Raw genomic sequence first — 115343 nt, 5'->3', positions numbered from 1 at the left:
GGATGGTCGATGGCGCGAGATCGGCGATCACGCCCAGCCAGATGATGGTCGAATGCTGCGAGCGCCTGATCCAGGCTGGACTGCCGCTATGGCGCGTCGGTGTCTTCCTTCGCACGCTGCACCCGGATTTCTACGGCATTAGTTTTATCTGGAAGCCGGGCGCCGAGGTCCGGATCGGCACGGTCGATTTCAGCTTTCTGGATTCCCCGGAGTTTCAAAACAGCCCGATGATGATCGTGTTCCAGCAGGGGCTGGAGGTCAGGGCGCATGCGAACGATCCCGCCAGCACGCGCTTCCCGATCATCGAGGACCTGCGGGCCGAAGGCGTCACCGACTATATCGCGCTGCCGCTGATGTTCATGGATGGCGCGATCAACGCATCGAGCTGGACGACCAAGCAGCCCGGCGGGTTCACCGACAAGCAGCTTGGCGCCTTGCGTGCGCTGACGCCGGCGCTGGCGCGATACTGCGAGATCGTCCAGTCACGCCGTATCGCCACGATGCTGCTCGATACCTACGTCGGCAACCGCGCCGGCGAGCGGATCATGGGCGGCCAGATCCGCCGCGGCCACACCGAGACCATGCACGCGGCGATCTGGCTGTCGGATTTGCGCGGCTTTACCGCGCTGTCGGACCGGCTGCCGGCCGAGACCGTGGTCGATATTCTCAATCATTATTTCGACTGCCAGGTGGCCGCGATCCGGGAGCATGGCGGTGAAGTGCTGAAGTACATGGGCGACGGCCTGCTCGCGGTTTTTCCGATCGATGAATATGTCGGCGACGACCAGAAGGTTTGCTCGCGCGTGCTTGAAGCGGCCCGCGAGTCCCGCGCCAGCGTCGACGCGTTGCACTATCCGATCGGCGACAACATCGAGCGCTTTCGCTTCGGCGTGGCGCTGCATGTCGGAGACATCCTGTACGGCAATATCGGCGGCGGCAATCGGCTCGATTTCACCTGCATCGGTCCGGCGATCAATCTCGCGGCGCGGCTCGAAAAGATTGCCAGCCGTCTGCATCGCACGGTGGTGGCATCGGAGGGATTTGCCGGCATCTGCAGCGGTGGATGGAGCGATCTCGGCGAATTTCCGATCGCAGGTTTTTCAAAAGCCCAACGCGTGTTCGGCCTGGGCGACGAAGCGCCGGCGAACTGAGGCCGGCGGATCATAGCGTTTTCGAGCGAAGTGGGCACCGGTTCGCGTGAAGAAAACGCGTCAAAATAAAAAAGCAGAGCCCCGTTCCGATTTCATCGGAACGGGAAAGGCTCTCAGCCCGGAATTACGGGCACGCCCTGTAGCCGAATCTGTGGATCATCTCGCGGCCGGAGATCGCGTGGAATTCGAGCGTGTCCATGAAATGGTGCGACGTGACGTAGTCGCGCAGGCTGGCATTGTAGGCGCTCAGCATGTGCTCGGTCCGCGACGGCGAGGGGTTTCGGTCCCGGTCGTGGGCGGCATGAAACAGCAAGGTGGCGCCGCGGCCGATGCAGACATTGCGGATGGCGAGAAACAGCGTGCAGGACGACTGGCAATGGCCCTCGATCCGGAACAGCTCGCCCGATTGATTGTATTGGCTGACTACCGGATCGAAGCGGGCGTACTGGCCGCCCATCTCATAGCCGGCGTTGGTGCCGGCCATCGCTGCAGTCGAAAGCAACAGCAACGCGCCGGCCCAGATGTTTCCGGCGACGTTTCTCATGGCGCTATTCCTCCGGCTCGGTGGTGAACAGCAACGGGTAGCCCTTGGCGCGACCGGCATCGGTGGCGCGCGTCGCCTTGGTTTCGGCGACGTCCTTGGTGAAGACCGCGACCACGCATACCCCGCGCTGATGCGCGGTGATCATGACCTTGTGGGCCTGGTCCTCGGTCATGCGGAACTCCCCCTTCAGCACGGTGACGACGAATTCGCGCGGCGTGAAATCGTCGTTGACCAGAATGACCTTGTGCAGGCGCGGACGCTCGGTCTTGGTTTTGGTCCTGGTTTTCGGTTTGATGACGGTGTCGGCCATTCCGGAAGTAAGCTCCAGGCGTTTTCAATGGTTCCGCCGCGCTACAATACAATCTTGCGGCCCGCGGTGGAACCGGCTGTTTGGCGATGGCTTCATTGCAGCGGCGGCACCGTCCGCAGATAGGCGATGATGTCCGCCAGATCGGACGGTTTCAGTTCGGCATAATAACGGTAGGCCATCGGCTGTTTGAGCATCGCCCCATCGCGTGCAATTCCTTGGGTGATGGCGCGGCCGATTTCCTGATCGGTCCAGGCGCCGATGCCGGCGACGGAATCCGAGGTGATATTCGCAGCCACGCTGGGCGGTCCGGCCGGATCGCCCTGGCGTGGCGGGAACGCCCGGCCGCCGCGACCGAGGCCATTCTTGAAGTCCGACACGCCGCGCGACCATGCCGAATGGCACTCCATACAATGGCCGATGGTGACGAGATAGGCGCCGCGGCGGGCCGGATCGCCGAACTGTGCCTTGTTGAAACCGGCCTCGGCGTCGGGATAGGGATCGCGGTGCGGCGGCGCCTTGTAGAGGGGATCGGTGACTTCGTTGCGGATCGGCTTGACGGTGCGCAGGTAGGCGATGATAGCGTCGAGATCGTCCGGCAGCAGCGCCTTGTAGAAATTGGCAGGCATCACCGCCGCCAGCGGAACGCCGGCGAGGCGTCCATGGTCCGGCCGCATTCCCGTCAGCAGCGCCTGCTTGATCTCGGCATCGCTCCAGCCGCCAATTCCGGTTTCGACGTCGGGCGTGATGTTCGATGCGGTCGCGACAAAGGCCAGCGTCGTCAAGGTCAGGCCGCCGCCCGACAACGCCCGGTCGGCGATCGGCTTGCCGTCGGCATCGCGCGGGGTGTGGCAATTGCCGCACGCCATGATGCTGTGGACGAGATAGCCGCCGCGTTCGACCGGCGATTGCGCCAGCGCAGGTTCGAGTGCCGCAAACAGCAACACGACGCACACGGTGCCGACACGAAACATGACATCCCCTCCCGCCCAGGATGCGCTGTATCGCACGCGCGGTCGCGACTGGGCAACCATGGGCCTCGCAACGAGGCCGCGCCGGCTTGACTGGCAAGTTCTAACTGGCAGGATCTAACTGTATTGTGAAGCGCAAGCGATGTTCCTGCTTTTCGCGGGGCCCTTTGCGTGTCACGATCCCGTCGTGCGATGGAGGGCAGCTGATGCGCTGGTGTGTCTCGATCGGGGCGGTGCTTGTCGCGGGGGTGATGGCCGGAGGCGACGTTGCGAGTATCGCGGCGCCGAGCGGGCGTCATCAGTTGGCGGAGACCGGCGACAGCAAGCCGGTGGTCGATGTCGAACTGATCCTCGCCACCGATATCTCCTATTCGATGGATATGGACGAACTGGCGATCCAGCGCGAGGGATACGCGCAAGCCATCGTCTCGAAGGAATTTCTGCAGGCGCTGAAGGCGCTGCCGAACGGCAAGATCGCCGTGACCTATTTCGAATGGGCGGCGTCGAGCGACCAGAAGATCATCATTCCCTGGCGCTTGATCGACGGTCCGGAGACCGCGGATGCGGTGGCCAACGAGATCATGAAGACGCCGGTGCGCCGGGCGTCGCGCACCTCGATCTCGGGCGCGATCTATTTTGCGATGCCGTTGTTCGATGAAGATCCCTATCATGGGCTGCGGCGCGTCATCGATATTTCCGGCGACGGCCCCAACAACAACGGGCTGCCCGTCCTCGGCGCCCGCGACGAGGCGCTGGCCAGGGGGATCACCATCAACGGCCTGCCGATCATGGTGAAGGAGCCGTCCTACTCGACGATGGATATCGACAACCTCGATTACTATTACGAGGACTGCGTCATTGGCGGCCCCGGCTCGTTCGTGGTCTCGATCAAGGATCGCGAAAAATTCAAGGAGGCGATCCGCACCAAGCTGCTGCTCGAAGTCGCCGGACGAACGCCCGAGCGCCGGGTGATCCCCGCCGCCGAGAAAGAACCGCGCGTCTCCTGCACGATCGGCGAGAAGATCTGGCAGGATCGCTGGGGGCGGTGAAGACGCAAGTGCCGGATGGCAGACGCCATACCAGCCAGCCGCCGCGTAGATCGTTGTCGACGTAATCTCCCAGCACGCTGCCGTTTGATAGTCACGCATTGCTTGGTGTGTGGCTTCAGGGCAACGGCAAGCCCAAATCGTGTGTCCAAAAAATGGCGGTCGTCATACAGCCTTGGTTCTGCCTGCATCCGCTGCCGGACTGGTGGTGTCCGGGGCCGGGCTGAGATTGGGGTGCTTGATGCGTGCCGTCAGCCATGCCGGAATGTCCGGCGTTTCCGTTGATGCGCTGCTTGCCGCAGCGATTGCGAGTCGGGCGAAGATGGTCCGAACGATCGGCCTCACACTGGCAGCCGCCTCGCTGGCGGCGTGCGCACAATCTTCCACAGTCAGCCGGAATGCGGCCTTTGTGCCGTCCGCCAAGCAGGCTGCGATCAAACCTCACCGTGAGATGCGGGTCGCGGCGCGCGAGCCTTCCTCGGTGGTGCGGCACGAGCGTTCATCGGAAAGCGGCGCCGCGACGAAGTCAGCCGGCGTTGCCAGCTTCTATTCGGAAGACAGCGAAACCGCGAGCGGCGAGAAATTCGATCCGAACGAACTGACCGCCGCGCATCCGAGCCTGCCGTTCGGCACCAAGCTGCGCGTCACCAATACGGCGACTGGAAAGTCCGTGACGGTGCGGGTCAATGACCGCGGACCCTACGTGCCCGGGCGTGTGGTCGACGTGTCCTATTCCGCGGCGCAGGCGCTCGGCATGGTGAACTCAGGCATCGCCAATGTGACGCTCGACGTGATGCGGTAAACATCGTTCGATGACGTCGTCGGTGCGAAAGTCACCGGCGTCATCCTGAGGTGCGAACTCTCCCGGCAGCGCACTTGCGCTGTCCGGTGCGAGCCTCGAAGGATGGCCGCACGCACTGCGCTGAACAACATCCTTCGAGGCTCGCCGAAGACGGCGAGCACCTCAGGATGACGTGGGCGATTGCTTCACAGCCTACTTCGCCGGGACGACGCATAACTTCAGCGCGCAAACCGCGCCACCAGTTCAACATGCGGGGTGTGACGGAACTGGTCGACTGGCGTGACGCCTTCGATCTTGTAGCCGCTGTCGATCAGGATGCGGGCGTCGCGCGCGAATGTCGCGACGTTGCAGGACACCGCGATCACCACGGGAATCTTGCTGGCCGCGAGTTGCTTGACTTGCGCCAGCGCGCCCTGCCGCGGCGGATCGAACACGATCGTGTCGTAGTCGCGCAATTCCTGCGCCATCAGCGGACGCCGGAATAGATCGCGGGCCTCGGCCTTGACCGGTTTCAGCCCGGAGACCGATGTCACCGCCTTCGACAGCGCAGCCACCGCGCCGGCATCGCTGTCGAACGCGGAAACCCGGGCTTTGGCCGCCAGTCGCAGCGCAAACGGCCCGACCCCGCAAAACAGATCGGCGATGTGCTTGGCGCGCTTGCAATGACCGCTTACCAGCGCCGCCAGCGCTTCTTCGCCGGCCAGGGTGGCCTGTAGGAACGAGCCCGGCGGCAGGATGACGCGCGCGGCGCCGATCTCTATGGTCGGCGGGTTGCGCATCAGCACCAGTTCGCCATGGCGGGTCAGCCGCGCCAGCCCGTGCCGTTGGGCGATCTCGGACAGGCTTGCGATCAGCGCGGTCGACAGCGGTCCCGAGCCACGCACATCGACATCGAGGCCATTGCTGGCCGCTGTCACCTGGATATCGAGCGGCTTGGCGGTGGGCTTGAGGGCCTCAGCCAAGGTCCGCGCGGCGTCGAGCGCGCCGCGCAAGCCAGGATCGAGGATCGGGCATTCCGATATCGCGACGATGGCGTGGCTGTTGGCGGCGGCGAATCCGGTGCGCAATTCGCCATCGCCGCCGCGGCGGGCATGGACGGTGATGCGGCGGCGACCGGCGCCGTGGGCGTCGACCAGCGCTGCGACGTCGCATTCGATGCCGGTATGCGCGAGCGTATCGACCACGATCTGGCGTTTCCACGCCCGATAGGCCTCCGGCTGCCAGTGCTGGATGGCGCAGCCGCCGCAAGCGCCGAAATATTTGCAGAACGGATCGATCCGCTCCGGGCTGGCGTGCTCGATGCGCATCAGCGACCGGCGATCGGGATGATCGGCGACGGATTCGACCTCGACGGTTTCTCCCGCCAGCGTATACGGCACGAACAGGCTCTCGCCGCCGGCAAATCCGACGCCGTCGCCGCGATGACCGACATGGTCGATGACGAGACGTTCAACCACGGCGCGCGCCGATAAAGAATTCGATATTGCCGTCACCGCCCGTGATCGACGACGGAAACACCTCGATCCCGGTGCAGCCGAGCGACGACGCGAAGGCGGTGATCTCGTCGCAGATTTCCTGATGCACCGCCGCGTTGCGGATGATGCCGCGCTTGGAATGTTTTCGCGCCGCCTCGAATTGCGGTTTTATCAATGCCAGCAGATGCATCGGTGCGGCGGCCAGCGACAGCGCCACCGGCAGCACGGCCTTCAAGGAGATAAAACTGACATCGATCACGACGATATCCGGCCGTTGCGGCAGGCGTTTGCCTTCGAAGCCTCGGATATCGGTCTCTTCCATCGAAACGATCCGGGGATGACCGTGCAACGAGGGATGCAACTGGCCGTGGCCGACATCGATCGAAAATACCAGGCTGGCGCCATTGGCGAGCAGCACTTCGGTAAAGCCGCCGGTGGAGGCGCCGACATCGAGGCAGACGTGGTCCTCGATCTCGATCGGATATCGCTCCAGCGCGCCTGACAGCTTGACGCCGCCGCGCGAGACAAAGGGATACGCCGGTTGCGCCTGCAGCACGGCATCCTCGGGAACGCCCTCGGAGGCTTTCAAAACCGGTTTGTCATTGGCGATGACGAGGCGCGCCTCGATCGCGGCCTGGGCTCGCGCCCGGCTCTCGAACAGGCCGCGCTCGACCAGCAGCACGTCCGCGCGCTTGCGGGGAGGGGGCATGATTCAACGATCCCTGTTGTCAGCTTGATCGGCCTGCCGCGATCCGGACGCAGGCCTCGAACGCGGTCAGATCGTGCCAGATATCCGCGGGCCGTTGTTGCGGCATCACCAGCGGATAGCCATGCAGATCGAGCGCGTGCATCATCATCAGATTGTCGTTCAAGCCGAAATCTTCAACCGTCAATCCGTCGGCATCGACCAATCGCCCGTCGCCCGGGCTGACGGAGGTAAAGCGGCGGACGCGATCGGCATAATATCCGGGGTCGTTGGAATAGCCGAGGCAGCGCTTGCCGCGCCCGGCCATGTACCCGAGTTCGTAGACCGTGCCGGGGTCGGCGCCGGGGCCGCGAAACGGCGTCAGGTTGGCAATGATGGCGTCTGCCTCGTCCATCATCGCCTGGTTGCCCCTAAATATCCGCAGCGAGACATCGCTGGCCGAGCGGTCGATGGTGTTGTCGAGTGGATAGATTCCGCTCAGGCCGTAACGCGCGCAGATTTCGGCCTTGCGCTTGCCGATCTCAACCGCGTCCGGCAGGAACACGTCGGGGCCTGCCAGATAGATCTTCATGCATCACCGCAGTCGATCGTTGTGACGCGTTTGAAACGGTGGGTAGGGGCCGGCGAAACCTCAGGCCAGCTTCACCGTTTCGGTCTTGAAATCCTTGCCGAGCGCTTCGAACACCTTGGCGACGATGCTCTTGGCGTCGAGACCGGCGCGGGCGTACATCGCGTTCGGCGAGTCATGGTCGAGGAACTCGTCGGGCAGCACCATCGCACGCATCCGCAGGCCGCCGTCGAGCATGCCGTGTTCGGCCAGCGTCTGCATCACGTGGGAGCCGAAGCCGCCGATCGAGCCTTCCTCGACCGTGAGCAGCACTTCGTGCTCGCGCGCCAGCTTCAAGATCATGTCGAGGTCGAGCGGCTTCATGAAGCGCGCATCGGCAATAGTGGTGGAAAGGCCAAGTGCGGCCAGTTCGTCGGCGGCCTTCTCGCATTCGGCCAGACGGGTGCCGAACGACAAGAGCGCGACCTTGGTGCCCTCGCGGACGATGCGGCCCTTGCCGATTTCGAGCGCGACGCCGACTTCCGGCATCTCGACGCCACGGCCCTCGCCGCGCGGGTAGCGAACCGCGCTCGGGCGGTCGTTGATCGCGACCTGGGTTGCCACCATGTGCACCAGTTCGGCCTCGTCGGAGGCCGCCATGATGACGAAATTGGGCAGGCAGCCGAGATAGGCGCTGTCGAACGAGCCGGCATGGGTCGCGCCGTCGGCGCCGACCAGGCCGGCACGATCGATCGCGAAACGAACCGGCAGGCTCTGGATCGCCACGTCATGGACGATCTGATCGTAACCGCGCTGCAGGAAGGTCGAGTAGATCGCGCAGAACGGCTTGTAGCCTTCGGTGGCGAGACCGGCGGCGAAAGTCACCGCGTGCTGCTCGGCGATGCCGACATCGAAGGTGCGGCTCGGAAACGCCTTGGCGAACAGGTCGATGCCGGTTCCCGACGGCATCGCCGCGGTGATGCCGACGACCTTGTCGTCCTTCTCGGCTTCCTTGACCAGGCTCTGGCCGAACACGTTCTGGTAGGAGGGGGCATTCGGCTTGGACTTGGCCTGCGCGCCGGTGGCGACGTCGAACTTGACCACGGCGTGATATTTGTCGGCGGAAGCTTCCGCCGGGCCGTAGCCCTTGCCTTTCTGGGTGACGACGTGAATCAGCACCGGACCGGTCTGCATGTCGCGGACGTTGGCGAGAACCGGCAACAGATGGTCGAGATTGTGGCCGTCGATCGGGCCGACATAATAGAAGCCGAGTTCCTCGAACAGCGTGCCGCCGTCCATCATGAAGCCGCGGGAATATTCCTCGACGCGGTTGGCGCGGTTGGCGATGATCTTGGGCAGATGATTGCCGAGCTGCTTGGCGGCTTCGCGCAGCGTGCGATAGGTCTTGCCTGAATAGAGCCTGGACAGATAGGCCGACATCGCGCCGACCGGCGGCGCGATCGACATGTCGTTGTCGTTGAGGATGACGATCAGCCGCGAGTTCATCGCGCCGGCATTGTTCATGGCCTCATAGGCCATGCCGGCCGACATCGCGCCGTCGCCGATCACGGCGATCACGTTGTTGGTGCCGCCGGAGAGGTCGCGCGCCACGGCCATGCCGAGCGCCGCCGAGATCGAGGTCGAGGAGTGCGCGGCGCCGAACGGATCGTAATCGCTTTCGGTTCGCTTGGTGAAACCGGATAGCCCGCCGCCGGTACGCAAGGTGCGGATGCGGTCGCGGCGGCCGGTCAGGATCTTGTGCGGATAGGCCTGGTGGCCGACGTCCCAGATCAGGCGGTCGCGCGGGGTATCGAATACATAATGCAGTGCCGTCGTCAGCTCGACCACGCCAAGGCCCGCGCCAAAATGGCCGCCGGTGACCGAAACGGCATCGATGGTTTCCTGGCGCAGTTCGTCGGCGACTTGCCGGACCTGTTCCACCTTGAGCCGGCGCAGGTCTTCCGGGGTGTGGATCGTGTCGAGAAGCGGCGTTTTACTAAAATCAGTCACAGCGATATTCCAATTTTGCATGTCGGACGAACGGCCCGACGGAAGATGGGTGCGCATGATTGGCGCAGCGAAAACCCAGACGCGGGACGGCGGCTAAGCAGGCCGAAGCCCAAATTGAAAGCTTAGACGAGGTCCAGATCGTTCAATGTGATCTACATCACTTTTGCGGCTTCACTCTATCCCGGCCATTTTCATTAGCTATTTGAAGTGCTTACGTTCATTTTCGACGACCGCAAGTGGACCTCCGATAGCCCATAACCTCGCTATCTCTACACTAAAGCTGCGCCCAAAGCCAACTCACAGCTGTCATAGACGCGACAAAGGCAGCGCGGTCATAGGTAAGACCTTGACCCTGGCCGCGCCACAAGGGGTCGATTTCGCCCAAATCGGCGGCATCCGGGCGGGCCGCGGCGGCGGTTGGCTGGAGATTTTTTCGAGCCCATTCGCGGGCGGCGGCATTGCGGGTCGCAATCATGCCCGCCGGGTCAGGTTAAGCCATGCGTTCGCGCAACGGCAGCGATCCGCGGACCAGCAAGCGAAGGCGGACCGGCACGAGAAGATCGTCGGGGGGCCGTTAATGTTTGCCAGCGCCGCAACCGGCCCGCCGTGTTTTGTGTCGTTTTATTTCTGCGCGCGGAGGTGACGCGCCATCATTGAACGTCGAGCGGCTCGGTGCCGACCGCCTGGCCGTTCGAATCGGTCGTGATCTTGTCGACCCGCGCCTCGGCCTGTCGCAGCAGTTCCTCGCACCGCCGTTTCAAGGCCTCGCCGCGCTCGTAAATGGCGACAGATTCCTCCAGCGGCACCTTGCCGGCTTCCAGCCGCGTGACGATCGATTCGAGTTCTTCGATCGCGCGTTCGAAGCTCAGCTTCTTGACGTCCAGTTTGGCGTCGACGTGTTTGGGATCGACGTGTTTGGGATCGACTTGGGTATTTTCGGCCATATTGGTTTCCCGGATGCGCCACTCAGCCGGCGCAGACTCAAAGATATCTATGCGGACGTATTGTGGCGGTAATTCACGCGCCCATCAATGCGGTGACGTGTGCTGCCACCGACTCTTTCAGGCCTTGCAGATCATATCCGCCCTCGAGCACCGAAACCACCCGTCCGCCGGCGCTGGCATCTGCGACATCCATCAGCTGGCGGGTGACCCAGCCGAAGTCCTCGCCCTTCAGATTGAGCGAGGCCAAGGGATCGCGATGGTGCGCGTCGAAACCGGCCGAGATGATGATCAGTTCGGGGCTGAACTTCTTCAGTTGCGGCAGGATCAGATTTTCAAACGCGGCGCGGAACCTGGCGCTGCCGTCCTCGGGCGCCAGCGGCGCATTGACGATGGTGTCGTGCTCGCCGCGCTCGCCGCTGGCGCCGGTGCCTGGAAACAGCGGCATCTGGTGCGTCGAGCAGTACATCACGGTCGGATCCGCCCAGAAAATATCCTGGGTGCCGTTGCCGTGATGGACGTCGAAATCAACCACCGCGGCGCGGGCGATGCCGTATTTGCGCTGGGCGTGACGCGCGGCGATGGCGGCGTGATCGAAAAAACAAAAGCCCATCGGCTTGCTGATCTCGGCGTGATGGCCGGGAGGCCGCGTCGCGACAAACGCGTTGTGATGGGTGCCTGCCATCACCGCGTCGGTGGCGGCGACGGCACCGCCGACGCCGCGCATCACGGCTTCCCAGGTGCCCGGAGACATCGAGGTGTCGCCGTCGAGATAGATCAGGCCGCTCGACGGCGCGATATGCCGAAGCTCTTCCACATAATGCTCGTTGTGACACAGCGCGACCAGATCGAGATTGCCTTCCGGCGCCTCGCCGCGTGTCAGCCCGTCGAAGCGGCTTTCGCCGAGAACCTCTTCGACCGCGCGAATCCGGTCGGGCCGTTCGGGATGTCCCGGCGGCGTCAGATGATCGAGGCTTGCCGGATGGCTGAGAAGGAGCGTCATGCAATACCTCGGCGTGTTGAAGCCCGTTGGCGGGCACGGCTCGTCAAAAGGGGGAGCGGCCTAATCTAGGCGGTCAACGGCCGGTCCGAAAGGGCCGCATCTTCAGACCGGACCGTTCAGACGGGATTTGGGAAATACGACCGCGAGCGCGGCCTTGCAATTCAATTGATCCGCGTGATGCGCTTAGCCGGCGGGGGTCCGATCGGGCCGTTGGCCCGGAAATAGCCATACAGGGCGTCGATGTCGTAGGCGCCGACCAGCGGTGCTGTTCCGTCCTTCAGTACCGTAAATCCGTCGCCGCCGACCGACAGATAATTGTTCACGGTCACCCGATAGCTCCCCGCCGTATCGATGCGTGTGCCGTTGAGCGACAGGCTGTCCGCCAGCACGTGGTCGCCAGTGGGCCTGGCATCGTCCCAGCTATAGCTGAAGCCATTCGAGACCTGGAGAATGCGCGGCAGTTTCGGGTCGCGCCATTGCTGTTCCAGTACATTCTTGATCTGGGCGCCGGTCAGCGTCAGCGTCACCAGCTGGTTGCGGAACGGCTGGCTGGCGAACAGATCGGCGTAAGACACCGCGCCTTCGTCCTTCTTGGTCACGTTGATGCGGATGCCGCCGGGATTGGTCATCGCGATCACGGCGCTGCCCTTTGCGCTGGTTTGCGTCGCGGCGAGCTGAGCGTCGGCAATGATGTCGCCAAGCGCGCTCTCGCCGGCATGGTCGGGAATGTGCGACAGCGTTTCGCTCACCGATCCCGCCGGGCGGTTGCCGAGCGGCGCGGCAAGCTTGTCGTAGGCTTCCAGCAATGCGGTTTGTTCCGGATCCCTGGCGGTGGCGCCGGTGCGGACGATGACATTGTCGGCCTTGGCACTGACGATGTCGCGGCTCGTGCGATCGAGTTTCAGATCGATCGTGGTGACGAGGGTGCCGTATTTGTCGCCGCTGGTGACCAGACGTCCGTCGACCTCGCAGACATAGGCCTGATGGGTGTGGCCGCTGATCACCACGTCGACCGCGGAATCGAACTTCTTGACGATGTCGACGATGGCGCCGGAGATGCCCGGACATTCATTATAATCGCCGGTCGGATAGCCGCCTTCGTGGATCAAGACGACGATCGCCTCGACGCCGCGCGCCTTCAGTTCCGGAACCAGCGCGTTGACGGTGTCGGCCTCGTCCTTGAATTCGAGGCCCGCAATACCGGGAGGCGAGACGATGGTCGCCGTCCCCTTCAAGGTCAGGCCGATGAAGGCGACTGGAATGCCCTCGAATTCCCGGATCTCGTAGGCGGGGAGCACGGTCTTGCCGGTATCCTTCTCGACGGTCGAGGCCGCCAGATAGTGGAACCTGGCGCCGGCAAACGGATGCGGTCCCTGACACTTGTCGACCGGGTGACAGCCGCCGTTCTGCATCCGCAGCAATTCGTCCTTGCCCTCGTCGAATTCATGATTGCCGACGGAAGCGATCTCAAGCCCCATCATCGATAGCGATTCGACGGTGGGCTCGTCGTGAAACATCGCCGACAGGAACGGGCTGGCGCCGATCAGGTCTCCGGCGGCGACGAAGATGGTATTTTTTGGGTTCGTGGCCTGCGCGCGGAGCTGCTTGACCAGGGTCGCCATGGTCTCGGAGCCACCGGCGGCCACCATCGTCTTTTTGGTCTTGTCGTCGGGATCGGCGATCCGGATGCCGGCGGGCGACGGCCGAAGGTAGCCGTGGAAATCGTTGATGGCGAGAATTCGGACATCGACCGGCGTGGCGGCAACGGGTGTGGTGACCTGCGTTGCGCTTTGCGCGATCGCGCGTGAGGCTAAGCCAGGCGCCGTTGTCAGCATCACGGCGACAAGCATCTGACGGAGCGGATAACTCATGATGCCATCATAGAGAATCCGTGCAACGATTTCACGAACTCCGTTCAGGCCTTCTTGCGCGAGAAGAACGCCCTGAACGCGGCCACCGCCTCCGCCGAGCGCATCCGCTCGCCGAACAGATGGCTTTCCTGATCGATCCGGCGGGTCAGATCTTCGGGCGGCGTCCTCAACAGCTTGCGCGAAATCGCAACCGCTTCGGCCGGCAGTCTGCAAATCTCGCGGGCGACCTTGCGGGCTTCGGCCTCGGTGTGGCCGGGGGCGACCACCACGTTGACGAAACCTGCGATAAGGGCGTCATCGGCGCTCATGGTCCGCCCCATCACCAGGGTCGCAAAGGCGCGCTGATGTCCCATGGTGCGCGGCATCAGCAGGCTGGAGGCGCCTTCCGGAACCAGGCCCAGATTGATGAACGGGGTGGCGAATGTTGCGGTAGTGCTGGCCAGAACGTAGTCGCAGTGAAACAGCATGGTGGTACCGATGCCGATCGCGACGCCATCGACCGCCGCGATGATCGGCTTGACGTTGTGGGCCAGCGAATAGAGGAACTTCACGGCGTTCGAGGCGCGCGGCGCGTCGGTATTCGAAGTGCCTTCGTGCAGGAATTCCTCGAGATCGTTGCCCGCGGTGAACACGCCCGAACCGCCGGTGATGATGATGCAGCGGATCTCCGGGTTGTTCTGGGCGGTGTCGATCGCATCGCTCATCGCGCGATACATGTCTTGCGTGATCGCGTTCTTCTTTTCGGGCCGCCGCAGTCTGATCACCCGCATCGTGGCTTCGTCGGTGACTATCAGGTGATCGGTCATTGCGGTTGTCCTTGAGCCGTTGTTCTTGAAGCGTTGTTCTTGGAGCCCTGCGGCGCACTCGGGCGCGTCTTTGCCAGCCAGCCTACATCATCTCCCGGAGGGACCCAAACCGGTGATACCGGTTTTCAACGGGACACAATGACGCGTGGGAGCCCGCCGATGCAACTGACGGGAATCCACCATCTCACGGCGATTTCAGCCAAACCGCGGCAGAATCTGGCCTTCTACACCGGCTTGCTCAGCATGCGTCTGGTGAAGAAGACCGTCAATCAGGATGACGTCAGCGCTTACCCATTTGTTCTACGCCGACGGCAAAATCAATCCCGGCACCGACTTTGGTCGGCAATTGCCAACCCAAGTCGTTGCCGGGATTGATGGTGTTTAAGCTTGGGTTCGACCGGCTATTCAGCCAATTTTCGTTCCGCTCATGCTATCTTTGTAAAGAGCATCAAAACGCCGTCGGCGATGTTGATGGCCACAACCTGTGCCGATGTAAGGCCTTTGGCCTTTAGGGCAGAGATCGCAGCGGGCGCTCCGTCGATCGATTTGCGGAGGGACTGCTTATCTTCCTCGCTGGTCTTGGCGACGATATCGTCAATCTGGGATTTCACGGCTGGCGGCAGTTCCTTGACGTCAATCACTTGTATGCTGTGAATCGATACGCTGGACTCGGCGGGGGCTTGGGACTCGGCCGGAGCCTGGTCTTTCTGCGAGGACGCTCCCTGTGCCTGTACCAGGGCCGGCGTTCCCAGTGCAAGAACTGCAACGAGGGCTGCTGTTGTCATGGTGCGCATGGTCATTCCTTTTCTAACGACGACGCATGCAGTGAACTGTTGAAATTTGAGGAAGTCCTGCTTGTTGTGAGGCCGTTTGGTGAAGCCAATGCGGCGATAATGCGGGGCCGCTCGCATTGGATGTCGTCTTGTTTGCTTCGAACTTCAATTCGTCTTGAAGTCGTCCGTCACGATCGGCCCGAACAGGACCCAACGCTGGCCGTCGAATTTCATCATCTGGAATTGCTTGTTGATGCGCCAATCGTCCGGTTCGGTGGAGACCGTCATTCCCGGCAACGCGAGGTCAGCGACGAAACCATTGATGTTGGTCGCCTGCGTCATGATGTTGGCGCGCGTGAGATTGTCGCCGCATTGCTTGAGTATCTGCACCAGCAGCGTCGCGGTTGAGTAGCCGTAAGTCGCGATGCCGCTGTTGGCGTCCTCGGCCGGCGCATATTTCGCCATGAAAGCCTTGTAGCGCTTCATGCCTTCGTCGTTGTCCCATTGCGGGTCGAGCGGGTCCTTGCCGTAATTGACCGAAATGATGTCCTTGGCGTTGTCGAGGCCGGCCGGAATCAGCGTTTGGCTGACCGGCGTCGCGTTGATGTCGAGAATCTGGACCGGCTTCCAGCCGAGTTCGGCGGCTTTCTTGATCGCCTGGGCCCCGAATTTCGGCGTCGTAATATTATAGAAGAGATCGGCGCCGGACGCCTTCAGCGTCACCATCTGCGAGTCGACGGTTGGATCGGACAATTCGTAGGACTTCTCGGCGACGATCATGGAGGCCTTGTCGCCAAGCGCGTCTTTCAACCCCTTGACGTAATCTTTTCCGAGGTCGTCGTTCTGATAGAGGATGGCGATCTTCGCATTCGGATAATTGGCGAGAATGAATCTTGCGTAGATGTGGCCCTCCGACTGGTAGTTCGGGTTGAAGGCGATCGTCCACGGGAAATTCTTCGGGTCGGTGAAACGCGTCGCGCCAGTCGACGCCAGAAGCTGCGGTACTTTTTTGTCGTTGAGATATTTCTGGACCGAAGCATTCGGCGGCGTGCCGATGATCTGGAAGGTGGTGAGGACTTCGTCGCTTTCGACGAGCTTGCGCACCTGCTCGACCGTCTTCGGGGGGCTGTAGGCGTCGTCATACTGAATGAGGTTGACCTTGCGACCGTTAATTCCGCCCTGCTCGTTGATCATGTTGATATAGGCGGCCTGCACCTTGCCGATGCCGCCATAGGCGGAAGCCGGTCCGCTGAGCGGAATGGTCTGGCCGACCTTGATCTCGGTATCGGTTGCACCGGTGTCGTATTTCTTCTGTGCGAGCGCGGGCGTTGCGAATGTCACACCGAGCGCCAACACGACAGCCGCCGTCGATCTGAATAAAGCCATGCTCTCCTCCCAGGGACGTTAGGCGCGATGCTTTGCCGCGCCCTTGTTTGGCAGCCTATACCAAAAGAAAGCGCGGTGAATAGCGTTCTGCCGCGGGAGGATCGTGGGTACGCCCTAGCTGTGTGTCGGCCAGTGTCGCTCGCGGAACCAGTTGCGATAATCCGACGACATCTTGGCTCGCTGGGCCTGCGGCGCGCGACGCTTGCAGGTGGCGGCTTCCTGGCTACCTTCCGGCGCAGCCCAGCGCAGTTCGGCGCAGTCGTTCGGGTTGTAAGCCATCTCGAAATCCGCGGCGCGGTCGAGCACATCCTTGAGGGTGAGGGTCCACTGCGAGCCGTCGCTGCGCGTATAGGAGATTTTGCGGGAGGCAAGTTCCGAAGTGAGCACGCCCTGCAATTCGCGTTTCACGTCCTCGCTGCTCTTGCCGGGCGGGATCGCGTAACGGTCGGCACGCCGCACCAGGCGGTCGGGGAAATTCCGCACCACATCGCTCGCGATCAACAAGCGGAAATCGCGCGCCGGCGTCGAGTAATCCTCCCAGGCGCCGGTGGTTTCGAAGATCGACGCGCCGTCCGGCATCGCGGTGATGCCGGCCTGCTTCTCCAGATATTTTCGTCCGTTCTCGATCGAGGTGACGCGCGTCCTCACCTGCTCGTTGAGGCTGGCGATCGCGTCGGTCATCGCCTTCACCGGATCGAGCGGCTCCGGCGACATCACGTCGTCCATGCGATCGTAAAAATCCTCGACGCTGATCTGCGACTGTTCGAGCGAGAAATCCCCGTATTGCGGATTTTTGGCGATCTCGGCATTGCTGAGCCGCCGCAGCGGGCTGTCTTTTCCGCCGACGATCGGCCGGAACCGCTTGAAGCCGGGACCGCCGAGCGCGGGATCGTGCACGAACAGGAAGTTGCCGCGCCAGAAGCGCTTGCGCGTGATCGAGCCGTCGGGCTCGGCGTCGACCGCGAGAAACACACCGGGTGTTCCATTGGACTCCGGCACCAGATGCACCAGCATCAAGACATGGCCGTAGGGGTCGGCATAGACGGTGCCCGGGCGCAGCGTCTTTTGCGATAGCGAGATGGTGTAGAAATCGGTGTTGTCGTCATTGCCCGAGACGCGCACCGCCCCGGTATGGACGACGTCGCCGACGTCGCGCAGATATTCCGCGAAATTGGTCGGGCGCTTCGGCTTGGGCGGCGCTACCGGGCCCGCGGGTGGCGTTGGCGGCGTATCGGCCTGATCCGAGCGGCCGAACAATCCCAGCAGTTTCGGCGGCGGGGCAGGGGGAGCGGCAGCCGGCGTGGCCGAGGCGGCTTCCGGTTCCGGCGGCGGAGGCGGACGCGTGACCTCGGGATGATCGATGTCGAACCATTGGTAGCACTTCGGCGGCCTGCCGCCGAAGCCGCGCGAGCAATTCGAATAGCCGAACGGCAGCCCCATCTTGTAGGCGAAATAGGCACGCAGGAAGTAGACGAAGTCGGCACAGTCGGGACGCAGGCCCGATTTTCCGTTGTCTTCGCCGCGCCCGAGATAATTGAACAGGAAATTGCGCGACTGATCTTGCAGCACTTCGCTCCATACCTTCCACGACAGGTCCTGGTCGGGTGGTGCGTCGAACAGCTTTTCGATCCAGGCCGAGAACAAGGCTTCGGTGGTGCTGTTCCAGCTGCCGCGGACCTGCCAGATTCGTCCCGGCGGTGTTGCCGGCGGCTGAGTTTTTTGCGCGGCGACGACGATTTCGCGGGTGATGGGGCCGCAGCCGGCCGACGCCAGCGTCGCATGCCAGGTGCCGGCGGCGGGGGCTGCGACCTCGGCGAACCAGGAGTAAGGCCCGGCACCTTGGCGGTGGGGCGACGTGGCCGCGGCGCTGCCATCGGGCGCGACCAGCGAGAGTGTGCCGTCGAGCGGCTTTTCCGCAACGACCATGACGCGCAATGGCGCGCCCTTCCACGGCGCGAACGGCGAGGGCAGCACGGTGAGGTCGGCTTCGTCGCCGCAGCTCGCGGCCGCCGGTGATTCCGTTGCCGAGAATGGCACCGCGGCCAATCCGCCCACGATCGGCAGCGATGCCGTCGCAGCGACAGCAAACCAGCGTGCGAAGAGCATTTGGAACTACCTTCCAGGAGTATTTGCCAGGAGTATTTGACCGCTATTCAGCCCGCCAATTCGGCTAGTTTGCAAGAGATATCGAATTAGCCGGGATCAGTCAGCCCATTTGATGGCGATTTGGCAACCGCAGATCGCTCACTTGCGCGGCTGTCATGACAGGTTGCACGACCAGTGCAAAGACCTCAACGCGCCGCGCCGCGATGTCACCGGCGTTACATGCAGAATTCTCAAATCTGCTGAACCTTTTTGCTTTAGATGAGACCTATCATCCGAACAGACGCGCTCTGGGGAGATCGCAAATGGCTGCAATTGCAAGGGTGCTGTCGCGAAGATTGCCGGCCAGCCAGGCGGACATCGAGACGCTGAAAACGATCGGGATGTTTTGCGGGGCCGGGCTGTTGGTTTCGCTGATGCTGGCGTCGTATGGCCTGGACCTCAGCCCGGGCTTTTTCTGAGCGAGGCAGCCGATGGTTCGTTTCTTGCCGAGCAAACTGGCGCCCAGGGAACGCCGCGCACTGGAGCGCCTTGCCGTCGAGGCCGACATGGGCAACGTGTCGCCGCAAGTTAAGCGACGATTGGAATTATTGGGCCTTGCCTGCAAGTTCGAGGGCGAGCTGCTTATCACCTATGATGGGTTGTTGGTGATGGGCAGGGAAAAGACCGTCGGTCCGGCGAGGAGCCCGGGGGGCTGAAGCCGCCGGGGACGCTCCCGGCGGCGGGTCGTTCAGGCCGACCAGGCGTAAGCCTGGAACGGCGCCTCGAGCGGGGTTTTGGTAACGCTGCCCGCATAGTTCGTGATTGTGGACGCAGCCACGGCGGCGATCACCTCAAGGGCTTGGTCGTCGGCAAAACCCGCCGCCATGAATTGCTCGACGTCGCGATCGTCGAGACGGCCGCGCTTTTCGATCAACGTTCGCGCCAGCAACGAGAGCGCGGCGTGCTTTTTGTCTGTCGGCAAGCGGCGCTCGCGAATGGCCTCGACATCGGCGGAATCAAGCCCTTCCTTGAGCGCCAAAGCGGTATGGAACGCGACCGCCCAGCTGCATCCGTTGGTCACCGCGTTGGTGAGCAGCAATGTCTGGATCTGCGCTTCGGTAAAACTGCCGCCGTGGACATTCCCGAACAGGCCGACAAGGCTGTTGATCAGGACGGGCGACGTCGAGATGACACCGGCAATGTTCGGAATCATGCCGAAGGCCGCTTGCAGCTGCTGCAGCGCCGGCTTTGAACGTTCGGGCGCGGACTCGATCGTATTGACGGGAAACTTCGGCATTTTATGCGGCCTTTCTTACCATGCGATAAGGCGCCGTTGCCGATGACAGGCCCTCGGGCACCTCGTTGATGGTTGTTTTAGGTGGCCGCCGGTCGAACCGCTCGCCAATGCTCCCTCGTTTTCCGCCAATGATGGCGGGGTATGACGATTTCCGGTGCGCTACGAAGCGCTACCCCAGCAACACCGCATCGGCGCCATTCACCGCGTCGGCGCCGTCCGTCACCGTTTTTTCCAGCGCAGCGGCCTGCACCGAGATGTTCTCGGCGAAAAACCGCGCCAGCGTCACGTAACGCTGCGGATCGCCGCGACCGTCATCTTGGGCATCGCGGGCCGCGAGCGCCTCGCCCGCCAGCATGCAGCCGCCGAGCGTCGATCCGAACAGCCGCAGATACGGCGTGGCGCCCGCCAGGGCTTCGTTCGGCTTCGAGGCGACGCGCTCCAACAGCCATTTGCTGGCGCGGTCGAGCGAGCCCAGCGCGTCGCGCAGTTTTGGGCCCGTGGTGCCGAATGCCGGGTCGTTCGAGGCCTCGACCTTGCTGACGATGCCGCCGAGTTCGTCGAGCAGCGCCGAAACCGAAGCGCCGCCATGGGCGGCAAGCTTGCGGGTCACCAGATCGATCGACTGGATGCCGTTGGTGCCCTCATAGATCGAGGTGATGCGCGCATCGCGGGAATGCTGCGCGGCGCCGGTCTCCTCGATAAAACCCATGCCGCCGTGAATCTGCACGCCGAGATAGGCCACCTCATTGCCGATGTCGGTGGCGAACGCTTTTGCGAGCGGCGTCAGCAGCGCGCCGCGAGCGGCGGCGTCGGCCCGCACTTTTGGGTCCTTGGCACGCGTGGATATATCGATCGCCACGGCGGTCGCATAGCAGATCGTCCGCGCCGCCGCGGTGAGGGCGCGCATCTGCATCAGCATCCGCTTGACATCGGGATGCATGATGATGGTGTCCATCCCATCCCCGGTTTTGCCGATGGCGCGGCCCTGCTTGCGCTCTTGCGCAAACGCCAGCGCCTGCTGATAGGCGCGGTCGGCAAGGCCGACGCCTTCGAGGCCGACGCCGAGCCGGGCCTGGTTCATCATCGTGAACATGCATTGCATGCCGCGATTTTCCTCGCCGATCAGGTAGCCGATCGCGCCGCCTTGATCGCCCATGGTCATGGTGCAGGTCGGCGAAGCGTGCATGCCGAGCTTGTGCTCGACGCCGCTCGGATAGACATCGTTGCGGGCGCCGAGCGAACCGTCGGCGTTGACGAGGAATTTCGGAACTAGAAACAGCGAAATGCCTTTGGTGCCCGCGGGCGAATCCGGCAAGCGCGCCAGCACGAAATGCACGATATTATCGGTCATGTCGTGGTCGCCATAGGTGATGAAGATTTTGGTGCCCTTGATGCGGTAGCTGCCATCGCCCGCCCGTTCGGCACGGGTGCGCAGCGCGCCGACGTCGGAGCCCGCCTGCGGCTCGGTGAGTTGCATGGTGCCGGTCCATTGGCCCGACACCAGTTTTTCCAGATAGGTGTTTTTCAGTTCAGCGCTGCCATGGGCGTCGAGCGCCTCGATCGCGGAGAGCGTCAGCAGCGGGCAGAGGCCGAACGCGGCGTTCGCGGCACTCCAGATTTCGGTGCAGGCGGCGTTGATCGCGAGCGGCAGACCCTGGCCGCCGAACGCCTCCGGGCCCGACACCGCGTTCCAGCCGCCGGCGATCCAGCGCTGATAGGCGTCGGGCCAGCCCGGCGCGGTGGTGACCTTGCCGTCGGCGAGCTTGATGCCGTGCTCGTCGCCGACCCGGTTGAGCGGAGCCAGCAGATCGGTGGCGAGTTTGCCGGCTTCCTCCAGCACGGCGGCGGTGATGTCGCCGTCGAAATCGCCGTAATGGCCGGCTTTCAGCGCGGCCTGAAGGCCGGCGCCATGGTTGAGGGCGAGCAGCATGTCGTTGATCGGCGCACGATAGGTCATGACCTGGTCTCGCTTGCTAGGAGAGGAGCGGCGGATCGCCGTATTCTCACGAAATCGCCGTTCTCTCAACTCTCCGGGCGGTCGGAGGCGGTAAAGCCGGGCTTTTGCCGCCCGGAACCGGGCGGCGGGTCCCGCGCCGAAACGCATTGTAAAGCAGGCCCACGGCACAAGATGCCGGAGCGCCGAAAATCAGGCGCCAGGCGGTTGAAATGGCTCACCTCCCCCTATAGACCGGCGTGGCCAGAGGGAATCCGCGCGGGCCATTCCACGCTCTTTCCGGACCGGCCTGTTGGGGCGTAGCCAAGCGGTAAGGCAGCGGATTTTGATTCCGCCATTCGGAGGTTCGATCCCTCCCGCCCCAGCCAACGCCAACGTCCTGAATTCTCTACCGAAATGGCTGCGTTCTCGTTGATCAGGCTGCACGTCGGAAGCTTGTGCCGGCTCGTCGCCCGAGCAGAACGATACTTATGACAGCTTGAAATTGACGGCCTCTACGCCCGTCACCATTTCCAGTGCGAATTCGGCTGAGGTGAATTGCGACGGCGTGAGCCGCGCGTTGAAGGTATCGGCGAGCGTCTTGATATCGAGCACGCGCAGGGTGGAGTCACCGCGATAGGACGGTTGCAACGGCGGCGTGGGCGGGATCGTGATGATCTCACTTCCTGCCAGTCCGCCGCTATCGTCGACCAGACGGCGCAGAGTCTTCGACAGCGCGCCGTCGTCGTCGAATCCGAAATGAACGCCTTCCGACGGCTCTCGAAGCTTCACCGTGTCGACCGGCCGGTCGAACAGACAGATCAGCAACGCGCCGTTGGCCTCTATGCGCAGGATAGTGGCCTCGCCTGTCGGGCCCGACGCGGCGACCTCCAGCTTGGGCCATTTCGTGACAGCGGTCGAGCGCAGCAGAAAGCCGCTAGCGGGCCGGGCGGGCAAGGGCGCGGGGTCGGTGGCGCCAAGCGCGCCGCGACGGCGGGCACGTGCGCTGGCGGCGGCGCGGCCGATCTCTTGTTGGAGCATCGGCCGGAACGCCGCGTCATGGCTTTGGTCGGTCTCGGTGACGCGACCAAGGCTGAGTGCGCCATCGATCAGCGACGCCATCCACGACGAATCGATCTGGAAAAACCGGATCGATTCGATCGGCAGCATTCGCTCGTCCGGCACGAGGTAAAACAGCGGCACCGGCTTGAGCAAAATCAAATCGCCCAGCCATGATATGACTTGCGACAAATTTGGATCGGTCGAATCCGGCGCGTCGCCGGGCGCCGCGCCGAGATGCGGAGACAGTCCATGGATTTGAGCAATTCGGGCGGGATCGGTCATGGCGTCGCGCAATGCGGCCTTGCGTTGCGCGCGTGACGATATCGGTGACGCTGCCGCCGTCGGCTCGACCGCTTTTGAACGGGACCCGCCGGCGGTTCCTGACAGTTTGCCAAGCGCTGCCGGGATAAAAGCGGCGAGCGCGTGTTCGGCATCGAGCCGCCGCGTCGCGCCGAGCATCGCGGTGGAGGGCGCCGCCTTGCCGGTATCGAGCTCATAGATCAGTTGATCGATAGTCGCGCGCTGCGCGGCGCGTTTCCAGTTGTAAAGCGCCAGCGCGTAGCTTGCGGCATTGAGTGCGAGCAGACGGCCGAGCGTCCAGGCGGCCGCGCAGGACATGTCCAGGATGCCGGTGCTCGGATCGTACAGCGTCACCGCGTCGGCATTCTGGATCGGGACATTGGCAATGGTACGCGTGGTGGCGTACGGCACCAGCGGTCCGCGATAGAGCGACACGGTGTCGCCGCCGACGCGCAGCGCATGCGGCATCGGCACATACCCCATCGACAGCAATTGCCCCGCAGCGCCCGCCGCCGTCGGCGGCAGGCCCAAGGTTGGCGGCGTTCGGTCGGTGGCGACAATAATGTCGGAGAAGGTCGTCGTCTCCGCCGCGGCGGTGAACTGCCATGTCGTCAACACCGGCAGGACAACCGGGTCCGTGGTTCCGGCGCCGCCGGGCAGCAGGTCGCCCTGATCGGCGAGACCAACCAGATAGGCATAGGTCAATGTTTGCGGTTTCGGCAGCCGGTTACCCACGACAACCGCGTAGTCGATCTCGGTCTCGGTCGAGTCGACCTTCTGGGTCGTCTCCACCCGACGCACATGCGACAGATAACCCAGTTCCTCGATCGTCGGTGCAATCGAGCGAAAAAACGCCAGCGGCATGCTTAGCGTCATTGTGCCGTCGGTCGCGGTGACGAGCGACGGCCCGCCGCTTTTCAATTCGTCGTCGCTCAGCGACAGCAGCGCGACCCAGGGCACCTTGTCGTCGGCGCCGCTCAGCACCTGCTTCTGCCAGGGGATCGTCGGTTTGTTGAGCAGCACATGCGGCAAGCAGCCGGAATAGTCGCCGCTGTCCTTGTCCGGCGGGAACACCGACACGATGCTTCCGGCCGGCAGCGAGGTCGCGTCGCTGCCGACCTGAAGCACCTTATGCGCCGGCGCGAAGGTCGGCGCGCCGGCGCCGGCGAGATCCGACATCGCCACCGACGCGGTGACGGTATATTGGCCGTCCTTCAGGCCTGGCTGGACAAACTGCTCGAAGACGATCTGCACATCGGTGTCGGACATCGCGGGGCGCCTCAGGACAGTTGTTCGGCACCAAGCCGGCACAGGATCGGATCGGCCATGAAGCAGGGCTGCGCCGGAACGATGAAATCGACATCGATGCCCGCGATGTCAGCCGGGTCGAGATAGCCCGCGGTCGCCATCGCGCCAAGCAGCGCAGCGCGCTGGGCCGATGCGGTCTTGATCGTCTTGAATGGATTGTCGGTCGCCCAATTGAATCCGCCGCTGGGCGGCACGGCAGGCGTCTGCCATGCGAGCGTGAAGTCGTGCTCGTCATTGGACAGAAGCACATCCTGTTCGATCGCCCGTGTTTCATCTGGTCTCTTCGGAACGATGTCGAGCCGTATCGCCGTCAGTCCCGGGGTGAGTTCGGTCGTGCTTGTGGCCTGCCACAGCGCACTCGGAACGCTGTCGATGATCGGGCTGGCCTGCCACGCGTCAACCGCTTCCTGCGACGTGATGGTGATCGCCAAGGTCGGGTCGATGGTCGGTGCCTTGGCGATCGGTTTGGCCTGCAATGAGATCGCCGGAATGTCCTGAATGATTGTGCCGTTGAGCGTCGCGTGGGCGGCGGGCAGCGCCGTGACGATCTTGATCGCCGTCTGCGCCGGATCGGCGATCCAGTCATAAGTCGCACCCGTCGCCGCATCGCTGAGTCCGCTCAGCGCGACAAACTGCAACGGATCGGTCGGCGCGGCGGCGCCGAGGCGGCCCGGCTGACGCGTCTGCTGTACCGATGACGTCGTCGGCACGACAAGATCGCCGATAAAGGTGCTGTCGCTCCAACTCTGCACTTGAGGTCCACGCGGCGCACCTGCGCCAAAATCCACGCCGAACGAAACGAACCATAGGCTGATATCGGCATGGCCAGTAAGATCGGGCCCCCAGATCGCAAGATTGGCGGTGATATCCACCGACAGGGTGACGCTGCAAAACAGCATGTCCATTTCGAACGACACGCCGAAATCGACATGCAGCGCGACGTCATAATGAAACGGCCGCCATTGCGCCGAGAGATCGGCCGTGGCGTTGCACCAGGCGTTCAAGGGTCCCGCCTGCAGTACGACGCTCAGTCCGCCGCCGGCCTGCAACATCGAGGGCGTGAGCGCGAAATAGCTCCACCCCGTAATCATCACCTCGTCGGATACTTTCCAGATGTAGCCGAGGCGCGGAACGGCCGGATAATGCGCCGGCCGCGGATAGCCCGGCGCGTAGCCGCCCAGACTCAGGACGAAATCGCCGGCATGCGGGCCGGCGAACCACGAATGCGACGCGAAGCCGCCGGTGAGGTGGCAATCATGCGAGAGTACATAGGAGCCTGGCGCGAGCAGCCCGTCGATGGCGACGAGGCCGGCATCCTGCTGCACCGAGGCGACGATCTCGATGTCCGCGCGCACGATCGGCGTGTCCTTCGGGATACTGATGCTGGAGCTACCGAGCAGGACGAACTCGAAACCCGCGCCAAACGAGACCGCCGCGAGCACGGTCGAGTCGACGATGCCGAATGATTTGGCCGTGAAACCGGCAGTGACGAAGTTGCTGCCGTCCGACGGCCCGAGATATTGCTCGACGCTGTTGAGGACGCTCCAGACTGCTGCCGCGTCGCCGTTCCTGACCGGCGAGGGCTCGCCGCGCGCCAGGTTGTTGGCGATCTGGACAAGCGGGAAGTCGTTGACGTGATCGACGGTCGGGACCTCGAACGCACGATTGTAACCGATCCCCGCCGCAAGCCCGGTGATGAACAGCCAGGGCGGTCCGCCCAGCTGCTCGCTGGAAACGCCAAAAATGAACATCTTCGGTGGGCTGCCGTCGCTGAACGCGCCGAGCACCTCAAGCGCGAATGCCTCTCCGACGCGCAGCAGCGCGGTGCCGATATAATCGGCCGATGCGCCGGACGTATCTCGCTTGAAGCCGCCGGTCAGGCTCACTTCGCCACTGGTGAAGGACAACACAAATCCGTCCAGTCCGACGGACAGGGAATGGTCCTTGAGTGCGATCCCGGCGCGCAGCCCGATCAACTCGAAAGTAAGGCCGCCGCTGACCAGGGCAATGTCGAGCAGGATGGCAATCGCGCCGTCTTCAAAGCGAAAGCCGACGCGTTCGACATAGACCGGTCCAAAATTCCGTTGTAGCGGCACGTCGGTGGTCTCGGTCGACGGTTCAAGCGGTGTCGATCGCGACCGCGTTGTAGCGGTGTCTGGCGGATCGGCGGACGAGTAAAGCGGGATGTTGAACGACCGCGATTTCATGGAGGCCTGAACGCCCGATGGCATCGCATCGGCATCGAGCGGAAAGCCGAGTACGCCGACGAAGCGGATGCCGGAGGGAAACGGCGCGGTCTCCGCCTGTTCCTCGGTGACATGCATCATGTCCGGCAGCTCGATCACGGCGGCCAGATCGGCGACTTCCTTGACCGTCATCGCTTGTCCGGTGAGCAGCAGGATTAGCGGTGTAAGTTCGATCGCCAGATGATCGCCGACCAGCGGGAGCGTCGGCAGCGTGACATCCTGCCAATTGCCGCGCAGAACGGTTCGGGTTTCATCCTGCGCGTCGGACGACCAGCAGACGCGGAAATCCGGCACGTCAATGCTGGGCATGCTCAGCACGAGCCGGCGGCTATCCTTGGGGTTCAGCTGGTTTGCGAGATCGACATAAACCGACGCGATCGCAAAGGACCTCAGCGGCCGGTCGAGCGGGTCGGGCAGGTCGAACGGCAGACCTAGTGCGCCGAGCACATCGTTCAACGTGCCGGCCGGTGCGTCCTGGCCATCGTCAGACCAGGACATCGTGACCGTCGGCTGGGCTTCGGTCTCTGTTTCGGTCTCGATTTCGACCTGCATCGTGACCTGGCCCAGCGACACCGTGCCAATGATCGTGCGGCTGCGGCGCGGCGGATTGGCCGATTGTCCCGCATCGAACGAACTCGCGAGCGTCGCGCTCACCAGGCCGAAATCGAGGCCGCTCGGCAGCAGCGCGCGCAGGCCCGTCCATGCCGGCGCGGAGGCCCTGATATGGGCGATGACGGCGTCGAGCGGGATGCGGTGCTCGGGGGTGCCGATGGTCGTGGCTGACGAGAGCGCCCGCATGTCCACGATCAAGGCCACCAGCAGACCCGCACCGAGATTCATGTTGCCGGCAAGCTGAAGGTCGATGTCAGGCGCGGCGGCTTCGTCGGTGATCGTCAGCGTGACGACGGCCCCGGCCATTTCGACAAAGAGATCGTCGAAGCCGGGTACGGCCCAAGGCACCGTCGGCGTCCCCGTGAGCGTCCAGATGCCGGTGTCGGCGTCGAGGGCGATCTTGGCGCCCGTCAGCGTGAGTGTTTCCAAGGGTAGCCGCGCAACGACGGTCTTCAGGTCGCTGCCATCGTCGAGCTGTCCGGCGGGGAGCGTGTATTCACTACTGCTGGTGAGAAAGGTCGCAAGAAATTTGGTGAGCGTGGCAAAATTGATCGACGAATTGTCGTCCATCGGATATCCCGCGCGCCTATGAGCAGGCGCTGCCAGAGAGTGGTGAGAACAAAGAGGGTGGCGCGAACCAAAAGAGAGCGGCAGGATTATGGGACCGCCCTAATCGGCGGTCACGAGGTGCGGATTTTAAATCAATCAGTGTCTTCAACTTATCGTTGAAACAAGTCCAATTTATTGTCAAGCTGTGGCTGGGTAGTTAGCTCGCGTTTCGAAGATAACAGCAATGGCGAGCGATTTTACATTTCCTGTACATATAATCAATAATTGAGCCAAGTCATTAATTGAACCAAGTCATTTCAGGAGCGAGCCATGAAGCCGCCATTGCCTGTTGCGCCGAACTGTCCGCGTCACTTTGGCGTTGAGGCCCAAGGGCGGGGATCGGCGTGGCAAAAGGGAGGTTTCTGATGCGGGTCCGCGGCGTTGCAACGATTACCGGAGTATGGACGTGACCCTCAAGATACTCACCGGCGCCGACGCGAATTCGCTGCTTCTCGATCAAACGCCGATCGGGTTTGCCATCGCCAATGCGGCCGATCCACAAGGTCATGCGATCATCTATATCTCGGACGATCCGCGTTGGGGGACGATAACGCTGACGTTGCAGAACAACACATCCGCCGGGATCACGCTGGATGCGGCGTCGACCGTCCTGAAGCTCTATGTGACGCCCGGGGTCAATAAGATCGAGCTCGCGTCGCCTGACTGGGCGATGAGTTTTTTGAGTGACAAGGGTGGTCAGCTCTGCCTCCAACTGAAATTTGCAGCGCAGAGTGCCGTCGTCGTCGCCGTAGGCCAGACAGTTGCAATCCAGTTCAAGAACGTCCAGGCGTCAGGCATTTCGGGGCCGGGGCGATTCCTTGCCGAATATAGTGGCTTGAAGCCCGCGAAGGATGGCAGCCAGCGCATTCCGGTCCAACGGCAACTGCCGCCGGATCAGGCCAAGAACTGGCCGCTTACGCTGGGCTTCCGGTCGCGCGACGAGTACGGCGGCTCCAGCGATCAGGGGAAATCGATCTATGTGACGCCGTGGTCGGTGACGTCGCCGGCGGATGCGATTTCCAACAATTTCGTGCTTAAGATCGCGACTTCCGAGATATTGACCTTCGGAACACCAAAGCCGTCAATCTTCGTCTCGTTTTTGTCGGGCGACGGCGAGGCGGCGCTTTGCTCGGATGACGATATCACGTCCATGATCGCGGATATCGATCAGTCGCCAGGGACATGGGGCGTCCCAAAACAGGGAACAGCGGATCTGCCCGTCTTCGTTGCCTCGCCCGGCGAGGACAACGGGTCATTCGATCCGGCAGCGGGTCCGCTCGCGATCAGGTTTTCCAATCTGATATCCATGCTGCCGTCGGATAAATCATCGCTCATATTTGTTCAGTGTACGGGCCTGAGCAATCAAGGTTACAATGACACGCTTTTCGTCCAGTTCATCGACAAGCTCCCGCCGACGCCGTGCGTCACGAGCTTCGTGGCCTACAACGATGGCACGCTTGTACCGCAAGGCGGAACGGTGGGCTACGGACAGGTCATGCTGAAGTGGAACGTATTCGCGGCGCAGTTGTGTCTCGTCGAGGAAACCGGACATGTCGGCAAGGCCGTCGATACGCTTGTCGTTCCCGCCGACAAACCGTTGACGCAATATCATCTCCAGCCGCAGGTCGGCACGCAACAATTCGTTAATTCTCTTTTCAGCTTCAACGTGTCGCCGCCGAATGTCGGCGTCCTGACGGCCGCTCCGAACGCGGTCGCGCCGGGCGGCGCATCGACCTTGTCATGGTCGTGCAGCAACGGGGCTTCTGTTCAAGTCAAGCGCGGCGACGGTACCGTCATTCTCGATCAAGGACCGTTGGTCAGTTCATGTACCGTCAATCCGCAATCGGACACGACTTACACATTGGTGTGTAGTGGGGCGGGTGAGAGCTCGACTACGACGACGGTGAGCGTTCCGCCGGTCGGCGCCAGCATCAGTAGCGAGGGCACCATCTGGTATACAAAGCCTGCTCCGGTGAACCCGATCAATCCCAATCCATTCGGGCCGTTCGGGCCGCTTGGCCCGGGAAGTCTGGGCGAGGCGCCGGAGTTGGGGGTGCAAGCCGGCGTCGATGTCATCACAAATTGGTACGTGACGGTGCACTGGAGCACGTACTGCGCCAGCAGTTGCAGGGTCGTGTGCGTCGACACGAACCAGATCGTCTCGACCTCGCTTCAGGGACCATGGAGCAATTCCGGGACCGGGACCGGCATCAGCGGCGGTGCACCCCGGCGGTTTCAGATTTTCGCGACCGGACGCGGCACTGCGCAACCACCAGCCGCGGACGTATCTTACTCAAGACCCGGATTCGGGCCCGGGCCTGAAATCTGAACAACGCTGATTTGGAATTTGCGGCGTCGTTTTTTTGCGGATGGTGGACAAGGAAATAACAATGTCGCTTCTCGTCGTCCCAATTGATGTCGCCGCGCTCGCGGTCAGCCCGCAGCCGTTGCCCGCGAACACGGGCTTCATGCCTGCGATGACGATGTTCGATCAGTTGCCTTACGACCCGGACGGAGCGCAATTGCCGTTCGTGTCCGAACACGCGCTGGCGCAGCCCTTCGACGGGGGAAGTCTCGTCCCCAATCCGGGCGTGCATTTGCACTGGGCGATGCCGGATGCGCTGACGCGCGGCACGCGGCCAGTTGGCCCGGACGGCAAGCCGGTGCCTGGATCGGCGCCGAAATTTCCAGCGCTGCCCGATCGCTGGCTGGTCACGCGCACCGCGCTCGTCGATGGCAAACCTGGCGGTGTGCGGTCATGGGTGGTCGATAGCCGCTTCGTATCGGCGGGCGTGGATGCGGCCACGTTCAACGTCGGCAGCAATGCGGTGCCGTGGCAGGATCCCACGGACACGACGGGCAACACGCAGCCCTATCGATTTCTCGGCCGTGCCGTGCCGCTCGACGCGTGGGCGTCCGCGCCTCATGATCCCGATGCTTATGTCGCGAAGCTCGACGTCACCAGCCTGGCGATGGTCGAACTCGCGGCCTATTATCCGAGCACGGTGAACGTATTCGGGCTGCACGATCCGCTGGACGATCTCGGTAGCCCGCAGCAGGTCGAACTGTCCTACGCCGTCACCGGCTGGCATACGCGCACCACCGACGATCCCTTCGCCGGCAAGAACGCAGCGGCTGCCGCCGCAAGCCTCGGCGCGATGAAGTGGAAAGCCGACGCGCCGGCGCCGTTCGATGCCACGACCTATTGCGGATGCGTGATCGGCTTGACATGGCGCAGCGATCTTCTGCCGCCGGCACCCGGACCTCTGACGGCGACGATCGGCAATAATACGATCGAGACGCTCTCCGCATTGCTGGTCCATGCCGGATCGTCGGGGCTGGCGGCATCCCCGGATTCCGACCAGATCGAATTTCAGCTCAATACGTTGCTCTCGGGCCAATTGTCGCTGCTGTCCGATCCCGCGGGGCCGCGCCAGGTGACGCGGCAGCTTCATCAGCAGCGGTTTTCGCCGGTGCCGCTCGGCAGCGTGTGGTTCGTGCGGCGCAAGAGCGACGGCACGGATATCTCGGGGCAACTGGCCAACGCCGACGGCGCGAAATTGGATGCGTTGAACGGTCTGCAAGGCGCCGTCGATCGGCTGCGCGCGGTCGTCAATGACAAGCAGTGGCAGCTTTATGCCGACTGGTACAAATACCTCGTGCTGGCCTATCCGCCCCGCGATCCAGACCCGTCGGGCGCCGCGATGGATTATTTGCAGCAGTATCGGTTGCCGGATCTGCAAAACGTCATCGCCACCTACGACACCCAGCTTGGCGACATCCAGAAGGCGGCGACTGCGCTGGTCACGTCGCTCAATGCGGGTCCGCTCGCTGGAACGTTCGATCTCGCCAGCAAGCCGGGACAATTATTTTATCGTCCGGCCGATCCGACGCTGCTTCTCTCGGGGGCCGATGTGACACCGGCGCTGCGCTATGGCGGCGATCATCTCGCCTCCGAGGATGGGCTGCTGGCGTGCCGCGTCGCCTCGTCGCTCGTGATCGGGATCACCGCGCCGGCCGGCGCGGTCGCGGGAGCGGCGGCGGCGAGTGTTGCGGCAACCGATCTGTCTTTCATCGCCGTGACGGCTACGCCCCAACTAAATGCCACGATGGCCGGTCTTGCACAGGCTTTCGCGCGCGAAACAGTGCTGCTGTGGCCGAATGGCGTCGCGGGCCTGCTCAATGCGAAGGCGGGTGGCGCGGTTGACGCCTGGCAGGGCTGGGCACAGCAGCAGGTCGAGGCGTTCCTGGCAGGTACTGCTCCATCGAGCGCGGTCTATCAGGGCACGCCGCCATCGCCGGTCGGCGTGGAATTGTCGACGGGCAATCCGTGGCTGCCGATCATCATGCACTGGCAGATGACCTATTGGCCGAACCAGATCGTTCCGGCGACCGCGCCGACGCAGGTGTTCGCGGCGGACCTCGTCCTGTCCCGATTGGTCGGCGCGAATGATTCACTCGACAGTGCCGATACCGACCTGGTGCTGACCGGTACGCCGGGCGCCGAGTCTTGCAATTATCAGGGCATCACCTTCATCACGCCGCACGCCGGCTATTCCGTGCTCGAGCAGCTCACCGATTACGCCCAGGCCAATCCGCACTCCCCGCTCGCGCCTCTCGCGTCCGAGGTGACGTCGATGTCGCTGCTGTCGCAGTCGCTGGCCGGTTTTCATGATCGTTTTCTGCTGAAGCGAAAGACGTTGCAGATCGAAGTCCGTGATCCCTTCGCGCAAGGCGACGACGAGTACGCGTTGATAGCTGGCATTCGCCAGGCGCTCGCCGCGGTCGGCGGTCGCGCCAGCACGATGGCGCCGATGGCGGAGGATGCATTTTGCCCGGTGCGCGGCGGCATGACCGGATTGACGTTGTTGCGTCTGGTCGACGCGTTCGGCCAATTTCGCCAATACAGTTTCGGCGGCGATGACAACGTTATGGTGCCGGCGCGCTCGCTCGCGCCGTCGCAAATGTTCGTCGGGCTGGCGACCGCGCCTGCTTTCATGCCACCACGCCTGTCGCAGCCGGCGTCGCTGAATACGGCGTGGCTCGCGGCGGATGATTCCGGCGTCATTGGGACGCGCATGACGACTACGCCGATCTGCGGATGGGCGTTGCCGAACTATCTCGATGAGAGCCTGATGATCTACGATGCGGACGGGACCGCGCTTGGCGCTATCACGCGCGATGCGGATCGGCCATGGCAGGGATCGCCCAGCGATGCCGTGATTTTCTCGCAAACCGTGGATGAAGTGTTCGCCCATCGCAATCCGCATCTGCGCGGTTTCGTGACGGCGCTGGTCGGACGCGGGGCGGATTATCTCGTCGCCTTTCTCGATGCCATCGACGGTGCATCGACCACGATCCAGCCGCTTGGGCACGCGCAGAGCGCACAACTGCCGGTTCTGGTCGGGCAGCCGCTGGCGCTCGTGCGCACGCAGATCTCGCTCGAATTGGCCGGCACGGTTGCGATCAACAATACCTGGGATGCCTTCACCAGGGACATGGCCGACCCGACCGGCGCACGGACGACCAATGGCGTGGACAAGGTGGCATTTCCGGTGCTGCTCGGCAGCGTGGATGATCCCGACGACGGCCTGATCGGGTTCTATCTCGACGACAGCGATCCGTTCGGCACGTTTCATGCGGTCGGGCCGGGAAGCGGAGGCACCGTGCCGGCACGCACGATCGACACGGTGGCGATGAGCATCGCCGATGCGCCGACGGCGTTGACCTGTCTGATCGATCCTCGGTGCCCGATGCATGCGACGACGGGCTATCTGCCGACGCAGTCGATGCAGATTCCAACCGAGATGTTTCGCGATGCCGTCGCCAGAATGGCGGTGACGTTCCTCACCGCACCGATTTTGGTCGCGCGTACCAGCGACCCGAAGCCCGGGAGCATCGCATTGCCGCTGCCTCTGCCCGGTCGTCAGGCAGGGAACTGGTCATTCGTCGACATGACGCTAGATGCATCCGGCGCGCAAAGTCCTGAGGCCACGCCCGTCGTCGCGTTGGATACCAAGCAACTGTTCAGCAAGGCGTCCTACCAATTGAAGGACGGCTGGCTGTCATTGCAGGGCTTCGAGGAGTGACAAACACCGGCGGCGTCGGGTCGGAACCCGCCGGTTTCGGTCGCAGACCCGCCACCGGTTCGCTGGCTGGCTATGCCAGCGCGAGTTCCTGGTATCGTTTCGCCGCCACCTCGTCGCATTTTTCGCGGTAGGCCGGAGCGCTGCCGCTATAGCGCGCGACAATGCGTGTCTGCTTTCCTTCCACGTTGCTATTGATTCCGGTCATCCAGGAGTTGACCTCGTTGGACAGCAGGCCCACCCCAAGCGCCTTGACGTGATCGGTCCAGGACGCCACGCCCGCAGGGGTGGCTTCCAGGCGCGTGAGATTGGACTCCCGCGCAAAGCGGAGCAGGCCGGTAATCCAGTCGACACTGTATTCGATGCTGCGCGGAATATTACCGAGCGCCGTATGCGGTCCCATCAGCATCATCATGCTGGGAAAGCCGTCGACCATCATGCCGAGATAAGTCTGTGGCCCGCTCTTCCATTTGTCCTTTAATCGCACGTCACCCGTACCGCGGAAATCGATCTTGTCGAAGCTGCCGGTAATCGCATCGAATCCGGTCGCGTAAATGATGATGTCGAATTGGTATTCCGCCGCGCTGGTCTTGATGCCATCAGGCGTGATCCGTTCGATCGGCGTTTCCGCGATATCCACCAGCTCGACATTGTCCTGATTGTAAACCTCGTAATAGAACGTCTCGAGCGGCAACCGGCGGGTCCCGAAGCCGTGATTCCTGGGGATCAACTTTTCCGCAACCTCGGGGTCTTTCACCCGTTGGCGAATCTTCCGGGCCACGAAATCGCTGATCGTCGCGTTGGCTTTCCGATCGATCAGTATGTCGCGGAAATTGCCCTGCCAGATCCCGAAGCCGCGCGCCGCATACAATTTCTCGTAAAATGCCTCGCGCTCCTGATCCGAAACCTCGAAAGCCCCGCGCGGATCCGGCGTATGCAGAAAGCAGGCGAAGGTCTCTTGGCAGCGCTTGAACATCTCGGGATAGCCGGCCTTGATCGTCTTCTGCGTTTCAGCGTCGATCTTGCCGTTATGCAGCGGCGCGCACCAGTTCGGTGTACGCTGGAATACGGTGAGGTGGCCGACTTCCCTTGCGATGGTCTGGATGGTCTGTACACCGGTTGCGCCGGTGCCGATCACGGCGACGCGCTTGCCTTTGAAGTCGACAGGCTCACGCGGCCATCTGGCGGTGTGAAAGGACTGGCCGGCAAAACTGTCCCGCCCCTCGATCCGCGGCAAAGTGGGGGTTGAGAGCGGGCCGATGGCCGTGATCAGGAAGCGCGCGCGAAAGCGGCTGCCGTCCTGTAGCGCAACGCTCCAGCTTCGCGAATTCTCGTCGTAAGTCGCAGCCGCGACGCGGCTGCCGAACTGGATGTCGCGGCGCAGGTCGAACTTGTCGGCGACGTGATTGAGATAGCGCAACGTTTCGGGTTGACCGGCGAAATGCTCGGACCAGTCCCATTCCTCCAGCAATTCCTTCGAAAAGGAATAACCGTAAGAGTAGCTTTCGGAATCGAAGCGGGCGCCCGGATAGCGATTCCAGTACCATGTGCCGCCGACGCCGGTGCCGGCCTCGAAGATGCGGACCCGCATCCCGAGTTCACGCAAACGATAAAGCTGGTACAGGCCCGACATGCCCGCCCCGATGATGATTGCGTCGTAATCGAGAGCCGGCGCCGCAATGTCGCGGGCCAGGGTTTCTTGTGAGGCGGTCATGTTCTGTTGCTCCGGAAGACGAAAGTTGGGTGGTTACGTAGGAGACGCGGTTTTGTTCACGGTGCGCTCATTGGGTTACCCCGCGAACGCAACCACGCGTTTTGCCGCCGCCAGCGATTGTCGTGCCCATTGTTCGGCACCGAGCTTCGGCAGCAGCTCGTCATTTGGAATTTCGAGGCTGATTGGAAGATCACCGGGTAATTGCTGCAAGATACCGGCGAGATCTATCCCGCCTTCGCCGGGCAGCAGTCGCGCGCAGCGCGCGGTGTGGATCAGGCCTTCGACAGTGGCCGGGATATCGGCCGGCGCGTCGCATAGTTGCGCGTAGCTGAGGCGGTCGCGCGGGATGGCGGCAATATCGGCAAGTGTCGTTGTGGAACGCGCGGCGTGCAGCGTATCGACCAGGATGCGGCCGTTAGGCCTGTCGGCGCCGGTTACGATCCGGAGTGCGGTTTTGGCATCGGGGACCGCGGTCCAGGGCATGAATTCCAGGTCGGCGGTAAGCCCGAATGTCGCGGCAGCATCACAAAACGTCGCGTAGGATTGTGTGAGGCGCCCGGCGTCTGGATCGTCGCCTGCGACCAGAACGGCACGCGCGCCGAGTTTTCCGGCAGTCTCGAGAAAAGCATGAAATCGTTCGATGCGGAAATCCGTGTTCAGCCGCGCGATCTCCACGTCGAATATCGACACACCGGTGTCCGCGATCCGGGCAATAGTCTCGCGCAGCATCGCTGCGTCGTCGACAAGCGGAGAAAAGTCGCCTCCGGGCGAGGCGGGCACAAGGCGCACGCCGATCGACTGATAGCCGAGTTTGTGTGCCAACCCGAGCGCATCGGGCGGCGCCATCGGCGCGGTGGTCAGATAAGCCAGAGAATAGAGGCGTTGTGTCATGACAGACTTTCTTTCTGCTGCACTTGAGCTGCCTGACGAGCGTCGGTGTCGTTCAGGGCGTGTCGGACGGCGCGATATGCGAATGTGATCGCCGGGCCGATCGTGATGCCCGGACCCGGATAGACCCCACCCATGATCGAATTCGCCTCGTTTCCGCAGGCGTAGAGACCTGCAATCGGCTCCCCGTCGGCCTTCGTCACCTGCGCCCATTCGTTGATGACGAGGCCCGTCGCGGCTCCGATGTCGCCCGGATAGAGACGAACGGCGTAGAACGGGGCGGTCGAGATCGGACCGAGCGTCGGATTGGGACCGACGGAGGCGTCGCCGTTCACGCGGTGATAGGGCGTGGTGCCGCGGCCGAATTCCGGATCGATGCCGGATTTGGCGTAGGCGTTCATGTTGGCGACGGTCCGCGTCAGCGCGGCGGCATTGACGTTGATCTTGCCCGCGAGTTCGGCAACCGTTGCCGCTTCAACCAGGTAGCCGTCAGCGAGATGAGGTGCGAGTTGGCGCGTTCCCATTCGCACCATTCCAAGACCGTAGTTTCGCAAACCAGTTGTGTCCGTGATGATAAAACAGGGGATACAACGCCGCGTGCGGTCGTGTTCGAACATCGCCCGCGCGAACAGATGATAGGAACAGGCCTCGTTGACGAAGCGCTGTCCGGACTGATCGACGCAGACTGTGCCGGGTTTGCTGCGATCCATCGTGAAATGCGGAAAAACCGCTGTGCTGCCGTCGGGCCTGCGACGAATCGAGACGGGCGCCCAGTAGGTGCTGTCGAGATTGCCTTCGCCGAGCCGCGCACCAAGCTTGATCGCGAGATCCTGAATCGCTCCGGTATGTCCGGGCGCCGAGGGGCTGTGAATCGGGCCTTGCCGCGGCGGCACGTTCGGGCCCGTAGAGTGACGGTTGTAGCCGCCGGCCGCGAGCACGACGCCGTTTGAGGCCAGCACCCGTCGCGTGACGCCGTTCGCCGCGAGCACGACGCCGGTGACGGTGCCGTTCTGCATCACAAAGTCCTTCACGGTCGTCTTTGTCAGGATGTCTGCGCCGTGTTTCCTCAACGAAAGCAGCAGTCGTCCAATCAAGGCATTGCCCATGACCAGCCGGGAGCCACGCGGTCCGGACAGACGATCGGCCCCGTACCTCGCCAAAATCTTCGCCGCGTGGGCAAAGGATTTCCACGACGTCCTGACGTTGAGGAGATGGTTGATGTCGTCGCGACCGACCATCATTCCGCCGAAGATTGTGAACTCTGGAATAGGCGGACGAATCCGTTGCAGATCCCCACCGAGAAGCCGTCCGTCGAACGGCACAGGTTCCAGTGCCCGGCCGCGCATCGTCGCTCCTTCATGCTGCTGCTCATAGTCCGGGTGTGTCGCGTAAGCGCGAAGCTTGACGTCGCTGCCGGCTTCAAGCGTTGCGATAGCCTCGGGGCCACTGTCCAGAAACGCCTCCCTCAACGCGGCGGGCGAGCGGTTGCCGACGGCTGCGTTCAGGAAATGGCTGGCGTTCTCTCGGCTGTCGTTCCGATCGACGGAGGCGGCATGATGGGAATTCGGAATCCAGATCGTCGCGGCGGACAATGCACTGGTCCCGCCGACATATTCCGTGCTCTCCACCAGCAATACTTTGCGGTTGCGGATGGCCGCGAACAAGGCGGCCGACATGCCGCCGGCACCGGCGCCGATGACGACGAGATCGTATCGCGCGCCTTCTGCAATCGAATCGATGGTTCGAAACATGGGGTGACCTCAGGCGCGCGCTTCGGGAGCGAGCAGGAAGTCGACCATCGAACTCTGGAGCGCGTTGTACATGTCGGTTCCTGTCGAGGTCGGACAACCAAGACGCCGTGCGGCTTCGATCAGCGGGGACGCCGCTGGCGCGGTGATCACGCAGCCGACGAAGGTTGTCGGCGCCAGCTTCGTGACATCCACCGGCAGCGGGTCACCCGCCTTCATGCCGGCCGGTGTGGCGTTCGCAACCAGATCGTAGCCTTCCGGATCGGAGGAACCGATCATGATGTCCGAGCGACCGAGTGTCTTCAGCCGCGCGACCAGGCGATCGCGCCGCGAGGCGTCCGCGTCATGAACGGCAAGTTGGCTCACGCCGGCTTCCACCAGCGCCATCGCGATGGCCGAGCCGGCCCCGCCCGCGCCGACGAGCAGCGCCCGCTTCCCATGCGGGTCGCAGTTTTTGCCGCGAACGGCGCCGACGAAGCCGAGACCATCGACCATGTCACCGTGCCAGCCGCCATCCTGGCGTCGGCGCATGATGTTGACGGCGCCCAGAAAGCCGGCGCGCGCGCTGACGCTGCCGCAGTGCGCGAAACACGCGAATTTATGCGGCACCGTGACGATGATGCCGTCCAGATTCTTGAGGCTGTCCGCAACCGTCAGGAGCGCGCCGAGATCCCGGGGATCGACCTGTACCGGCACCAGTATTCCGTCGTGGCCGATGTCGGCGAATGCCTTCGTCATGCCTTCAGGGGCTTTTACCTGCGCAATCGGATCGCCAACGATCATGTTCAGCCGGGTTGCGCCGGTCAAATTCAGGTTCATTGTCTTGTCCCACATCAAGTCTTGTCCCACATCAAATGGCCGCACGCTTCAGCGTGGCTTCGAGTTCGTCACCCTGCACGACGCCGAGCAATCTGGCTTGCAGGTCGTGATCGCGTTCAAGCCGGCCGGCGTCGCCTTCGAAAGCGATCTGGCCGTTGACCAGTACATAGGCGCGATCCACGATCGGCAGCACGGTTTCCGCGTGGTGCTCCACGATGATCATGGCGACTTTGCCGCGCAGTTTAGCCAGCGCGTCCATGACCTCCTTGATCACCGCGGGAGCGAGACCCTCGAACGGTTCGTCGAGCAAGATCAGTTTGCTCGGCACGACCAGGGCCCGGGCGATGGCGACCATCTGGCGCTCGCCGCCTGACAGGTTTTCCGCCTTTGCCTTCTGCCGCGTGAGCAGGCGGGGAAACAGCTCAAAGACCTGCTCCAGGCTGGCACCTCCGGGACGAGACGCCAGCTGTAGGTTTTCGGTGACGGTCAAATTGGGAAACAGGCGGCGTCCTTCCGGCACCAACGAGATACCCAGCCGGTTGATTTCGTAGGGCTTCAGCCCGCCGAGCGCCTTGCCCGCGAAGCTGATCTGACCGGCGACGGCCGGAAGCGTGCCGGTCAGGCATCGCAGCGTCGTGGTTTTCCCGACTCCGTTGCGGCCGAGCAGAGCGACGGCTTCGCCCTCGTGGATGCGCAGGTCGAGGTTGCTCAGCACGGTGCTGCCACCGTATCCGCAGGCGACGCCGTTGGCCTCCAGCAACAGGCGGCCCGGCGCGCGAACGTTGCGCTCGCTCTCGATCGGTGATGTCCGCTTGTCGTCGGCGGCGCCGAGGTAGGCGGCGATGACGTCCGGATGTTTGGCGACATCGGCCGGTCGGCCATCGGCGATCAGGCGCCCCTGATGGAGCACGGAAATGCGATCGGAGATCGCGAGAACGCGGTCGATATCGTGCTCGATAAGAACGACGGCATGTCGCTTCGAGAGCTTCTTGATCAGGTCGGCGACGAGGACGCGGTCGGATTCGGCCAGACCCGCCAGCGGCTCGTCGAGCAGAAGCAGCTTGGAGTTGATCGCGAGCGTGATGCCGATCTCCAGCAGCCGTTTGGCGCCGTGCGGCAGATTGAGACATGAGTCCGCGGCCTGGTCGGCTAGTCCGACCGCGTCGAGCACCGACCAGGCCCGATCGTTGATCCCGGCAAGCTCATGGGCATCGGAGAACAGGCCTTTTGCTCCACGCCGTTCGGCCTGGACCGCGATGCGGACGTTTTCGAATACCGTGAGATTTGGGAAGACCGACAGGATCTGGAACGAGCGTCCAATGCCGAGCCGCGCGCGCACATGCACCGGCGCTCGCGTGATGTCGTTACCCTCGAAAAGAATCCCCCCGCTACTCGGCCTCAGCGATCCCGACAGCATATTGAAGAACGTCGTCTTGCCGGCGCCGTTAGGGCCGATGATGCTGTGCAGGACGAAAGGGTGGACATCAAGATCGATGTCGCGCGCGGTGACTAGGTTGCCGAACTGCTTGCAGAGCTTGCGCGTCTGCAGCAGCGGCTTGTCCGGATCGGCATTGATGGCCGCACTTTCGAACGGCGTGATGAGGGCCGGCCGGGCAGGGATCGTGTTGCGCACCAGCGTCCAGTGGGAGCGCCCGAACAGCCGTTGCACCAGGCCCTGAATGCCCTCCGGCGACAGCAGCGCAAACAGCATCAGGATCGGTGCGAAGATCAGCCACCAATTCTCGGTAATCGCGGAGAGCCGGTCTTCCAGCAGGATGAAGGCGATTGCACCCCAGAGCGGCCCCAGCGCATGATGGATCCCGCCGAGTACGGTCATCAGCAGCGAGTCGCCGGCATGCTGCCAATTGAGATTGTTGGCGTAGACGCCCTGCAGCATCAGCGTCAGCAACGCGCCGCTGTAGCCGACGAAGACGCCCGTCAGGATGAAGGCACCGAGACGCACCCGATACACGTTATAGCCGAGGCTGCGGGCTCGATGTTCGTTGTCGCGGACGGCTTGCAGGACACGGCCGAAGGGCGAGTGCGCAATCCGCCATAGCAGCCACAGGCAGGCGACCACCGTCACGACGACAAAGGCGTGGAAGCTCAGATCGTTCGCAAAACTGCGCCGCGCAATGCCTTGCAGTCCGTTCTCGCCACCGGTCACGGTCGTCCATTTGAAAGCCACTTCAAAAGCAATCTGGGAGAAGGCGAGCGTGAGCAGAGAAAAATACAGCCCCGTCCGACGCAGGATCACCGCGCCGATCACCAGTGCCATCGCGGCGGATAAAATCACCGCAAAGGCAAGCGAGGCGATGTCGTTGCCATAGCCGGCCGTCACGAAGAAGGCGGAGGCATAGCTCGCGCAGCCGAAGAAGACCGAGGCGCCGAACGGGACGAGGCCGGTGTAGCCGACCAACAGATTTACGCCCGCGCCGTACAGCGTATAGATCGCGATCTGCGTGATCAGCGAGACCGGCGCGCTGAGGGCCAGCCAGATCAGCGTCAACGCCGTCAAGGTGAGCGCCGCCCAGAAAGCCGGATTTCGAACGAGGGCCGCCATGCTCATTCAAACCTCTCCCATTTCTCACCGAAGAGGCCGCGCGGCCGAACCAGAAGAATGGCTGCCATCAGAATGTACATCGCAGCACCCGACCATTCCGGTTGGAACTGGATCGTCATGGCCGTGGTGATCCCGACCAGGAGCCCTGCGACGATGGCGCCGGCATAAGAGCCGAGGCCGCCGATCGTGACGATCACGAAGGCAGGCATGATCGCACCGGCCGCCATCGAGGGCGTCACTGTCCATAGCGGTGCGGCGAGCATGCCTCCGAGTCCGGCGAGCAGGCACCCGATGCCGAATACGCCGCTGAAGACGATCGGTAAATTGATGCCCATCAGGCCGACCATCTCGGGATCGCGCGAGCCGGCCCGGATGATACGGCCGTAAGGCGTAAAGGCGAGAAACGCCCAGAAGGCGACCAGCACGAACACCGTCACCGCCAGCACGAACATGCGGTACTTCGTGATCAGGATCGGGCCATATTCGGCGAAGCCCGCCAGGAATTTCGGCGCGGCGAACGGCACCGGCGCGCCGCCGAACACCAGCCGCAGGATCGCCTCGACCAGCAAAGCGAGGGCGAATGTCAGGATCAATCCGAGCAACGGCTCCTTGCCGTAGAGCCATCGGATCAGGACCATCTCCACGACAACGCCGATCAATCCGGTCAGGATCGGCGCCAGCAGGGCGGCGCCCCAACCGAACTGCCGGTTGAGCGCGAAGGCAAGATAGGCTCCGATCGCGAAGAAAGCGCCATGTGCGAAATTCACGATCCCGAGCATGCCGAAGATGATCGACAGGCCTATGGCAATCAGGACGTAAAGAAAGCCCAGCACCAGCCCGTTGACAGCCTGCGACAGGATCATGTCGAGCATGGCATCATTCCTCCGGAGACATGGGTGGAACAGACATGAGCGGAACGGAAACGGATCGGGTGCGATCCGCTTCCGGGTGACGGCAACACTTCAGAGCGCGTCCATCTTGCAGGTGCTGTCCGCCTGCGAGCCGAAGGCCTTGGCGATATCATCCGGCGTTTTGGGCAACTCCGCCTTGACGTCGAAATAATCCCACTTGTCCGTGATGTTGGGATGGATGCCGGCCACGAGAAGGCGGCCGGTCATCTGGTGGTCGAAGGGACGATAGCCGACATCGATATCACCGCGCTTGTACTTCCAGGTTTCCAGCGCCTGGACGATGGCGGCGGGTTCGGTCGTCTTGGCCATCTCGATCGAATCGAGCAGGCTTTTCATGCCAAGCCAGCCCATCCAAGTCTTGTCGGCGGCCGGGCGGCTGTATTTCTTCTCGTAGGCTGCGGCCATCGTCTGTTCTTCGGGCGTATTGTTCGGGTCCTTGTACCACCAGGTGATGGTGAAGAGGCCATCGGCGGCCTCAGGTCCAACTCCCCACAAATCGGTATTGCCCACGGAAATTTCCGCGAACGGAATCTTGCCCTTCATGCCGAGTTCGTTCCACTGCTTCAGGAACGTGGTCAGGTCGCTGGCCGCAACGCCGCCGATCACGACATCGGGCTTCGCGGCCCGGATCTTCAGGATGAAGGAACTGTAGTCGGGCGTTCCGACCGGGACCTCGTCGGCGCCGACGACGGTGCCGCCATTGGCGAGAATGTAATCGTTGAACGCTTTCTTGATGTCCTGGCCGAACGCGTAGGACGCCGTCAGCAGATACCATTTCTTGCCGATCGAGGCGCAGTAGGGCGCCAGGATGCGGGCGTGAACATCGACAGGCGGCTGCACCCGGAAAGTATACTTGTTGCACGATTTTCCGGTGAGATCGCCGGTTGCCGCGTTGGCGGCGATGTAGGGGATCTTGGCCTTCTTGGCGACCGAGGAGATCGCCAACGCGAACGATGACAGCGCCCCTCCGACGATGCCGACCACCTTTTGCTCTCCAATGAGACGCTCCGCGCTCTGCTGTGCCCCTTGCGGATTGGGCTCGTCGAGCCAGACGATTTCGGCGGGCCGGCCAAGCAGCGTCTTGTTGCGCTGTTCCAGCGCCAGCATGCTGCCTTGCGCCAGATATTCGGCCTGATCGACGATGGATCCCGTCTTCGCCCAGATCATGCCGATCTTGATGGGTTCGGCGGCGGCGGCGTTGCCGATATAGGGCATTCCTAGTCGGGACGCGCCAAAGCTGGTGGCCGCAAGGCCCGCTGACCCGAGAAGCAAGCTCCGCCGGCCGATCTTGCGACCGGACGCAATTGTTGTTTCCGTCACTGCATCCTCCCCCTTGAATGCCGGTCGTTTGGATCGGCGCCGGCGGCCGCGGAGACTTGCTCGCAGCATCCATGATCCGTCTATTGCGATTGGAATTCAATTCCAATATTCGCTTGCCAAAAGTGGAATCCAATTCCAAACTGACTTGACGGGGCGCCGGGCGATGGCGCAGCACGACGATACGGGAGCAAGGCGAGGACCGAGCCATGGAAGCCGCGGCGAACCGAACACGGCCCGATGCCGGACCCAGCGGCCTGCTGGAGCGGACGCTGGGCGTGCTGGAGCTGCTGTCCGACAATGCGCAGGGCATGCTGTTGTTCGAGATCGCCGAAGCGCTACAAATTCCGCGCAGCGCGACCCATCGCGTGCTGACCAGCCTCGTCGAGCACGGCTACGTCCGTCAGGAGCGGCAGCAGGGCGCCTATCAACTGACCGCCAAAATTGCCTCTCTCGCTTTCACCTTTCTGACCGGCAGCGGCATCACCGATTTCGCACAACCGATCCTGGACAGGGTCGCACGTGAGTGCGGCGAACTGGTGCGGCTCGCGATGATCGACGGCAAGGAGCTTATTTGGGTCGCCAAGGCGCAGGGCTCCCCGCATGGATTGCGCTACGACCCCGATATGGGGCAGGTCGGCCGTCTGTCGTGTTCGGCCAGTGGCCACGCGTGGTTGGCGTGTTTGTCCGACGAAGCGGCAACGGCTCTGGTCGAGAAGCAAGGGTTCGGCCTGAGGAGCGACTACGGTCCGCGGGCGCCGGAGACCTGGCCGGCGTTGCTGAAATATTTGCGCAATACCCGCAAGCGCGGTTTCAGTATCGCTATTCAGACCTACTCGCCCTGGATGAACGCGACTGCAGCGCCGATACGGCACCCCAAAACAAAGGAAGTGACCGGGACGATCGTTATTGCTGGTCCGGACATTCGCTTCACCGAGCAACGGATGCTGCAAATTTCACCTGCACTGCTCGCCGCCGCGCAGGAGCTGTCGCTGGCGACCGTTGCGTCGCCGGGCCTCTACGGCCGCGGCCTGCGGTCTCAAATGAGCATTTTCGATGACCCGAAAGATGATGTGTCCAGGAAGAAAACAGCCTGACGGACCCTCGAAGCCTATCCTGCGAAGTCCATCCTGCGAATTCCGTTCTGAAAGGCCCGGTTGATGTCGACGGCTATCCTTGGCGCTCATACATTCGGGTTTGTCTGGAACTGCCTCGCAGACGAAGCGTTCGAGCGGCTCGCCGAAGCCGGCTTTCGTCATGTTCAATTGATGGCGACGCCGCCGCATTACGATCCGTGGGCGGAGAATCCGGAGCTGACCAGGCGGCTGAGATCGATCCTGGATCGGAGCGGCATGTCGCTGCTCGCGCTCGATCTCGCCAGCAGCGACATCAATCTGGCAAGTCCATCGGCCGATGTGGTCGATTTTGCGGTCGATGCCTATGCACGCGGGATCGACCGCGCGGCCGAGCTCGGAGCTAAATGGATCTGTGTCGGTTCCGGTCGACGTCACGCGCTGCTGACAAAAGCCAATGATCGCCTGATGCAGACGTTTCGCCCCGCCTTCGCCCGGATTCACGCCAAGGCGCAACAGCGCGGTATCGGCATCATCCTCGAAAACCATCCGCAGGGATTGTTGGCGGACGCAAAGACGATCGCGAGCTTCCTGGACACTGAAGGATACGCATCGATCCCGGTCATCTACGATGTGGCGAACGCATTTGCCATCGGTGAAGATCCGGTCGCCGGTCTGGCTACGCTATGGTCGCGGCTGGGGATCATTCATTTGTCGGATAGCCCACGCGGCCAGTGGCGCCATGACCCGATCGGGACCGGGGCCATAGATTTTGCCGCAATTGCGGCCCTCATCAACGACACGGGATTCGAGGGCGCCGTCGTGCTCGAAATTCTGTCGGATGACCCGTTGCGTGGGCTGACGGACGGCGTGGCAACGTTGCGAACGAACGGGTTCGCATTCCAGGAAACGATCAAACAAGCCGGTTGAAATCGACCGCGACGGCTTTGGTCGCGGATCAAGAAAAAATGGGGGAAACATATGAAGTGGCTGGATCTCACCGATAAAGTAGCTGTCGTCACCGGCGCAGGATCGGGCATCGGGCAGGGCATCGCGATGGGACTGGCCGATGCCGGTGCGACGGTGGTGGTGCTGGATCGCGATGAAGGCTCGTCGCATACGGTGGACGACATCTCGTCGCGCGGGGGCCGAGCCCGGTTCGTCCGATGCGACGTGACGGACGACCGCAGCGTCGCCGCGGCCGCGGCTGAATCGCTTGGGGCGCTCGGCCCGGCCTCGATTCTTGTCAACAACGCCGGGGCGTTGCGGGCGGGAAGCCTCGACACGCTATCGATCAGCGACTGGCAAGCGAACCTCGCGCTGAACCTGACGGGATATTTTAGCTGCGCCCAGGCTTTCGGCGCGCAAATGCTGGAAAAAGGCGCCGGTGCCATCGTCCACATCGCTTCGGTCTCCGCGCACTTTCCGCAGAATCACAGCGGAGCCTATAGCGCCGGCAAGGCGGCCGTCGCCATGCTGTCCCAGCAACTGGCGACCGAATGGGGCCCGCGTGGCGTTCGCAGCAATGTTGTCTGTCCAGGGTTGATCCGGACCCCGATGACCAAGGCCATCTATGACACTCCGGGCGTCATCGAGGCGCGCCGCGCGGTGGTGCCGCGCGGACGGATCGGCGAACCGGAAGACATCGCGAATGCCGTGGTGTTTCTGACCAGCGACCGCGCCGATTACATCACCGGCGCGGAGATCGTGGTCGATGGCGGCTTTACGCGGGGCATCATGAATTTGATCCCGCGGCCGGGCTACGACGCCAAATAGCGCCAAATAGCACCTTGGCTCGAGGAGACCGGATATGGTGGACCACAAACCAGTCGTTGCGATTACCGGTGCGGGCGACGGTATTGGCTGGGCGACCGCGCAAATGTTTGCAAGGAACGGCTACCGCGTCGCTTTACTCGACGTCGATGCCGATCGTGCATCGCAGCGGACCAGGGAATTGGGCGAGGGGCATGCAGATATCCGCTGCGACGTATCGAAGGAAACAGAGGTGCGCGCCGCCTTCGATACGATTGCGGAACAATTCGGCGGTCTCGATGCACTGATCAATAACGCGGGCATAGGCAGCCCGCATCTTCCAACTTCGGAGCAGACGGTAGAAAGCTTTGGAAGGATTCTCGATGTTCATCTGACCGGAACATTCTTGTGTTCGCGCGAGGCCCATGCCGTGATGGCCATCCGTCAGTCGGGGTCCATCGTCAACGTCAGTTCGATTGCCGGAATAACGGGGCTTCCGCGCCGCAACGCGTATGGGGCCGCGAAAGCGGGGATCGCATCGATGACGAAGTCGATGGCATGTGAGTGGGCGTCAGTCGGAATTCGCGTCAACGCCGTCGCGCCCGGATATGTCGCGACGGCGCTGGTCAAGAAGCTCGAGTCGGAAGGCTTTGTCGATACGCCGCGCCTCCATCGTCGGATTCCGATGGGACGGTTAGCCAGACCCGAAGAGATCGCCGCCGCAATCTACTTTCTGAGTTCGAGCGGAGCCAGCTATATCACCGGCACGGTCCTATCCGTCGATGGCGGATGGACTGCGTTCGGCGATGCCGGTGACGCGCACGTTCCGGCCGCTTGAGGCGCGTTCAAATCCCCCGGCGAGAACAGCAGCCGACCACCAGTTTCCATTGCGAGGTGATAAGGATCGTGCCCGAATATCAGCCTTCGATCGGTCAACGCTTTCTCACCGGATTGATCGGAGCCCCGATCGCGCATTCGGCTTCGCCTGCGATGCACGAGCAAGCAGCCGATGCTTTGGGTGTGCGCTGCCATTATCAGCTCATCGAGGTCGCGGCCGCCGGCCGCGAGGAATTGCGCGCGCTGTTCAAAGGCGTCAGACGCCTTGGCTTCGCGGGCGTGAACGTCACTTTCCCGTACAAGGAGATGGTGGTCGATCTGCTTGACGAATTGTCTCCGGACGCAGCCGCCATAGGGGCGGTCAATACCGTTCTGGTCCGCAATGGCAGGCTGGTCGGCCACAACACCGACAGCACTGGTTTTGCGAAGGCCGCGACCGATCTGGTCGAACAGTCCGGGCGAGGCACCGTCGCGGTGATCGGCGCGGGCGGCGTCGGCAAAGCCATTGCGTTTGCGCTGGCGGGCCTTGGCGTTGCCGAGATCAGAATATTCGACGCCGACCGGGCAAAAGCCGAACATCTTGCGAAAGGTCTGCGCCCAAACAGTGGAGCCGTCGTGGCCAGCAGCGTCGCGGACGCGCTGCAGGGGGCCGTCGGTCTGGTCAACGCAACGCCGGTTGGAATGCTCCCCGGTCGAGGCACGCCAGTCCCCGGCGCGCTTCTGCACGATGGGCTGTGGGTTGCCGACGCCGTCTATTCGCCACTCTGGACACCCCTCCTAACCGATGCAAAGGCCAGGAATGCGCGCACCATGACCGGACGCGAGCTCGCAATTCATCAGGCCGCCGGCGCGTTCGAATTATTCACGGGGCTAACACCGTCGATCGACGTGATGGGAAATGCATTCGACCGAGCGATGGCAAAAACAACTGGCGCGTCTTGCACATCGTAGCACGCCGCCACGAAGGACCTGTCGCTAGCGCGTTTCGAACCAACGGGTCGCGCGAATGCGCGCCCGATGGCAGGCTCCGTGGGCACCCCTTCACCCCGCAAACTTAGAAAGCGGGTGACGTCCGCGTTTCCCAAAGGGCACAATTTCTTCAAAGGCCCATCTTATTTGAGCACGACCTTGGCTGTGGCCGACGGGTCGGGACGCGACGTGCCGACGGCAGCCGCGGCGGATGCGCGTCCTGGCATGCGCTCCAGCCTTCGATCCTGGCCGACCACGATGGCGCAGATCGCCGTTATCAAAGGGCCGACCGCCAAAAACAACAATCCGATATTGGCACTGCCGGTGGTGTCCTTGATGATTCCGTAGATCGACGGTCCGAACCAGCCGCCGAGATTGCCGACCGAGTTGATCATCGCGAGGCCGCCCGCCGCGGCGACGCCGGTCAGCATCGCGCTCGGGATCGACCAGAAGATCGGGATCAGAGACTGCTGACCCATCATGGCGATGCACAGCGCAACCATGGTGATGACCGGATGGCCCACGCCGATGACCGCACATGCCGCCAGACCCGCCGCGGCCACCAGAGCGGGAACGGCCAGATGCCATTTCCGTTCACCGGTGATGTCGGAATGGTAGCCCCAGGCGATCATCGCGACGAAGGCGCAGATGTAAGGCAACGCTGCCGTTAATCCGATCCATTCGGGGCTTACCCCGAGACCCTTGACTATCAAGGGCAGGAAGAAAACCAGACCGTAAGAGGAAATGTTCTGGCCGAAATAGGCAAGCGTCAGCAGCCAGACCTTGTAGTCACTGAACGCTTGAAGAAGAGAATATTTGCGAACGGCCTCCCGCTGCGTCTGCTCGGAGTCCAGGCGATTCTGCAACCAGGTGCGTTGTTCGGGGGGCAACCAGTTGGCTTCATGCGGGCGGTCGGTCAGCAGCACGTACACGACGAAACACATAATGATCGGCGGTATGCCTTCGACGATATATAGCCACTGCCAGCCGTGGAGTCCGGCAAAGCCGTGCATCTGCAGAAGCAAGCCGCCGACGGGTGGACCGACGAACAGCGAGATCACGCTGGCCGACTGGAACAGGCCCATCATCCGGGAACGGTAGTAGGATGGGAACCACCACGTCAGGTAAAGCAGCACGCCGGGATAAAAACCGGCCTCGGCCAACCCAAGAAGGATACGGTTGCCGTAGAAGCTCCAGTCGTTCCAGACGAAGGCGGTCAGCGCGGCGATGATGCCCCATGTGATGAGGATGCGCGCGATCCATCGGCGCGCCCCGACTTTATTGAGCGCGAGATTGCTGGGAATTTCGGCCAGAAAGTAGCCCAGAAAAAACAAACCGGCTCCGAAGCCGAACACCGCGCTGGAGAAGTGCAGGTCATCGACCATGGTCGTCGCCGCCATGCCGACGTTCGAGCGATCCAGATAGGCGCAGAAGTAACCCAGCATCAGCACGGGCATCAGCCGCCATGCCACCTTTTTCATGGTCTGGCGCTCGATCGGCTCTATTCCATCGAACGCTTGAACGTCTGCCATCCCTGATTCCTTATCCCGTAATGCCGCTTCGATCTGTGGCGAAGTCGCGATAACCCGCGCGCCTCAACCGGTCGGTTGGTCCGACCGACGGCTAAACCATTCGAGTCCCGTCTATAGGGATTTGAGAGAGTTCGTTCAATCACACGTTCGCGACTTCTCCAGACTTCGCGCGATGCTACGTAAAGCTGCGCGGCAGGCATCCTTGGTGGCCTCGGTTGTGTCGGCTTGGATGCGCCAGGGATGCCCGTTCCTCAAAAGCCATGTTATTTGAGCAGAACCCTGGCCGTGATCGACAGGCCGGTTGCGCATATTCCGCGGGGCGCCGGGAACGATCACATTCAGAGATGGTTCCACTCACTATGAATCGAGAGGGAACCATGAATGGCCGATGATAGCGAAATCGCATGGCATCGGGAGCAGATTGCGAAGAACCGCTCCCTTCTGAAAGAGCTGGAAGCGGGTAACACGGCCGGGGGCGATGTATTTCCCGAGACCCAATCGGAGATCGATCACCTCAAGGCGCAAATCGCTCAATCCGAACTGATCGTCGCCGCGAGCGAGAAGCTGTAGGAGACGCGGAGCGATCGCTCTCAACCCTGTTTGAGCAGGGCCTTGACCCGATCCTCCGGCCACCGTTCACCCGGCGGGCGGACGCGGACGACGGATCCGTCGTCGCAGTTGATCAGGCCATGCGAGGCCACATGATCGTTGATTTCAAAAAGCTGTAGCTCGGTGGTCGGTAGCCAGGCCAAGGTCAAGTCAATGTCGCCGGGAAAAATCTGCCAGACCGATTCATCGCTCAGTTTGACAATATGGCTTTCGGAATGGGCCAGAATCTTCATTATTTGGGCTCTGCGATATCGGATCCTGGTCAAGCCCCTTGGCGGGTGAATTGTTCCGCGCCCCGCATTGCCGAATGAGATCGTTGCCGTCCTTCAGCCCACGCCTCGGCGCTTCCCGTTCACAATCCCGAACCTGATCCGATCAAGCTTGCCTCCGGGGTCCGCGCCTGATCGGGGAAAACAGGCTTGCTGGCGCAGGATGGAGTAAGTCCGCAGACCAGATTTTGGCTTCCGTCAGCAACTCGCTCAGAGGTGCGATCCGCCTTGGACATCGCCGTTGGTTACCTCCGGGAGCGCCCATCAGTCCAAACCGACCGCTGGCGGGTCCAAGCTGCCGTTCTGATTTTCTGATCAATTTAAGAGGTCGGCAGCAATCGCCTTTGCCCGGCAAAGGACTAGCGTATGCGTATTCTCACACGTGCCTTGCTTGTCTTCGTCGCGCTTTGCCTGACGGGCGGTGCCGTGCGGGCTCAGTCGCTCGATATTCCCCTGAACTTCGCCCTCGAGAACACGACCGACAGGAACGGCGCCGTTCTGATCATCAATGTCGGAATTGGAGGTGCCGCACCGCAGCCCTATCTCTTCGATACCGGCTCTTCGTTTTTTGTCGCGAATGCCATGCAAGGGGCTTTTGGCAGCGTGCCTACCAGCATGAGTGGCATGCCGACCGGCCTCAAGACGGGCTACGCGGATGGCGTGGAATACACCTACAATCTTGTCGGCGTCCCATCGCTCACGTTCTATCCGTCATCCACCTCGACAAATGGCGGCGTTACGCTGAATGCGGTCTCGCCGTCGGGCAGCGCGTCGCAATTCCTGATGGGAGCGGTCACCAATAGCACCGGATCGTTTCCGGAAGGCGCGCTTCCAGGGGTCTTCAATGGTGACAACGGGATTTTCGGCGCCAGCAATTTCCTGTCCAGCCTCGTGGGCCCGGGCTATACCGCCACCAAGGGCCCAGGCAGCCCTCTGGGTCAGGCCATCATCCCAGGAACGACCTCAGGCTATGTGGTTGCCGCCAACGGTCAGCCGCTGAGTGCGATCAACGGCGGCAACGTCGGCCCTTACCAGCAATACGTATCGTCGCCGAACGGGCCGCAGGTCGGTCAAAGCGTCACGTCGTGCAGCCCTTGCGTGATGCTCGGCCTGACGCCAGCGCTGATCGCGCAATTCATGCCGGCCAATTTGATCACCACGCATCACGATCCCGCCGACGGGACGTTTGCGAATTCCGGTGCGCCCGCCACCATCGAAAACGCTTACTTCCTGAACATCACGTCGTCCGCGCCGGGGCAGCCGACGGTCACGGTGTCATCGCGGAGCCTGCTGGATACCGGAACATCCTTTTACTTTTTGTCGACCGGTATCCCTACTGCGAACTATGCCAATGGCGGCCAGCTGACGATTTCAGGTCCGGCGAATGGCGCGACGACCACGACGGTCACGCTCATCAACAACAGCGACCCGGCCGCATGTTGCAATCCTTACTACGCGCTTTCGTCCAGCGATATTAGTGACGGTTCGGAATCCACCATCGGCCTGCCGTTTTTTCTCAACAATTCGGTCCTGTTCAATCTGGCGGGCCAGGCCGTCGGTTACACCTCCAACTTCGTGACCGACGTCAATATCGCGACCACGTCCGCTTCACCGCTCGTGATCGATTCCAATTCGGTCCCGCTCGGCCTTGCCGGTATTATCTCCGGTAACGGTGCGCTCCAGGTCGTTAATGGCGGGTCGGCCACCTTGAGCGGCACCAACACGTATACGGGTCCGACCACGGTCAGTAACGGCGGCTTCCTCGCGCTGGTCGGTCCGGGCAGCATCTCGACATCGAGTGGCGTCAGCGTGTCGAGCGGCGGCATCTTCGACATTTCCGGGGTCGGTAGCGGATCGCCGACCGCCGCCACCATCACGTCACTGTCGAGCACCGACAGTGCGGGGTTCGTCCTGCTTGGCGCCAATCAGCTCGTCCTCACCAACGCCAGCGGTACATTCGCAGGCACGATCGGAGACGGCGGTTTGTACGGTGGCACCGGCGGCTCGCTCGTGCTCGCGGGCGGCACCGAGACCTTGACCGGGGCCAACGTCTATACCGGCGGCACGATCGTGCTGGCAGGCACCTTGCAGATGTTGGGCGCCGGCACGCTGGGCGCCACGACTGGCACGACAACGCTATTGGGCGGCGTGCTCGATCTTGGCCACACCACGCAAACGCAGGCTGCGCTTTATCTTGCGGGCGGCACGCTGCAGAACGGCAGTCTGGACGCGCCGATTACGTCCACGGGTGGCGTCATCAATGACATCGGCGGCACCGCGAGCCTTACCACCACGTCCGGCTTCACGTTTATCCTGGGCGCGAACACCTATACCGGTGGAACGAGCGTCTATGGCGGCGTGCTGGATGTGATCGGCTCGCTCACCGATCCCACCGTCAACGCCGGCGGCTTGTTGATGGGCAGTGGAACGGTCGGATCGACGCAGGTCAACGCCGGCGGCATTTTTGCTCCCGGAAATGGCACGGCGGGTTCCTCGATCAACGTATCGGGCAACCTCGCGTTCCAGTCCGGTGCGCTTTACCTGGTATTGCTGAACCAGACATCGTCCTATGCGGGCGTCACCGGCAGCGCGACGCTTGGCGGCGCCATCATCGACGCGGTCTACGGCAGCTATGTTTCGAAGCGATATACCGTCCTGACCGCCGGCAGCGTCAGCGGCACATTCGGTTCGCTGGTCAACACCAATCTGCCGGCGAACTTCACGAGCAGCCTGAGCTACGACGCCAATGATGCGTACCTCAATCTGGCATTGGGCTTCGGGTCTGGCGCTGGCCTGAACCCCAACCAGCAGAAAGTCGCCAATGCGCTGACCAATTTCTTCAACGCCAATGGCGGCATTCCGGCAGTGTACGGCACGCTGACGCCGACAGGCCTGACGCAGGCCTCGGGCGAAACTGCGACCGGCTCGCAGCAGACCACGTTCAATGCCATGAACCAGTTCATGGGCGTGATGACCGATCCGTTTGTCGCAGGCCGTGGCGATGGAGCGAGCGCGGGCGGCGGCGCCACGGGTTATGCCGATGAGGCGAACGCCTATGCCGCCAAGCGCAATCCGAACGATGCGCTGGCGGCGATCTATACCAAGGCACGCCCCGTCGCCCCGTTCGAGCCGCGCTGGAGCACCTGGGTAGCCGGCTTTGGCGGATCGCAGAACACCGACGGCAATGCGGTGGTTGGTTCGAACAACACCACCTCCACCGTCGCCGGCACCGCGGTTGGCGCCGACTATCGCTTCTCGCCGTATACGATCGCAGGTTTTGCGCTGGTTGGCGGCGGCACCAGCTTCAGCGTCAACGGATCGGGCAGCGGCCATTCCGACCTGTTCCAGGTCGGTGCGTTCGTTCGGCACGATGTCGGGCCGGCCTATATCTTGGCGTCATTGGCGTATGGCTGGCAGGACATCACCACCAATCGCACCGTAACCATTGCCGGCGCCGACCAGTTGCGCGCCGAGTTCAACGCCAACGCGTTCTCCGGGCGGCTCGAAGGCGGCTATCGCTTCGTGACGCCGTACTTCGGCGGCGTCGGCATCACGCCCTATGCTGCTGGCCAGTTCACCACCTTCGACCTGCCGAGCTACGCCGAAAGCGCCTTGTCGGGCTCAAGCGCGTTCGCGCTGAGCTATAATTCGCAGAGCGTCACTGACGCCCGCAGCGAACTCGGCATCCGCACCGACAAATCGTTCGCGGTGCAGGGCGGTATCTTCACCCTGCGCAGCCGCTTCGCCTGGGCGCACGACTACGATCCCAGCCGTTCGGTCGCGTCCACCTTCCAGGCGCTGCCCGGAGCGTCGTTCGTCGTCAACGGCGCGGCGCAGTCGGCCGACTCCGCGCTCACCACGGCTTCCGCCGAGATGAAGTGGACCAACAACTGGTCGATCGCCGCGACCTTCGAAGGCGAGTTCTCCGATGTGACGCGCAGCTACGCCGGCAAGGGCGTGGTGCGCTATATCTGGTGATTTGAAGGTTTATCGCGGGCCAACCGCTCAGCGATTTACAAATCGCATCGCGGTGAAAGGTCCAGCGACCTCAAAAGACTTCCCATGGCGTCGCGTCGGCAATGCCAGACCTCAGTCTTGGCGGCGGTCTTGGCGTTCGAGGCGGTGGTGCCACCGCTCTTCCTCGGCTCGCTTCTTTTGACATGCCGACGAGATGACTCAGTCGGGACGATCTTGGCGTTGGCATCTTGCCAGCGCCGGTTCTCGACCTTCTGGATCGTCTCCGGCACCTCAGCTGGAATTTCCACAGGCGTCTCTGCGAGCGTCGCCGCCGGCGCCGGCGGCGAGCTGACTTCAGTCTCCACACGAATGCTGGGCAGTGGCAGTCTGTCGGACTTTGTCAATTCGTTGGGCACGGCCGCGAGCTCGATGTTGCTGTCATCGGCGGTGGGGGCCGGATTGGCGAACGGCCCGGCGGTCTTGACCGCCATCGCAGCGCCCAGACCAACCACGCAAAACAAGGCGAACCAGATCGTCCTCGTCATTCCCAATGCAAAGGCTCCTGTCGTGTGGAGAAGATTAGGAGCTAATCTTCAAGACCGAATTCGGGCGGATTGGTGTGACCCGACCGCGTGCCTTGCCATGTTTCCCATAGTTTTGACCTAAACACGGGACAGGCTAACCACAGGGTTAATTTGGGACAGCCGGTCATGCGCGGTATCGTTTTCGGGTTATTGCTGGTGCCGCTGATCGCTTGCAGCGACGTTTGGGCGGAGGATGCGCAAATCCCGAACGCCACTACCGGCGGTTCGCAGCAGGCGAACCAGAACCAAAAGCTCCCCTCGGAGCAGGTGTCGCCGTCGAGCCAAATCGACCGCTCCAAAAATCGCAAGCAGACATCAATGACCCGGTCTCGCGCGCTTTCCACCCCGGCGGCGCTGCCGCTTTCAAGCGCCGAGACCTATGCGTCCGAGCATCCCGGCAACCTCGCAGTTTCATCCGCGCCCAAACCGGCGCCGCCTGCCGGTAACTCTCCCAGTAACTCTTGGACCGGCTTTTACGTCGGGGCTGGGGTCGGCGCTGCTCAGCCTTAGAAATTGAGCCAGCCCAAATTGAGCCAGCCTAAGGGATACACTCACCAAAACCCTAGCCGCGGTGCTCGGGCTATGGATGCGCGTAAGAAGACTCGCACCACACGCCGAGATATCGCCCGGCGATCGCTGATCATTCCGCAACCTCAAGCTGACATCATTCCGTCGATGCATCGCGTGCGAGTTGTTCGCCGACGATGAAGCTTGCCGGGAAGGCGCCGATGACGGTGAGCCATTATTCCGAGCCGCGGAACATTTGCCGCGGGCTTGGCGATAGTTCGGGCTTGCTAGACGCGTCGCGCCCGGGCACGATGATACCAATAGCGCTAAAAGCGCGAGATAAAATAAATCGGGAGGGGCGTTGCCATGGCACTTGATGCTTCGGCAGGCGGCGAGAGTAAATCCGTCGGCAGCATGCTCGTGCAACTGCTCAGGAAGCCGTCGCAGGAACAGATCGTTTTGCTGCTGGTGCTGGCGCTGCTGGTGATCTTCAGCATCAGCCTGCCGGGCTTCTCGACGCTCACCAACCTGCTCAATCTGGTTCGCAGCATTTCCATTCTCGGCATTCTGGGCCTCGGCATGGGGCTGATCGTCATCAGCCGGGGCATCGACCTCAGCATGGTCTCGATCATGGCCGCCGCCTGGTCGATCCCGCTCAACCAGATGGAAGCCGGCCTGCCGATCGGCTGGGCAATCCTGCTGTCGGTTTTCATCGCGGTGCTGATCGGCGCCATCAACGGCATCGTCATCGCCTTCGTCGAGGCGCCGCCGCTGTTCGTGACGCTGGCCGCCAGCTTCGTCATCTATGGCGTGGCGTTCTGGATCGCGCCCGCCTGGGTGGTCTATGCGCCGAAGAACGCCCCGGTGCTGCTGTATCCCGGGCAGGGCCTGCTGTTCGGCATCCCGATGCCCATCATCGTCTTTTTGGTTGCCGCCACCGTCATGCACCTTTTTCTTTCAAGGACGTCGGTGGGACGCTTCGTCTACGGCCAGGGCGATAATCCCGAAGCCGCCCGGCTGGCGGGTATTCCGCTTCGGCCGCTGATCGTGCTCGAATACGCGATCGTCGCCCTGCTGGCATGGCTCGCGGGTCTGGTCTGGATCGGCACCACCGGCAGCATGCAGATGTCGATCACGCAGGGCACCATGGTGTTCGACGTGATCCTCGTGGTGGTGCTGGGCGGCATCAGCCTGATCGGCGGCCGCGGCAGCGTGCTCAGCGTCGTGGTCGGCTGCATGCTGATCGGCACCTTGCTCAACGCCTTCACCATCATGGACGTCAACAGCGAGGTTCAGAACATCATCCGCGGGATGGTGCTGCTGGCGGCCATTCTGCTCGACAACTGGCTGCACCCGCGTGACGAGGAGACTGCGCGCCAGGGCGACTGAAACAATATCCGGCTTTGGGCCGGCAACAACAAAAACATCATCAAACATTTCAACAGGGAGGATAAAATATCATGCTGACAAGACAAATCCTGGCGAAAACCGCCGCGGTTCTTTCTGCCGCGGCAATGCTTTGCCTGTGCGGACCGGTCGTTGCCCAGGCGCAGGACGAAGGCGGCACCAAGGCCGCCCGCGAACTTCGCGCCGAGTACGATACGGCGGTGAAAGGCAAGACCATCGCCTATCTGCCGATTTCGCTCGCCGCCCCGATCACCGCCGAATGGGGCCGCATGATCGAGATGGAGGCCGCGTGGCGCGGCATGAAGTACGTGGTGCGGGATCCGAATTTCGACAGCGCCGCGCAGTTGCAGGCGTTGACCGCGCTGGTCAACGACAAGGTCGATGTGATCATCGTGCAGAATCCGAGCGTGACGCTGCTGGCCAAGGAGCTCAAGCGCGCCGAAGCGCAGGGCATTCACGTCATCCAGATCAACATGGCCTCGAACTACAAGTCCGACGCCTTCGTCGGTGCCGACTGGCATGAAGTCGGCCGCGTGCTGGCCGACGAGGTCGTAAAGCAATGCGGCACGGCCTCCGGCAAGTCCGGCAAGGTGCAGATCGTCCAGGGCGAACTCACCGCCGCGGCGAGCGTCGATCAGGTCGGCGCCATGCTCGACGTCTTCAGCAAGGACAAGAACATCAAGGTGGTCTCCAACCAGGCCGCCAACTGGGACGCCAATACCGCGCTCAACATCACGGCGACCGTGATCCAGCAGAATCCGGATCTCTGCGCCAGCGTCGGGTTCTGGACCATCATGGAATCCGGTGCCGCGCAGGCGATCCGCAACGCCGGCAAGATCGATTCCGTCAAGATTTATGCCTCCGGCGAAGGCTCGCAGCTCGATTGCGACCAGGTCAACCAGGGCAATTTCACGAAATTCCTGAACTACAAATCGACCGAGCAGGGCCATGACCTCGTGCAGGCCGCCGTGGGATTGCTGGAGGGAGGCTTGAAGCCGGGGACCAAGCAACTGGCCTATTTCACGATTCCGGAATGGGTCGACAAGAGCAATGCGTCCGGCGCCAACTGCTTCGCGCTGCCGAAGGCGAAATGATGCGGCGCATCTGATCGTCGCTCCCGCCCTGTCCAGGGCGGGAGCCGTCCGCCCGGGGGAGCCGCCTGCCAAGGAATCTGTCTGCCAAGGAATTCTGTCAAGGAAGTTTTGCCTGATGTCGATGACGACTTCGAATATGATCAGTTTCTCCCAGCGATTGCGCGCCAGCTACTCGCCGCGATTGCTGCTTTCGGAACTGCTGATGAAGCAGTGGTTCGAACCGGTGATCCCGTTCCTTTTGATGATCGGGCTATTGGTCTATTTCGCGATCGCGATTCCGGGCTACGCCAGCCTCGACAATTTCCAGTCCCTGATGCGGCTCTACGCGGAGTTCGGCTTCGTCGCGCTCGGCATGGCCTTCTGCCTGATCGCCGGCGGCATCGATCTCAGCGTCGGCGCCAATTTCGCGCTCTGCAATTTTGCCGCGCTGTTCTTTCTATTGGTGATGGAATGGCCGGCCTGGCTGGTCGCGCTCGCCACCCTGGGCGTCGGCATGGCGATCGGCGCCATCAACGGCATCCTGATCGGTTACATCAAGGCGCGTCCGTTCCTGACCACGCTGGTCACGCTGATCATCCTGCGTGCCTCGGTCAACATCCTGGGTGAGAAATACGCCACCGTGTTCGCGACCAATTCGGTCGAGAACGATGCCTGGGACTTTCTCGGCGAAGGGTTTGTGCTGGGCATTCCGATCAACGCGGCGGTGCTGATCCTGGTGCTGCTGGTCGGCCACGTCTTTCTCAGCCGGTCGCGTTACGGCTGGCATCTCACCGCGATCGGGGCCAGCCGCAAGGCGGCGCGCCATGCCGGTATCGCGGTGGAGCGAATGCTGTTCGCGACCTACGTGTTGTCGGGCGCGCTGTGCGCGGCCGGGGGCATTTTCTACGCCGCGCGGCAGGCCAGCGCGGATTCCAGAACCGGGGTGGGCTGGGAATTCTCGGCGCTCACCGCGGTCGTGCTGGGCGGCGTTTCGCTCGCCGGCGGCAAGGGCACGGTGTGGCGCGCGATGATCGGCGCCATCATCATCTTCGCGCTGACCAACGGCTTCGTCCGCATGGGCATTCCCGGCTACATTACCTCCGGAATGATCGGCGTCATCCTGCTGGTCGCGGTCGGCATCGACGTCAAATGGAGCAAGAACCGCGGCAAGGCCGTGCAGAAAATGTACGTCAATCCGGCGCAGGTGCCGCTGGCGCCGGCGCCTTCGCTTCAGCGCGGCAGCGGTTCGCCTTACGCGCAGAACGACCGGCTCATCAACGCCGAAGCGATCGGCCTCGATCGGGTGGAAGGACCGGAGGACGTCATTCTCGACCGGCAGGACCGGCTCTACGGCGCCACCCGCGACGGCAACGTGATCCGCTTCTCCGGTCCGAATTTCGAGCACCGCGAAGTCTTCGCCCATATCGGCGGGCGTCCGCTCGGCATGCAGTTCGACAAGGACGAGAACCTGATCGTGGCGGTCGCCGGCATGGGCGTCTACGGCGTGAAGCCGAACCAGGAGGTCTTCAAGGTCACCGACGAGACCAACCGCACCTGGTACAAGCTGAACGACGACAGCCGCCTGCGCATGGCGGACGATCTCGACATCGCGCCCGACGGCAAGATCTATTTCAGCGATTGCACCACCCGGTACGAAATGACGACCAACACCCTCGATCTGATCGAGGGAAGGCCGAACGGCCGGCTCGTGGTCTACGATCCCGCGACCCGCAAGACCCGCACGCTGATCAGCCATTTTCATTTCCCGAACGGGATCTGCGTGTCGCATGACGCCCGCTCGATACTGATCGCCAGCACGACCTTGTGCAAGGTGTACCGCTACTGGCTCGAAGGCGAAAAGAAAGGCGAACTCGAAGTTCTGCTCGACCAGATCCCCGGCAATTGCGACAACATCAATCGCGCCTCCGACGGCACCTATTGGCTCGCGCTGGTCGGCATCCGCACCCCGGCGTTCGATCTGGCGTCGCGGATGCCGGGCTTTCGTTTGCGCATGGTCAAGCAAACGCCGATCGACGAATGGCTGGCGCCGGGGCTCAACCACGGCTGCGTGCTGAAATTCACCGAAAGCGGCGAGGTGCTCGAATCCTTCTGGGACCCGACCGGCATCTCGCATTCGACGTTGACGTCGATGCGCGAGCACAAGGGTTACCTTTACCTTGGTGGCCTGGAAAACAACCGCATCGGGCGAATCAAGCTGGATGGGGCCGATCCGACCTGGACCGGATACGAGGCCTATTGGGGCAACAAAAGGCGCGATAAGGCATAGCATGGGGTTCTTCACTTATTTTCTGCGCGACATGGAACAGATCGTGTTCCCCAAGCGCGAGCAGAACGCGATTCCGTCGATGGACGGCGCGCTCAGTCCAAATGATCGCCTCGATGGCTGCGAGGTGATCGGCGAGCCGATCCCGGGCGCCGATGATGTGGCGGTGGGCGGCGATGGCGCGCTCTACGTCTCCGCCGGCAGGCAGGTGCTGCGGCTGTCGGGCGACGGATATCGCGAGCGCAAACTGTTCGCGAGCTTCGAGGGCAATGCCGGCGGGCTCGCCAGCCATCCCGACGGGAGGCTGCTGGTCTGCGTGTCCGGTCGCGGTCTCGCCGCGGTCGATGGCACAGGGCAGCAGGCGTGGCTCAATCAGGCCGGCGATCAGCCGCTCAATTGCCCGACCGGCGTGGCCGCGGCGCCCGACGGCAGCATCTTCGTCAGCAACGGCAGCAACCGGAATACGCCGGAGGATTGGGCAACCGACCTGATGCAGAAGAACCGCGGCGGCCGCCTGGTCGCCTGCGGGCCGGCCCTCGACAAGCCGACGGTGCTGCTGCGCGATCTTGCCTATCCGCATGGCCTGGCGATTGCCGGCGACGGCAAGAACCTCCTGCTGACCGAAAGCTGGAGCCATAAAGTCAGCACCGCTCCGCTGCAGGGGCAGGGAATTGGCAAGATGATGGCGGTCAATTCCAACCTGCCGGGCTATCCGGCGCGGCTCGCGCCGGCCGCCGATGGCGGCTTCTGGCTCGGCCTGTTTGCGTTGCGCACGCACCTCGTCGAATTCGTGCTGCGCGAAGACGATTTCCGCGAGGAGATGATGCGAACCATCGAGCCCCGTCACTGGGTGGTGCCCGCATTGGCCTCCGGCGGCGACTGCCTTGAACCGATGCAATTCGGTTCGATCAAGGCGCTCGGCATCCAGAAACCCTGGGCGCCGGCGCGTTCCTACGGGCTGGTCGCGCGCCTCAATGAGGATGGCGATGTGGTGGAGAGCCTGCACAGCCGGGTCGGCGGGCATCATCACGGCATCACCGCTGTTCGTGAGACGGCGCAGGGGCTGGTAATCGTTTCCAAGGGCAGCGGACGGGTTCTGCTGGACCGGTCAGGTGGGCGTCAATGAGCGAAGTTCTGTCGACGCCGGTGGCGAATGTCACATCCGCTTCCGCAGCCAAGGAACCCGTGCTGCGGGTGGTCGGCGGTAGCAAGATCTATGGCGGCGTGCATGCCATCGAAGACATCGATTTTGATCTCTATGCCGGTGAAGTCCACGCGCTGGTCGGCGAGAACGGTGCCGGCAAGTCGACGCTCAGCAAGGCGATCGCAGGCGCCATCAAGCTGAGCGCCGGCGAATATTACGTCGACGGCAAGCTCGCCAATTTCGACAAGCCGGGCGACGCGCTCGCCGCCGGCATCTGCATGGTCTACCAGGAAACCAGCCTGGTGCCGACCATGAGCGCTGCGCAGAATATCGAACTCGGCAATGAGAAGCTGATCACCAGCTTCCGCACCCTCAACATCCAGGCCCAGCAACTGCTTCAGTCGCTGAATTTCCATATCGATCCGGCGACGCCGGTGGCGCTGCTCGGGACGGCGAAGCGGCAGATGGTCGAAATCGCCCGCGCGGTCTATCACAACGCGCGCATCATCATCTTTGACGAGCCGACCGCCAGTCTCACGCCGGAAGAGATCGTGCATTTCTTCAATCTGGTCCGTGACCTGCGCAACCGCGGCGTCGCCATCATCTATATCTCACACGCGCTCGAGGAATCGTTGCAGATATCCGACCGCATCACCGTGCTGCGCGACGGCCGGCTGGTGATCACGGCCAAGACGCCGGAGATGACGCGGGAAAAGCTGGTGCGTCACATGGTTGGTCGCGACATCAAGCAGACGCATTATGCCCGCGCGGCGGAGGCGGCGCGCGGCGGAACCGCCCGCCGAACCCGCGGCGCCAAGGTGCTGACGGTGGAAAACGTCACCATGGGCATGGTGGTGAAGAACATGTCGTTCTCGGTTTACGCCGGCGAGGTCGTCGGCATCGCCGGCCTGATCGGTTCCGGCCGCACCGAGATCGCCAAGATCATCTTCGGCGCGCTGAAGCGCAACCTGATCAACGGCGGCACCATCAAGCTGCGCGGCAAGCCGGTGCGATACCGGGTGCCGAAGCAGGCCATCGATGCCGGCATCGCCTACATCACCGAGGACCGCAAGCTCAACGGTTTCTTCGAGACCATGGTGGTGGACGACAATGTCTATATCGGCAAGCTCGCGACCAAAACCGGCTGGCGGTTCCTGCTGTCGAAGCTGACCCGCAACAAGCTCGCCAGCCTGTGGGTCGAACGCCTGAAGATCAGCACCTTGCAGCGCAGCGCCAGAATCGTCGAATTGTCCGGCGGCAACCAGCAGAAGGTCGTGGTGGCGAAATCGCTGGTGCAGGATCCCTCGATCATCATCTTCGACGAGCCGACCCGCGGTGTTGATGTCGGCACCATTCCGGAGATTCACGCGCAGATCCGCCGCCTCGCGGAAGAAGGCAAGGCGGTCGTGGTGATCTCGTCCTATCTGCCCGAGGTCCTCAGCATCTCGGACCGCATCCTGGTGGCCCGCCTCGGCCGCATCGTGGCCGAGTTCGATGCCGCCAGCGCGACCGAGGACAAGGTGATGTACGCGGCTATCCATTAGATGTCTTAAGACGTCTGATGGGTGCGAAGAGCGTGACGTGATCGAAAACGCTGGCCGAAGCGGCGACGAGAGTTGCCGTTCGAGACCTAGAGGACGGTGATTATTAAATTGAAGCGACCCCGATTTCCTTCACCTCTCCCGTTGGGAGAGGTCGGCGCGTAGCGCCGGGTGAGGGGTTAGGGCCTTCGTTTGGCAATAAGAACCCTCACCCGATTTGCGCCGGACGATGCTTCGCATCGCCGGGGGCAAATCGACCTCTCCCCGCCGGGGAGAGGTGAAGTGAAGTGCGCCGATAGCTCCAGCGCAATCTAATCTCATCCCGTTCTGATGTTCGCGACCTTCCGTTCAAGACCTTCCGTTCAAGACTTGCCGTTCATCTGCAAATGAACTTTTCGTGCGCATCAAAAAATCGCGAGCGGTCGATGATGAAGCCGTATCGGGCAGCCACGGAACCGGTTTCAAGGCTTTGCATCGAAGTGCGGACGCTAGGGAATTTGTTGACGGGCCAGAGAACGGCAACTAGAAGCGTGTCTAATTATTTCGTGGCTATTGCAGGATTATGATGCGCTGTTCCAAGGTTTACTCGGTTTTGCTTGCGTCTTTCGTTTTTTGTCAGCCTTGCATTACCTTCACCACTCCCGTTCAGGCCCGTGCGTTGCATCGGCACCATCTGGTTTCGTCGGCGCGTTCGACCCAGGTGGCTGCGCCGGTGCGTCCGCACCAGCGGGTTTATTTGCTGCGTGGCTTTCTGAACGTATTTTCATTGGGCATGGATCAGCTCGCCGCTGAACTGCGCCAGCGCGGTGTCGAGGCCGTCGTCGGAAACCACTCGCTTTCCGACGCGTATGCCAGCGAGGCGGCGGCGGATTGCAAGGCTGGGCGGATCAACTCCATCGCCATTGTCGGTCATTCATTGGGCGCCGGCGCGGGCGTCGAGATGGCCGACGAACTCGGGCAGGCCGGCGTCAGGGTCGGTTTGGTCGTCACGGTCGATCCGGTCAGTCGAACCAGCGTTCCGGCCAATGTGCGCACCCTGGAGAATTTTTACGTCTCCGGCGGGGTTGGGCAAACCGTTGCGCGTTCCAGCGGTTTTCGCGGCTCGCTGCAGAACATCGATATGAGGGCTGAGCCGGGCGAAGGCCATGTCGCTTTGGCGGGCTCTGCGCGCGTCCACCGGGCGGTGCTGGGGCTGGTCCGGGCGGCAGCCGGCGTCAGTTGCCGGTAAGCAAGCCTTCGGATAAACCCGATCGCAGTTGACCATGAGCTGAGGAGGCTGACGTCGGGGAGAATCCCCCCGCGCTGCTGCCAGCGACGGATCATATCGGGATGCTTCTCCTCCCTCATCCTGAGGAGCATCGCACTTGCGATGCGTCTCGAAGGATGGCCGCACCGCACGGACTCACCGCCATCCTTCGAGACGCGCGCAAGAGCGCGCTCCTCAGGATGAGGTCGAGTTTGAACCGTTTGGTGTTATGTAATCGATCGACTAGAGCGTTTTCGAGCGAAGTGGACGCCGGTTCGCGTCAAGAAAACGCGTCAAAACAAGAGCCTAGAGCCTTCTCGGTTCTGATTCCATCAGAACCGAGAAGGCTCTAGCATATTGGAGCCAAAAGGAGATGATCGGGCGGCGACATGTCTTTCATATCGGTGGCTACGATCCGATAACGCCCGAACAGCAGGTCGAACGCTTTCGCCGGTCACTTTCGGCCTTCAAGAAAACCTGGAACGTTTCGTCGCAAACCTCGGCGCTGCTCGATTGCTCTGATGTCAGCGCGTCCTGGCAGTCGCAGGCCTGGGGGCCGAACTGGAGGACCGAGACGACTTTCGAGATGCTGCGCTGGGATGATCTTGTCCTGCGCGAATCCCGGCGAGGAATGCTGTCGCGTCTCTATCATTCCATGTTTGCGTTATTTGACTTCTTCGCGACCGGAACCTGGTTTCGCTATGTCGGCGCAAATTGGAAATACGCCGGCTTTTTCATCTTTCCGTATGTCTCGGTCGCGCTGTTCGGGTTGGTCGGCGCCGGGCTCGCTGACGCGGTAACCCGGCTGTCGGGTTTGACGGGTGTCGCGGCAGCGATTGCAGGCATCTTGCTCGCGGTCGTGATTTTCCTCGTGCTGATGCACTGGCTCGGCCCGCGCCGCAGGATCAATCACGCGCTCGACGACAATATTTTTTCCCGGCAGCTGCTTCGTGGCCAACAACCTGAGATGGAGCAGAGGATCGACGATTTCGCAGGCAAGATTCTTGAACGGGTCCGCAAGGCCGATGTCGACGAAATTCTGGTGGTCGCTCACTCGCTTGGCGCCGCGATGGCGCTCGCAGCGGTGGCGCGGAGTTTGAAGCAGGATTCGCAATTCTCCAGACATGGGCCGCCACTGTGCATTCTGACGGTCGGCGCCACGATCCCGAAGTTCGCGTTGCACCCGAAAGGCGCTTCCTTTCGACAGGCGACACGAGCCGTTGCCGGCGAGACCTCGATCCGTTGGGTGGAATACCAGGCGCGTGATGACGTGATCAGCTTTTACCGGTTCGACCCGGTGAGGCTGAAGCGAGTAGGGCGCGAGGAACTGGATGGGCGGCCGAATATCCGCCGCGTGCAGATCCATTCCATGATGGATCCGGCGTCCTTCAGGCGTTACAGGTTCAATTTCATGCGATTGCACTATCAGTTCCTGATGGGAAACGCCCAGCGTGCGCCTTACGACTACTGCATGATTACCTGCGGTCCGCTCGAATTCGACGAGATCACGGCGCCAACCGGCCCTGTCGGTCGATTTCAGGCTGACGGTTCGCTGATCGGGCAGTGACTCTTCGAGCCCGTTCGTTTCCAAGCTCTTTCGTTTCAAGCCTGCCTGTTTCCAAGCCTGCCTGTTTCCAAGCCTGCTTGTTTCAACGCGTGCTTGCCAGAATCGTGCGCGCCAGCGCTCGCCCGATGCAATCGTAGCCTTCGCTCGAATTGTGCAGTCTGTCCCAGGACACGAGCGCGTCCGGCGCAAGGCCGGCGTCGATCGACTTGCGCATCAATGCGAACCGGGAAAACAGGCCGATCCGTTCTTGCTGGGCGACCTCGGTGATCAGGGCCTGCATTCTCGAATAGTCGGACGCCAGCACCATCGGCGTGTATTGCAGGTCGATCAGCACCACATCGGCGCCGCTGGCCTTCAGCGCGTGGACGGCTTGAACGACCTTGCTCTTGAGCTGGTCGTCGACATGGCCGCCCCAGGCGATGTCGTTGGTGCCGAGCTGCCACAAGATAAGATCCGGCGCGAATGCGAAAACGTCGCGTTCGAAGCGGGCGATGTTATCGGGAATGGTGTCGCCGACGCGACCGCTGTTGACGACGCTGATCCTGGCGTTCGATTGCAGCCGCTCGATCTCCCGTCGCATCACCTCGGGATAGGTTGCCGCCGGACGAAGCTCCCAAAGTCCCACGGTCGAGGACGAACCGATGGCAACGATCTTGAGTGGCTCGCCGGATTTCAGATGGTCAGCGGTGCGCGGCAAACGCGCGCCCAAGGAAAGGCTCGAATTCGCAGCGAGGCAGATTTCCGCGGCGGACATGTTCGCCGCGGCCTGCGCCGACGCACGTTCCGTTGCACAACCCAGGATCGCGGCGCCGAGGTAGGCTATTTGGCAGCACCGGGTGAAGGTATCCTTGATGGAGCGGGAACCGTTGACAAAAAAACCTGGTCCATTGCCGCTCGACATGGGCCGGTACCTATGGATGGCCATGGTCATCGCGAAACTGCCTCAACGCGTGCGACTGCGGCTTAAGACTAATCATGCGGCCTGCCCACATACAACGTACCGTGTCCTCAAGGCAAAGCCGCCGGGTCGTGTCAGCCGGCCAAGAGAGACCTGACCACGGGACCTGACCACGAGACCTGATCCAAGAAAACTGCATTCGAGTGGCGCTGATCGGCAAAGTTGCCTAAAGCAGGCCCTCACTTGAACCAGCCCAGGCTGAGCGGCGTCATGACACCTGCGTTCTCAAAATTCGTTTTCGTGATGCTGGCCATCGGCTGGTATGCGATCCGCTACAAATATGCGAGGCGTTCAAATCGCACGCCGGTCGCGCGCAGCGCCCGAGGTCCGCGCGAAACCGCGCTGTTGCTGATATCGCTGACCGGGCTCGGCCTGTTGCCGGTCCTGTATATCTGCACCGGCATCCCGCATTTCGCCGATTATGCGTTCCACCCGGTTCAAGCTTGGCTGGGCCTGCTGTTTGCGATCGTCTCGCTCTCGATGTTTCAACTGACGCACCGGGCGCTCGGCCGGAACTGGTCCGTCAGCCTCGACGTGCGGGTCGATCACCGGCTCATCACCGACGGGGTCTACCAAAAGGTCCGGCATCCGATGTATTCGGCCTTCTGGCTTTGGGCCTTTGCCCAGGCGCTCCTGCTGCCGAACTGGGTGGCGGGGCTCTCGGGCATTGTCGGCTTCGGGGTTTTGTTTTTTGGCCGCGTCTCGCGTGAGGAGCGAATCATGCTGGACACTTTTGGCGACCAATATCGCGAATATATGGTGCGGACTTACCGCGTTTTACCGAAAGTTTACTGATGGCGGCGCTTGCGGTCGCGAATATCAATTCGGCCGCGCCTGACAGTCGTGCGGTTCGTGCCTTTTCTGCAACATTTGGCAAAAAAGGGGGGTGGGCGGCGGTGGTGTTGAGCTCTGTTAATTGCATCGCAACGGCGGAGCGGTTAACGATTAACCGAGACTTGGGACACCCATTGCTGGAGGATTGCTATGTTGAAAGTTGTGATTATCGGAGCCGTCGCTACCTTCGCCGTCGCTAGCGTTGCTCGCGCTGCTGACCTTCCCCGCCCGCAGCCCGTCTACTCGGAAGCTCCGATTGGCAAAGCGCCCATCGGCAAGGGTCCGATTGGCAAGGGCCCGATCGGTAAGGGTCCGATTGGCAAGGCTCCGGCTCCGATCGTAACCAAGGGCTAATTGCCCTGGGAATGCCTTTGACGGGCAGGGGCTGCTAGATTCGTTGTCTTGGTCCGGCGAGGGTTAAATGACGAGAGTGATCTGGGGAAAGATAGGTCCACGATTGGTTCTGGGGGCGCTTGTCCTCACAGCCACCGTGGGTCTGGGAACTGGAAACAGTGTTGCACAGCAGGTTGCTGCCAGCACTGATCAGCAGGATCCCACTCCGCACAAGCCGTCAGCGAAGCGCAGTGTCGTCGCAGCGGTTGCTACATCAGATGCGGTTTCACCTTCTAATGAGGTGAAGCCGGTTCGAAGGTCCCAGGCTGGCGTCTCCGCCAAAGGGCCTTATTACGTCGATTTCCGCGCGCGCACTGCCGCTACCTATGGTCATGCCTTTGTTTGGTTCGGCAAGACCACCGACAAGAAGGTCGAAGTCGCCGGCTTGTGGCCGCAGGGCGACGAGGTTCCGTACATGCTGGGGCATCTGATGTGGGTGCCGGCGGGAACGGGAGCCACCTATGGAGACCTGGACGTTCAATATCTGACGGCCAGCTACCGGGTTTATCTCAGCGAAGCCGACGCCATGAAGACGTTCGCTTATATCAAGCATCTTCAAGAGACCAATCCGCTCTGGAATGCCGAGACCACCAATTGCACCTCATTCATTGGCGAGATCGCGTCCTTCATGGGCCTGAAGACGCCGTTCCATTTGCAGAAGCCTGAGGCTTACGTGAATCAGCTCAGGGAACTGAATGGCGGTCGCCAATGGGCCCAGCTGAGCCCCGGATAGCCCGCAAGGCCTAAGGGATTAGCAGCCGACAATTCGACGTAAATGAAGGCGCGTTTGGCTTGGGCCAGGCGCGCTTATTTGTTTGGCGGGCAACTTTGTTCGAGAAACTTTCCATTGAAGCCTCGTTGAAGCCTTGCGGAACGCGCGGGCCATTGGAACCGACCGCTTCGACGGCTCGAAGTCCTGGATCCAAACGTTTGATTGGCTGGCCTGGGCGCTGCGGGCGCGCCGCGGCTGCCATGCCGTCGCTCCTCCAGGAAGGAGCCTATCGGCCCCCATGCGGCGGGCCAGGCAAGCCCCGCCGCATGGTTCGGCACGACGATATCGGGAATTGTCGATGACTGCCCCGGCGCCGCGCGTCCATAGCCCCGATTGGGCGTGTTCTTGAGAGGCTGCGTACTCGCCAGCCCGCGCTGCCGCCGGGGATCGAACCCGCGCGGCCACAAGATCGCTACCCAAGCAGGCCGTTGTCAGCCTCCGCTATTGCTTACTGGCACGGACCGGGAAGATTGCCGCACATGCCGTAGACGGTGGTATCCCGCAACTGCTCGTTGTTGGAGTTGCGGAACTGGTCGTTGGTCAGAGCAGCCCGACTGATTGCCTTATGGGCATGGTGATGTCCGACGGGATGCTGCGCCGCAGCGGCGATTTGGACCGACGACGCCGCCATCAGTGCCGAAAACAGAATCGTAACAAGGGTCTTGCGCATTTGGCTCTCTCCATAATCTTGCATATCACGTCGATAGTGACTATTAAATACGAAGTCAATTGCCGAAATCGTGAATTCCCGAAAAATCGAAGTGAGTTGCCAAAATCGTGATCGCTGGATAGGTTAGGCCATGCAAAAGCAGTATGACGACGACTGCCCGGTGGCTTGCACACTCAGTGCGATCGGATCGACCTGGACCTGCCTGGTCCTGCGCGACCTGCTGGTTCACGGTGCGAGGCGCTTTCAGGACCTCCAGGATTCGCTGAGTGGCATCGCACCGACGACGTTGTCGGAGCGCCTGAGGACGCTTGAGCAACATGGCATCGTGGAGCGGCGTTTCTATTCGATGTCTCCGCCGCGGGCCGATTATGTGCTGACCGACAAGGGGCGCGACCTCGGCCCGATCCTCGTTGCCATGCAGGCTTGGGGACAAAAGTACGCGAGCCCACCGATGGTCGTCGAACGATCTGCCGGGTGATGGGCTTTGTCGCTGCGAATCGCGCCTAGATGACGATTCGAAGATAATCATTCCGCGCTAGTCCCGATCTCGCCGTTGAATTGCGACAGCGCTACCACACGCGCACCCCGAGCGGCTCTGTCACCGCCGACCCGGGGATGAACGCAATTGCGTTCACCCGACCCTAGTCAAATGACTACTATCGGCTGACGTCAGCCTCCGTAGACTTCATGTCACGGTGCAACGGCAACAGCATCAACCTAATAGCCAAGCGAAATTTACCTGCCCTTGGGGGGCGATCGACACGTGCGACGAAGTTCGTTCGCGCGCGCGAAAATTTGCGGCCAAATTTCACACGCGAATCAGGAAAAGGGGAATCGGATGAAGGATCCAACCAGGAGCTCGAACGGCAAACGCGGCCTCAGTCGTCGTTCGCTGCTGAAGGGAGCGGCCGCAGCCGCTGGTGCTGCGGCGGGAAGCGGCACGATCACCGGTTTCCCCACCATCTGGGCGCAGGAGATCAAGGACATCGAATTGCGTCATGTCGGCGTGTCCTATTCCGTGGTGAAGGCGATCGGCGACCAGGCGGCCAAGGATCTCGGCTTCAAGGTGACGATGCAGAATCTCGACACCTCGGCCGCGATCAATCGTTTCATCACCCAGCCGAACAGCGTCGACATCGCCGACCTCGAGGGCTGGCAGGCCAAGCTTGCCGCCAAGCGCGGCGTCATCCAGGGCATCCAGGCCAAGAAGATCAAGGAGTTCGACAATTTCCTGCCGATCTTCACCAAGGGCGAACTCGACGGCAAGAAGATCCCGCGCCAGGGCATCTCGCCGTACGAGGCGCTCTATGTCGAAAAGCCCGATTCGACCGAGTTGCACGACGGCGTCACCGAATGGCTGACCAACGTTCCCCAGGTCTACAACGCCGATTCGATCGGCTACCGCCCCGATCTGGTCGGTCACACCGTGACCGCGTGGAAGGATCTGATCGATCCGAAATTCAAGGGCAAGGCCGCCATCCTGGACGTGCCGGCGATCGGCATCATGGATGCTGCGCTGTGCTTTGAAAGCGCGGGTCTGATCAAATACGGCAACAAAGGCAACATGACCAAGAAGGAGATCGACTTCACCTGCGACAAGCTGATCGAGCTGAAAAAGGCCGGCCAGTTCCGCGCCACCTGGACCACCTTCGATCAATCGGTGCAGCTGATGGCGGCCGGCGAAGTGGTGATCCAGTCGATGTGGTCGCCCGCGGTCGCCGCTGTCCGGGTCAAGCAGATTCCCTGCACCTATGCCCCGGTCAACATCAAGGACGGCAAGGAAGGCTATCGCGGCTGGTGCAACGGCATGGGCCTGATGAAGCACCTGACCGGCAAGAAGCTCGATGCCGCCTATGAATACATGAACTGGTACATGTCGGGCTGGCAGGGCGCCTTCGTCAGCCGCTACGGCTATTACAGCCCGGTGCCCTCGACCGCCAAGAAGTTCATGACGCCGGCCGAATACACCTTCTGGTACGAGGGCAAGCCGGCCCCCGAACCCGTCACCGATCCGTACGGCGTGCCGATGGAAGTGGCCGGCACCGTCCGCGACGGCGGATCCTTTGTCGATCGCGTCACCAACATCTCGTGCTGGAACACGCTGATGGACGAGTCGGCCTACATGAACAAGCGCTGGAACGACTTCAAGGTCGCCTGATCCACGCTGCTTGCCCATTCCCGGTCGGCGTTTTCGCGCCGGCCGGAGCATTTGTCGATTTCCACCGAGAGAATCTATGACCGTTTCCCGACCGCTCGTGGGCTGGCTCTATATATCGCCGCTGATGCTGGTGCTGATTCCGTTCTTCGTCCTGCCCATCCTGGTGGTGCTGGTGGCGAGCGTGTTCGAAACCGACGGCTTCGGCGGCCTGATCCCGACCTTTACGCTGGCGAACTACCGCAACGTGCTGACGTCGGCGTTGACCTTCAATCTCTACTACGAAACCGTGAAGTTCACGGTGCTGACCTGGTTCTTCACTCTGATCCTCGGCTTCTTCATCGCCTATTTCCTGGTGTTCCACGTCCGCAACCCGCTGCTGGCGATCGGCCTGTTTTTGATCTGCACGGTACCGTTCTGGACCTCCAACATCATCCGGATGATTTCCTGGATTCCGCTGTTGGGCAAGGAAGGCCTGATCAACTCGGCGCTGCTGCGCATCGGCCTGATCCACGAGCCGCTCACCTTCCTGCTCTATTCGAGCTTTGCGGTGGTCGTTGCCTATGTGCATCAGCTGACGATCTTCATGATCGTGCCGATCTTCAACTCGATGGCCCGCATCGACAAGCGGGTGGTGGAGGCCGCGGTCGATGCCGGCGCCAGCCGTTTCGATATCATGCGGCTGATCGTGGTGCCGCTGTCCAAAAGCGGCATCGCGCTCGGGTCGATCTTCGTGGCCTCGATCGTGATGGGTGATTTCTTCGTCACCAAGGTGATGTCCGGCGGCAGTTCAGCTTCAGTCGTCGGCGCGTTCTACGAGGACATCTCGGTGCTGCAATATCCGAGTGCTGCGGCCAGCGCGGTTGTCCTCACCGTGATCCTGCTGGCGATGGTGTCGCTGATCCTGCGCACCGTCGATATCCGGAAGGAAATCACGCAATGAGCGCGGCCCAGCAAGCAGCCGCGCTGGCGCCGGCGCGCGCAAAACAGCGGGCGATCTCGCCGAGCCGCGGTGGCCGGCCCTGGACCTTCTACCTGCTGGCCACGCTGTTTACTTTTTACGTCGTGGCGCTCTATGGCCCGATGATCTGCATCTACATCCTGTCGTTTCAGGATGTGCGCGGCGGCCTGGTGTTTCCGATGAAGGGCCTGTCGCTGCACTGGTTCGTCGATTTGTTCACGCAGGTGCGAACCGGCGACGTCAAGGGCGCCTTCGACCGCTCGATCAAGCTCGCCATCCTGGTGACGATCATCACCGTGGTGGTCTCCTTCATGGCCGCGATGGCGTTCCGCCGCCGATTTCCCGGCGACAATGTCGTGTTCTCCCTAATGATCGGCAGCCTGGTGGCGCCCGGCCTGGTGCTTGGCATCGGGGTCGGACTTCTGTTCAACGCGCTGGGCATCGATACCTCCTGGTACGGCTCGGCGCTCGGCGCGCAACTCTCCTGGACCTTGCCGTTCGGCGTGCTGGTGATGTTCGCGGTGATGTCGCGTTTCAATCCGGCCTGGGAAGAGGCGGCGCGCGACCTCGGCGCCACGCCCTGGCAGATCATCCGGCTGGTGATTATTCCGGTGCTGGCGCCGGGCCTGGTCGCGGTGGCGCTGTTCGGTTTCACGCTGTCCTACGACGAGTTCGCCCGGACGCTGCAGACCGCGGGGCCGCAAAATACCCTGCCGCTGGAGATCTGGAGCATGACCCTCAACGTCACCTCGCCGTCGCTGTACGCGCTCGGCACGGTGACCACCATCATCTCCTTCATCATCATCGGGACGGCGCTGGGCGCCATCGTGCTGATGCAAAAACGGCGCGGCGCTCGCGTCGGCGGACATTGAGGATAACCTATGGCGGTTTCGCGCGGCGATATCGAACTGGCAGGCCTGAGCAAAAGCTATGACGGCGTCCACTCCGTGGTGCACGGCATCAACCTGAAGATTCCGGACGGCGCCTATTGCTGCTTCCTCGGACCGTCGGGCTGCGGCAAGACCACGATCCTGCGCATGATCGCGGGCCACGAGGATCCGACCGACGGCGAAATCGTGATCGGCGGCGAGAACGTCGTTGGCCTCGCGCCGGTGCAGCGCGGCACCGCGATGATGTTCCAGTCCTATGCGCTGTTTCCGCATCTGAGCGTTCGCGACAATATCGCCTTCGCGCTGCGGGTGCGCGGCCTATCGAAAGCCGATCGTTACCGGCAGACCGATGCGATGATCGAGAAGGTGCGGCTGACCGAACTCGCCGACCGCCTGCCGGCGCAACTTTCGGGCGGCCAGCAGCAGCGCGTGGCGCTGGCGCGTGCCGCGATCACCGAGCCGCGCGTGCTGCTGCTCGATGAGCCGCTGTCGGCACTCGACGAGCAATTGCGGGTGCAGATGCGTCTGGAGCTGCAGCGCATGCAGCGCGAGCTCGGCATCACCTTCGTGCACGTCACCCACTCGCAGCTCGAAGCCATTGCGCTGGCCGATATGGTGGTGGTGATGGAAGCCGGCCAGATCAAGCAGGCCGGGCCCGCGCGGGAAGTCTATGCCAGTCCCCGGGATCGCTATGTCGCGGAGTTTCTCGGCGGCCAGAATGTGCTGTCGGGCAAGGTCGAGACCATCGAGGGCGGCCGGCTGATGTTCGCGCAGCCCGATCGCAAGACGCTGGCGGCGCCGCTGCGTGGCAATGCGCGGATCGGCGTCGGCGACCGCATCGATGTCGCGGTCAGGCGCGACGACATCGAGCTGTTGCGTCCCGATGCCGAGATCTCGCCGCAGGACCGGTCGGCGCTGTCGAGTCGCGTGCTTGCGATCGAATATCAGGGATCGTTCGTCAAGGTGATGCTGGATGCGATCGCCGACGAGGAATTCGTCGCCTATGTGCCGGAGCGGGTTTTCTTCAGGGATCCGCTTGTCATCGGCGACGTCGTGCTGGCGACATGGGCGATCGATCATGCCCGTCTGCTGGAGCGAACCTGAAAATCGACACCACCACCGCCTTCAATCGTCAGACGCCTAACCGCAGCAGCAAGAGGAGATTTAGATGGCCGACTACGAAATATTCGAGCTTGGCGACGTTGTCCTGCAATCCGGGCAGACCATCCGCGGGGCCCAGATGGCCTACAAGACCTACGGCAAGCTCAACGAGGCCAAGGATAACGTCATCGTCTATCCCTGCTGGTATTCGGGAACGCATCTCGAAAACGAGTGGCTGATCAGCGAGAGCATGGCGCTCGATCCGCGTAAATATTTCATCATCGTTCCCAACATGTTCGGCAACGGACTGTCGTCGTCGCCGAGCAATACGCCGGCGCCCTACAATGCCTCGCGTTTTCCGAAGGTCACGGCCTACGATAACGTCGTGCAGCAGCACCGGCTGGTGACCGAGAAATTCGGCATCAGCAAGATCAAGCTGGTGACCGGTTGGTCGATGGGCGCGCTGCAGACGTTCCATTGGGGCGCGATCTTCCCCGACATGGTGGAGCGCATCCTGCCGTTCCAGGGATCGGCCAAATGCTCCCGGCATAATTTCGTGTTCCTCGAGGGCGTCAAGGCGGCACTTCAGGCCGATGCCGCCTTCGCCGACGGCTTCTACAAGGAGCAGCCCGCCAAGGGATTGCGCGCCGCGTCCCGGGTCTATGCGGGGTGGGGATTTTCCCAGACCTTCTATCGCGTCGAGGCCGATCTCAAGAAGATGGGCTACGCCTCGCTGGAAGATTTTTTGGTGGGGTTCTGGGAGGGCTGGCTGCTTTCAAAGGACGCCAACAATCTCCTGACCATGCTCTCCACCTGGCAGAACGGCGACATCTCCAACAATCCGCTGTACGGCGGCGACTACAAGAAGGCGCTCTCGTCGATCAAGGCCAAGGCCATCGTGATGCCGGCCTCGACCGATCTCTATTTCCCGCCGGAAGACAGCGCCTTCGAGGTCGAGAACATGCCGAACGCCGAGTTGCGGGTGGTCAAGACGTATTGGGGTCATTTCGCCGGCGGACCCGGCACCAGCCCCGACGACATCAAGACCATCGACGCCGCGCTCAAGGAGCTGCTTGCCAGCTGATTTGCGCAAACCCACGCCAGGCAGTGCCCTTTGTTTGGACGTTATGGGGCTTTCGACGGCATCAACGCCCGCGCGCGCCGCATCCGGCGCGCGTTGGCGGACAATAGGTCGCGGATGACTGCGGCGCGATATACGTGGATTTACCCTCTTGTAGGCAATCGCATTCGACTAGGCTGGTTTCGGCGGTCGTGGCCATGGCGTGAAGCGACCATGGTGTGAAGCTGCGAAAAGAACGTCCGCGGGGGTCATGACTGATGTCGGCGACACAACGGATCGTGCGTGTCCGGCGACAATACAATCAATGGGTCGCCGATCAGTCGCTTGAGGACTATGCGCTGCGCTTTACGGGCAGGGTGGCGCGCCGTTGGTCGCATTTTCGCGTCGCCAACACCGCCGTTGGTTCGATCTCATTCCTGGCGCTGGAGGCGATCGGCGGCCTGATTACGCTGCAATATGGCTTCACCAACGCGATCTGCGCCATTGCCGTGGTTTCGACGCTGATTTTCTTGAGTTCGCTGGCGATTGCCTATTACGCTGCGACCTACGGCCTCGACATCGACCTTCTGACCAGGGGCGCAGGCTTCGGCTATCTCGGCTCCTCGCTCTCGTCGCTGATCTACGCGATCTTCACCTTCGTGTTCTTTGCGATCGAGGCCGCCATCATGGCCGTCGCACTCGAAATGGGGTTGGGGATTCCGCTCCAGGTCGGCTACGCGCTGTCCTCGCTGATCATCATTCCGCTGGTGGCCTATGGCATCACGCTGATCAGCCGGCTGCAATTGTGGACCCAGCCGCTCTGGACCGTCCTGCAACTATCGCCGTTCGTGGCGCTGGCCATCATGGCGCCGGACAATTTCCGGAGCTGGATCAACTTTGCCGGTGTCGATGGCATGAAGCCCGCATTCGATTTCGTACTGTTCGGCGCCGCCGCATCGGTGATCTTCTCGCTGATGGGACAGATCGGCGAGCAGGCGGATTTCCTCCGATTCATGCCGCCGCGCGATCGCAGCCGCTTCGACTGGCGCTGGTGGAGCGCCACGCTGATCGGCGGTCCCGGCTGGATCGTGGTCGGTGCGCTGAAGATGCTGGCCGGATCGGTGCTGGCGGTGGTCGCGATGCGTCACGGCCTGACGCCGCAATATGCCGCCGAGCCGGTCGAAATGTATCGCGTCGGCTTCAGCTATCTGTTCCATTCGGATCGCCTGATCGTCGCCGCCACGGTGCTGTTCGTGACGCTGTCGCAGATCAAGATCAACGTGACCAACGCCTATGCCGGCTCGATCGCGTGGTCGAATTTCTTTGCCCGCATGACGCACAGCCATCCCGGGCGCGTGATCTGGCTGGTCTTCAATGTGGCGATCGCGCTTCTGATCATGCAGCTCGGCGTCTATCACGCACTCGGTTCGATCCTGGCGATCTATTCCAACCTCGCGGTGGCCTGGATCGGCGCGCTGACGGCCGATCTCGTCATCAACAAGCCGCTCGGCCTCAGCCCGAGCGGGATCGAATTCAAGCGCGCTTATTTGCCCGGGGCCAATCCGGTCGGCTCTGGAGCGATGATGTTCGCAAGCTTCCTGGCGTTGCTGACGTTCTCCGGCGCGCTCGGCGAAGACATGGAAGCGCTGTCCGGCTTCATCGGATTGCTGACGGCGTTTGTCCTCACCCCGGTGCTGGCGTTTGCAACCAAAGGCAAGCATTATCTGGCGCGGGTGCCCGACCAATCGCCGCCCTCATTGGTTCGCCGCACCTGCTGTATTTGCGAACACACTTTCGATGCCGAGGACATGGCGTCGTGCCCGGCCTATGACGGGCCGATCTGTTCGCTGTGCTGCACGCTCGACGCGCGCTGCGGCGATCGCTGCAAGCCCGGCTACAGTCTCACCGAGCAGATCTCCGGCGTGCTGAAGGATATCGCGCCGAAGCGGGCGGTCGGCGTCACGCTTGAGCGCTTCGCCCGCTACGCCATCGTGTTCTTCTCGTTGGCCCTGATGATTGCCGGCGTGGTCGCGTTCGTTCACGTTCAAACCATCCTGGAGGACGGCAACCGGGCCGACGTGATCTGGTCGATGTCGGTGCACACCTTCTGGGTCTTCGCGATCGTGGGCGCCGTGTCGGCCTGGATGATCGTGCTGGCGCGCGAGAGCCGCACCCTGGCGCAGGAAGAATCCGAGCGGCAAACCACGCTGCTGATGGAGGAAATCGACGCCCATACCCGCACCGACGCGGCGCTTCAGGCGTCCAATGCCGAACTGCAAAAAGCCAAGGATGTCGCGGTCGCGGCCAATCTCGCCAAGAGCCGCTACATGATCGGCATCAGCCATGAATTGCGCTCGCCGCTCAACGCGGTGCTGGGCTATGGCCAGATATTGACCAACGACTCATCCATCCCGGCGCATCGCCGCAGCGCCATCAACGTGGTTCGCCGCAGCGCCGAGCACATGTCGGGCCTGGTCGATGGCCTGCTGGATATTTCGAAGATCGAATCCGGTCAGCTTTATCTGCGGCGCGAGGAACTGCATCTACGAGAATTGCTGGAACAGCTCGCGGATATGTTCCGGCTCCAGGCCAATACCAAGGGCCTGGATTTCAATTTCGAGATTCTGGACCCGCTGCCGGCCGCGGTGTACGGCGATGGGCGGCGGCTGCGCCAGATCATCATCAACCTGCTGTCGAATGCCGTCAAATACACCCAGCGCGGGCAGGTCACTTTACGTATCCGCTACCGCAACATGTTCGCCGAAATCGAAGTCTCCGACACCGGGTTCGGCATTCGCCCCGAGGATCAGGCGCGGATCTTCGAGCCGTTCGAGCGCGGCGAACAGCCGAACGGCGCGGCGGTCCCGGGCACCGGCCTCGGCCTCACCATCACCAAGATGCTGGTCCAGGTGATGGGCGGCGAGATCAATCTGACCAGCGAGCCGGACAAAGGCAGCGTGTTCAAGGCCCGGCTGCTGCTGTCCGAAGTCACTTACCCGACCGCGCCGCCGAAGCCGCATACCGATATCAGAGGCTATCGCGGCCGCCGGCGCTCGATCATCGTCGCGGACGACGACCGAACGCATTGCGCCATCGTCACTGAAGTGCTGGGCCCGCTCGGCTTTTCCGTCATTGTCGCCGATTCTGGCATCGCCTGCCTGAACATGGCGCGCGAGCACCAGCCGGATCTTGTGCTGCTCGACGTCGCGATGCCCGGCATGAGCGGATGGGATGTCGCCGCCGAGCTTCACGAGCGGGTGTCGCCATCGTCGCGTATCGTGATGCTCTCGGGCAACGCTTTCGAGATCGATGCCCATCGGGGCCGCATCCGGCATTACGACGCGGTACAGATCAAGCCATTCTATATCGGCAGCCTGTTGCAAACCATCGCCGATCTCCTGGACATCGAGTGGATCGTCAAGCCGGGATCCGATATGTCGGACGGCGAGCAGCCGATCAACGGGGCCGCCCACGACGTCGAGGCAACGGTTATGTCAGGCAAAAATCTGGCAGGCCAAGATCTGGCAAGCAAAGATCTGGCGGACAAGAATCAAAGGATGCCGGACCTGCGTGAGCTGTTGGATCTCCGTCAACTGGGCGAGATCGGCTATGTCCGCGGTATCCGGGAGAAACTATCGGATGTCGCCTCGCAGTCGCAGGACTACCGCTGGCTGGTCGATCGCCTCGAACCGCTGTCGCGCGACCTGGATTTCCCGCGCTATATCGCGCTGCTCTCGGAACTGATCGAGCAGGAGCAGGGCGCATGAAGAGCCGCGAAACGGTCCTGATCGTCGATGACTCGGTGGAATCGCTGAACTTCCTCACCGACGCGCTGGAAGACGCCGGCTTGACCGTGCTTGTTGCGCTCAACGGGCTGGCTGCGATGGCGCTGGTCGATCGCGTCGCGCCTGATATCGTGCTGATGGATGCCGTGATGCCGGGGCTGGACGGCTTCGAGACCTGCCGCAGGCTGAAGGCCAGCGCATCCTTTGTCGATCTGCCGGTGATCTTCATGACCGGCCTGAGCGAGACCGAAGATATCATTCGCGGTTTCGAGGCCGGCGGCGTCGACTACGTCACCAAGCCTATCATTCCCGGCGAACTGCTGCCGAGGATCCAGCGCCACCTCGCGACCGCGCAAAGTGTCCGCAGTGCGCGGGCCGCGCTGGATCTGACCGGACGTTTTCTGATTGCGGTCGATAGCACCGGCCGCACGGTGTGGAGCACGCCGCAGGCGACCCGCCTGCTCAAGGAGGTCCTCAACTATGAGGACACGGCGGCGTTTACCGTCCCGCTCGAACTCGCATCCTGTTTGAACCCGCCGTCCAACGGGCAGGCGTCCAGCACCAAGATGAAGGTCGGCGACCGCGCGATCGAGATCATCTATGTCGGCAAGGTCTCGGACAGCGAAATCCTGCTGCGGCTGGCGCTGGTCGAAGCCGCCGCCGACAAGTCGGCGCTGCGGCGCGCCTTCGCGTTGACGGACCGCGAGACCGACGTGCTGCTCTGGATCGCGGCCGGCAAATCCAATCGCGATATCGCGGAAATCCTCGGGCTCAGTCCCCGCACGGTCAACAAATATCTCGACCAGATCTATCTGAAAATCAGCGTCGAAAACCGCGCCTCCGCCGCCGCCAAGGCCGTGCGCGTGCTGACGGGACTTTAGCCTGTGAAGCCATCACCGCCGTCATCCTGAGGAGCGGCGAGACGGCGCAAGGGCGCCTCCTCACCATGAGGCCGCGCAAAATGCGAAACCGTCATCCTGAGGTGCGCGCACTTTCTTGCGCGCCTCGAAGGATGGCCGCACGCACTGCGCTGAACACCATCCTTCGAGGCGCGTCGAAGACGACGCGCACCTCAGGATGACGGCCGAGGTAGCTTCACAGGCACAACCTGCGTGCGCCTGTCCGTTTCAATCCCTCGCGGCTTTCACCGCGCCCTTCAGCCCTGCATTGGCCTCGATCTGCTCCAAGAGTCCGCTGGACTGGACGTCGCGCACAAAGCCATCGAGCAGCTCGCGTGCGGCCTCGCGCCCCTTCGGAACCGCGATCGCCATATGCTCCTGGCCCCAATTGTCATCCAGCACCCGCGCATCGGGTAGCGACTGCGACATCTGGAACAGGATGGCCTTGTTGGTGGCGTAGACGTCGAGTTCGCCATTGCGCAGCGCGTTGATCGCGCCCGCGACGCTTTCGGCGGAAGTGATTTTCGCGTTCTTGAATCTTTCCGACAGAACCCGTTCCGAGGTGCCGCCTTTGGTGACGCCGATGCGGATGCCGGGCCCGTCGATCTGCTCGGCCCGAACGATCGCGGAATTGGCCGGAACCAGATAGCCAAGCTCGACCGATAACAGATTTTGGCTGAAGCTCACGTCGTTGGCCCGCGCCGCCGTGGCATTGGTGACGGTGAAATCGACCTTGCCGTCCTTGATCGCAACGACGACGTCGGCGATGCGCTGGAACGGGACATATTCGACCGGCACGTTCAGTCGCGCGGCGAATTCCCGCCCGAGATCGTAGGTCACGCCATGGATCTGCTGGGTGTTGGGATCGGTCACCTGCGAGGTCGGGCTGCCCGGATAGACCCCGACACGCAAATGACCGGATGGCGCCAGCACGTCCTTTTCGCCGGCGGCACCTGCCGGCCCCGCGCCAAGCGCGCCGCCGACGATCAGGAGTGCGAGCGCAATCCCGGCGAAGCTGGCGCGCCGCGCACGTTGCTGTCCCGGCGAGCAACGGTATGACGAACGCATGCGATGTCTCCTTATCATTCAGTAATTGAGTCGGTCTGGCCCGGTATTTGAGCCCACCTCTCCCCGTCGGGGAGAGGTCGATTTGCTCCCGGCGATGCGAAGCATCGTCCGGTGCAAATCGGGTGAGGGGCGTTTAACGAGAGGCCGTAACCCCTCACCCCAACCCTCTCCCAGTCGAAGTCGGATATATCCGACTTCGACAAATATTAATGCCCAACTTGGGTAAACCCGAGTTGGGTGGGAGAGGGAGCGCGCTCCCGTTGCCGCTATGGCTTGATCTAATCTCATTATGCTTTAGGCCGCCGCTTCAACTATCGGCCGACCGGAATCTGATAGCGTTCGGCGATCGCCGACAATTGGCTCCAGGTCTCGTCATCGACCTCGATGCCATGGGCAAGACGCTGGGCGCGCGCGATCTGCTCCGGCTCGCCGGCGACCAGCACCGGAAGATCCGGGTCGGAAGGCTTGGCCGACTTCACCCATCCGATCATGGCGTCGATCTCGGCCATCATGCTGTCGCGCGCGGAAAGCCGCGCGGGGTCGATGACGATGCTCAGCATGCCGTTGATGATGCCACGTTCCGGCGGCGTGCTGGTGGTCACGCTGGCCGAGCCGACAATGGCGCCGGCCAGAATTTCACAGACCAGCGCAAGACCAGAGCCCTTGTGCTCGCCGAACGGCAACACCACGCCGCGCGGTTCGGTGTACATCACGGACGGGTCGGTGGTGGGATGGCCGTCGTGGTCGAGCATCGCGCCGTCGAGCATCGGCTTGCCGGCATTGTGCGCCACCCGCACCTTGCCCATCGCGACACGGCTGGTGGCGAAATCGAGCAGGATCGGCTCGTTGCTCGCCGTGCCGGGAATGGCGATGCAGACCGGATTGGTCAGGAAGCGGCCTTCACGGCCGCGGAACGGCGCAACCGGCGGCGGACCGGAGGCGACGTTGACGAAGTGCATCGCCACCATGCCCGCGCGCGCGGCAATCTCGCCATAGGTGCCGACCCGACCGATGTGGTGCGCGTTGCGCAATCCGTTGACCGCGACGCCATGCTGCTGCGCGGCCCCGATCGCCCATTCGACCGCCTGACGGGCGACCACCTGGCCGTAGCCGGCATGCGCATCCCAGACCGAGATCGTGCCGGTGTCCGAGACGATCTCGGGCTTCTGGTTGGCCTTGAGCGTCCCGGCCTCGAAGTCGCGCACATAGGCGACCAGCATGCCGACGCCATGGCTGTCGTGGCCGCGCAAATTGGCTTCGACCAGATGCTCGGCAACGATGCTGGCTTCGTCGGGTGAACTGCCGCCGGCCGCGACGATGCGATTTGCCAATGTGCGCAGCCTGGCGTGGTCGATAATCATGTTTTCTCCTTTTTGCTCTTGCTTGTCGGGTGGCCGCAATCTGCGCCGGCCCGGCCGGCCTGACAAGCGGCCGACTGATTTTGGAAGGACAAGGGCGTCGAAGCAGCAAATAAAACTTGACAGCATTTCGGTGAGTTGCCCGTCGTGCCAATGTGTCGCAGCGGTCGCGCTTGATCGTCAAGGCAAATCAGCTTCACTTCTTGTGCCATCCCGTCCCACCAGAGGGGCGTATGCGCATTCGTCACGAAACGCGGGTCGGGGTGCGATGGACGCGAAAGCTGCGACTGACGAGCGCGGCTGAAGCGGACGGCAAAGTCGTGTGGTCCTGACGCCCCAGTGGCTGGTGTCAAGTTCGCAGGAAGCTCGCGCTTCCTGGGAATGACGGTGACAAACAAGCCAAGGTCTCGCCGGGGAGAGCACGATATAAGCTGTAACACCATTGCGCAGGGAAGGCCGGACTGCTTCCGCTGAACCTGTATGCTCGTGTGCGTTTTCTACTCTGCTTTTGCACACGGGACCGCGGGTGCAGCGCGCACCCGGTCTTCCCTGCGCCCTCTCTTTTTGGGGGCGAAATGAATTTACAAAACTCGGGCGAAATGCCGTCGCGAGAACGCGGAGTCATGGTCGTAGCCCGGATGAGCGAAGCGATATCCGGGGATTCGGCGTTTCCCGCATATCGCTCTGATGTCCTTCGTCAAGTGGTTTGATCATGAGTTGTCGGCTCCCTGCGAATTTCGCTGGAGCGTGCGGTAGGGATGATCGTGCAACGGTGGAGGCAAAGCCTGAAGACGTCGGTGATCAAACTCTGATACGCGGGTTTAAACCGCAGTTCCGAGATTTCGTCCGGGGCTTTCCGCTGTCTACGCGCGGGCGTCGATCGCTTGATCGGCCACAAAGCGATATCGGGAATTCCCCTGCCGTGGCTTCGCCCCCGCCGTTGCACGATATTTGTCCGGATTGCGGTCCGGGTGCTGGCTCCTTGTCAGGTCTGTCGATGTATTCACACCGCCGGCGTTGCAGGCGCGCCGACGGCGCGGCTGACGGCCCAAATGAAGCCCGACAGCTCACGCGCAATCGCGGTCACCACAAGTGTCGGCCGTTTGCCGCGCCGTGCCAATGCGCGGTAGCGCGCGGTCAGGCGCGCCTGCGCCTTCCAGGCGATCTCCCGGACGGCGGGTGGTGCGGCTTCTACCTTGGCAAGCTTCTTCTTGCCGACGCGCGGAGGATGACGATAGCTCCAGGAGCACTCCACCAGAATGCGCCGTGCCCGATGATTGCCGGCCTTGGTGATGCCGCCGCGCCAGACCCTGTCACCGGTCGATGCTTCGCCCGGCACCAGGCCGAGATAGGCCATCAATTGGCGCGGGCTGGCAAAGCGCGACAGATCGCCGATCTCGGCAAGAAAAATCGTAGCCGAAATGAGATCGAGACCGCGCACGGCCATCAGTGCCGTCACCACCTTTGCAAGCGACCATTCCGGCACTGCCGCGGCGATCGCCTTCTCGAGCCGGATCACGCGCTCATCGGCTTGCCGCACCGCCAACAGCATCTCCTCGAATGCGATGCGCTGTTCGCGGTGGGCGAGCTTCTGGCTTACCAGCCAGTTCATATGGGCCTTGGTCCAGGTTCGCTTACCCGCAAAATGCCGACCGAGTCGCAGCAGCAGCGACAAAACTTGCTGGCGTTTGGATTTGAGGTCGTCGACCGCAGCCTCGCGCGACCGCACCAGATCCCGCATCGCCTCGTGCCGCGCATCCGGTACCCAGACCGCAGTCAGTTCGCCCGCGCGCAGCAGCTTCGCCAGGTTGAGCGCGTCGCGCCGATTGGTCTTCACCCGGTCGCCCGGCTTCTTCGGGATCAACGATGGCGCCACCACCACACACTCGTGACCGAGTGCCTTGATCAGCCGGTGCAGCCCATACCCCGTCGGCCCGGCTTCATAGCAAAACGTCAGTTGCCGATGCTGCGCCGCAAGCTTCTTCACCAGCTTGCGCGTCGCCGCCTCCGTGTTCTCGATCTCGCCATGATACCGGACCTCACCGTTCCGCCCACCTTCCGCAACGGCCACTGCATTGCGAAGCTTCGATGTATCGATACCTACAAAGACTTCGTTATAATCCGCCATGACTCGTCCTCCTTGCGTGAGGCTCTACCCAGCCTATCCGGGCAACCCTCGCTTGCGCATCGAGGGCGAGTCGCCTCAATCTGGGAAGGACATACGGTCTTCGCTCATCCGGGCTACCGGCTACCGGCTTACGCTGCCGCCAGCGAGAACTATACGCTTCATGGATGCCGCCGCGAAAACTTTATCGATTTCCAATACGGATGGTCAGTGCTGAGGCGCTAAAGACGATTAGCCAACGTCGAGACGGATGCCGCGAACTGCGCGTTGATGAGCGGCGGAAAAGACGTAACGGGTTAACAAAGAGTTTCGGAATTTTGCGATGAGTGCGATGAAGTCAGTCTTGGTCACCGGAGGCGCCGGCTATATCGGGGCGCATTGTTGCAAGGCGCTGTTCGAGGCCGGCTTCAATCCGGTTTGCTATGATAATTTTTCAACTGGGCATCGCGCGTTCGTCAAATGGGGCCCGTTGGTCGAGGGCGACGTTTGCGATCATGACAGGGTGGCTTCAGCGCTGCGCGAACATGACGCCATCGCGGTCATTCACTTCGCGGCGTTCAGTCTGGTCGGTGAATCGATGTCCGATCCGCAGAAATATTATCAAAACAATGTAGTGGGGACCTTGGCGCTGCTGCAGGCGATGCGGCAGGCCGGATGCGGCAATCTGGTTTTCTCCAGCACCGGCGCGGTTTACGGCAACGCCGACGACAAACCGATCCGCGAAGCCCAGGCCGGCCTTCCGATCAATCCCTACGGCCATTCGAAATGGATGATCGAACAAATTCTGCGGGATTATCGCGCGGCCTATGGCCTGAAATCGTTCAGCCTGCGCTACTTCAATGCGTGCGGCGCCGATCCATCAGGCCTGGTCGGCGAAAAGCGTGATCCCGAGACCCATCTCATCCCGCGTGCGATGATGGCGCTGCAGGGCCACGCCGCCGATTTCGCGATCTTCGGCAGTGACTATCCGACCCCGGACGGTACCGCGATTCGCGACTATATTCATGTCACGGACCTCGCGGCCGCGCACATCCTGGCGCTCAAGCGATTGCTCGGCGGCGGCGTCGGCGGATCCTTTAACCTCGGAACGGGCAACGGATATTCGGTTCGACAGATTTTGTCGGCGATCCATGCCGGTGTCGGCAGGCCGGTGCCCGTGCTGCTAAGGGATCGCAGGGAAGGGGATCCCGCTGTGTTGGTCGCGGATCCGACCGCCGCGTTCGAAGCCCTGATGTTCCGGCCAAAATTTTCCGATCTTGCAACGATCGTGCGGACCGCGTGGGGATGGCACCAGAAGGCCCATCCGATGAAGGGGCCGGAAGTTCGAGCGCACGAGCGCGCACCTGGTCTTTCAGACGCGTCTGGCCTTTTAGACGCGCCGGGTCTGGTGCCGGTTCTGTCGCCGGTTCATGCCGCTTTGGAGGAATAAATCGATCGTAGCCTAGCCGATCGTAAAATGAGCCTCGACCGGCTTGCCGGCTTTGCCATTGATCGGCAACACGTCCTGCGGGCAGGCGGAAAATGCGATCACGAGGTCCATTTCGGCGCGCAAGCGGACGTAGCTTCCGGGCACGGGGCGCGGCGGAGCCTCGAAACCAAGCATTCCTTCCGGCGACCACGGAATGTTCATGAACAGATTGAGCGGGCTTGGGACTTCCGGCGGAACGAGGCCGAGCTCGGCCATCGCCGCCAGGAAATTGTCGGTGCAATTATCGTGATAGCCCTCGACGCCGAGGAAAGCGTAGCGGTAGCGATCGCAGGCGGCGATCAGCGTGTCGTGAATCCCGCCGGAAGTGTCTTCGGTCAGCGTCAGGATCGGGCGGCGCTGGTTGGTGCGCAGGATATCGCCGGGCTTCGGGATCAAATGCAGGCTATGCGCCCGCGTGTGTTCGTTCGACATGAACTCACCGAGATCGGCGCGATTGAACGCCCAGGTGTCGACCACCTGTTCGCCATGGGTATTGATGACGGTGACGGTTTGTCCCGCCGCGACGAAGGCAGCCTTGCCGCGGCGAGCCGGAATTTCGATTCTGGTCTGTGTCATTCTAGGTCCCTCACGATCTCGCGGCAATCATGTCGATCTCGACGATTCCACCGCGGGCGAGGTCGGTGACGCCCACGGTGGTGCGTCCCGGACGCCTGCCGTCGGTGAAGTGCGACGAAAAGATCTCGTTCATCCGGGCGTAATCGCGCTTGAAATCGGTCAGGAAGATTCGCGCGAACACCACATTGGCGAAACTCATCCCGCAACCGGCCAGCACGCGGTTGAGATTGTCCATCACCTTGCGCGTTTGCGCCTCGACGCCATCCGGCATCGGCAGCTCGTCGTCATCCGGGTCGGTGGCAAGCTGCCCCGTGACGAAGAGGAATCCGTTGGCCTCGACGGCGTGGCTATAGGGGGTGACCGGGTTGGGCGCGCCCGGCAGCAGATGGAAGATCGGGTCCATGGTTAATCTCCGGTGTCAGTGTTTTCCGTTCGCGGTATCGCCGGCATAGCGCTGGAGAAACTGGCGGGCCCGTTCGGTTTCCGGTTTGGCGAAAAATTGTTCGGGCGGGCCACTCTCGACGTTCCTGCCGCGATCCAGAAACAACACGCGCGTTGCCGCCTCGCGCGCGAATCCCATCTCATGGGTCACGATCACCATGGTCATGCCTTCATGGGCGAGCTCGCGCATCACCACCAGCACTTCGCCGACCAGCTCCGGATCGAGCGCGCTGGTCGGCTCGTCGAACAGCAAAAGATCCGGCCGCATCGCCAGCGCGCGCGCGATGCCGACGCGCTGCTTCTGGCCACCCGACAGCCTGGACGGGAACGCATCGCGCTTTTCGACCAGCCCGACCTTCTCGAGCAGCGCCAGCGCCTCGTCGCGCACTTCGGCCTTTGGCCGCCGCTGCACCTGAACCGGTGCCTCCATCAGATTTTGCAGTACGGTCAGATGCGGCCACAGCGCGAAATGCTGAAACACCATGCCAACGCGCGTTCTGATCTTCGACAGGTCGCGATCGCTCATGGCGATGCCGGCGCCGCTGACGCCGACCCGTTGGCCGTTCAGATAGATTTGCCCCGCATCGGGCCGTTCGAGCCAGTTGATACAGCGCAGCAGGGTCGATTTGCCGGAGCCCGAGGGTCCCAATACGCAGACGGTCTCACCTTTATCGACCTGCAGGCTGACGTCCGACAAAACCTCGTTCGCTCCAAACCGTTTGGAGACACCCGCGACATCCAGCACTTTATTCAAAGCCGCCATATCGTTGTTACCGCCGCGCTTCGGCCAGACGGCCGACGGAATTCACGCCGGCCTCGACCACCAGACAAAGGCCCCAATAGAGAAAGACCGCGGTAATGAACGCCGCGAACGGCACATAGTGCCTGGACTGAATCGAACTGGCGGCATGGGTCAATTCCGGCAGCGCGATGATGGTGAGGAAAGCACTGTCCTTGATGATCTGGATCGTCTGGTTGCCGATCACCGGTCCGGCCGACAGCAGCAGCGGCGGAAGAATGATGCGGCGGAACAGTTTCAGATCGGAAAAGCCGAACGCGACGCCGGCCTCGATCGGCTCGCGCGGCTGTGCAACCCAGGCGCCGCGCAGGGTCTCGGCCATGTAGGCGGTATTGTAGACGATCAGGGCGAACAGGCCCGAGGTCCAGTTGTCCCAGCGGAGGCCGAGCGACGGCAGGCCGTAATAGACGATATAGGCAAACAGCAGGAAGGGAACGCATCGCATCCCATCGACGAACACGCGCGCTGTTCCCGATACGGCAAGGTGCTTCGACATCAGCGCCGGGGTCAGCGCGAAGCCAAGCAATAGCGACGCGATAGCGGCCAATACCGACAGGATCGTGGTATTCGCCAGCCCGCTAAGCAGCAATGCGCGCTCGGTCCAGACGATGCCGAAATCGTGGATCATGCGGCGGCCTCGGCGGCAGACTGGCGGCGTTCGATCCAGCGCTGCAAGGCGACCAGCGCGAACACGATCGGCGCGTAGAGCGCGATCGCGACCAGAAAAGGCGGTAGCGGGTCGTAGGTCTCGGCGCCTATTCGCACAGCGGCGCGGGTGATGTCGACGACGCCGACCACCGCCAGCACCGGCGTCACCTTGATCAGCAGCGACATTTCATTGACCAGCCCGGGCAGGCTGACCCGCAGGATCTGCGGTAGCACGATTCGCCGGAACCGTAACGAAGCGCGCATGCCGACGGATTGCGCCGCCTCGTATTGGTCCTTTGGAAAATTCATCAAGGCTGCCCGCCAGACTTCGCAATTGAACGCCGAGGTGTTCATGACAAGCGCTGTGATCGCGGCCGAAATCGGATTGATCGGGATGCCGATGTTCGGCAGCGCAAAGAACAACAGCAACAGCAGCGTCACCAGCGGCGTGGCGCGCAGCATGCTGACATAGACGGCGACGATCCGCGCGATGACCGGGACGTTGGCCCAGCGCAGCAGCGCAAGGCCGAGCCCGATCGGCAGTCCAATCAGGATGCCGATCAGCGACAAGGTTATCGTCACTGCGGCGCCCTGAAAGATCGATGCGATGTCGCCGCCGCTCATGACAGGCCAGTTTTGCCGACGCCGCCGTTAGAATTCCGGCTCGAAGGTGACCGGCAGATCCGGGAACGAATCGCCGAACCACTTCTTCTGCAATTCGGCGAAGCGGCCGCTGGCCTTTTCCTTGGCGATGAATTCATTGAAGAAGGCCAGCAGCTCCGTATTGCCCTTGGCCACGGCCCAGGCCGGGAACGATTTTCCGGAGACCGCCTGGCCGAGTTCAAATGCGCCGGGCTTCTCGGCGACAAGCGTTTTCAGGTTGATGACGGTATTGACCACGTAATCGGTGCGGCCGAGCGCGAGATCCTGATAGGCCTCGGGATAGGACGTATATTCAACAACCTTGCCGAGGGTGCCGCCGTCTTTCTTCAGCATCGCATCGAGTTCGGGCAGACGTGCGAGCAGGGCGCTGCCGGCCTGCACGCCGACGGCCTTGCCGCTGAGGTCCTTGATCGCGGAGATGGCGGTGTCTCCTTTGCGCTTGACGTAAAAATGGGTGGCGTCCGCGATCGGGCTGGTGAAGTCCAGCGACTGCTTTCGCTCCTTGGTGATGATCGCAGCCGTCATCGCGATATCGTATTTGCCTGTGCTGACACCGGCCAGGATGCCGGTCCAGGGAATGATCTCCTGCCTGATCTCGAACGGCGCGTATTTGCGCAAATCTTCCACCAATTCGTTGTCGAAGCCGGTCGGCTTGCCGTCCTTGACGAATTCGAACGGCCGGAAATCGTCTTCGGTCGCGACCATGAGATAGCCGCGCTTCTTGATTTCATCGAGCGTGGCAGCGTGAGCCTTGCCGGCGAACAGGGGTAGCGCGAATTGTGCCGTTACCAACAGCAACAGCAGGCGCCTTGAAACAGCACCGAAGCGAGCAGGCGGAAGTCTCGTCATGATAAGTTTCCTTTCGGTTGGGTGCGGCAGGACCACCGGGCCCTGCTGGTTGGGTTAAAGGCGGTGCGTGGTTGTCTCAGTCGAATGTGAACCCGTGCTTTTTCAGATAGGGAGGAAACGCCGCGCCCTCGGCCTTCGCGGCCTGGCGCGCTTTGTCTTCCGACCACCCGTAGAAGGATGCCTCGCCGAATTCGGCGTTCGATCGCTGCTGCTCCTTCGGGACGCTGTGCCGCGCATCGCGCCGCCGGTCATAGTCGTCGAGAGCCGTCGGCAGACCGCTATCGTCATAGCTGTCGCGATGCGTGGTCGCGGCTCGCGGCAAGCGAAGGCTGACAAATCCGTCGCCTTGCGGATAACCAAGGCAAAGGCCGGCGACCGGAAACACCAGGTCCGGCAATTCGAGGATGGCCGCGACCTTGTCGATTTCGTTGCGAATGACGCTGATGGGGCAGACCCCGAGGCCGGCGGATTCCGCGCACAGGATCATGGTCTGCATCGCCAGGGCGGCATCGATGCTGGCGTTGAAAAAGCCTTCCAGCGTGCCGTTCCGAACCGGTTTGCCGCGTAGTTCGCCGATGCGCTGCAGCCGCCGCGCGTCTCCGAGAAACACGAAGAACACCGGCGATAGGCCGATCCAGGGCATGCTCGGGAACAATGCGCCGATCGCCGCGCGCTTAGCGGGGTCGCTGATCCGCAAGATCGAGGCCTGCTGGAAATCCGATTTGGCCGAGGCGCTCAGTGCGGCGCCGACCAACAGGTCGAGCAGGTTTTCATCGGGAACGGCGTCGCTATAGCGGCGCACCGTCTTGCGCGACAGCACCCTGTGGATAAGTTCATTGTCGGCGGTATTGCCACCTGACGGACCGCCGTCGCCGAACCGTCGCTCGATCGCGCTCGCGTAATCCGTCATCGGTCGGACTTCCACTCAAGGCTTGGGAATATTGACGTCGGTTCGGGCGGCAGCTCTCCCTAGCTGCCAACTCAATACCAGGCGTGGAGCAAGGGACATGCCAGACCGAGCGATGGCTGGTTTCGACGGCGCTTTCCGGCGCGGCATGTTCGCCGGTCACATGCGTTAGTCGGCCAAGTGCATGGCGAACCCGGAGGAAATGGCGCTTTCAGCTCTCGTTCGACGCCGTTCGAAAAATACGAAGCATGCTTCGCAATATGACGGGGCCTGGCTGCCGCGCGTGGCCGCGTGCTTGCGGTTTGCCGCTTTTGAGGCAGGATGCACAGATAGTAGTCGCCCTCTTGTCGGCCGACCGTTCAATCGATCGCTATTGTCGCTTCGAGCCGGCCGGCATTGGCGGTCACGATCTGCTGCATCATGGCGATGAAGCGCTTTTGATCGGGCTTGCTTAGATCGGCTACCGTCTCAAGGTGAGCTTTGCGGGCCGACATTTCCATTTGCCGCAATAGCTTGGCGCCTGATTTGGTGAGCCGGCAGCGTTGGGCGCGACGATCGCCGTGATCGATCGAGCGTTCGATAAAATGACGTGATTGTAGTCGTTTAAGTGCGCCTGTGGTGGTGGTGCGGTCGAGCGCGACGTCAGCGGCCAACGTGGTCTGGTCGGCGGTTTCGCGTTTCGCCAGCGCCGACAGCAGGCTGTACTGCAGCGGGGTAATCTCGAAGGCGGCGCATTTCTTCTGGAACAAGGCAACGTGGATTTGATGCAGCCGCCGTATCAGGAAGCCCGGACGCTGCTCGAGTGGCCAGGATCGCTCCTTCGACGGCTTGACGGTCGGCTGGCGTTTTCCGGTCAATAGATCGCTCCCCGCGGCCATGCGCCGCCGTTTGCATGAAATTGGTGCATCCTATGGCACGAATGTTGGTGTATTAAAATACGAAGCATACTTCGTAATTGTCCGAAGGAAGATGCGTCGACCGCTGTGAGAGGAGATTGACGATGTCAGTAGCCACGAGTTTCGACCTGCTTTTGCGCGGCGGCCGTGTGATCGATCCGGCCTCGGGTATCGACGGCTTGAAGGACGTCGCCATTCGCAACGGCAAGATCGCGGCGGTGCAGGCCGATGTCCTGCCGACCAGCGCCAGGGAAGTCGTCGATGTTACCGGCAAGATCGTGTTGCCCGGCCTGATCGACACGCACGCCCATGTCTATCAATACGTCACCGGGCGCTTCGGCATGAACGCAGATATGGTCGGCGTGGAATCGGGTGTCACCACGCTGGTCGATCAGGGCGGTCCGTCCTGCATGACCCTGCCGGGCTTCCGGCATTTCGTCGCCGAAAAATCCCAGTCCCGCGCCTATGCGTTTCTGTCGGCCTATCTCGTCGGCGGTCTGGAGGGACATTATTACCCGAACCTCTACAGCCCCGATTGCGTCGATATCGACGCCACGGTGAAGGCCGCGACCGCCAACCGCGATCTGGTGCGCGGGATCAAGGCGCATGCCGAAATCGGCGGGTTCGCCCGCTGGGGCATTCGCGTGATCGAAATGGCGGCGGAGATCGGGCGTCGCGCCGAGCTTCCGGTCTATGTGCACTTTGGGCAGCTTTGGGGCTTGCCGGAGAGTGGCACCAATGGCGAGGATGTCGATACCATCCTGGCGCGGGTGATTCCGCTGTTGCAGCCCGGCGACGTGCTGGCCCATCCGTTCACCCGTCACCCCGGCGGTTTCGTCAATCGTGAAGGCGAGGTTCATCCGGTGATCCAGGCGGCGCTCGATCGCGGCTTGCGGATCGACGTCGGTCACGGCAGCCATTTCTCGTATCGCCTTGCGCGCAAGGCGATCGCCGCGGGCATCGTGCCGACCACCCTGGGCGCGGATATCCACGGCTACAATACCCACGTGCCGGCGCCGGCGGGCACACCGGATCAGCACGCCGACGACGAAAATCATCCGTTCGCGGGCCAGGCGAAATTCAGCCTGGTGCAGGCGATGAGCTCGATGATGGCGCTCGGCCTTACGCTGGAGCAGGTGGTGCCGATGGTGACATCGAATCCCGCCGAGATGCTCGGCCTGTCGGACACCATCGGCGCGCTGCGCAAGGGCATGGACGCCGATGTCAGCGTGCTCAACCAGACGCCCGGACGGTTCGTTCTGCGCGATAATGAGAAGACGGAAGTGGTCGCGGAGAGCCTGTTGCAGCCGGCGTTCTGTTTGCGCGCTGGCGTGCGCCACGAGCCCGTCGCGCCGATCCTGCCGCGCGCCGTTGCGGCGTAGGTTGGTGCTGCACTATCGGACCCCGGTAAAATCGAATACATGATGTCCCCTTGAAACGGGGGTGTCATGGCGGCAGAAGTGAAGGTCACATTTGATCGGCTGAAAGCGTTCATTTGTGAGGCGATGATCAAATTGGGCTTGCCGGACGCGGATGCTGCGACCGTTGCCGGCTTGATGGCGGAAGCGGATCTGCAGGGCTCGGACGGACACGGCGTCAGCCGTCTGCCGCAATATGCCCGCCGCATCAGGGCAGGCGGCTTTAACACCAGGCCAAACATTCATGTGGTGCGCGAGCACGCCGGCACGGCGTTGATCAATGGCGATAACGGCATGGGGCACCTCGTCATGAAGCGCGCCGCTGCGATGGCCATCGAAAAGGCCCGTACCACCGGCATTGGGTGGGTGAGCTCGCAATTCAGCAATCATGCCGGTCCGGCGTCGCTTTATGCGAGCATGCCGTTGGCGCACGACATGATCGGGCTCTATTTCGCGGTCGGCAACGCCAACCATTTGCCGCCGTGGGGCGGCCTCGACATGCTGCTCTCCACCAATCCGATCGCAGCGGCGATTCCGGCCGGCAACGAGCAGCCGATCATCCTCGATATGGCGACCACCGTTGCGGCTTACGGGAAAGTGAAGACCAAGGCGCTGCGCGGCGAGATGATGCCGGAGGGCTGGATGATCGATCGCCTCGGCAAACCGCTGACCGATCCGAAGCGCGCCGACGAAGGAATGCTGCTGCCGCTGGGCGGCATGGAAGCGGGCTACAAGGGTTACGGTCTGGCGCTGATCATCGGCTTGCTGGCGGGCACGCTCGGCGGAGCTGCGATGGGCAAAGACGTGGTCGACTTCAACCATGATGACGACAGCGTCACCAACACCGGGCAGGCGATCGCGGTGATCAACATCAGCGCCTTCGGTGATGTCGATGTTTTCAAGGCAAGCGTCGATACGCTGGTGCGTGATCTTCGCGGCAGTAGCCGCATGCCCGGCGTGGACCGGATTTCGGTACCGGGCGAGCGTAGCCATGAAACACGCGTGGCGAGAGGCCGCGATGGAATTCCGATCGCGCCTGCGCTGTTGCGCGGATTGGACCAACTCGCCGGTGAGCTTGGAATTGCGAAGCTCGCATAGACGAAGCTCGGGAGATGGAACTCGCGATGCGCAGGCCCGCGTGACGCGCGTTGCCGGAGCCGTGATGTTGATGTCCGGCTGCCTAGATACGCTCAACGGTTTGTGCGCGGACAGGCGGCGCTTATGTGCTTTAATGAGCGCGCTGCCGCCATAGCCGAAGCGCGACGGGTTGATCGGGACCAGACGGGCCATGCAAAACGAGAGTGAGACGTTTGTGACCCGGCGCGATCTGCTGTCGCTGGTGGGGACGGTCGCCGGCGGTGCCGCGATGTATCAAGCCATGACCAGTCTCGGCTTTGCCTCGGAGTCGGGATATAAAGGCCCCATCAAGCTGGAAGGCGATACGAGGGGCACAAGCGTTCTGGTTCTCGGCGCGGGCCTTGCCGGGATGACGGCCGCGCTGGAACTGCGCAAGGCCGGCTACAAGGTCGAGGTGCTGGAGTTCAACAGCCGTCCGGGAGGACGCAACTGGACCCTGCGCGGCGGCGACAGCTTCACCGAACTGGGCGGCGCGACCCAGACCTGCGAATTCGAACAAGGTCTCTATCTCAATCCAGGGCCCTGGCGCATTCCCTATCACCATCGCGCGTTGCTTGATTATTGCAAGCGGCTCGGTGTCGCGCTTGAGCCGTTCATCCAGCTCAATCACAACGCGCTGCTGCACGGCTCCGATGCGTTCGGCGGCAAGCCGCAGCGCATCCGCGACATCAAGACCGATTTTCAGGGCCATGTTTCGGAATTGCTCGCCAAGGCGACCCAGCAGGGCAAGCTCGACGAAATGGTGTCGGCGGAAGACAAAGCAATTCTGTTGCAGGCGTTGAGATCCTGGGGCGTGCTGGACAAGAATTACGCGTACAGCGCCAGTCTCGATTCGGCGGATTTTCGCGGCTACGCGAGAGATCCGGGTGGCGGGCTTGGCGCCGCGCCAGTCGCCGGCGAACCTGTTGGCCTCTCGGATATCCTGACATCGCGGCTGTGGCGATACCTGCAGAATTTCGCGCTGTATCAATTCCAGACCACGATGTTCCAGCCCGTCGGCGGCATGGATATGATCGGCAAGGCATTCGCCAGGGAAGTCGGTGATCTCATTCGGTACGACGCGAAGGTCACCCGGATCCAGCAGGATCATGGCGGCGTCACGGTCAGCTATCTGAACGCCAAAACGCCAGCTGCGCCGCAACTTGCAAAGGCGGATTGGTGCATCTGCACCATTCCGCTTTCGATCCTGAGCCAGATTCCCGTTGACGTCGGTCCCCGCATGAAGGCGGCCATTGATGCGGTGCCCTATGCCTCATCGGTCAAGATCGGCTTGCAATTCAAGCGCAGGTTCTGGGAAGAAGATGAGGCGATCTACGGCGGTATCAGCTACACCGATTTGCCGATTCGACAAATCTCCTATCCCAGCAGCGGCTTCAATCGAAGCGGTCGCGGCGTGTTGCTCGGAGCATACGTCTACGAGGGCGCAAACTCGTTCGAATTCACCTCGATGAATCCCGCCGACCGGGTCGCGCGCGCCGTCGATTTCGGCTCCAGCATTCACCCCCAATATAAAACCGAGTTCGAAAACGGCATCGCCGTGGCCTGGCACCGGGTGCCCTTTACCTTAGGCTGCGCCGGCAATTGGAGCGACAAAGCGAGGGAGGAGCACTACGACAATCTATGCCGGATTGATGGCAGGATCGCTCTTGCGGGCGAACACGCCTCCTACATTCCGGCGTGGCAGGAAGGCGCGATCCTGTCGTCTCTCGATGCCATCACCCGACTGCACGAACGTGTCGTCAAGAGTTGATGTCATGCGCTCAAGCCGGATCAAATCTGCGGGGCAGGATTCGATGATCGCGCCCCGTCGTGTTTCGGTCGCAATGTCGGTGAGCGTCGCGCTGATTTTGTCGACCGCATCGGCCTTGCCCGCGGAAAATCAATCTCAACCATCCCCCCTGAGCACGGGCTTCAAATTTTCGGAAACCAGCGGCGAGGAATTGTTCGCGAACGCCTGTCAGGGCTGCCACATGCCGGACGGCGGCGGCGCGGTCGGCGCCGGCAATTATCCGGCGCTTGCGAGGGATCGTAGCCTCGAAGTCAGTGCCTATCCGGTTTATGTCGTCGTCAGGGGACAACGGGCGATGCCCCCGGTCGGTTCGATGATGAACGACGATCAGGTGGTTGCCGTCGTCAATTATGTCAGGACGCATTTCGGTAACCAGTATTCCGACCCGGTTACGGCGGAGGAGGTCAGGCTCGCTCGGCCCTAATCGGAGATCGCGGTGGTTGCCACCGCCGCGGCTAATAATTGCGCAGCGCCAGGGCGCCGAACCGGCCTCAAGGCGATTGCAAGCGGCCGTAAGTTCCCTATATAATGATGCATTGGGGCCAGTAACCCCAAGCAATTCAATTGGTTTTCCGGTCGGGCCCGTCATTCAGGCGGGCCGTTGCCGTTTTGGGATCACCGAAAGATGAGCCAGTCTAATCGTCCCGACCACATTCGCCTGACATCGCATCCGGTGCCTGGCGCCAAGCATGAATACCCGATCGCCTGGGGGGCGCCGACCGCGCGCGAGCGCGGCCCGATCATCGGCACCGTGTCGCGCCCGCAGGACCGCAACGTGATCGGTACCCATGGCGGCTCCTATGCGGTCTATCGGGCGCTTGCGGTGTCGTCGGGCGCGCTCGATCCGATCCGCCGGCCCGACCTCACCAACACCTTTCCGGCAGCGACCATCGGGCCGTTCGACCAATGGATCGATCCGCAGCGCATCGTGGCGCTTGATCCGTGGGGACATCTGGTCGCGGAAAATTTCAGGACCGAAATCAGCGAAGGCGTCGATATCAGGCCGAGCATCGCGATCACCCGCGCCCGGCTCGACCTGCCGGAAATTCAGGCCGCACTGGCGGCCAAGCGGTTGGTGGCGGACGGCGAGTTCGTTCATGCCAGCGGTTCGGTTTCGGTGGTCAAGGTTGCGATCGATCCGGTGTGGTACCTGCCGGGAATTGCGCATCGCTTCGGCACCAGCGAGACCAATCTGCGTCGCGCGCTGTTCGAACAGACCGCCGGCATGTTCCCCGAACTGGTCACCCGCCCCGATCTGCAGGTTTTTCTTCCGCCGATCGGCGGCACCACGGTCTATCTGTTCGGAGATGTCACCAAGCTGCCGGATCACCGCACCAAAATCACCTGTCGCGTCCACGACGAATGCAACGGCTCGGATGTGTTCGGTTCGGATATCTGCACCTGCCGGCCTTATCTGATCCAGGGCATCGAGGAATGCGCGCGCGCCGGACAGACCGGCGGCCTCGGCATCGTCGTCTACAACCGCAAGGAAGGCCGGGCGCTCGGCGAAGTCACCAAGTTTCTGGTGTATAATGCGCGCAAGCGCCAGGAGGGCGGCGATGACGCGGCGCTCTATTTTGAGCGAACCGAATGTGTCGCCGGCGTGCAGGACGCGCGCTTTCAGCAGTTGATGCCCGACGTCATCCATTGGCTTGGGTTAAAGCGCATCGATCGCTTCATCTCGATGAGCGATATGAAGCACGACGCGCTGACCAGCCAAGGCGTCGAAATCGTCGAACGGGTACCGATACCCGATCACATGATTCCGGCCGACGCCGGTGTCGAGATGGCCGCCAAGAAAGCGGCGGGATATTTTTCGCTCGATCCCAAACCGAGCGAATGCACGGTGGGGCGGCCACTCGAAAAATATTGACGTTAGCCCGGGCATTGATTGTGACAGCCGACACCACCGCGGACGCCCTTTCCCTGTTGAGCGCCGAAGCCGTGCGCGTTCGAGCGCACAGGATGCTCGAAATCGGCCTCGATAGTCGGCTTCGGCATTTTCGGGTCGATCTCGAACGACTCGGCGCAACCGTCGATCTGGTGCTCGCGACCACGCAAAAGGCCTATCCCACCTTCGACGTGCCGTTCCATTCGCGCTGGCGGCATTTTGTGGTCGGCGAACTCGACCGCTGGGACGCGCTGGCAGGTGCTACGGCTTGGCGCGACAAGACCGCGCGCGCCCGAGCCGAATTCGACCTCGCCATTGTCAGCGTGCTGCTCGACGCCGGCGCCGGGGCATCCTGGCGTTACCGAGATTCCGTGACAGGCGCGAGCGTGGGCCGTTCCGAAGGCCTGGCGCTCGCCAGCCTCGATATGTTCGCACGCGGCGCGTTCTCTGCAAATCGTGACGAACCGCTGCGGGTCGACGCCACGGCGCTTGAACGGTTGACATTGGCCGATCTGCAAGATGGCTTTCAGGTCAGCGAGGGCAATCCGCTGGTCGGCCTCGAGGGCCGCGTCGGGTTGCTTCGCCGGTTGGGCCAGCAAGTATCGGCATTGCCCGGTATCTTTTCCCGCGGCGATGCACCGCGGCCGGGCGGACTATTCGACCACCTTGCAGCGCAAGCCGACAAGGGATCGATCGCTGCTGCGACCATCCTGTCGGAGTTGTTGCGGCAGTTGGGGCCGATCTGGCCGTCGCGCATCGCGCTCGGCGGAATTGCTCTGGGCGATTGCTGGCGCCACCCCGATATCAAGACTGACGACGCCACCAGCGAACTGGTGCCGCTGCACAAGCTGTCGCAGTGGCTATCCTATTCGCTGATCGAGCCGATGCAGCGCGCCGGGCTCGACGTAACTGATATCGATGGCCTGACCGGGCTCGCGGAATACCGCAATGGCGGATTGTTCGTCGACACCGGCGTGCTGGTGCTGCGCGACCCAGACGATATGCGGCGCGAACATGATGTCGCCTCGACGCTGGTGGTCGAGTGGCGGGCGTTGACGGTTGCGCTGCTGGATCGGCTTGCGGATGTGCTGCGGCAGCGCGTTGGTCTTGACCCGGTCTCGCTTCCCTTGGCAAAAATACTGCAAGGCGGGACCTGGGCTGCCGGCCGGGCGACGGCGTTTGCGCGCCGTCCCGACGGTTCGCCACCCTTCAAAATCATCAGCGATGGTACCGTGTTCTGAACGGAAATCATTCAGGCGCAGGGAGCAAAAGCATGGACGGCGTTACGGTCGTGAGTCATCCGCTGGTCCAGCACAAGCTGACGCTGATCCGCGACAAGACGATTTCGACCAAGTCGTTTCGCGAACTCCTCAAGGAGATCGGGATGCTCTTGTGTTATGAGGTGACGCGCGATCTGCCGCTCGCCGATGTGGAAATCGAGACGCCGCTGGCGCGGATGCAATCGGCCAAGATCGCGGGAAAGAAGCTGGTTTTCGTACCGGTGTTGCGCGCCGGCGTGACCTTTGTCGAGGGCATGCTGGATCTCGTCCCGACCGCCCGCGTCGCGCATATCGGTCTGTATCGCGAGCCGCAGACATTCGTCGCGGTCGAATATTTCTTTAAGTCCCCGTCCGATCTTGGGGAGCGATTGGCGATCGTGGTGTCGCCGGTTCTGGCTACGGCCAACACGGCGGTGGCAGCCGTCGACCGGCTCAAGGAACGGGGCGCCCGCGAGATCAGGATGGTATGCCTGCTCGCCGCACCGGAAGGCGTGGAGCGCTTTCGCGGGCTGCACCCGGATGTGCCGCTGTGGACCGCCGGCATCGACCAGGGGCTGGATGAGAATGCCTTCATCCTGCCCGGCCTCGGCGACGCCGGCGATCGCGCTTACGGAACGCGATAGCGCGCGAAAATTAGTTCCGGCGGCGCGTGGCGATATTCACAATATGGCGATGAGGCGCCGGGAGGGATTGTCCTCGCCTGTTCACGGGAGCAGAAGCTCGGGCAAGAAGCTTTCCGGAAGGAGACGATCCGATGACGGTACCCGATCATGGTCGAGCCCGCGGAGCGCTGCTCGCAACCGCATCTTTCCTGGCGGGTTTCCTGGCATGCGCGGAAGTGCCCGGGCGGGTTTTTGACGTGGTGATTTCGCCATCTCATGCGGCCGCTCAGCCGACCGACGCCAATGAGGCGGCATTCCTGTCGGAAAACGACAAGGCCATGACCCGGATGATGACCGATATGACGATCAAGCCGAGCGGAGATGTCGATCGGGATTTCGTCGCGATGATGGTTCCGCATCACCAGGGCGCCATCGATATGGCGAAGGCGTTGCTTGGTCACGGCAGCAACGAACAGTTGAGACGGATTGCCCAGGAGATCGTGGTCACGCAAGGGCAGGAGATTGTTGCGATGCGGCTTGCGATCGGAGAGCCGGCAGCGCTGACTTCGAAAACGGAGAAATGAACCAGATGAAGCACCTTCGTCTTGTCTTCTGCCTGCTGCCGAGCCTTTGTCTTATAGGTAGCGCACCGGCTTGGGCCGGCCAAGCTCCTGGCGCGGCAGCCGATCCGGATATTGCGGTCAGCCATCATGATCGCGTCTATACCGCGGAGCAGTTTTCAAACACGGTTTCGGTCACCGATCCCGTCGATAACAAGCTCGTCGGTGTGATCCGGTTAGGCGATCCGCAGCCGGGAAATTTCAGCCCGCTCTACAAGGGGCAGGTTCTCGTGCACGGCATGGGCTTTTCGTCGGATCACAAGACCCTCGCGGTGGTCTCGATTGGATCGAATTCCGTCACCTTCATCGATACCGCGACAAACGCGATCAAGCACACCATCTATGTCGGTCGCTCGCCGCACGAAGCGTTCTTTACGCCTGACGGCAGTGAGGTCTGGGTGACGGTGCGCGGCGAAGATTACATTTCGGTGCTGGACGGCAAGACCTTCGAGGAGAAGACACGGATCAAGGTGCCGGCGGGTCCGGGCATGCAGATTTTCTCGCCGGATGGCAAATACGGGTACGTCTGCTCGTCGTTCAATCCGGAAACGGTGGTCATCACCGTGGCCGATCACCAGATCGTCGGCCACGTCAAGCAGGAGAGTCCGTTCTGTCCCAACATCGCAGCGACCCCTGACGGCAAGCAGGTGTGGTTGACGCTAAAGGACACCGGCAGGACCATGGTGTTCGATGCCAAGCCGCCGTTCGCGGTGTTGAAATCGATGGACACCGGACCGATCAGCAACCACGTCAATTTTGCCAGCAATGCGAAGGGCACATTCGCTTACGTGACGATCGGCGGCCTCAACGAGATCAAGGTGTTTCGTACCGACGATTTCACGCAAGTGGCAACCATTCCGGTCGGCAAGCTGCCGCATGGCATCTGGCCTTCGGGCGACGGCAGCCGAGTCTATGTCGGGCTGGAAAATGCCGATGCGGTGACCGCGATCGATACGATGTCCAACAAGGTGATCGCGACCAGTCCGGTCGGTCAGGCGCCGCAGGCTATCGCTTATGTCCCCAACGCCGTCCCGGATGGCGATGGGAAGCAGGGCTTGCAGCCGCTCGGCGTTGCGAGCCAGGCCACGCATCTTGCGCTCGGCGCGGTCGAAAACGGCAAGCTGCTCCTGAGCGGGAACAAGGCGCTGACCAGTGTCTCCCTGTTCGATCAGGGCCTGATCCAGGTCCTGCAGGCCGCCGTCACCGGCCTGCAACCAAAGCAGCCCTACGTGCTTGCGCTTGCACAACAGCCCGACGGCAAGGGCACGCTCGAGCCACTGGCGGCGTTCATGACCAACCCGGCAGGCTCAGCCATCGTCAATGCCTCCGGATCGATCAGGCAGGTGGTGCAAGGCGAGGACAAGATTGCGCGCCGCTATATCGTGATCGTGCCGGGAACCGCGGCGGAGCCCGGCAAACCCGTACAGATACAAATTCCTTGAAGCGGGTCTGTGTTGTGAATACGGCTTGATATCAGGAGTACAACCGATGTCGGCAGACGGATTGATCGTTGTTCGAAGCAGCCACGGCCCGGCGGAGACGATGGACAGGCTGGTGGCCGAGATCAAGGCAAAAGGCTTGACGGTGTTCGCCCGGATCGATCACGCGTCGGGGGCCAAGGAGGTCGGCCTGCCGTTGCGGCCGACCGAGCTCCTGATTTTCGGCAACGCCAAAGGCGGTACGCCGCTGATGCAGTCGAACCAGGAGATCGGACTGGACCTGCCGCTGAAGGCGCTGGTTTGGCAGGACGCAAGCAACGACACCTGGATTTCCTACAACGATCCGGCATGGCTTGCGAAGCGCCATGGGCTGGGTCACGAGGTCGAACCGCCGGTCAAGGCCATGACGGCGATGCTGAGTGCTGTTACCCGCGCGGCGGCGGCGGCCGCCTAGGGCGAAGCGGGGCAGGCGACCGCAAAAAACCCCAGCTTTCGCGCAAGCCTGTCGCTCAAGCACGATCGCGGCAAAGCTATCGTGGATTTGGAGGTCTCGCGCGTGGGGTGTGGCAGATGTGGATGATGAAGAATTTAGTCATTGTGTCCGCTATTGCAGCGTTGGCCGGCTTGTCTTGCCCGGCGATGGCTCAGCAAGCACCCGGCGTCAGCGTCACTGACAGCGAAATCCTGATCGGAAATGTCACGCCGTATACCGGCGATTTGGCCGCGTTCGGTTCGATCGGAAAAACCGAGGCGGCTTATTTCGAGATGATCAATGAGCGCGGCGGGATCAACGGCCGCAAGATCAAATTCCTGTCCTATGATGACGGTTCCGATCCGGAGATGGCGTCCGCGCAGCTCCGCAAGCTCGCCGATGACGACAAAGTACTTTTCATGTTCGGCTCGTTTGGCTTGCAGGGCAACCTCGCGATAAGGACCTATCTCAACGACCGAAAGATCCCGCAGCTTTTCATTGCGTCCGGGAACGAAGAGTGGGGCAACCCCAAATCATTTCCCTGGACGATGGGCTGGCAACCGGCGTTTCGTGCCGAGGGGCGGGTGTATGCCAATTACGTCCAGGCGTTCTATCCGGAGCGGAAGATCGCGGTGCTCTGGCAGAACGATGAATTCGGCCGGGATTTGTTCAGGGGATTGCAGGAAGGCCTCGGCGACTGGGCGCGGATGATCGTCGCCGATACGACGTTCGATCTGTCAGACAAATCGATCGATTCTCAGATCGATCTTCTGCAAAGCTCGGGCGCGGAAATCCTCATCTTCGACGGCGCGCCGGCGGTGGCCGCGCTTGCGCTGCGCAGGATGGCGGATATCGACTGGCATCCGGTGTTCCTGCTGGACAACGCGTCGGCTTCGATCGCCAACGCGCTGCGGCCGGCCGGTTTGCAGAACTCGATCGGGGTGGTCTCGACCGCTTTCCTGAAGGATCCGGGCGATCCCGCCTGGAAGGATGATCCCGCGATGAAAGACTGGTCGGCGTTCATGGACAAATATTATCCGGACGGCGACAGAGCCGACAGCAACACCGTGTTCGGTTATGGCATCGCCGAAACGCTGTCGCAGGTGTTGAAACAATGCGGCGACGACCTGTCGCGTGAGAATATCATGCGGCAGGCGGCTTCCCTCAAGAATTACCAGAACCCGGTCGCGCTGCCCGGCGTGGTGATCAATACCGGTCCGAACGATTTCCGTCCGATCGAGCAGATGCGACTGGTGCAGTTTGACGGCAACACCTGGCAGCCGATCGGCGAAGTCATCGAAAGCGCATTTCTCGGCGCCAACAGCCCGGACGGCGCATCGTCGCACTGAGCTCGGATCGTGGACGGGGTCAACCAGCCTTGCGCGCGTGGTGGCTGTGCAATTGTGACGACAGCAGGCGCCGCCATTCGTTGAATTCGGCGCTGGTGGTGTCGCGCGGCCGCGGCAGGTCGATACGGTACTCATTGTCGATCCGGCCGGGGCCGGGCGACATCACCACCACCCGGTCGGCGAGGAAGATCGCTTCCTCGATCGCATGGGTGACGAACAGCACCGTGAGGCCGGTGCGCGACCAGATATCGACCAGTTCGTCCTGCAGCCGCTCCCGCGTCATCGCGTCGAGCGCGCCGAACGGCTCGTCCATCAGCACGATCTCGGCGTCGTTGGCGAGCACGCGGGCGATCGCGACGCGCTGCTTCATGCCGCCGGAAAGTTGGTGCGGATAGACATCGGCGAACTGCCGCAATCCGACGAGGTCGATGAAACGATCCGTCGTTTCGCGGATTTCGGTCTTGCTGCGCCGCCTCGATTTCGGGCCAAAGCCGATATTGTCGCGGACATTGAGCCAGGGAAACAGACCGTAATCCTGAAACACCATGCCGCGACTCGGGCCTGGGCCGGTGATCGGCATGCCCCACATCAGGGCGTCGCCATGCGTTGCGGCCTCGAAGCCCGCGGCCATCCGCAATAGTGTTGACTTGCCGCAGCCCGATGCGCCGATCAGGCAGATGAATTCGCCCTTCTTGACCGTCAAATTCGCGCCGCGCAGCGCCTCAATGGCGCGCCCGTTCTGCGAATAGATCTTGCCGACATTCTTGATTTGCAGGATGGGCGTGGTGGCTTCAGCCATGCGACGGACTCCAGGCCAATAGGCGTCGTCCGATCAGCATCACCAGTTGGTCGGACAGAAAGCCGAACACGCCGATCACGATCATGCCGCAGATCACGATTTCGGTACGCGAGAGCTGGCGGGCTTCCATGATGATGGCGCCCAATCCGGTTTGCACGCCGGTCATTTCGCCGACCACGATCACGACCCACGCAAAGCCGAGGCCGAGCCGCAGGCCGGTGAAGATGGACGGTAGTGCTGCGGGCAGCACGATACGGAAGAATTGCGCCGGGCCGGTGCAGCCGAGCATGGAAGCCGCCTCGAATAATCGCGGTTCGACCGAACGGACACCGAAAATCGTGTTCACCAGGATGGGATAGAACGCGCCGAGAAACACCAGAAACACCGCGGAGCGCGGCCCGAGCCCGAAGATGATCATCGCCAGCGGCAGCCAAGCGGTGACCGGGACGGGGCGCAAAATCTGAAGCGTCGGATCGACGGTTTGCCGGATCAGCGGCACGCGCCCGATCAGCATGCCGAGCGGTAACGCTACCAGCACCGCCAGCGCGAAGCCGCCATAGACCCGGCTGACGGAAGCGAGCAAATGGACATAGAGCGTTCCGCTATAGGCGTCGTCATTGATACCGCCAACGGCGAGGTCGCGCAGCTCGAGCCAGACATCGGTGGGCGGCGGGATCAGGCTGCTCGGCCGTCCTGCCGTCGAGAAGTGCCAGATCGCCAGCAGCGCGATCGGGAAGGCGAGCGCCAGCAGCACGGGCCGCAGCCGCGGCCACCAGGCCGTGGCCTTCGCCATTTCGTGCGCCGCGGTGTTTTCGCCTTCCGTATGGGATGCGAGCGTGGTCACGGTCAGGTCGGCTTCACGGCATCGACGAAGCTGGTGTCGATGAAGGTCGCGAAATCAGGCAGGCGTTTGATTTGTTTGAGCGCCAGCATGTGGTCGGCATAGATTTTCGCCTGTTCGATCTCCTTTGGCCCGAGCCGCCAGGTCAGTTCGACGTTGGGCACGGAAGCCTCGATCGCCTCTTTCTTCTGTCCGAGCTTGCTGATCGCCATGGCGACCATGGCGTCCTTGTTCGATGCCGCGAAATCGGTGGCGCGCTGATGCATACCGATCATCACGCGGACCAGATCGGGCTTCTCTTCGATGACATCGCGACGGGTGCCGAACACCATGTTGAGCGATCCCATCGCCGTCGAATAGGGATATTCGACCAGCGTGCCGACGCCGCTCGACAGCGACAGGCCGGGGCCCGGCTCGGCGCCGACATAGGCGTCGACATCGCCGCGCGCCAGCGCGATATGCATTTCACTGAAGGAGACACGAACCGGCTCGACATCCCTAATGCTCATGCCTTCCATCCGTAGCCGTTCCAGGAAAAACACCTCCTGGGTGGTGCCTGGAAATACCGCGACGCGCTTGCCTTTCAGATCCTTGATCGAGGTGATGCCCGCGTCCTTCTTGGCGATAATTGCCATGCCGCGATTGCAGGTCGAGGCGATCAATACCATCGGCTCACCCGCTGCGCTGCTGAGCACGGCGACAGCGACGCCGAAGGTGCCGAAATCGATCGATTTGGTGACGACCGCGTTCTTGCAATCGGCCGGTGTCTCGAACGGGATCACTTCGACCTTGTACCCTGCGGGCACGAACCGATCGTAGAAATAGGGCGCGATGGAATGGATCAGCTTCAGCGCGCCGACGCGGATCACGATCGGCTCGTCGGCGGCGCGCACGATCGCGGGGGCTGCGAACAGCCCGACCCCGAGACCGGCGACGAATTCACGGCGGCGAATTTTGGATGTCATCAAACGCAACTCCTTTTTCAATTGTATAAAAATGCAACAAACATGCCGCGCGAGGCGCTTTAAGGAGGCGTGTCATTCACATTCAAGGTGACGTGATGATTGCAGGAGGGAGTTTCCGAACCAGGCTGTTTGGCGCTTCAAATCGCGAACAAAATTGAGTGCCGGGACATGGCATTGCCTTAAATGTAGGCGTGATGACGCGGCATTTGATCAACAAATAGCCCGGCAAACGTGACGCCTGATGGGACCGCAGGCCTTACGTCCCGAACTTGCGTTCGGGCCGAAAGAAGAATTACCTGCGCGCCGCAGAAGGAAGCCGCGTCAACGGATTGGATTTCAAGATGGATGGCAAAATGGGTCGGCGGGATTTTCTGGGTACGGTCGCGCTGGCGGGTGCGGTGGCAGCGACAGCGCGCTCATCGTTCGTTGTTTCAGCGCAAGCCGCAACGGCGGCGGGCGACGACATCACCTTGAAATCGGCGAGTGAACTCGCCCTTGCGATCCGATCGAAACAGCTCTCTTCCAAGGCGATCGTCGAGGCGCATCTGGCGCGGATCGCGGAGGTCAATCCAAAGCTCAATGCCATCGTCCAGTTGACCGCTGATAGCGCGCGGAAGGAGGCTGACGAAGCCGACGCCGCGCTGGCGCGGGGTGATATCAAGGGGCCGCTGCATGGCGTGCCCATGACCATCAAGGATACGCTGGAAACGACCGGCGTGATCTGCACCGGCGGCACCAAGGGTCGCGCCAATTACGTTCCGAAGGCAGATGCCACTGCCGTCTTCCGGCTGCGCGCGGCCGGCGCGATCTTCCTCGGCAAGACCAACGTGCCTGAACTCGCCGGCGCGCTCGAAACCGACAATCTGGTCTATGGCCGCACCAACAACCCCTATGATCTCACGCGCACGCCGGGCGGCAGCAGCGGCGGCGAGGCCGCGATCGTTTCATCCTGCGGTTCGCCGCTCGGTCTTGGCACCGACGCCGGCGGCAGTATTCGAGTCCCCGCGCATTTCTGCGGGCTTGCCGCAATCAAGCCGACCTCCGGCCGGGTGCCGCGCACCGGGCAATTTCCGCAACCGATGGGCGCCCGCGCGCCGGTGTTTCATGTCAGCCTGATCGCGCGACATGTCGAGGATCTGGCGCTGGCGCTGCCGATCATCTCCGGGCCCGACTTCCGCGACAATTCGATCGTCGGCATGCCGCTGTTTGATCCCAAGGCCGTTACGCTGAGCGGATTGAAACTGGCGTTCTTCGAGGATGATGGCTTGGCGAGCCCGACCAGGGAAATCGCCGCGGCCGTGCGCGATTCCGCCAAGGCGTTCGCGGATGCCGGCGTCAAGGTCGAGGAAAAGCGAACTCCGGACGCGGAGAAAGCTGCAACGGTCTATCACGACATGAGCCGTGGCGATGGCGGCGCGGGAACGCGGGCGTTTCTCAAGAGCATCGGCAGCGATCCGATCTCGCCGTTGTTCGAGAAGGCGTTGACCTATTCGGTGGCGCCGGCGATGGCCAACACCACCGACGCGCTGGCCGCCTTTGTGCGTTGGGACCTGTTTCGCAATTCGATGCTGCGCTTCATGGAAAACTACGACGCGGTGCTGTCGGCGGTGGCGCCGTATCCGGCTTTGCTGCATGGCACCAGCTTCGACGAGCAGAACCGCAAGGGTTTTGGTTACTCCCAGATGTATAATCTGACGGGATGGCCGACGGCGACCGTGCGGGTCGGCACTTCGCCGGAAGGCCTGCCGCTGGGTGTTCAGGTTGCCGCGCGGCCATGGCGCGAAGACGTCGCGCTGGCGCTGGTTGCGCATCTGGAAAAAACCTTTGGCGGCTGGAAGATGCCGACTGGAGTATAATGGGAATGACCAAGACCAATCTGCCGCTCGACGCTGACAGGCTCTGGACCGACGTGATGGCGCTTGCCGACATCACCGATCCGGCACGGCCCTATACGCGACGCTCGTTCACGGCCTTGTTTCTGGAAGGCCGCGCCTGGCTTGCCCGGCGGTTTGCCGAAGCCGGCCTTGTCACGCACATCGATGCGGCCGGCAACCTGATCGGCCGCCTCGAAGGCAGCAATCCCGCGCTTGGCGTCATTGCGATAGGCTCGCACAGCGATACCGTTCCGGCCGGGGGGCGGTTCGACGGTATCGCCGGCGTCGCCACCGGGCTTGAGATCGTGCGCGCGCTGCGCGAGGCCGGTCTGCGCCCGCAACACACCATCGAGGTGATCGATTTCCTGGCGGAGGAACCCAGCGAATACGGGCTGTCCTGCATCGGCAGCCGCGGCATCAGCGGTTGGCTCGATGCCAAGATGCTGGATATGACGGGGCCCGGCGGCGAGAAGCTGCGCGATGCGCTACGCCGCGTCGGCGGCGATCCCGACCGGCTTGAACAGGCCAAGCGCAGCGATATCCGCGCCTATCTGGAATTGCACATCGAGCAGGGCGTCGTGCTCGAGTCGCAGTCGCTCGATGTCGGTATCGTCACCTCGATCGTAGGTATCCGCCGGTTCGAGATCATCTTCCAGGGTGAGGCCGATCATGCCGGCGCCACACCGATGGCGCTGCGCCACGATGCGCTGGTGCCCGCGGCGCAGACGGTGGCGTCGGTGCGCCGGATCGCCGATCTCCTGGCCGCCGAAGGATCGGGCTATTTCGTTGCCACCGTCGGCATCCTCGATGTCGATCCCTCGGCATCGAATATCGTGCCGGGCCGCTGCCGCCTTGTGGTCGATGCGCGCACGACGGCGCCGGAGCTGATGCAGCGCTTTACGGAGTTGATCGATCAGGAGAGCGCCGCGTATGCGACGGCGTCGCGCGTCAGTCGTGCCTCCTTCACGTTGCTGTCCGACGGGCCGCCGACCATGTGTGACGCGAATTTGCGCGCGTCGTTGCGTCGAGGGGGCCGCGACCTGGGGCTCGGCGACATCGACCTCCCCAGTGGTGCCGGCCACGATGCGGTGTTCATGAGCCGCATCTGCCCTTCGGCGATGGTGTTCATTCCATGCCGCGCCGGCAAGAGCCACGCGCCGGAGGAATGGGCGGATCGCGAAGCGATCGCGGCAGGCGCGGCCGTGATCTATCAGGCGGTCAGGGAACTCGATCAGGCGCTATCGTGAAATCGGCGGCATTGCGGCTCAGGCCTGAGCCGTAACCTGGAAACTAGGTGCTTGCCCGTGGGATGATCTGGAAACCCAGATCGACGACACGCTCCGCTGACGGGACGCCATCGATTCTCTTCAATAGCATCGACGCTGCCGTGCAGCCGATGTCGTAACGCGGGAATCGGACCGACGTCAGCGGCGGCGAAACGTACTCCTGCAACTCATTGTCGTCCGATCCCGCGATCGCGATATCGTCCGGGACGCGCCAGCCTTTGCGGTTGGCTTCCAGCAGCGCGCCGGTGGCCAGCACGTCGCCGGTCAGGAACACCGCATCGATCCGCGGACGTTTTTTCATCAGCTCGATCAGCGCCTCGGCGCCGCCGCGCAGCCCGGGGGCGGATTCCAGGATGATGTTGCGATCGATAGCCCTGCGGTGTGCTTTCAGCGCACCCAGATATCCCGACTGCCGTTCGCGCGCCCGGTCATTGTCATCGAGTGGCAGGCTGACAAACGCAATTCGTTTGTAGCCTTTCCCGATCAGATAGGCCGTCATGTCGTAGGCGGCTTTGTGGTTGGAAAAACTCGCGGCCATGTCGATCGGGCATCGAACCAGATTTCCGGTTTCGACGCAGGGGATAGCAGCCGACTGGATCATCCGGCGCGTCCGTGGCGTGTGCTTGGTATTATGCAGCACGATCCCGCAGACACGTTGGCTTAGAAAGGCTGCGACCGCGGCCTCTTCGCGGTCCAGCACATACCCGCTGTCGGCAATCAGGAGGTCGTACGCATCGCCCAGGGTATCCGCGACCCCCTTGACCGTCTCGGCAAACAGCGAGTTGCGCAGGCTGGGGACGATCAGTCCGACAATATTGGAGCGCTGTGAGGCGAGGCTGCCCGCGATCCGGTTCGGCAGATAGCCGGTCGCTTCGATCGCGCCATGAATCCGCTTCAACGTCTCGGGGTCCACGATGGCGGGATGCCGCAATGCGCGCGATACCGTCATCGCCGAGACCTTGGCGAGATTGGCCACATCGGTCATCCGCGCGCCGCGCAGTCCCTGCAACGCGGCCGCCGCGGCCGATGGCCTTGCGTGGCTTCGCGGTCGCCGTTTCCGGCCCTTCTGCGAATTGCCGATCGTGCTCATGGCGGTCGTCGTTCCAAAAGGAGGTGTAGACGTATGACCGTACAATCCCCGCGCTGCAAGCCGGCAGCCGCCTCGGCAATTCTTTAGTCCAACGAAAAGTCTCTTGCCGGGAGGCTACAGGCCCTCTAATGTTAACGCTAACATAAAATGCCAGCAATGGCTCAGGGAGGAATGCAATTGTCTCGATCCGCGCGTTTTCGTGAATTGCTCAAGACCCCGCCGTTTATCTGTCTCGGCGCCCATGATGCCGTCACCGCAAAGCTGGCGGAGCAGGCCGGCGCCAAGGCGATCTATGTCAGCGGGTTCGCGGCCTCCGCCATCGTCGCGGGCGAGCCGGACTTCGGCGTGCTGACCCAGACCGAGATGTTCGAGCACATCCGCAGGATCTGCCGGGTGACGACGATCCCGGTCTTTGCGGATGCCGACACCGGCTATGGCGGCGTGCTCGAGGCGCAGCGCACCATGAAACTCTGGGAAGAATCCGGCGCATCGGTGCTGCATCTGGAGGACCAGGCGATGCCCAAGAAGTGCGGACACTTCGCCGGCAAGCAACTCGTTCCGCCGGAGGAGATGCGGCAGAAATTGCGCGCGATGCTGGAGGCGCGCCAGGATCCGGATTTCTTCATCGTCGCGCGCACCGATGCGGTGGCGGTGACCGGGCTCAACGACGCGATCGAGCGCCTGATCTCCTATTCGGAAGTGGGAGCGGATGGCCTCTATGTCGATGCGCCGGAAAGTATCGAGCAGCTCAAGGAGATCGCGCGGCGGCTGAAGCCGCTCGGCAAGCCCCTGCTGTTCAATATGGCGCGCTCCGGCAAGAGCCCGTATTTGTCGATGAAGGAAGTCTACGAGCTCGGCTTCGACTATGCGCTGTGCCCGATCGAACCGATGTTCGCGATGCACAAGGCGGTCAAGGAGATGATGGAAATCTTCCTGCGCGAGGGTTCCACCAACGCAGTGGCCGACCGGCTGACGCCGTTCGATGAATTCAACAAGTTCATCGGCCTGCCGGAAATGGCAGCGCGCGAGAAGCGCTTTTCGTCATAGTCCGGCAAGCGCGGACAAGAACAAGAAAACAAAGGGAAGAATAACACAGGGAGTGCCGTGTATGACCGGAGGCCACCGAAGCAAGCTCAGCCGTCGAACGTTTGCGAAGGCTGTAGCTGCTATGCCGCTTGTAACTCTGTTGCCGAGGAGAGCGTCGGCGGCGGAGTTCGACTACAAGCTCGCCACCGGTCAGGACCCGACCCATCCGAATAATCTGCGCATGCAGGAGGCGCTCAATCGGATTCGCGAAAAATCGTCGGGCAAGCTCGACATCAAGCTGTTTCCCGCCAACCAGCTCGGCTCCGATACCGATCTGTTGGGGCAGGTCCGCAATGGCGGCATTGAATTCCAGTTGCTGTCGACGTCGATCCTGGCGGTATTCGTGCCGGTCGCCGGAATCCTCAACACGGCCTACGCCTTCACCGACTACAATGTGGTCTGGAACGCGCTGGATGGCGGCCTCGGCCACTACGTGCAGTCGGAGATCGAGAAGAGCCGGCTCGTCAGCGGGTTCCGGATCTGGGACAACGGCTTCCGGCAAATCACGTCCGGCACGCGCGATATTCGCTCCCCCGAGGATCTGAGAGGATTCAAGATAAGGGTGCCGCAGGCGCCGATGTTGACGTCGTTCTTCTCGGCGATGGGTGCTTCACCCGCGCCGCTCAACTTCAATGAGGTCTATACGTCGCTGCAAACCAAGGTGATTGAAGGGCAGGAAAATCCGCTGGCAATCATCGCCACGGCGAAGCTGTATGAGGTGCAGAAGTTCTGCGCGATGAGCGGGCATAGCTGGGACGGATACTGGCCGCTCGCCAACCGGCGCGCCTGGGATGCGTTGCCGGCGGATTTGCGGCAGCTCGTTATCACGGAATTCGACAAATCCAGCGCCGACCAGCGCGCCGATGTCGCGGAGCTCAGTACGTCGCTGCGCGCGGTCTTGACGAAGAACGGAATGGATCTGCACGAAGTCGACCGCGAGGCATTTCGCGCCGCGCTGGCCAAGACCAGCTATTACCGCGACTGGAAAGCCAAATACGGCGACGAAGCCTGGAACAGGCTTGAGGAGTCCAGCGGCAAACTGGCGATCTGATCGCTCCGGCAGGCTGTGGAGGAGGGAAGCGTCGTGACGCAACTGCAGGTCAGCCGGGCCGGCCGGGTATCGGTGCTAACGCTCACACGACCGGACCACGGCAATCGCCTCAGCCAGCAAATGGCGGAGGAGCTGACCGCGGCGCTGGAGGCGGCGCGGCGCAATCCCGAGGTCGGGGCGTGCGTGATCACCGGCCACGGTGACGTCTTTTGCCTGGGGGGCGACTACAAGGGCGCGGGGCCAACGACCGCGGGACGGGCCGAATTCGGCCGCGCATCGGTCGATATGTATCGGGCCATGGCGGGTCTCGGAAAACCGCTGGTGGCGGCGGTCAATGGCGACGCACATGCCGGAGGCTTTAGCCTGGTTGCCGCGGCCGACCTCGCCATCGTTGCCGATGGCGCCACGCTGGGATTGCCCGAAGCCGCCAACGGACTTTTTCCATTTCTGGCGCTGGCCGTCGTCAGGGACGCGCTGCCGAAGAAGCTCCTGTTCGATATTATCTACAACGCGCGGCTGATTGGCGCGCGGGAGGCGTGCGAGCTGCACGTCGTGAACAAGTCGGTCCCGCGAGCGGATGTCCTGGACGAGGCGATCCAGATGGCGACGACGGCGAGCAGTTACAATTCCGATATCGTGATGCTGGGCCGGGATCTCTATTATAACATGCGCGGCGTCGGTCCGGCCGAGGCGATCGACAAGTCACGGTTCGCGCTGATGGCGGCCCTTGCCGCGAAAGACCAGCAGACAAGTTAGGTCTAAGAGCGTTGTGGGTTTGAAGACCGGCGCGTGGTTTTGTTCGGCTGATCGCTGCCGCCATCGGCGGATTTTGTCGCCGCCTCGGACTCCTGAAAGCCCAGCAGGATCGATATTTTCCGGCCGGCCTCACGAACCAGTTTTGAGTATTCCACAATCTTGTCGTCGCTGATGCGGGCTTGCGGGCCGTACAGGCCGATCGAACCGACAACACTGCCGCGATGATCGAAATAGGGCGCGGATACCGCAACCGTGCCGACGAAGATCTCGCCGCGGCTGGTGGCATAGCCATTGCGCCTTGCGGCCTTCAGTGTTTCTTCCAACTGCGTCCGCGGCGCATTGGCCAGCATGTTCGAAAGTAATTCGGCTTGCCGCGGTGGATCCATGAATGCCAGCATGGCCTTTCCGGTCGAGCCCTGCGTGATCTTCAGCGAGTGACCGACGCCACGGCTGATCGAGAGCTCGTGACGGCTTTGGCATTCGAGAATGCAGATTCCGAGATCATGCTGCAACCGGAACAGGGCAGCGGTCTCGCCGGTCAGATCGCGCAAGCCCTCGACGATGGGCCGCGCCACGGCAACGACTTCCAAACCGTTCAGCCAGACATGCGACAGCTTCATCACGCCGTGCGCGAGCTTGAAGCGCTGCGGGTCGCCTTCGGCGTGAATGAGGTCGCGCGCCGCGAGTGTATGCAGCAGGCGATAGAGCGTCGGACGGCTCAATCCGACGCGCTTCTGAATCTCGATCACGCTCATCGCGGGCTGCTCGGGCGTGAAGCATTGCAGGATCGCAATCGCACGATCGACGGCGCGCACGCCGGTCATTGCGGTGTCGGCATCAGGTGACTTGTCAGGGTTGTTGTCGGGATCTTTAGCGGCTCTCGGCATCTGGTTCCTGCAATGTCGTTGACGCGGGGGTGTATTCCGCAATCGCCGGGCAAAGCAACTTGACCGGGCAGCGACCGTTGTAATACGATTATGATAACAATGTCCACTAGATGGACATGACGGAATCGGGAGGATCGACTTGTTGAGGTTCCACGGCCCATCTATCGGATCGCGCACCGGCCTGGCGGTTTCGGCCATGGTCCGCGTGTTGGCCTGTGCGTTGCTCGCGATGTCATCGGCGCACGCG

98 protein-coding genes, 1 tRNA gene and 1 pseudogene (2 of these 100 cut by a window edge) are annotated in these 115343 nt (G+C 62.3%); 54 read left to right on the top strand and 46 right to left on the bottom strand.

The features are described 5' to 3' along the window. A protein-coding gene (locus GSQ88_RS09085) for an adenylate/guanylate cyclase domain-containing protein (protein WP_159007244.1) crosses the window boundary here: on the top strand, positions 1–1151 show its 3' portion. 34 nt of this gene lie to the left of the window's left edge; the window shows 1151 of its 1185 coding nt (coding positions 35–1185); its start codon lies off the left edge, out of view; it ends in the stop codon at positions 1149–1151. A gap of 124 nt (positions 1152–1275) precedes the next feature. Here GSQ88_RS09085 and GSQ88_RS09080 read toward each other — a convergent pair whose 3' ends face one another. The 3 genes from GSQ88_RS09080 to GSQ88_RS09070 all read right to left on the bottom strand — a co-directional run bounded on the left by GSQ88_RS09080 (position 1276) and on the right by GSQ88_RS09070 (position 2976). Continuing rightward, complete coding sequence (locus GSQ88_RS09080) at positions 1276–1695, bottom strand: hypothetical protein (RefSeq protein ID WP_159007242.1); 420 nt, start codon at positions 1693–1695, stop codon at positions 1276–1278. Between the two features lie 4 nt (positions 1696–1699). Beyond that, entirely contained in the window at positions 1700–2005 is a 306-nt protein-coding gene (clpS, locus tag GSQ88_RS09075) for an ATP-dependent Clp protease adapter ClpS (RefSeq protein WP_159007240.1), read from the bottom strand. 92 nt (positions 2006–2097) lie between these two features. After that, positions 2098–2976: a c-type cytochrome gene (locus GSQ88_RS09070; protein WP_159007238.1), complete on the bottom strand. Its 879-nt coding sequence runs from the start codon at positions 2974–2976 to the stop codon at positions 2098–2100. A 203-nt stretch (positions 2977–3179) separates the two neighbouring features. Between GSQ88_RS09070 and GSQ88_RS09065 the strand changes: the two genes are divergently transcribed. Both GSQ88_RS09065 and GSQ88_RS09060 read left to right on the top strand, forming a co-directional pair. Continuing rightward, positions 3180–4022: a DUF1194 domain-containing protein gene (locus GSQ88_RS09065; RefSeq protein ID WP_159007236.1), complete on the top strand. Its 843-nt coding sequence runs from the start codon at positions 3180–3182 to the stop codon at positions 4020–4022. A gap of 238 nt (positions 4023–4260) precedes the next feature. Beyond that, positions 4261–4821, top strand: coding sequence for a septal ring lytic transglycosylase RlpA family protein (locus GSQ88_RS09060; RefSeq protein ID WP_502706710.1), 561 nt, complete (start codon positions 4261–4263; stop codon positions 4819–4821). Between the two features lie 218 nt (positions 4822–5039). Here the strand turns inward: GSQ88_RS09060 and GSQ88_RS09055 are convergent, their stop codons facing one another. Genes GSQ88_RS09055 through dxs form a run of 4 tightly spaced genes read right to left on the bottom strand, consistent with a single transcriptional unit; the run spans position 5040 to position 9580 of the window. Then, positions 5040–6278 (bottom strand): class I SAM-dependent RNA methyltransferase, encoded by a 1239-nt coding sequence (locus GSQ88_RS09055; protein WP_159007232.1) that lies wholly within the window; start codon positions 6276–6278, stop codon positions 5040–5042. After that, complete coding sequence (locus GSQ88_RS09050; RefSeq protein ID WP_174247957.1) at positions 6271–7005, bottom strand: TlyA family RNA methyltransferase; 735 nt, start codon at positions 7003–7005, stop codon at positions 6271–6273. Before GSQ88_RS09050 ends, GSQ88_RS09055 begins: the two co-directional genes overlap by 8 nt. A 19-nt stretch (positions 7006–7024) precedes the next feature. After that, entirely contained in the window at positions 7025–7573 is a 549-nt protein-coding gene (locus GSQ88_RS09045) for a nucleoside 2-deoxyribosyltransferase (RefSeq protein WP_159007230.1), read from the bottom strand. A 60-nt stretch (positions 7574–7633) separates the two neighbouring features. Further along, positions 7634–9580 (bottom strand): 1-deoxy-D-xylulose-5-phosphate synthase, encoded by a 1947-nt coding sequence (gene dxs / locus GSQ88_RS09040; protein ID WP_174247961.1) that lies wholly within the window; start codon positions 9578–9580, stop codon positions 7634–7636. A gap of 325 nt (positions 9581–9905) precedes the next feature. On the opposite strand from dxs, the gene GSQ88_RS09035 reads away from it, so the two are divergent. Further along, on the top strand, positions 9906–10202 hold the full coding sequence (locus GSQ88_RS09035; protein ID WP_159007226.1) for a hypothetical protein: 297 nt from the start codon (positions 9906–9908) through the stop codon (positions 10200–10202). Between the two features lie 7 nt (positions 10203–10209). Here the strand turns inward: GSQ88_RS09035 and GSQ88_RS09030 are convergent, their stop codons facing one another. The 4 genes from GSQ88_RS09030 to GSQ88_RS09015 form a co-directional block, all read right to left on the bottom strand. Beyond that, on the bottom strand, positions 10210–10503 hold the full coding sequence (locus GSQ88_RS09030) for an exodeoxyribonuclease VII small subunit (RefSeq protein ID WP_246735156.1): 294 nt from the start codon (positions 10501–10503) through the stop codon (positions 10210–10212). A 73-nt stretch (positions 10504–10576) separates the two neighbouring features. After that, on the bottom strand, positions 10577–11503 hold the full coding sequence (locus tag GSQ88_RS09025) for a histone deacetylase family protein (protein WP_159007224.1): 927 nt from the start codon (positions 11501–11503) through the stop codon (positions 10577–10579). A gap of 161 nt (positions 11504–11664) precedes the next feature. After that, a complete protein-coding gene (locus GSQ88_RS09020) occupies positions 11665–13374 on the bottom strand; it encodes a bifunctional metallophosphatase/5'-nucleotidase (protein ID WP_159007222.1) in 1710 nt (569 codons plus the stop codon). Between the two features lie 44 nt (positions 13375–13418). After that, complete coding sequence (locus GSQ88_RS09015) at positions 13419–14180, bottom strand: crotonase/enoyl-CoA hydratase family protein (RefSeq protein ID WP_159007220.1); 762 nt, start codon at positions 14178–14180, stop codon at positions 13419–13421. A 159-nt stretch (positions 14181–14339) separates the two neighbouring features. Between GSQ88_RS09015 and GSQ88_RS09010 the strand changes: the two are divergent. After that, positions 14340–14514, top strand: a pseudogene (locus GSQ88_RS09010) (VOC family protein); the annotation flags it as partial. Positions 14515–14605: 91 nt separating this feature from the next. Here the strand turns inward: GSQ88_RS09010 and GSQ88_RS09005 are convergent. From GSQ88_RS09005 to GSQ88_RS08995, 3 genes are all read right to left on the bottom strand, one after another. Beyond that, the gene (locus tag GSQ88_RS09005; RefSeq protein WP_246735153.1) at positions 14606–15091 is read right to left on the bottom strand and encodes a hypothetical protein; all 486 of its coding nucleotides are present in this window, start codon (positions 15089–15091) and stop codon (positions 14606–14608) included. A 27-nt stretch (positions 15092–15118) separates the two neighbouring features. Continuing rightward, complete coding sequence (locus tag GSQ88_RS09000; protein ID WP_159007216.1) at positions 15119–16339, bottom strand: ABC transporter substrate-binding protein; 1221 nt, start codon at positions 16337–16339, stop codon at positions 15119–15121. 114 nt (positions 16340–16453) lie between these two features. Then, entirely contained in the window at positions 16454–18445 is a 1992-nt protein-coding gene (locus GSQ88_RS08995; RefSeq protein WP_159007214.1) for a hypothetical protein, read from the bottom strand. A 302-nt stretch (positions 18446–18747) separates the two neighbouring features. Here GSQ88_RS08995 and GSQ88_RS08990 point away from each other — a divergent pair, with 302 nt between their 5' ends. Then, complete coding sequence (locus GSQ88_RS08990; RefSeq protein WP_246735151.1) at positions 18748–18903, top strand: hypothetical protein; 156 nt, start codon at positions 18748–18750, stop codon at positions 18901–18903. Between the two features lie 12 nt (positions 18904–18915). Next, on the top strand, positions 18916–19140 hold the full coding sequence (locus GSQ88_RS08985; protein ID WP_159007212.1) for a hypothetical protein: 225 nt from the start codon (positions 18916–18918) through the stop codon (positions 19138–19140). A 32-nt stretch (positions 19141–19172) separates the two neighbouring features. On the opposite strand, the gene GSQ88_RS08980 is transcribed toward GSQ88_RS08985, so the two are convergent. Both GSQ88_RS08980 and GSQ88_RS08975 read right to left on the bottom strand, forming a co-directional pair. Further along, on the bottom strand, positions 19173–19721 hold the full coding sequence (locus tag GSQ88_RS08980) for a carboxymuconolactone decarboxylase family protein (RefSeq protein ID WP_159007210.1): 549 nt from the start codon (positions 19719–19721) through the stop codon (positions 19173–19175). Positions 19722–19890: 169 nt separating this feature from the next. Further along, positions 19891–21678: an acyl-CoA dehydrogenase family protein gene (locus GSQ88_RS08975; protein WP_159007208.1), complete on the bottom strand. Its 1788-nt coding sequence runs from the start codon at positions 21676–21678 to the stop codon at positions 19891–19893. Between the two features lie 290 nt (positions 21679–21968). On the opposite strand from GSQ88_RS08975, the gene GSQ88_RS08970 reads away from it, so the two are divergent. Beyond that, positions 21969–22043, top strand: a tRNA-Gln gene (locus GSQ88_RS08970). A gap of 100 nt (positions 22044–22143) precedes the next feature. On the opposite strand, the gene GSQ88_RS08965 is transcribed toward GSQ88_RS08970, so the two are convergent. Then, positions 22144–24285: a hypothetical protein gene (locus GSQ88_RS08965; protein WP_159007206.1), complete on the bottom strand. Its 2142-nt coding sequence runs from the start codon at positions 24283–24285 to the stop codon at positions 22144–22146. Positions 24286–24296: 11 nt separating this feature from the next. Then, entirely contained in the window at positions 24297–27752 is a 3456-nt protein-coding gene (locus GSQ88_RS08960; protein WP_159007204.1) for a DUF6603 domain-containing protein, read from the bottom strand. A gap of 445 nt (positions 27753–28197) precedes the next feature. Here GSQ88_RS08960 and GSQ88_RS08955 point away from each other — a divergent pair, with 445 nt between their 5' ends. Together GSQ88_RS08955 and GSQ88_RS08950 are read left to right on the top strand one after the other, a co-directional pair. Beyond that, positions 28198–30120, top strand: coding sequence for a hypothetical protein (locus tag GSQ88_RS08955; RefSeq protein WP_159007202.1), 1923 nt, complete (start codon positions 28198–28200; stop codon positions 30118–30120). A gap of 61 nt (positions 30121–30181) precedes the next feature. Beyond that, the gene (locus tag GSQ88_RS08950) at positions 30182–33880 is read left to right on the top strand and encodes a hypothetical protein (RefSeq protein ID WP_159007200.1); all 3699 of its coding nucleotides are present in this window, start codon (positions 30182–30184) and stop codon (positions 33878–33880) included. Between the two features lie 70 nt (positions 33881–33950). Here GSQ88_RS08950 and GSQ88_RS08945 read toward each other — a convergent pair whose 3' ends face one another. The 7 genes from GSQ88_RS08945 to GSQ88_RS08915 all read right to left on the bottom strand — a co-directional run bounded on the left by GSQ88_RS08945 (position 33951) and on the right by GSQ88_RS08915 (position 43840). Further along, positions 33951–35591, bottom strand: coding sequence for a flavin-containing monooxygenase (locus GSQ88_RS08945; protein WP_159007198.1), 1641 nt, complete (start codon positions 35589–35591; stop codon positions 33951–33953). A gap of 75 nt (positions 35592–35666) precedes the next feature. Next, positions 35667–36482, bottom strand: coding sequence for a sugar phosphate isomerase/epimerase family protein (locus GSQ88_RS08940; protein ID WP_159007196.1), 816 nt, complete (start codon positions 36480–36482; stop codon positions 35667–35669). Further along, a complete protein-coding gene (locus GSQ88_RS08935; protein WP_159007194.1) occupies positions 36479–38230 on the bottom strand; it encodes an FAD-dependent oxidoreductase in 1752 nt (583 codons plus the stop codon). The genes GSQ88_RS08940 and GSQ88_RS08935 overlap by 4 nt, the downstream gene beginning before the upstream one ends. Before the next feature lie 9 nt (positions 38231–38239). After that, positions 38240–39046: a shikimate dehydrogenase family protein gene (locus GSQ88_RS08930; RefSeq protein WP_159007369.1), complete on the bottom strand. Its 807-nt coding sequence runs from the start codon at positions 39044–39046 to the stop codon at positions 38240–38242. A 31-nt stretch (positions 39047–39077) separates the two neighbouring features. Further along, entirely contained in the window at positions 39078–41615 is a 2538-nt protein-coding gene (locus GSQ88_RS08925) for a branched-chain amino acid ABC transporter ATP-binding protein/permease (protein WP_159007192.1), read from the bottom strand. Further along, a complete protein-coding gene (locus GSQ88_RS08920; protein ID WP_159007190.1) occupies positions 41612–42481 on the bottom strand; it encodes a branched-chain amino acid ABC transporter permease in 870 nt (289 codons plus the stop codon). Before GSQ88_RS08920 ends, GSQ88_RS08925 begins: the two co-directional genes overlap by 4 nt. 90 nt (positions 42482–42571) lie before the next feature. Next, positions 42572–43840: an ABC transporter substrate-binding protein gene (locus GSQ88_RS08915; protein WP_246735149.1), complete on the bottom strand. Its 1269-nt coding sequence runs from the start codon at positions 43838–43840 to the stop codon at positions 42572–42574. Positions 43841–44046: 206 nt separating this feature from the next. Between GSQ88_RS08915 and GSQ88_RS08910 the strand changes: the two genes are divergently transcribed. The 5 genes from GSQ88_RS08910 to GSQ88_RS08890 all read left to right on the top strand — a co-directional run bounded on the left by GSQ88_RS08910 (position 44047) and on the right by GSQ88_RS08890 (position 48450). Next, positions 44047–44934 carry an IclR family transcriptional regulator gene (locus GSQ88_RS08910; protein WP_159007187.1) on the top strand — a complete coding sequence of 296 codons (888 nt, stop codon included), beginning with the start codon at positions 44047–44049 and terminating at the stop codon, positions 44932–44934. Positions 44935–44997: 63 nt separating this feature from the next. Continuing rightward, positions 44998–45840: a sugar phosphate isomerase/epimerase family protein gene (locus GSQ88_RS08905; protein ID WP_159007185.1), complete on the top strand. Its 843-nt coding sequence runs from the start codon at positions 44998–45000 to the stop codon at positions 45838–45840. A 51-nt stretch (positions 45841–45891) separates the two neighbouring features. Next, positions 45892–46686, top strand: a complete 795-nt coding sequence (locus GSQ88_RS08900; protein ID WP_159007183.1) for an SDR family NAD(P)-dependent oxidoreductase — start codon at positions 45892–45894, stop codon at positions 46684–46686. Between the two features lie 34 nt (positions 46687–46720). Then, entirely contained in the window at positions 46721–47500 is a 780-nt protein-coding gene (locus GSQ88_RS08895) for an SDR family NAD(P)-dependent oxidoreductase (RefSeq protein ID WP_159007181.1), read from the top strand. A gap of 68 nt (positions 47501–47568) precedes the next feature. Next, positions 47569–48450: a shikimate dehydrogenase gene (locus GSQ88_RS08890; RefSeq protein WP_502706709.1), complete on the top strand. Its 882-nt coding sequence runs from the start codon at positions 47569–47571 to the stop codon at positions 48448–48450. Between the two features lie 161 nt (positions 48451–48611). Here GSQ88_RS08890 and GSQ88_RS08885 read toward each other — a convergent pair whose 3' ends face one another. Then, on the bottom strand, positions 48612–50000 hold the full coding sequence (locus GSQ88_RS08885) for an MFS transporter (RefSeq protein WP_159007179.1): 1389 nt from the start codon (positions 49998–50000) through the stop codon (positions 48612–48614). 381 nt (positions 50001–50381) lie between these two features. Between GSQ88_RS08885 and GSQ88_RS08880 the strand changes: the two genes are divergently transcribed. Next, positions 50382–50570 carry a hypothetical protein gene (locus GSQ88_RS08880; RefSeq protein WP_159007177.1) on the top strand — a complete coding sequence of 63 codons (189 nt, stop codon included), beginning with the start codon at positions 50382–50384 and terminating at the stop codon, positions 50568–50570. A gap of 20 nt (positions 50571–50590) precedes the next feature. Here GSQ88_RS08880 and GSQ88_RS08875 read toward each other — a convergent pair whose 3' ends face one another. After that, positions 50591–50842: a hypothetical protein gene (locus GSQ88_RS08875; RefSeq protein ID WP_159007175.1), complete on the bottom strand. Its 252-nt coding sequence runs from the start codon at positions 50840–50842 to the stop codon at positions 50591–50593. A 402-nt stretch (positions 50843–51244) separates the two neighbouring features. Here GSQ88_RS08875 and GSQ88_RS08870 point away from each other — a divergent pair, with 402 nt between their 5' ends. After that, the gene (locus tag GSQ88_RS08870) at positions 51245–54856 is read left to right on the top strand and encodes an autotransporter domain-containing protein (RefSeq protein WP_246735146.1); all 3612 of its coding nucleotides are present in this window, start codon (positions 51245–51247) and stop codon (positions 54854–54856) included. 35 nt (positions 54857–54891) lie between these two features. On the opposite strand, the gene GSQ88_RS08865 is transcribed toward GSQ88_RS08870, so the two are convergent. Then, on the bottom strand, positions 54892–55380 hold the full coding sequence (locus tag GSQ88_RS08865; protein WP_159007173.1) for a hypothetical protein: 489 nt from the start codon (positions 55378–55380) through the stop codon (positions 54892–54894). Positions 55381–55545: 165 nt separating this feature from the next. Between GSQ88_RS08865 and GSQ88_RS08860 the strand changes: the two genes are divergently transcribed. The 8 genes from GSQ88_RS08860 (at position 55546) to GSQ88_RS08825 (ending at position 66188) form a co-directional block, all read left to right on the top strand. Further along, positions 55546–55929, top strand: a complete 384-nt coding sequence (locus GSQ88_RS08860) for a hypothetical protein (protein ID WP_159007171.1) — start codon at positions 55546–55548, stop codon at positions 55927–55929. A 363-nt stretch (positions 55930–56292) separates the two neighbouring features. Beyond that, positions 56293–57315: an ABC transporter permease gene (locus GSQ88_RS08855; protein WP_246735144.1), complete on the top strand. Its 1023-nt coding sequence runs from the start codon at positions 56293–56295 to the stop codon at positions 57313–57315. 71 nt (positions 57316–57386) lie between these two features. Next, on the top strand, positions 57387–58427 hold the full coding sequence (locus GSQ88_RS08850; RefSeq protein ID WP_159007169.1) for a sugar ABC transporter substrate-binding protein: 1041 nt from the start codon (positions 57387–57389) through the stop codon (positions 58425–58427). A 136-nt stretch (positions 58428–58563) separates the two neighbouring features. Further along, positions 58564–60693, top strand: a complete 2130-nt coding sequence (locus tag GSQ88_RS08845; protein ID WP_159007360.1) for an ABC transporter permease — start codon at positions 58564–58566, stop codon at positions 60691–60693. Between the two features lies 1 nt (position 60694). Continuing rightward, positions 60695–61816 carry an SMP-30/gluconolactonase/LRE family protein gene (locus GSQ88_RS08840; protein WP_159007167.1) on the top strand — a complete coding sequence of 374 codons (1122 nt, stop codon included), beginning with the start codon at positions 60695–60697 and terminating at the stop codon, positions 61814–61816. Further along, on the top strand, positions 61813–63378 hold the full coding sequence (locus GSQ88_RS08835) for a sugar ABC transporter ATP-binding protein (protein WP_159007165.1): 1566 nt from the start codon (positions 61813–61815) through the stop codon (positions 63376–63378). Before GSQ88_RS08840 ends, GSQ88_RS08835 begins: the two co-directional genes overlap by 4 nt. A 655-nt stretch (positions 63379–64033) precedes the next feature. After that, on the top strand, positions 64034–64603 hold the full coding sequence (locus GSQ88_RS08830) for a hypothetical protein (protein WP_159007163.1): 570 nt from the start codon (positions 64034–64036) through the stop codon (positions 64601–64603). A gap of 391 nt (positions 64604–64994) precedes the next feature. Next, on the top strand, positions 64995–66188 hold the full coding sequence (locus tag GSQ88_RS08825) for a hypothetical protein (protein ID WP_159007161.1): 1194 nt from the start codon (positions 64995–64997) through the stop codon (positions 66186–66188). 82 nt (positions 66189–66270) lie between these two features. Here the strand turns inward: GSQ88_RS08825 and GSQ88_RS08820 are convergent, their stop codons facing one another. Continuing rightward, positions 66271–66942: an SGNH/GDSL hydrolase family protein gene (locus GSQ88_RS08820; RefSeq protein ID WP_246735142.1), complete on the bottom strand. Its 672-nt coding sequence runs from the start codon at positions 66940–66942 to the stop codon at positions 66271–66273. Positions 66943–67356: 414 nt separating this feature from the next. Between GSQ88_RS08820 and GSQ88_RS08815 the strand changes: the two genes are divergently transcribed. From GSQ88_RS08815 to GSQ88_RS08805, 3 genes are all read left to right on the top strand, one after another. Continuing rightward, positions 67357–67941: a protein-S-isoprenylcysteine O-methyltransferase gene (locus GSQ88_RS08815; RefSeq protein WP_159007159.1), complete on the top strand. Its 585-nt coding sequence runs from the start codon at positions 67357–67359 to the stop codon at positions 67939–67941. Positions 67942–68130: 189 nt separating this feature from the next. Beyond that, complete coding sequence (locus GSQ88_RS35570; RefSeq protein WP_159007158.1) at positions 68131–68334, top strand: hypothetical protein; 204 nt, start codon at positions 68131–68133, stop codon at positions 68332–68334. Positions 68335–68401: 67 nt separating this feature from the next. Beyond that, a complete protein-coding gene (locus GSQ88_RS08805; protein WP_159007156.1) occupies positions 68402–69106 on the top strand; it encodes a hypothetical protein in 705 nt (234 codons plus the stop codon). A gap of 487 nt (positions 69107–69593) precedes the next feature. Here the strand turns inward: GSQ88_RS08805 and GSQ88_RS08800 are convergent, their stop codons facing one another. Beyond that, the gene (locus GSQ88_RS08800) at positions 69594–69815 is read right to left on the bottom strand and encodes a hypothetical protein (protein ID WP_159007154.1); all 222 of its coding nucleotides are present in this window, start codon (positions 69813–69815) and stop codon (positions 69594–69596) included. A gap of 130 nt (positions 69816–69945) precedes the next feature. Here GSQ88_RS08800 and GSQ88_RS08795 point away from each other — a divergent pair, with 130 nt between their 5' ends. From GSQ88_RS08795 to GSQ88_RS08760, 8 genes are all read left to right on the top strand, one after another. Continuing rightward, positions 69946–70293 (top strand): winged helix-turn-helix transcriptional regulator, encoded by a 348-nt coding sequence (locus GSQ88_RS08795; RefSeq protein ID WP_159007153.1) that lies wholly within the window; start codon positions 69946–69948, stop codon positions 70291–70293. A 360-nt stretch (positions 70294–70653) separates the two neighbouring features. Continuing rightward, on the top strand, positions 70654–71973 hold the full coding sequence (locus GSQ88_RS08790) for an ABC transporter substrate-binding protein (RefSeq protein WP_159007152.1): 1320 nt from the start codon (positions 70654–70656) through the stop codon (positions 71971–71973). A gap of 76 nt (positions 71974–72049) precedes the next feature. Next, positions 72050–72913 (top strand): ABC transporter permease, encoded by an 864-nt coding sequence (locus tag GSQ88_RS08785; protein WP_159007151.1) that lies wholly within the window; start codon positions 72050–72052, stop codon positions 72911–72913. Then, a complete protein-coding gene (locus tag GSQ88_RS08780) occupies positions 72910–73803 on the top strand; it encodes an ABC transporter permease (RefSeq protein ID WP_159007150.1) in 894 nt (297 codons plus the stop codon). The genes GSQ88_RS08785 and GSQ88_RS08780 overlap by 4 nt, the downstream gene beginning before the upstream one ends. 9 nt (positions 73804–73812) lie before the next feature. Beyond that, on the top strand, positions 73813–74925 hold the full coding sequence (locus GSQ88_RS08775; RefSeq protein WP_159007149.1) for an ABC transporter ATP-binding protein: 1113 nt from the start codon (positions 73813–73815) through the stop codon (positions 74923–74925). 64 nt (positions 74926–74989) lie between these two features. Continuing rightward, complete coding sequence (locus tag GSQ88_RS08770; protein ID WP_159007148.1) at positions 74990–76006, top strand: alpha/beta fold hydrolase; 1017 nt, start codon at positions 74990–74992, stop codon at positions 76004–76006. 254 nt (positions 76007–76260) lie between these two features. Continuing rightward, positions 76261–79749 carry a hybrid sensor histidine kinase/response regulator gene (locus tag GSQ88_RS08765; RefSeq protein ID WP_159007146.1) on the top strand — a complete coding sequence of 1163 codons (3489 nt, stop codon included), beginning with the start codon at positions 76261–76263 and terminating at the stop codon, positions 79747–79749. Further along, positions 79746–80648, top strand: a complete 903-nt coding sequence (locus GSQ88_RS08760) for a response regulator transcription factor (RefSeq protein ID WP_159007144.1) — start codon at positions 79746–79748, stop codon at positions 80646–80648. The genes GSQ88_RS08765 and GSQ88_RS08760 overlap by 4 nt, the downstream gene beginning before the upstream one ends. A gap of 246 nt (positions 80649–80894) precedes the next feature. Here GSQ88_RS08760 and GSQ88_RS08755 read toward each other — a convergent pair whose 3' ends face one another. From GSQ88_RS08755 to GSQ88_RS08745, 3 genes are all read right to left on the bottom strand, one after another. Beyond that, positions 80895–81734, bottom strand: coding sequence for a transporter substrate-binding domain-containing protein (locus GSQ88_RS08755; RefSeq protein ID WP_159007142.1), 840 nt, complete (start codon positions 81732–81734; stop codon positions 80895–80897). 311 nt (positions 81735–82045) lie between these two features. Next, complete coding sequence (locus tag GSQ88_RS08750) at positions 82046–83095, bottom strand: malate/lactate/ureidoglycolate dehydrogenase (protein WP_159007140.1); 1050 nt, start codon at positions 83093–83095, stop codon at positions 82046–82048. Positions 83096–84095: 1000 nt separating this feature from the next. Then, a complete protein-coding gene (locus GSQ88_RS08745) occupies positions 84096–85220 on the bottom strand; it encodes an IS110 family RNA-guided transposase (RefSeq protein ID WP_159007138.1) in 1125 nt (374 codons plus the stop codon). A 319-nt stretch (positions 85221–85539) separates the two neighbouring features. Between GSQ88_RS08745 and galE the strand changes: the two genes are divergently transcribed. Then, positions 85540–86646, top strand: coding sequence for a UDP-glucose 4-epimerase GalE (gene galE / locus GSQ88_RS08740; protein ID WP_159007136.1), 1107 nt, complete (start codon positions 85540–85542; stop codon positions 86644–86646). Between the two features lie 12 nt (positions 86647–86658). Here galE and GSQ88_RS08735 read toward each other — a convergent pair whose 3' ends face one another. From GSQ88_RS08735 to GSQ88_RS08700, 8 genes are all read right to left on the bottom strand, one after another. Next, a complete protein-coding gene (locus GSQ88_RS08735) occupies positions 86659–87261 on the bottom strand; it encodes a DUF1989 domain-containing protein (RefSeq protein ID WP_159007134.1) in 603 nt (200 codons plus the stop codon). Between the two features lie 10 nt (positions 87262–87271). Then, a complete protein-coding gene (locus GSQ88_RS08730) occupies positions 87272–87664 on the bottom strand; it encodes a RidA family protein (RefSeq protein WP_159007132.1) in 393 nt (130 codons plus the stop codon). 15 nt (positions 87665–87679) lie between these two features. Continuing rightward, positions 87680–88465, bottom strand: a complete 786-nt coding sequence (locus tag GSQ88_RS08725) for an amino acid ABC transporter ATP-binding protein (RefSeq protein ID WP_159007130.1) — start codon at positions 88463–88465, stop codon at positions 87680–87682. Between the two features lie 7 nt (positions 88466–88472). Further along, on the bottom strand, positions 88473–89129 hold the full coding sequence (locus GSQ88_RS08720; RefSeq protein ID WP_159007128.1) for an amino acid ABC transporter permease: 657 nt from the start codon (positions 89127–89129) through the stop codon (positions 88473–88475). Then, a complete protein-coding gene (locus tag GSQ88_RS08715) occupies positions 89126–89773 on the bottom strand; it encodes an amino acid ABC transporter permease (protein ID WP_159007126.1) in 648 nt (215 codons plus the stop codon). Before GSQ88_RS08715 ends, GSQ88_RS08720 begins: the two co-directional genes overlap by 4 nt. A 27-nt stretch (positions 89774–89800) precedes the next feature. Next, complete coding sequence (locus GSQ88_RS08710) at positions 89801–90661, bottom strand: transporter substrate-binding domain-containing protein (RefSeq protein WP_159007124.1); 861 nt, start codon at positions 90659–90661, stop codon at positions 89801–89803. 76 nt (positions 90662–90737) lie between these two features. Beyond that, on the bottom strand, positions 90738–91571 hold the full coding sequence (locus tag GSQ88_RS08705) for a nitroreductase family protein (protein ID WP_159007122.1): 834 nt from the start codon (positions 91569–91571) through the stop codon (positions 90738–90740). 356 nt (positions 91572–91927) lie between these two features. Beyond that, positions 91928–92425 (bottom strand): MarR family winged helix-turn-helix transcriptional regulator, encoded by a 498-nt coding sequence (locus tag GSQ88_RS08700; protein WP_246735141.1) that lies wholly within the window; start codon positions 92423–92425, stop codon positions 91928–91930. Positions 92426–92568: 143 nt separating this feature from the next. Between GSQ88_RS08700 and GSQ88_RS08695 the strand changes: the two genes are divergently transcribed. The 11 genes from GSQ88_RS08695 (at position 92569) to GSQ88_RS08645 (ending at position 104461) form a co-directional block, all read left to right on the top strand. Continuing rightward, positions 92569–93846 carry an amidohydrolase/deacetylase family metallohydrolase gene (locus tag GSQ88_RS08695; RefSeq protein ID WP_159007118.1) on the top strand — a complete coding sequence of 426 codons (1278 nt, stop codon included), beginning with the start codon at positions 92569–92571 and terminating at the stop codon, positions 93844–93846. Positions 93847–93912: 66 nt separating this feature from the next. Next, positions 93913–94980 (top strand): Ldh family oxidoreductase, encoded by a 1068-nt coding sequence (locus GSQ88_RS08690; RefSeq protein WP_159007116.1) that lies wholly within the window; start codon positions 93913–93915, stop codon positions 94978–94980. 190 nt (positions 94981–95170) lie between these two features. Continuing rightward, positions 95171–96769 (top strand): flavin monoamine oxidase family protein, encoded by a 1599-nt coding sequence (locus GSQ88_RS08685; RefSeq protein WP_159007114.1) that lies wholly within the window; start codon positions 95171–95173, stop codon positions 96767–96769. A gap of 43 nt (positions 96770–96812) precedes the next feature. Continuing rightward, positions 96813–97232 carry a c-type cytochrome gene (locus GSQ88_RS08680; RefSeq protein WP_210253772.1) on the top strand — a complete coding sequence of 140 codons (420 nt, stop codon included), beginning with the start codon at positions 96813–96815 and terminating at the stop codon, positions 97230–97232. A 201-nt stretch (positions 97233–97433) separates the two neighbouring features. Further along, entirely contained in the window at positions 97434–98681 is a 1248-nt protein-coding gene (locus GSQ88_RS08675) for a GTP cyclohydrolase II (RefSeq protein WP_159007112.1), read from the top strand. 17 nt (positions 98682–98698) lie between these two features. After that, positions 98699–99940 (top strand): URC4/urg3 family protein, encoded by a 1242-nt coding sequence (locus tag GSQ88_RS08670; protein ID WP_502706711.1) that lies wholly within the window; start codon positions 98699–98701, stop codon positions 99938–99940. A gap of 32 nt (positions 99941–99972) precedes the next feature. After that, positions 99973–100602 carry a uracil phosphoribosyltransferase gene (gene upp / locus GSQ88_RS08665; RefSeq protein ID WP_159007108.1) on the top strand — a complete coding sequence of 210 codons (630 nt, stop codon included), beginning with the start codon at positions 99973–99975 and terminating at the stop codon, positions 100600–100602. A gap of 131 nt (positions 100603–100733) precedes the next feature. After that, a complete protein-coding gene (locus tag GSQ88_RS08660) occupies positions 100734–101165 on the top strand; it encodes a DUF305 domain-containing protein (RefSeq protein ID WP_159007106.1) in 432 nt (143 codons plus the stop codon). 5 nt (positions 101166–101170) lie between these two features. Beyond that, complete coding sequence (locus GSQ88_RS08655; RefSeq protein WP_159007104.1) at positions 101171–102643, top strand: YncE family protein; 1473 nt, start codon at positions 101171–101173, stop codon at positions 102641–102643. Positions 102644–102689: 46 nt separating this feature from the next. Further along, entirely contained in the window at positions 102690–103094 is a 405-nt protein-coding gene (locus GSQ88_RS08650) for a DUF302 domain-containing protein (protein ID WP_159007102.1), read from the top strand. Positions 103095–103279: 185 nt separating this feature from the next. Next, the gene (locus tag GSQ88_RS08645; protein ID WP_246735138.1) at positions 103280–104461 is read left to right on the top strand and encodes an ABC transporter substrate-binding protein; all 1182 of its coding nucleotides are present in this window, start codon (positions 103280–103282) and stop codon (positions 104459–104461) included. Positions 104462–104480: 19 nt separating this feature from the next. Here GSQ88_RS08645 and GSQ88_RS08640 read toward each other — a convergent pair whose 3' ends face one another. From GSQ88_RS08640 to GSQ88_RS08630, 3 genes are read right to left on the bottom strand one after another with little or no spacing between them, the layout of a single operon-like run. Further along, positions 104481–105260, bottom strand: coding sequence for an ABC transporter ATP-binding protein (locus tag GSQ88_RS08640; protein ID WP_159007100.1), 780 nt, complete (start codon positions 105258–105260; stop codon positions 104481–104483). Further along, positions 105253–106053, bottom strand: a complete 801-nt coding sequence (locus GSQ88_RS08635; protein WP_159007352.1) for an ABC transporter permease — start codon at positions 106051–106053, stop codon at positions 105253–105255. The genes GSQ88_RS08640 and GSQ88_RS08635 overlap by 8 nt, the downstream gene beginning before the upstream one ends. A 53-nt stretch (positions 106054–106106) precedes the next feature. Then, entirely contained in the window at positions 106107–107066 is a 960-nt protein-coding gene (locus GSQ88_RS08630) for an ABC transporter substrate-binding protein (protein ID WP_159007098.1), read from the bottom strand. 341 nt (positions 107067–107407) lie between these two features. On the opposite strand from GSQ88_RS08630, the gene GSQ88_RS08625 reads away from it, so the two are divergent. Both GSQ88_RS08625 and ertE read left to right on the top strand, forming a co-directional pair. Next, positions 107408–108922, top strand: coding sequence for an amidase (locus GSQ88_RS08625; RefSeq protein WP_159007096.1), 1515 nt, complete (start codon positions 107408–107410; stop codon positions 108920–108922). A 5-nt stretch (positions 108923–108927) separates the two neighbouring features. Then, complete coding sequence (gene ertE, locus GSQ88_RS08620; RefSeq protein WP_246735137.1) at positions 108928–110187, top strand: N-carbamyl-l-glutamate amidohydrolase ErtE; 1260 nt, start codon at positions 108928–108930, stop codon at positions 110185–110187. 43 nt (positions 110188–110230) lie between these two features. On the opposite strand, the gene GSQ88_RS08615 is transcribed toward ertE, so the two are convergent. Further along, on the bottom strand, positions 110231–111316 hold the full coding sequence (locus GSQ88_RS08615; protein ID WP_159007092.1) for a LacI family DNA-binding transcriptional regulator: 1086 nt from the start codon (positions 111314–111316) through the stop codon (positions 110231–110233). Positions 111317–111493: 177 nt separating this feature from the next. Between GSQ88_RS08615 and GSQ88_RS08610 the strand changes: the two genes are divergently transcribed. The 3 genes from GSQ88_RS08610 (at position 111494) to GSQ88_RS08600 (ending at position 114209) form a co-directional block, all read left to right on the top strand. Next, the gene (locus tag GSQ88_RS08610; RefSeq protein ID WP_159007090.1) at positions 111494–112363 is read left to right on the top strand and encodes an isocitrate lyase/PEP mutase family protein; all 870 of its coding nucleotides are present in this window, start codon (positions 111494–111496) and stop codon (positions 112361–112363) included. Between the two features lie 121 nt (positions 112364–112484). Beyond that, on the top strand, positions 112485–113453 hold the full coding sequence (locus GSQ88_RS08605; protein WP_246735136.1) for a TRAP transporter substrate-binding protein: 969 nt from the start codon (positions 112485–112487) through the stop codon (positions 113451–113453). A gap of 33 nt (positions 113454–113486) precedes the next feature. Beyond that, positions 113487–114209, top strand: coding sequence for an enoyl-CoA hydratase/isomerase family protein (locus GSQ88_RS08600; protein WP_159007086.1), 723 nt, complete (start codon positions 113487–113489; stop codon positions 114207–114209). Between the two features lie 2 nt (positions 114210–114211). Here GSQ88_RS08600 and GSQ88_RS08595 read toward each other — a convergent pair whose 3' ends face one another. Then, on the bottom strand, positions 114212–115096 hold the full coding sequence (locus GSQ88_RS08595) for an IclR family transcriptional regulator (RefSeq protein ID WP_246735135.1): 885 nt from the start codon (positions 115094–115096) through the stop codon (positions 114212–114214). A 196-nt stretch (positions 115097–115292) separates the two neighbouring features. Here GSQ88_RS08595 and GSQ88_RS08590 point away from each other — a divergent pair, with 196 nt between their 5' ends. Next, positions 115293–115343: the start of an ABC transporter substrate-binding protein gene (locus GSQ88_RS08590; protein WP_159007348.1), read on the top strand. It continues 1149 nt past the right edge of the window; only the first 51 of its 1200 coding nucleotides appear in the window; it begins with the start codon at positions 115293–115295; the stop codon falls past the right edge of the window.

The organism is Bradyrhizobium sp. S69 (assembly GCF_009766005.1).
In the GTDB taxonomy this organism is placed as follows: Bacteria; Pseudomonadota; Alphaproteobacteria; order Rhizobiales; family Xanthobacteraceae; genus Bradyrhizobium.
Note: the sequence above shows the minus strand (reverse complement) of the source record. Positions and strands in the feature narration are given on the sequence as shown.

Bases quoted from the DNA above. Each gene is read 5' to 3' on its own strand.
- GSQ88_RS09080 (WP_159007242.1), bottom strand. From the start codon at position 1,695: ATGAGAAACGTCGCCGGAAACATCTGGGCCGGCGCGTTGCTGTTGCTT.
- clpS (WP_159007240.1), bottom strand. From the start codon at position 2,005: ATGGCCGACACCGTCATCAAACCGAAAACCAGGACCAAAACCAAGACC.
- GSQ88_RS09070 (WP_159007238.1), bottom strand. From the start codon at position 2,976: ATGTTTCGTGTCGGCACCGTGTGCGTCGTGTTGCTGTTTGCGGCACTC.
- GSQ88_RS09065 (WP_159007236.1), top strand. From the start codon at position 3,180: ATGCGCTGGTGTGTCTCGATCGGGGCGGTGCTTGTCGCGGGGGTGATG.
- GSQ88_RS09060 (WP_502706710.1), top strand. From the start codon at position 4,261: ATGCGTGCCGTCAGCCATGCCGGAATGTCCGGCGTTTCCGTTGATGCG.
- GSQ88_RS09050 (WP_174247957.1), bottom strand. From the start codon at position 7,005: ATGCCCCCTCCCCGCAAGCGCGCGGACGTGCTGCTGGTCGAGCGCGGC.
- GSQ88_RS09045 (WP_159007230.1), bottom strand. From the start codon at position 7,573: ATGAAGATCTATCTGGCAGGCCCCGACGTGTTCCTGCCGGACGCGGTT.
- dxs (WP_174247961.1), bottom strand. From the start codon at position 9,580: ATGCAAAATTGGAATATCGCTGTGACTGATTTTAGTAAAACGCCGCTT.
- GSQ88_RS09030 (WP_246735156.1), bottom strand. From the start codon at position 10,503: ATGGCCGAAAATACCCAAGTCGATCCCAAACACGTCGATCCCAAACAC.
- GSQ88_RS09025 (WP_159007224.1), bottom strand. From the start codon at position 11,503: ATGACGCTCCTTCTCAGCCATCCGGCAAGCCTCGATCATCTGACGCCG.
- GSQ88_RS09020 (WP_159007222.1), bottom strand. From the start codon at position 13,374: ATGAGTTATCCGCTCCGTCAGATGCTTGTCGCCGTGATGCTGACAACG.
- GSQ88_RS09015 (WP_159007220.1), bottom strand. From the start codon at position 14,180: ATGACCGATCACCTGATAGTCACCGACGAAGCCACGATGCGGGTGATC.
- GSQ88_RS09005 (WP_246735153.1), bottom strand. From the start codon at position 15,091: ATGCGAGCGGCCCCGCATTATCGCCGCATTGGCTTCACCAAACGGCCT.
- GSQ88_RS09000 (WP_159007216.1), bottom strand. From the start codon at position 16,339: ATGGCTTTATTCAGATCGACGGCGGCTGTCGTGTTGGCGCTCGGTGTG.
- GSQ88_RS08995 (WP_159007214.1), bottom strand. From the start codon at position 18,445: ATGCTCTTCGCACGCTGGTTTGCTGTCGCTGCGACGGCATCGCTGCCG.
- GSQ88_RS08990 (WP_246735151.1), top strand. From the start codon at position 18,748: ATGGCTGCAATTGCAAGGGTGCTGTCGCGAAGATTGCCGGCCAGCCAG.
- GSQ88_RS08985 (WP_159007212.1), top strand. From the start codon at position 18,916: ATGGTTCGTTTCTTGCCGAGCAAACTGGCGCCCAGGGAACGCCGCGCA.
- GSQ88_RS08980 (WP_159007210.1), bottom strand. From the start codon at position 19,721: ATGCCGAAGTTTCCCGTCAATACGATCGAGTCCGCGCCCGAACGTTCA.
- GSQ88_RS08975 (WP_159007208.1), bottom strand. From the start codon at position 21,678: ATGACCTATCGTGCGCCGATCAACGACATGCTGCTCGCCCTCAACCAT.
- GSQ88_RS08965 (WP_159007206.1), bottom strand. From the start codon at position 24,285: ATGTCCGACACCGATGTGCAGATCGTCTTCGAGCAGTTTGTCCAGCCA.
- GSQ88_RS08960 (WP_159007204.1), bottom strand. From the start codon at position 27,752: ATGGACGACAATTCGTCGATCAATTTTGCCACGCTCACCAAATTTCTT.
- GSQ88_RS08950 (WP_159007200.1), top strand. From the start codon at position 30,182: ATGTCGCTTCTCGTCGTCCCAATTGATGTCGCCGCGCTCGCGGTCAGC.
- GSQ88_RS08945 (WP_159007198.1), bottom strand. From the start codon at position 35,591: ATGACCGCCTCACAAGAAACCCTGGCCCGCGACATTGCGGCGCCGGCT.
- GSQ88_RS08940 (WP_159007196.1), bottom strand. From the start codon at position 36,482: ATGACACAACGCCTCTATTCTCTGGCTTATCTGACCACCGCGCCGATG.
- GSQ88_RS08935 (WP_159007194.1), bottom strand. From the start codon at position 38,230: ATGTTTCGAACCATCGATTCGATTGCAGAAGGCGCGCGATACGATCTC.
- GSQ88_RS08930 (WP_159007369.1), bottom strand. From the start codon at position 39,046: ATGAACCTGAATTTGACCGGCGCAACCCGGCTGAACATGATCGTTGGC.
- GSQ88_RS08925 (WP_159007192.1), bottom strand. From the start codon at position 41,615: ATGAGCATGGCGGCCCTCGTTCGAAATCCGGCTTTCTGGGCGGCGCTC.
- GSQ88_RS08920 (WP_159007190.1), bottom strand. From the start codon at position 42,481: ATGCTCGACATGATCCTGTCGCAGGCTGTCAACGGGCTGGTGCTGGGC.
- GSQ88_RS08910 (WP_159007187.1), top strand. From the start codon at position 44,047: ATGGAAGCCGCGGCGAACCGAACACGGCCCGATGCCGGACCCAGCGGC.
- GSQ88_RS08905 (WP_159007185.1), top strand. From the start codon at position 44,998: ATGTCGACGGCTATCCTTGGCGCTCATACATTCGGGTTTGTCTGGAAC.
- GSQ88_RS08900 (WP_159007183.1), top strand. From the start codon at position 45,892: ATGAAGTGGCTGGATCTCACCGATAAAGTAGCTGTCGTCACCGGCGCA.
- GSQ88_RS08895 (WP_159007181.1), top strand. From the start codon at position 46,721: ATGGTGGACCACAAACCAGTCGTTGCGATTACCGGTGCGGGCGACGGT.
- GSQ88_RS08885 (WP_159007179.1), bottom strand. From the start codon at position 50,000: ATGGCAGACGTTCAAGCGTTCGATGGAATAGAGCCGATCGAGCGCCAG.
- GSQ88_RS08880 (WP_159007177.1), top strand. From the start codon at position 50,382: ATGGCCGATGATAGCGAAATCGCATGGCATCGGGAGCAGATTGCGAAG.
- GSQ88_RS08875 (WP_159007175.1), bottom strand. From the start codon at position 50,842: ATGAAGATTCTGGCCCATTCCGAAAGCCATATTGTCAAACTGAGCGAT.
- GSQ88_RS08870 (WP_246735146.1), top strand. From the start codon at position 51,245: ATGCGTATTCTCACACGTGCCTTGCTTGTCTTCGTCGCGCTTTGCCTG.
- GSQ88_RS08865 (WP_159007173.1), bottom strand. From the start codon at position 55,380: ATGACGAGGACGATCTGGTTCGCCTTGTTTTGCGTGGTTGGTCTGGGC.
- GSQ88_RS08860 (WP_159007171.1), top strand. From the start codon at position 55,546: ATGCGCGGTATCGTTTTCGGGTTATTGCTGGTGCCGCTGATCGCTTGC.
- GSQ88_RS08855 (WP_246735144.1), top strand. From the start codon at position 56,293: ATGGCACTTGATGCTTCGGCAGGCGGCGAGAGTAAATCCGTCGGCAGC.
- GSQ88_RS08850 (WP_159007169.1), top strand. From the start codon at position 57,387: ATGCTGACAAGACAAATCCTGGCGAAAACCGCCGCGGTTCTTTCTGCC.
- GSQ88_RS08845 (WP_159007360.1), top strand. From the start codon at position 58,564: ATGATCAGTTTCTCCCAGCGATTGCGCGCCAGCTACTCGCCGCGATTG.
- GSQ88_RS08840 (WP_159007167.1), top strand. From the start codon at position 60,695: ATGGGGTTCTTCACTTATTTTCTGCGCGACATGGAACAGATCGTGTTC.
- GSQ88_RS08835 (WP_159007165.1), top strand. From the start codon at position 61,813: ATGAGCGAAGTTCTGTCGACGCCGGTGGCGAATGTCACATCCGCTTCC.
- GSQ88_RS08825 (WP_159007161.1), top strand. From the start codon at position 64,995: ATGATCGGGCGGCGACATGTCTTTCATATCGGTGGCTACGATCCGATA.
- GSQ88_RS08820 (WP_246735142.1), bottom strand. From the start codon at position 66,942: ATGTCCGCCGCGGAAATCTGCCTCGCTGCGAATTCGAGCCTTTCCTTG.
- GSQ88_RS08815 (WP_159007159.1), top strand. From the start codon at position 67,357: ATGACACCTGCGTTCTCAAAATTCGTTTTCGTGATGCTGGCCATCGGC.
- GSQ88_RS35570 (WP_159007158.1), top strand. From the start codon at position 68,131: ATGTTGAAAGTTGTGATTATCGGAGCCGTCGCTACCTTCGCCGTCGCT.
- GSQ88_RS08805 (WP_159007156.1), top strand. From the start codon at position 68,402: ATGACGAGAGTGATCTGGGGAAAGATAGGTCCACGATTGGTTCTGGGG.
- GSQ88_RS08800 (WP_159007154.1), bottom strand. From the start codon at position 69,815: ATGCGCAAGACCCTTGTTACGATTCTGTTTTCGGCACTGATGGCGGCG.
- GSQ88_RS08795 (WP_159007153.1), top strand. From the start codon at position 69,946: ATGCAAAAGCAGTATGACGACGACTGCCCGGTGGCTTGCACACTCAGT.
- GSQ88_RS08790 (WP_159007152.1), top strand. From the start codon at position 70,654: ATGAAGGATCCAACCAGGAGCTCGAACGGCAAACGCGGCCTCAGTCGT.
- GSQ88_RS08785 (WP_159007151.1), top strand. From the start codon at position 72,050: ATGACCGTTTCCCGACCGCTCGTGGGCTGGCTCTATATATCGCCGCTG.
- GSQ88_RS08780 (WP_159007150.1), top strand. From the start codon at position 72,910: ATGAGCGCGGCCCAGCAAGCAGCCGCGCTGGCGCCGGCGCGCGCAAAA.
- GSQ88_RS08775 (WP_159007149.1), top strand. From the start codon at position 73,813: ATGGCGGTTTCGCGCGGCGATATCGAACTGGCAGGCCTGAGCAAAAGC.
- GSQ88_RS08770 (WP_159007148.1), top strand. From the start codon at position 74,990: ATGGCCGACTACGAAATATTCGAGCTTGGCGACGTTGTCCTGCAATCC.
- GSQ88_RS08765 (WP_159007146.1), top strand. From the start codon at position 76,261: ATGTCGGCGACACAACGGATCGTGCGTGTCCGGCGACAATACAATCAA.
- GSQ88_RS08760 (WP_159007144.1), top strand. From the start codon at position 79,746: ATGAAGAGCCGCGAAACGGTCCTGATCGTCGATGACTCGGTGGAATCG.
- GSQ88_RS08755 (WP_159007142.1), bottom strand. From the start codon at position 81,734: ATGCGTTCGTCATACCGTTGCTCGCCGGGACAGCAACGTGCGCGGCGC.
- GSQ88_RS08750 (WP_159007140.1), bottom strand. From the start codon at position 83,095: ATGATTATCGACCACGCCAGGCTGCGCACATTGGCAAATCGCATCGTC.
- GSQ88_RS08745 (WP_159007138.1), bottom strand. From the start codon at position 85,220: ATGGCGGATTATAACGAAGTCTTTGTAGGTATCGATACATCGAAGCTT.
- galE (WP_159007136.1), top strand. From the start codon at position 85,540: ATGAGTGCGATGAAGTCAGTCTTGGTCACCGGAGGCGCCGGCTATATC.
- GSQ88_RS08735 (WP_159007134.1), bottom strand. From the start codon at position 87,261: ATGACACAGACCAGAATCGAAATTCCGGCTCGCCGCGGCAAGGCTGCC.
- GSQ88_RS08730 (WP_159007132.1), bottom strand. From the start codon at position 87,664: ATGGACCCGATCTTCCATCTGCTGCCGGGCGCGCCCAACCCGGTCACC.
- GSQ88_RS08725 (WP_159007130.1), bottom strand. From the start codon at position 88,465: ATGGCGGCTTTGAATAAAGTGCTGGATGTCGCGGGTGTCTCCAAACGG.
- GSQ88_RS08720 (WP_159007128.1), bottom strand. From the start codon at position 89,129: ATGATCCACGATTTCGGCATCGTCTGGACCGAGCGCGCATTGCTGCTT.
- GSQ88_RS08715 (WP_159007126.1), bottom strand. From the start codon at position 89,773: ATGAGCGGCGGCGACATCGCATCGATCTTTCAGGGCGCCGCAGTGACG.
- GSQ88_RS08710 (WP_159007124.1), bottom strand. From the start codon at position 90,661: ATGACGAGACTTCCGCCTGCTCGCTTCGGTGCTGTTTCAAGGCGCCTG.
- GSQ88_RS08705 (WP_159007122.1), bottom strand. From the start codon at position 91,571: ATGACGGATTACGCGAGCGCGATCGAGCGACGGTTCGGCGACGGCGGT.
- GSQ88_RS08695 (WP_159007118.1), top strand. From the start codon at position 92,569: ATGTCAGTAGCCACGAGTTTCGACCTGCTTTTGCGCGGCGGCCGTGTG.
- GSQ88_RS08690 (WP_159007116.1), top strand. From the start codon at position 93,913: ATGGCGGCAGAAGTGAAGGTCACATTTGATCGGCTGAAAGCGTTCATT.
- GSQ88_RS08685 (WP_159007114.1), top strand. From the start codon at position 95,171: ATGCAAAACGAGAGTGAGACGTTTGTGACCCGGCGCGATCTGCTGTCG.
- GSQ88_RS08680 (WP_210253772.1), top strand. From the start codon at position 96,813: ATGATCGCGCCCCGTCGTGTTTCGGTCGCAATGTCGGTGAGCGTCGCG.
- GSQ88_RS08675 (WP_159007112.1), top strand. From the start codon at position 97,434: ATGAGCCAGTCTAATCGTCCCGACCACATTCGCCTGACATCGCATCCG.
- upp (WP_159007108.1), top strand. From the start codon at position 99,973: ATGGACGGCGTTACGGTCGTGAGTCATCCGCTGGTCCAGCACAAGCTG.
- GSQ88_RS08660 (WP_159007106.1), top strand. From the start codon at position 100,734: ATGACGGTACCCGATCATGGTCGAGCCCGCGGAGCGCTGCTCGCAACC.
- GSQ88_RS08655 (WP_159007104.1), top strand. From the start codon at position 101,171: ATGAAGCACCTTCGTCTTGTCTTCTGCCTGCTGCCGAGCCTTTGTCTT.
- GSQ88_RS08650 (WP_159007102.1), top strand. From the start codon at position 102,690: ATGTCGGCAGACGGATTGATCGTTGTTCGAAGCAGCCACGGCCCGGCG.
- GSQ88_RS08645 (WP_246735138.1), top strand. From the start codon at position 103,280: ATGGCTCAGCAAGCACCCGGCGTCAGCGTCACTGACAGCGAAATCCTG.
- GSQ88_RS08640 (WP_159007100.1), bottom strand. From the start codon at position 105,260: ATGGCTGAAGCCACCACGCCCATCCTGCAAATCAAGAATGTCGGCAAG.
- GSQ88_RS08635 (WP_159007352.1), bottom strand. From the start codon at position 106,053: ATGGCGAAGGCCACGGCCTGGTGGCCGCGGCTGCGGCCCGTGCTGCTG.
- GSQ88_RS08630 (WP_159007098.1), bottom strand. From the start codon at position 107,066: ATGACATCCAAAATTCGCCGCCGTGAATTCGTCGCCGGTCTCGGGGTC.
- GSQ88_RS08625 (WP_159007096.1), top strand. From the start codon at position 107,408: ATGGATGGCAAAATGGGTCGGCGGGATTTTCTGGGTACGGTCGCGCTG.
- ertE (WP_246735137.1), top strand. From the start codon at position 108,928: ATGACCAAGACCAATCTGCCGCTCGACGCTGACAGGCTCTGGACCGAC.
- GSQ88_RS08615 (WP_159007092.1), bottom strand. From the start codon at position 111,316: ATGAGCACGATCGGCAATTCGCAGAAGGGCCGGAAACGGCGACCGCGA.
- GSQ88_RS08605 (WP_246735136.1), top strand. From the start codon at position 112,485: ATGCCGCTTGTAACTCTGTTGCCGAGGAGAGCGTCGGCGGCGGAGTTC.
- GSQ88_RS08595 (WP_246735135.1), bottom strand. From the start codon at position 115,096: ATGCCGAGAGCCGCTAAAGATCCCGACAACAACCCTGACAAGTCACCT.